This is a genomic window from Bradyrhizobium sp. IAR9 (genome assembly GCF_013408065.1).
GTDB lineage: Bacteria > Pseudomonadota > Alphaproteobacteria > Rhizobiales > Xanthobacteraceae > Bradyrhizobium.
Genome location: NZ_JACBZW010000016.1, coordinates 1 through 109,815, shown reverse-complemented (window position 1 = coordinate 109,815; position 109,815 = coordinate 1). Strand labels below are relative to the sequence as shown.

The 109,815-nt window shown below is 65.2% G+C and carries 116 protein-coding genes, 1 tRNA gene and 2 pseudogenes (1 of these 119 only partly in view); 63 read left to right on the top strand and 56 right to left on the bottom strand.

What is annotated here, in order from left to right; genetic code table 11:
- The 3 genes from GGD67_RS32755 to mgtE form a co-directional block, all read right to left on the bottom strand.
- Positions 1-4 carry the 5' portion of an aldo/keto reductase gene (locus tag GGD67_RS32755; protein WP_179738589.1) on the bottom strand. Its footprint begins 815 nt before the window's first position, so only the first 4 of its 819 coding nucleotides appear in the window; the start codon lies at positions 2-4; the stop codon falls past the left edge of the window.
- Between the two features lie 169 nt (positions 5-173).
- The gene (locus GGD67_RS32750; RefSeq protein ID WP_038949950.1) at positions 174-491 is read right to left on the bottom strand and encodes a helix-turn-helix domain-containing protein; all 318 of its coding nucleotides are present in this window, start codon (positions 489-491) and stop codon (positions 174-176) included.
- Between the two features lie 162 nt (positions 492-653).
- Positions 654-2,075 carry a magnesium transporter gene (gene mgtE / locus GGD67_RS32745; RefSeq protein WP_018320588.1) on the bottom strand — a complete coding sequence of 474 codons (1,422 nt, stop codon included), beginning with the start codon at positions 2,073-2,075 and terminating at the stop codon, positions 654-656.
- A 115-nt stretch (positions 2,076-2,190) separates the two neighbouring features.
- Here mgtE and GGD67_RS32740 point away from each other — a divergent pair, with 115 nt between their 5' ends.
- Together GGD67_RS32740 and GGD67_RS32735 are read left to right on the top strand one after the other, a co-directional pair.
- Positions 2,191-2,964, top strand: a complete 774-nt coding sequence (locus GGD67_RS32740; protein WP_026202383.1) for a polysaccharide deacetylase family protein — start codon at positions 2,191-2,193, stop codon at positions 2,962-2,964.
- 179 nt (positions 2,965-3,143) lie between these two features.
- On the top strand, positions 3,144-4,421 hold the full coding sequence (locus GGD67_RS32735) for a polysaccharide deacetylase family protein (RefSeq protein ID WP_179738587.1): 1,278 nt from the start codon (positions 3,144-3,146) through the stop codon (positions 4,419-4,421).
- A gap of 7 nt (positions 4,422-4,428) precedes the next feature.
- Here GGD67_RS32735 and GGD67_RS32730 read toward each other — a convergent pair whose 3' ends face one another.
- Positions 4,429-4,803: a hypothetical protein gene (locus GGD67_RS32730; protein WP_018320591.1), complete on the bottom strand. Its 375-nt coding sequence runs from the start codon at positions 4,801-4,803 to the stop codon at positions 4,429-4,431.
- A 269-nt stretch (positions 4,804-5,072) separates the two neighbouring features.
- On the opposite strand from GGD67_RS32730, the gene GGD67_RS32725 reads away from it, so the two are divergent.
- Positions 5,073-5,330, top strand: coding sequence for a hypothetical protein (locus tag GGD67_RS32725; protein WP_018320592.1), 258 nt, complete (start codon positions 5,073-5,075; stop codon positions 5,328-5,330).
- A 31-nt stretch (positions 5,331-5,361) separates the two neighbouring features.
- On the opposite strand, the gene GGD67_RS32720 is transcribed toward GGD67_RS32725, so the two are convergent.
- Both GGD67_RS32720 and GGD67_RS32715 read right to left on the bottom strand, forming a co-directional pair.
- A complete protein-coding gene (locus tag GGD67_RS32720; RefSeq protein WP_179738704.1) occupies positions 5,362-6,576 on the bottom strand; it encodes an ABC transporter substrate-binding protein in 1,215 nt (404 codons plus the stop codon).
- A 140-nt stretch (positions 6,577-6,716) separates the two neighbouring features.
- The gene (locus tag GGD67_RS32715; protein WP_179738585.1) at positions 6,717-7,403 is read right to left on the bottom strand and encodes a DJ-1/PfpI family protein; all 687 of its coding nucleotides are present in this window, start codon (positions 7,401-7,403) and stop codon (positions 6,717-6,719) included.
- Positions 7,404-7,494: 91 nt separating this feature from the next.
- Between GGD67_RS32715 and GGD67_RS32710 the strand changes: the two genes are divergently transcribed.
- A complete protein-coding gene (locus GGD67_RS32710) occupies positions 7,495-8,433 on the top strand; it encodes a GlxA family transcriptional regulator (protein ID WP_179738583.1) in 939 nt (312 codons plus the stop codon).
- A 17-nt stretch (positions 8,434-8,450) separates the two neighbouring features.
- On the opposite strand, the gene GGD67_RS32705 is transcribed toward GGD67_RS32710, so the two are convergent.
- The 7 genes and pseudogenes from GGD67_RS32705 to GGD67_RS32675 all read right to left on the bottom strand — a co-directional run bounded on the left by GGD67_RS32705 (position 8,451) and on the right by GGD67_RS32675 (position 12,502).
- Positions 8,451-8,633 carry a hypothetical protein gene (locus GGD67_RS32705; RefSeq protein WP_179738581.1) on the bottom strand — a complete coding sequence of 61 codons (183 nt, stop codon included), beginning with the start codon at positions 8,631-8,633 and terminating at the stop codon, positions 8,451-8,453.
- A 12-nt stretch (positions 8,634-8,645) separates the two neighbouring features.
- A complete protein-coding gene (locus GGD67_RS32700) occupies positions 8,646-8,975 on the bottom strand; it encodes a four-helix bundle copper-binding protein (RefSeq protein WP_179738579.1) in 330 nt (109 codons plus the stop codon).
- Positions 8,976-9,083: 108 nt separating this feature from the next.
- Positions 9,084-10,059 (bottom strand): annotated as a pseudogene (locus GGD67_RS32695) (cation diffusion facilitator family transporter).
- The gene (locus GGD67_RS32690) at positions 10,056-10,955 is read right to left on the bottom strand and encodes an NAD(P)/FAD-dependent oxidoreductase (RefSeq protein ID WP_179738577.1); all 900 of its coding nucleotides are present in this window, start codon (positions 10,953-10,955) and stop codon (positions 10,056-10,058) included. Before GGD67_RS32690 ends, GGD67_RS32695 begins: the two are co-directional and overlap by 4 nt.
- Complete coding sequence (locus GGD67_RS32685; protein ID WP_179738575.1) at positions 10,952-12,028, bottom strand: flavodoxin family protein; 1,077 nt, start codon at positions 12,026-12,028, stop codon at positions 10,952-10,954. The genes GGD67_RS32690 and GGD67_RS32685 overlap by 4 nt, the downstream gene beginning before the upstream one ends.
- 64 nt (positions 12,029-12,092) lie before the next feature.
- Positions 12,093-12,293, bottom strand: a complete 201-nt coding sequence (locus GGD67_RS32680) for a hypothetical protein (RefSeq protein ID WP_179738573.1) — start codon at positions 12,291-12,293, stop codon at positions 12,093-12,095.
- Positions 12,294-12,295: 2 nt separating this feature from the next.
- Entirely contained in the window at positions 12,296-12,502 is a 207-nt protein-coding gene (locus tag GGD67_RS32675) for a hypothetical protein (RefSeq protein ID WP_179738571.1), read from the bottom strand.
- A gap of 255 nt (positions 12,503-12,757) precedes the next feature.
- On the opposite strand from GGD67_RS32675, the gene GGD67_RS32670 reads away from it, so the two are divergent.
- Positions 12,758-13,042 carry a hypothetical protein gene (locus GGD67_RS32670; RefSeq protein WP_179738569.1) on the top strand — a complete coding sequence of 95 codons (285 nt, stop codon included), beginning with the start codon at positions 12,758-12,760 and terminating at the stop codon, positions 13,040-13,042.
- A 180-nt stretch (positions 13,043-13,222) separates the two neighbouring features.
- On the opposite strand, the gene GGD67_RS32665 is transcribed toward GGD67_RS32670, so the two are convergent.
- The 5 genes from GGD67_RS32665 to GGD67_RS32645 all read right to left on the bottom strand — a co-directional run bounded on the left by GGD67_RS32665 (position 13,223) and on the right by GGD67_RS32645 (position 19,402).
- On the bottom strand, positions 13,223-13,423 hold the full coding sequence (locus tag GGD67_RS32665; RefSeq protein WP_018320604.1) for a hypothetical protein: 201 nt from the start codon (positions 13,421-13,423) through the stop codon (positions 13,223-13,225).
- A 407-nt stretch (positions 13,424-13,830) separates the two neighbouring features.
- Entirely contained in the window at positions 13,831-14,577 is a 747-nt protein-coding gene (locus GGD67_RS32660) for a Crp/Fnr family transcriptional regulator (protein ID WP_179738567.1), read from the bottom strand.
- Positions 14,577-17,747 carry a CheR family methyltransferase gene (locus tag GGD67_RS32655; protein ID WP_179738565.1) on the bottom strand — a complete coding sequence of 1,057 codons (3,171 nt, stop codon included), beginning with the start codon at positions 17,745-17,747 and terminating at the stop codon, positions 14,577-14,579. Before GGD67_RS32655 ends, GGD67_RS32660 begins: the two co-directional genes overlap by 1 nt.
- Positions 17,748-18,118: 371 nt before the next feature.
- Entirely contained in the window at positions 18,119-18,385 is a 267-nt protein-coding gene (locus GGD67_RS32650) for a hypothetical protein (protein ID WP_179738563.1), read from the bottom strand.
- 9 nt (positions 18,386-18,394) lie between these two features.
- Complete coding sequence (locus tag GGD67_RS32645) at positions 18,395-19,402, bottom strand: chemotaxis protein CheB (protein WP_179738560.1); 1,008 nt, start codon at positions 19,400-19,402, stop codon at positions 18,395-18,397.
- 86 nt (positions 19,403-19,488) lie between these two features.
- Between GGD67_RS32645 and GGD67_RS32640 the strand changes: the two genes are divergently transcribed.
- Together GGD67_RS32640 and GGD67_RS32635 are read left to right on the top strand one after the other, a co-directional pair.
- Positions 19,489-19,893, top strand: a complete 405-nt coding sequence (locus GGD67_RS32640; RefSeq protein WP_179738558.1) for a response regulator — start codon at positions 19,489-19,491, stop codon at positions 19,891-19,893.
- A gap of 47 nt (positions 19,894-19,940) precedes the next feature.
- Positions 19,941-20,210, top strand: coding sequence for a hypothetical protein (locus GGD67_RS32635; RefSeq protein ID WP_179738557.1), 270 nt, complete (start codon positions 19,941-19,943; stop codon positions 20,208-20,210).
- Positions 20,211-20,472: 262 nt separating this feature from the next.
- Here GGD67_RS32635 and GGD67_RS32630 read toward each other — a convergent pair whose 3' ends face one another.
- The gene (locus GGD67_RS32630) at positions 20,473-21,255 is read right to left on the bottom strand and encodes an SDR family oxidoreductase (RefSeq protein ID WP_179738555.1); all 783 of its coding nucleotides are present in this window, start codon (positions 21,253-21,255) and stop codon (positions 20,473-20,475) included.
- A gap of 175 nt (positions 21,256-21,430) precedes the next feature.
- Between GGD67_RS32630 and GGD67_RS32625 the strand changes: the two genes are divergently transcribed.
- The 5 genes from GGD67_RS32625 (at position 21,431) to GGD67_RS32605 (ending at position 26,301) form a co-directional block, all read left to right on the top strand.
- A complete protein-coding gene (locus GGD67_RS32625) occupies positions 21,431-22,606 on the top strand; it encodes a zinc-dependent alcohol dehydrogenase (RefSeq protein ID WP_018320611.1) in 1,176 nt (391 codons plus the stop codon).
- 11 nt (positions 22,607-22,617) lie between these two features.
- Positions 22,618-23,184, top strand: coding sequence for a hypothetical protein (locus GGD67_RS32620; protein ID WP_018320612.1), 567 nt, complete (start codon positions 22,618-22,620; stop codon positions 23,182-23,184).
- On the top strand, positions 23,165-24,769 hold the full coding sequence (locus tag GGD67_RS32615; protein ID WP_179738553.1) for an alpha-amylase family glycosyl hydrolase: 1,605 nt from the start codon (positions 23,165-23,167) through the stop codon (positions 24,767-24,769). Before GGD67_RS32620 ends, GGD67_RS32615 begins: the two co-directional genes overlap by 20 nt.
- 180 nt (positions 24,770-24,949) lie before the next feature.
- Positions 24,950-25,129 carry a hypothetical protein gene (locus GGD67_RS32610; RefSeq protein WP_018320614.1) on the top strand — a complete coding sequence of 60 codons (180 nt, stop codon included), beginning with the start codon at positions 24,950-24,952 and terminating at the stop codon, positions 25,127-25,129.
- Complete coding sequence (locus GGD67_RS32605; protein ID WP_179738551.1) at positions 25,126-26,301, top strand: DUF305 domain-containing protein; 1,176 nt, start codon at positions 25,126-25,128, stop codon at positions 26,299-26,301. Before GGD67_RS32610 ends, GGD67_RS32605 begins: the two co-directional genes overlap by 4 nt.
- A gap of 12 nt (positions 26,302-26,313) precedes the next feature.
- Here the strand turns inward: GGD67_RS32605 and GGD67_RS32600 are convergent, their stop codons facing one another.
- The 4 genes from GGD67_RS32600 to GGD67_RS32585 all read right to left on the bottom strand — a co-directional run bounded on the left by GGD67_RS32600 (position 26,314) and on the right by GGD67_RS32585 (position 29,632).
- The gene (locus tag GGD67_RS32600) at positions 26,314-26,922 is read right to left on the bottom strand and encodes a cysteine hydrolase family protein (protein WP_179738549.1); all 609 of its coding nucleotides are present in this window, start codon (positions 26,920-26,922) and stop codon (positions 26,314-26,316) included.
- 107 nt (positions 26,923-27,029) lie between these two features.
- Positions 27,030-27,836: an N-acyl homoserine lactonase family protein gene (locus GGD67_RS32595; protein WP_179738547.1), complete on the bottom strand. Its 807-nt coding sequence runs from the start codon at positions 27,834-27,836 to the stop codon at positions 27,030-27,032.
- 9 nt (positions 27,837-27,845) lie between these two features.
- Positions 27,846-28,235 (bottom strand): carboxymuconolactone decarboxylase family protein, encoded by a 390-nt coding sequence (locus GGD67_RS32590; RefSeq protein ID WP_008557256.1) that lies wholly within the window; start codon positions 28,233-28,235, stop codon positions 27,846-27,848.
- 41 nt (positions 28,236-28,276) lie between these two features.
- Positions 28,277-29,632 (bottom strand): MmgE/PrpD family protein, encoded by a 1,356-nt coding sequence (locus GGD67_RS32585; RefSeq protein WP_179738545.1) that lies wholly within the window; start codon positions 29,630-29,632, stop codon positions 28,277-28,279.
- Positions 29,633-29,860: 228 nt separating this feature from the next.
- On the opposite strand from GGD67_RS32585, the gene GGD67_RS32580 reads away from it, so the two are divergent.
- The 16 genes from GGD67_RS32580 (at position 29,861) to GGD67_RS32505 (ending at position 45,289) form a co-directional block, all read left to right on the top strand.
- On the top strand, positions 29,861-30,754 hold the full coding sequence (locus tag GGD67_RS32580) for an NAD(P)-dependent oxidoreductase (protein ID WP_179738543.1): 894 nt from the start codon (positions 29,861-29,863) through the stop codon (positions 30,752-30,754).
- 29 nt (positions 30,755-30,783) lie between these two features.
- Positions 30,784-32,178, top strand: a complete 1,395-nt coding sequence (locus GGD67_RS32575; RefSeq protein WP_179738541.1) for an MmgE/PrpD family protein — start codon at positions 30,784-30,786, stop codon at positions 32,176-32,178.
- 79 nt (positions 32,179-32,257) lie between these two features.
- A complete protein-coding gene (locus GGD67_RS32570) occupies positions 32,258-33,193 on the top strand; it encodes a branched-chain amino acid ABC transporter permease (protein WP_179738539.1) in 936 nt (311 codons plus the stop codon).
- A 2-nt stretch (positions 33,194-33,195) separates the two neighbouring features.
- Entirely contained in the window at positions 33,196-34,968 is a 1,773-nt protein-coding gene (locus GGD67_RS32565; protein ID WP_179738537.1) for an ABC transporter permease subunit, read from the top strand.
- Complete coding sequence (locus GGD67_RS32560; protein WP_179738536.1) at positions 34,955-35,662, top strand: ABC transporter ATP-binding protein; 708 nt, start codon at positions 34,955-34,957, stop codon at positions 35,660-35,662. The genes GGD67_RS32565 and GGD67_RS32560 overlap by 14 nt, the downstream gene beginning before the upstream one ends.
- 35 nt (positions 35,663-35,697) lie before the next feature.
- Complete coding sequence (locus GGD67_RS32555; RefSeq protein ID WP_179738534.1) at positions 35,698-36,948, top strand: ABC transporter substrate-binding protein; 1,251 nt, start codon at positions 35,698-35,700, stop codon at positions 36,946-36,948.
- Positions 36,949-36,983: 35 nt separating this feature from the next.
- Positions 36,984-38,222, top strand: a complete 1,239-nt coding sequence (locus GGD67_RS32550; protein ID WP_179738532.1) for an ABC transporter substrate-binding protein — start codon at positions 36,984-36,986, stop codon at positions 38,220-38,222.
- A 41-nt stretch (positions 38,223-38,263) separates the two neighbouring features.
- The gene (locus tag GGD67_RS32545) at positions 38,264-38,644 is read left to right on the top strand and encodes a carboxymuconolactone decarboxylase family protein (RefSeq protein ID WP_179738530.1); all 381 of its coding nucleotides are present in this window, start codon (positions 38,264-38,266) and stop codon (positions 38,642-38,644) included.
- Positions 38,645-38,659: 15 nt separating this feature from the next.
- On the top strand, positions 38,660-39,430 hold the full coding sequence (locus GGD67_RS32540; protein WP_179738528.1) for an SDR family oxidoreductase: 771 nt from the start codon (positions 38,660-38,662) through the stop codon (positions 39,428-39,430).
- A gap of 22 nt (positions 39,431-39,452) precedes the next feature.
- On the top strand, positions 39,453-40,193 hold the full coding sequence (locus tag GGD67_RS32535; RefSeq protein WP_179738526.1) for an SDR family oxidoreductase: 741 nt from the start codon (positions 39,453-39,455) through the stop codon (positions 40,191-40,193).
- 23 nt (positions 40,194-40,216) lie between these two features.
- Positions 40,217-40,933 (top strand): GntR family transcriptional regulator, encoded by a 717-nt coding sequence (locus GGD67_RS32530; RefSeq protein ID WP_018320628.1) that lies wholly within the window; start codon positions 40,217-40,219, stop codon positions 40,931-40,933.
- A 24-nt stretch (positions 40,934-40,957) separates the two neighbouring features.
- On the top strand, positions 40,958-41,932 hold the full coding sequence (locus GGD67_RS32525; protein ID WP_018320629.1) for a tripartite tricarboxylate transporter substrate-binding protein: 975 nt from the start codon (positions 40,958-40,960) through the stop codon (positions 41,930-41,932).
- 235 nt (positions 41,933-42,167) lie between these two features.
- On the top strand, positions 42,168-42,797 hold the full coding sequence (locus GGD67_RS32520) for a DUF1326 domain-containing protein (RefSeq protein ID WP_179738524.1): 630 nt from the start codon (positions 42,168-42,170) through the stop codon (positions 42,795-42,797).
- 50 nt (positions 42,798-42,847) lie between these two features.
- Positions 42,848-43,672, top strand: a complete 825-nt coding sequence (locus GGD67_RS32515) for a DUF2182 domain-containing protein (RefSeq protein WP_179738522.1) — start codon at positions 42,848-42,850, stop codon at positions 43,670-43,672.
- A 226-nt stretch (positions 43,673-43,898) separates the two neighbouring features.
- Complete coding sequence (gene zigA, locus GGD67_RS32510) at positions 43,899-45,113, top strand: zinc metallochaperone GTPase ZigA (protein WP_179738520.1); 1,215 nt, start codon at positions 43,899-43,901, stop codon at positions 45,111-45,113.
- Positions 45,110-45,289, top strand: a complete 180-nt coding sequence (locus GGD67_RS32505; RefSeq protein WP_179738455.1) for a hypothetical protein — start codon at positions 45,110-45,112, stop codon at positions 45,287-45,289. The genes zigA and GGD67_RS32505 overlap by 4 nt, the downstream gene beginning before the upstream one ends.
- A 16-nt stretch (positions 45,290-45,305) precedes the next feature.
- Here the strand turns inward: GGD67_RS32505 and GGD67_RS32500 are convergent.
- Both GGD67_RS32500 and GGD67_RS32495 read right to left on the bottom strand, forming a co-directional pair.
- Positions 45,306-45,390 (bottom strand) — tRNA-Leu (locus GGD67_RS32500).
- 200 nt (positions 45,391-45,590) lie between these two features.
- Positions 45,591-45,833, bottom strand: a complete 243-nt coding sequence (locus GGD67_RS32495; protein ID WP_011088012.1) for a FliM/FliN family flagellar motor switch protein — start codon at positions 45,831-45,833, stop codon at positions 45,591-45,593.
- A 102-nt stretch (positions 45,834-45,935) separates the two neighbouring features.
- On the opposite strand from GGD67_RS32495, the gene lipB reads away from it, so the two are divergent.
- Complete coding sequence (lipB, locus tag GGD67_RS32490) at positions 45,936-46,673, top strand: lipoyl(octanoyl) transferase LipB (protein WP_179738518.1); 738 nt, start codon at positions 45,936-45,938, stop codon at positions 46,671-46,673.
- A gap of 90 nt (positions 46,674-46,763) precedes the next feature.
- On the opposite strand, the gene GGD67_RS32485 is transcribed toward lipB, so the two are convergent.
- Positions 46,764-47,186, bottom strand: a complete 423-nt coding sequence (locus GGD67_RS32485) for a 4-oxalocrotonate tautomerase family protein (protein ID WP_018320633.1) — start codon at positions 47,184-47,186, stop codon at positions 46,764-46,766.
- Positions 47,187-47,299: 113 nt separating this feature from the next.
- Here GGD67_RS32485 and GGD67_RS32480 point away from each other — a divergent pair, with 113 nt between their 5' ends.
- The gene (locus GGD67_RS32480; RefSeq protein ID WP_179738516.1) at positions 47,300-48,154 is read left to right on the top strand and encodes a LysR substrate-binding domain-containing protein; all 855 of its coding nucleotides are present in this window, start codon (positions 47,300-47,302) and stop codon (positions 48,152-48,154) included.
- 4 nt (positions 48,155-48,158) lie between these two features.
- Here GGD67_RS32480 and GGD67_RS32475 read toward each other — a convergent pair whose 3' ends face one another.
- Genes GGD67_RS32475 through GGD67_RS32465 form a run of 3 tightly spaced genes read right to left on the bottom strand, consistent with a single transcriptional unit; the run spans position 48,159 to position 50,829 of the window.
- Entirely contained in the window at positions 48,159-49,595 is a 1,437-nt protein-coding gene (locus GGD67_RS32475) for a TIGR01777 family oxidoreductase (RefSeq protein ID WP_179738514.1), read from the bottom strand.
- Positions 49,592-50,257, bottom strand: a complete 666-nt coding sequence (locus tag GGD67_RS32470) for a DUF4166 domain-containing protein (RefSeq protein WP_179738512.1) — start codon at positions 50,255-50,257, stop codon at positions 49,592-49,594. The genes GGD67_RS32475 and GGD67_RS32470 overlap by 4 nt, the downstream gene beginning before the upstream one ends.
- Positions 50,258-50,271: 14 nt before the next feature.
- On the bottom strand, positions 50,272-50,829 hold the full coding sequence (locus tag GGD67_RS32465) for a GbsR/MarR family transcriptional regulator (protein ID WP_179738510.1): 558 nt from the start codon (positions 50,827-50,829) through the stop codon (positions 50,272-50,274).
- A gap of 144 nt (positions 50,830-50,973) precedes the next feature.
- Here GGD67_RS32465 and GGD67_RS32460 point away from each other — a divergent pair, with 144 nt between their 5' ends.
- Positions 50,974-52,494 (top strand): PAS domain-containing sensor histidine kinase, encoded by a 1,521-nt coding sequence (locus tag GGD67_RS32460; RefSeq protein ID WP_018320638.1) that lies wholly within the window; start codon positions 50,974-50,976, stop codon positions 52,492-52,494.
- A 70-nt stretch (positions 52,495-52,564) separates the two neighbouring features.
- Here the strand turns inward: GGD67_RS32460 and GGD67_RS32455 are convergent, their stop codons facing one another.
- The 4 genes from GGD67_RS32455 to GGD67_RS32440 all read right to left on the bottom strand — a co-directional run bounded on the left by GGD67_RS32455 (position 52,565) and on the right by GGD67_RS32440 (position 57,145).
- Entirely contained in the window at positions 52,565-52,864 is a 300-nt protein-coding gene (locus GGD67_RS32455; RefSeq protein WP_018320639.1) for an acylphosphatase, read from the bottom strand.
- On the bottom strand, positions 52,861-53,727 hold the full coding sequence (locus tag GGD67_RS32450; RefSeq protein ID WP_179738508.1) for an oxaloacetate decarboxylase: 867 nt from the start codon (positions 53,725-53,727) through the stop codon (positions 52,861-52,863). Before GGD67_RS32450 ends, GGD67_RS32455 begins: the two co-directional genes overlap by 4 nt.
- A gap of 147 nt (positions 53,728-53,874) precedes the next feature.
- Positions 53,875-55,890, bottom strand: coding sequence for an acetyl/propionyl/methylcrotonyl-CoA carboxylase subunit alpha (locus GGD67_RS32445; protein WP_018320641.1), 2,016 nt, complete (start codon positions 55,888-55,890; stop codon positions 53,875-53,877).
- Between the two features lie 163 nt (positions 55,891-56,053).
- Entirely contained in the window at positions 56,054-57,145 is a 1,092-nt protein-coding gene (locus GGD67_RS32440) for a putative zinc-binding metallopeptidase (RefSeq protein ID WP_179738506.1), read from the bottom strand.
- Between the two features lie 204 nt (positions 57,146-57,349).
- Between GGD67_RS32440 and GGD67_RS32435 the strand changes: the two genes are divergently transcribed.
- The 3 genes from GGD67_RS32435 (at position 57,350) to GGD67_RS32425 (ending at position 61,523) form a co-directional block, all read left to right on the top strand.
- A complete protein-coding gene (locus GGD67_RS32435) occupies positions 57,350-59,827 on the top strand; it encodes a PAS domain-containing sensor histidine kinase (protein ID WP_179738504.1) in 2,478 nt (825 codons plus the stop codon).
- A gap of 81 nt (positions 59,828-59,908) precedes the next feature.
- A complete protein-coding gene (locus GGD67_RS32430; RefSeq protein WP_179738702.1) occupies positions 59,909-61,159 on the top strand; it encodes an arsenic transporter in 1,251 nt (416 codons plus the stop codon).
- Positions 61,160-61,286: 127 nt separating this feature from the next.
- Entirely contained in the window at positions 61,287-61,523 is a 237-nt protein-coding gene (locus tag GGD67_RS32425) for a hypothetical protein (protein ID WP_026202394.1), read from the top strand.
- Between the two features lie 68 nt (positions 61,524-61,591).
- Here GGD67_RS32425 and GGD67_RS32420 read toward each other — a convergent pair whose 3' ends face one another.
- Together GGD67_RS32420 and GGD67_RS32415 are read right to left on the bottom strand one after the other, a co-directional pair.
- On the bottom strand, positions 61,592-62,956 hold the full coding sequence (locus tag GGD67_RS32420; RefSeq protein ID WP_018320646.1) for an MFS transporter: 1,365 nt from the start codon (positions 62,954-62,956) through the stop codon (positions 61,592-61,594).
- 24 nt (positions 62,957-62,980) lie between these two features.
- Positions 62,981-63,748: a GntR family transcriptional regulator gene (locus tag GGD67_RS32415; protein ID WP_018320647.1), complete on the bottom strand. Its 768-nt coding sequence runs from the start codon at positions 63,746-63,748 to the stop codon at positions 62,981-62,983.
- Positions 63,749-63,930: 182 nt separating this feature from the next.
- On the opposite strand from GGD67_RS32415, the gene GGD67_RS32410 reads away from it, so the two are divergent.
- From GGD67_RS32410 to GGD67_RS32400, 3 genes are read left to right on the top strand one after another with little or no spacing between them, the layout of a single operon-like run.
- Positions 63,931-65,130, top strand: a complete 1,200-nt coding sequence (locus GGD67_RS32410; protein WP_018320648.1) for a mandelate racemase/muconate lactonizing enzyme family protein — start codon at positions 63,931-63,933, stop codon at positions 65,128-65,130.
- Between the two features lie 12 nt (positions 65,131-65,142).
- A complete protein-coding gene (locus GGD67_RS32405; protein ID WP_091957176.1) occupies positions 65,143-65,910 on the top strand; it encodes a glucose 1-dehydrogenase in 768 nt (255 codons plus the stop codon).
- A gap of 21 nt (positions 65,911-65,931) precedes the next feature.
- Entirely contained in the window at positions 65,932-66,963 is a 1,032-nt protein-coding gene (locus GGD67_RS32400; protein WP_179738502.1) for an L-idonate 5-dehydrogenase, read from the top strand.
- A gap of 74 nt (positions 66,964-67,037) precedes the next feature.
- On the opposite strand, the gene GGD67_RS32395 is transcribed toward GGD67_RS32400, so the two are convergent.
- Positions 67,038-67,955 carry a DUF3280 domain-containing protein gene (locus GGD67_RS32395; protein ID WP_179738500.1) on the bottom strand — a complete coding sequence of 306 codons (918 nt, stop codon included), beginning with the start codon at positions 67,953-67,955 and terminating at the stop codon, positions 67,038-67,040.
- Between GGD67_RS32395 and GGD67_RS32390 the strand changes: the two genes are divergently transcribed.
- Genes GGD67_RS32390 through GGD67_RS32380 form a run of 3 tightly spaced genes read left to right on the top strand, consistent with a single transcriptional unit; the run spans position 67,954 to position 70,188 of the window.
- Positions 67,954-68,136, top strand: a complete 183-nt coding sequence (locus GGD67_RS32390) for a hypothetical protein (RefSeq protein WP_179738498.1) — start codon at positions 67,954-67,956, stop codon at positions 68,134-68,136. The genes GGD67_RS32395 and GGD67_RS32390 overlap by 2 nt on opposite strands.
- 10 nt (positions 68,137-68,146) lie before the next feature.
- Positions 68,147-69,529, top strand: a complete 1,383-nt coding sequence (locus GGD67_RS32385) for a sensor histidine kinase (RefSeq protein WP_092260080.1) — start codon at positions 68,147-68,149, stop codon at positions 69,527-69,529.
- Positions 69,526-70,188, top strand: coding sequence for a response regulator transcription factor (locus GGD67_RS32380; protein ID WP_028140919.1), 663 nt, complete (start codon positions 69,526-69,528; stop codon positions 70,186-70,188). Before GGD67_RS32385 ends, GGD67_RS32380 begins: the two co-directional genes overlap by 4 nt.
- Before the next feature lie 29 nt (positions 70,189-70,217).
- Here GGD67_RS32380 and GGD67_RS32375 read toward each other — a convergent pair whose 3' ends face one another.
- Positions 70,218-71,201 (bottom strand): VOC family protein, encoded by a 984-nt coding sequence (locus GGD67_RS32375; protein WP_179738496.1) that lies wholly within the window; start codon positions 71,199-71,201, stop codon positions 70,218-70,220.
- 144 nt (positions 71,202-71,345) lie between these two features.
- On the opposite strand from GGD67_RS32375, the gene GGD67_RS32370 reads away from it, so the two are divergent.
- The 4 genes from GGD67_RS32370 to GGD67_RS32355 all read left to right on the top strand — a co-directional run bounded on the left by GGD67_RS32370 (position 71,346) and on the right by GGD67_RS32355 (position 75,847).
- Positions 71,346-72,137: a DNA-binding transcriptional regulator gene (locus tag GGD67_RS32370; RefSeq protein ID WP_179738495.1), complete on the top strand. Its 792-nt coding sequence runs from the start codon at positions 71,346-71,348 to the stop codon at positions 72,135-72,137.
- A gap of 76 nt (positions 72,138-72,213) precedes the next feature.
- Complete coding sequence (locus tag GGD67_RS32365; RefSeq protein ID WP_179738492.1) at positions 72,214-73,716, top strand: bifunctional 3-(3-hydroxy-phenyl)propionate/3-hydroxycinnamic acid hydroxylase; 1,503 nt, start codon at positions 72,214-72,216, stop codon at positions 73,714-73,716.
- Between the two features lie 24 nt (positions 73,717-73,740).
- The gene (locus GGD67_RS32360) at positions 73,741-74,592 is read left to right on the top strand and encodes a fumarylacetoacetate hydrolase family protein (RefSeq protein WP_179738491.1); all 852 of its coding nucleotides are present in this window, start codon (positions 73,741-73,743) and stop codon (positions 74,590-74,592) included.
- A 43-nt stretch (positions 74,593-74,635) separates the two neighbouring features.
- Entirely contained in the window at positions 74,636-75,847 is a 1,212-nt protein-coding gene (locus GGD67_RS32355; protein ID WP_092260089.1) for an ABC transporter substrate-binding protein, read from the top strand.
- A gap of 4 nt (positions 75,848-75,851) precedes the next feature.
- Here the strand turns inward: GGD67_RS32355 and GGD67_RS32350 are convergent, their stop codons facing one another.
- Positions 75,852-76,694: a hypothetical protein gene (locus tag GGD67_RS32350; RefSeq protein ID WP_018320659.1), complete on the bottom strand. Its 843-nt coding sequence runs from the start codon at positions 76,692-76,694 to the stop codon at positions 75,852-75,854.
- A gap of 214 nt (positions 76,695-76,908) precedes the next feature.
- Here GGD67_RS32350 and GGD67_RS32345 point away from each other — a divergent pair, with 214 nt between their 5' ends.
- From GGD67_RS32345 to GGD67_RS32330, 4 genes are read left to right on the top strand one after another with little or no spacing between them, the layout of a single operon-like run.
- Positions 76,909-77,793: an IclR family transcriptional regulator gene (locus tag GGD67_RS32345; protein ID WP_018320660.1), complete on the top strand. Its 885-nt coding sequence runs from the start codon at positions 76,909-76,911 to the stop codon at positions 77,791-77,793.
- Between the two features lies 1 nt (position 77,794).
- Entirely contained in the window at positions 77,795-78,991 is a 1,197-nt protein-coding gene (locus GGD67_RS32340; protein ID WP_179738489.1) for a CaiB/BaiF CoA-transferase family protein, read from the top strand.
- A gap of 42 nt (positions 78,992-79,033) precedes the next feature.
- On the top strand, positions 79,034-80,020 hold the full coding sequence (locus GGD67_RS32335) for a tripartite tricarboxylate transporter substrate binding protein (RefSeq protein WP_179738487.1): 987 nt from the start codon (positions 79,034-79,036) through the stop codon (positions 80,018-80,020).
- Positions 80,021-80,039: 19 nt separating this feature from the next.
- Positions 80,040-81,260, top strand: a complete 1,221-nt coding sequence (locus tag GGD67_RS32330) for an ABC transporter substrate-binding protein (RefSeq protein WP_179738485.1) — start codon at positions 80,040-80,042, stop codon at positions 81,258-81,260.
- Between the two features lie 26 nt (positions 81,261-81,286).
- On the opposite strand, the gene GGD67_RS32325 is transcribed toward GGD67_RS32330, so the two are convergent.
- Positions 81,287-81,553, bottom strand: a complete 267-nt coding sequence (locus GGD67_RS32325) for a hypothetical protein (protein WP_018320664.1) — start codon at positions 81,551-81,553, stop codon at positions 81,287-81,289.
- Positions 81,554-81,790: 237 nt separating this feature from the next.
- Between GGD67_RS32325 and GGD67_RS32320 the strand changes: the two genes are divergently transcribed.
- Positions 81,791-82,120 carry a hypothetical protein gene (locus tag GGD67_RS32320; protein ID WP_157644393.1) on the top strand — a complete coding sequence of 110 codons (330 nt, stop codon included), beginning with the start codon at positions 81,791-81,793 and terminating at the stop codon, positions 82,118-82,120.
- A 190-nt stretch (positions 82,121-82,310) separates the two neighbouring features.
- Here GGD67_RS32320 and GGD67_RS32315 read toward each other — a convergent pair whose 3' ends face one another.
- Positions 82,311-82,802, bottom strand: coding sequence for an SRPBCC family protein (locus tag GGD67_RS32315; RefSeq protein WP_179738700.1), 492 nt, complete (start codon positions 82,800-82,802; stop codon positions 82,311-82,313).
- Positions 82,802-83,191, bottom strand: a complete 390-nt coding sequence (locus GGD67_RS32310; RefSeq protein WP_026202395.1) for a helix-turn-helix transcriptional regulator — start codon at positions 83,189-83,191, stop codon at positions 82,802-82,804. Before GGD67_RS32310 ends, GGD67_RS32315 begins: the two co-directional genes overlap by 1 nt.
- Before the next feature lie 282 nt (positions 83,192-83,473).
- Between GGD67_RS32310 and GGD67_RS32305 the strand changes: the two genes are divergently transcribed.
- Positions 83,474-84,535, top strand: a complete 1,062-nt coding sequence (locus GGD67_RS32305) for a serine hydrolase (RefSeq protein WP_179738483.1) — start codon at positions 83,474-83,476, stop codon at positions 84,533-84,535.
- A gap of 63 nt (positions 84,536-84,598) precedes the next feature.
- On the opposite strand, the gene GGD67_RS32300 is transcribed toward GGD67_RS32305, so the two are convergent.
- A complete protein-coding gene (locus tag GGD67_RS32300) occupies positions 84,599-85,423 on the bottom strand; it encodes an outer membrane protein (RefSeq protein WP_179738481.1) in 825 nt (274 codons plus the stop codon).
- 275 nt (positions 85,424-85,698) lie between these two features.
- A complete protein-coding gene (locus GGD67_RS32295) occupies positions 85,699-86,403 on the bottom strand; it encodes an SDR family oxidoreductase (protein ID WP_179738479.1) in 705 nt (234 codons plus the stop codon).
- 101 nt (positions 86,404-86,504) lie between these two features.
- Here GGD67_RS32295 and GGD67_RS32290 point away from each other — a divergent pair, with 101 nt between their 5' ends.
- Positions 86,505-87,359 (top strand): GNAT family N-acetyltransferase, encoded by an 855-nt coding sequence (locus tag GGD67_RS32290; RefSeq protein WP_179738477.1) that lies wholly within the window; start codon positions 86,505-86,507, stop codon positions 87,357-87,359.
- A 3-nt stretch (positions 87,360-87,362) separates the two neighbouring features.
- Here GGD67_RS32290 and GGD67_RS32285 read toward each other — a convergent pair whose 3' ends face one another.
- Positions 87,363-87,821: a hypothetical protein gene (locus tag GGD67_RS32285; protein WP_179738475.1), complete on the bottom strand. Its 459-nt coding sequence runs from the start codon at positions 87,819-87,821 to the stop codon at positions 87,363-87,365.
- Between the two features lie 282 nt (positions 87,822-88,103).
- On the opposite strand from GGD67_RS32285, the pseudogene GGD67_RS32280 reads away from it, so the two are divergent.
- Positions 88,104-88,384 (top strand): annotated as a pseudogene (locus GGD67_RS32280) (hypothetical protein).
- A 56-nt stretch (positions 88,385-88,440) separates the two neighbouring features.
- Here GGD67_RS32280 and GGD67_RS32275 read toward each other — a convergent pair.
- The 6 genes from GGD67_RS32275 to GGD67_RS32250 all read right to left on the bottom strand — a co-directional run bounded on the left by GGD67_RS32275 (position 88,441) and on the right by GGD67_RS32250 (position 91,430).
- Entirely contained in the window at positions 88,441-88,734 is a 294-nt protein-coding gene (locus GGD67_RS32275; RefSeq protein ID WP_179738473.1) for a hypothetical protein, read from the bottom strand.
- Positions 88,735-88,746: 12 nt separating this feature from the next.
- On the bottom strand, positions 88,747-89,178 hold the full coding sequence (locus GGD67_RS32270; protein WP_244550738.1) for a curlin: 432 nt from the start codon (positions 89,176-89,178) through the stop codon (positions 88,747-88,749).
- Positions 89,179-89,250: 72 nt separating this feature from the next.
- The gene (locus GGD67_RS32265) at positions 89,251-89,661 is read right to left on the bottom strand and encodes a curlin (RefSeq protein WP_179738471.1); all 411 of its coding nucleotides are present in this window, start codon (positions 89,659-89,661) and stop codon (positions 89,251-89,253) included.
- A gap of 26 nt (positions 89,662-89,687) precedes the next feature.
- Positions 89,688-90,080, bottom strand: a complete 393-nt coding sequence (locus GGD67_RS32260) for a curlin (RefSeq protein ID WP_179738469.1) — start codon at positions 90,078-90,080, stop codon at positions 89,688-89,690.
- A 122-nt stretch (positions 90,081-90,202) separates the two neighbouring features.
- On the bottom strand, positions 90,203-90,604 hold the full coding sequence (locus GGD67_RS32255; protein WP_026202398.1) for a hypothetical protein: 402 nt from the start codon (positions 90,602-90,604) through the stop codon (positions 90,203-90,205).
- Between the two features lie 178 nt (positions 90,605-90,782).
- A complete protein-coding gene (locus GGD67_RS32250; RefSeq protein WP_179738467.1) occupies positions 90,783-91,430 on the bottom strand; it encodes a response regulator transcription factor in 648 nt (215 codons plus the stop codon).
- A gap of 593 nt (positions 91,431-92,023) precedes the next feature.
- On the opposite strand from GGD67_RS32250, the gene GGD67_RS32245 reads away from it, so the two are divergent.
- The 5 genes from GGD67_RS32245 to GGD67_RS32225 all read left to right on the top strand — a co-directional run bounded on the left by GGD67_RS32245 (position 92,024) and on the right by GGD67_RS32225 (position 98,804).
- Positions 92,024-93,448 (top strand): efflux RND transporter periplasmic adaptor subunit, encoded by a 1,425-nt coding sequence (locus GGD67_RS32245; protein WP_179738465.1) that lies wholly within the window; start codon positions 92,024-92,026, stop codon positions 93,446-93,448.
- Complete coding sequence (locus GGD67_RS32240; RefSeq protein WP_028140949.1) at positions 93,445-94,170, top strand: ABC transporter ATP-binding protein; 726 nt, start codon at positions 93,445-93,447, stop codon at positions 94,168-94,170. Before GGD67_RS32245 ends, GGD67_RS32240 begins: the two co-directional genes overlap by 4 nt.
- Entirely contained in the window at positions 94,167-95,390 is a 1,224-nt protein-coding gene (locus GGD67_RS32235; protein ID WP_018320679.1) for an ABC transporter permease, read from the top strand. Before GGD67_RS32240 ends, GGD67_RS32235 begins: the two co-directional genes overlap by 4 nt.
- A 51-nt stretch (positions 95,391-95,441) precedes the next feature.
- A complete protein-coding gene (locus GGD67_RS32230) occupies positions 95,442-95,753 on the top strand; it encodes a response regulator transcription factor (RefSeq protein ID WP_018320680.1) in 312 nt (103 codons plus the stop codon).
- Positions 95,754-96,950: 1,197 nt separating this feature from the next.
- A complete protein-coding gene (locus tag GGD67_RS32225) occupies positions 96,951-98,804 on the top strand; it encodes an alkaline phosphatase family protein (protein WP_018322335.1) in 1,854 nt (617 codons plus the stop codon).
- A 39-nt stretch (positions 98,805-98,843) separates the two neighbouring features.
- On the opposite strand, the gene GGD67_RS32220 is transcribed toward GGD67_RS32225, so the two are convergent.
- On the bottom strand, positions 98,844-99,416 hold the full coding sequence (locus GGD67_RS32220; RefSeq protein ID WP_018322334.1) for a hypothetical protein: 573 nt from the start codon (positions 99,414-99,416) through the stop codon (positions 98,844-98,846).
- 392 nt (positions 99,417-99,808) lie between these two features.
- Here GGD67_RS32220 and GGD67_RS32215 point away from each other — a divergent pair, with 392 nt between their 5' ends.
- Positions 99,809-100,468, top strand: a complete 660-nt coding sequence (locus tag GGD67_RS32215) for a peroxiredoxin (RefSeq protein ID WP_018322333.1) — start codon at positions 99,809-99,811, stop codon at positions 100,466-100,468.
- 123 nt (positions 100,469-100,591) lie between these two features.
- On the opposite strand, the gene GGD67_RS32210 is transcribed toward GGD67_RS32215, so the two are convergent.
- A complete protein-coding gene (locus GGD67_RS32210) occupies positions 100,592-102,316 on the bottom strand; it encodes a methyl-accepting chemotaxis protein (RefSeq protein ID WP_179738463.1) in 1,725 nt (574 codons plus the stop codon).
- A gap of 166 nt (positions 102,317-102,482) precedes the next feature.
- Between GGD67_RS32210 and GGD67_RS32205 the strand changes: the two genes are divergently transcribed.
- Together GGD67_RS32205 and GGD67_RS32200 are read left to right on the top strand one after the other, a co-directional pair.
- Positions 102,483-103,874 (top strand): cryptochrome/photolyase family protein, encoded by a 1,392-nt coding sequence (locus tag GGD67_RS32205; protein WP_246784559.1) that lies wholly within the window; start codon positions 102,483-102,485, stop codon positions 103,872-103,874.
- A 66-nt stretch (positions 103,875-103,940) separates the two neighbouring features.
- Positions 103,941-104,258 carry a histone gene (locus tag GGD67_RS32200; protein ID WP_092260138.1) on the top strand — a complete coding sequence of 106 codons (318 nt, stop codon included), beginning with the start codon at positions 103,941-103,943 and terminating at the stop codon, positions 104,256-104,258.
- A 60-nt stretch (positions 104,259-104,318) separates the two neighbouring features.
- Here GGD67_RS32200 and GGD67_RS32195 read toward each other — a convergent pair whose 3' ends face one another.
- The 3 genes from GGD67_RS32195 to GGD67_RS32185 form a co-directional block, all read right to left on the bottom strand.
- Positions 104,319-105,062, bottom strand: a complete 744-nt coding sequence (locus tag GGD67_RS32195) for a hypothetical protein (RefSeq protein WP_179738461.1) — start codon at positions 105,060-105,062, stop codon at positions 104,319-104,321.
- Between the two features lie 96 nt (positions 105,063-105,158).
- Positions 105,159-106,031, bottom strand: a complete 873-nt coding sequence (locus tag GGD67_RS32190) for a DMT family transporter (protein ID WP_092260142.1) — start codon at positions 106,029-106,031, stop codon at positions 105,159-105,161.
- Positions 106,032-106,128: 97 nt separating this feature from the next.
- Complete coding sequence (locus GGD67_RS32185) at positions 106,129-106,575, bottom strand: hypothetical protein (protein WP_018322327.1); 447 nt, start codon at positions 106,573-106,575, stop codon at positions 106,129-106,131.
- A 302-nt stretch (positions 106,576-106,877) separates the two neighbouring features.
- Between GGD67_RS32185 and GGD67_RS32180 the strand changes: the two genes are divergently transcribed.
- A complete protein-coding gene (locus GGD67_RS32180; protein WP_179738459.1) occupies positions 106,878-107,141 on the top strand; it encodes a hypothetical protein in 264 nt (87 codons plus the stop codon).
- Positions 107,142-107,171: 30 nt separating this feature from the next.
- Here GGD67_RS32180 and GGD67_RS32175 read toward each other — a convergent pair whose 3' ends face one another.
- Positions 107,172-107,633 carry a host attachment protein gene (locus tag GGD67_RS32175; protein ID WP_026202722.1) on the bottom strand — a complete coding sequence of 154 codons (462 nt, stop codon included), beginning with the start codon at positions 107,631-107,633 and terminating at the stop codon, positions 107,172-107,174.
- Between the two features lie 310 nt (positions 107,634-107,943).
- Between GGD67_RS32175 and GGD67_RS32170 the strand changes: the two genes are divergently transcribed.
- Together GGD67_RS32170 and GGD67_RS32165 are read left to right on the top strand one after the other, a co-directional pair.
- Positions 107,944-108,234, top strand: coding sequence for a hypothetical protein (locus GGD67_RS32170; protein WP_092260146.1), 291 nt, complete (start codon positions 107,944-107,946; stop codon positions 108,232-108,234).
- Positions 108,235-108,685: 451 nt separating this feature from the next.
- Positions 108,686-109,651 carry an AraC family transcriptional regulator gene (locus GGD67_RS32165; protein ID WP_179738457.1) on the top strand — a complete coding sequence of 322 codons (966 nt, stop codon included), beginning with the start codon at positions 108,686-108,688 and terminating at the stop codon, positions 109,649-109,651.
- Positions 109,652-109,815 lie beyond the last annotated feature (164 nt).

The following is a 109,815-nucleotide window of genomic DNA, read 5'->3' as shown; positions in this document are numbered from 1 at the left end:
GCATGAGGACTCCTCTTCCGTTGCGGCAGCCCCTGACGTCATCAGGCCTCATTATGGACCCGGCCCACGATGCTGCCAACGGAAGGCCGCGGCAGTCCAGCGGGTTATTTGGCGCAAATGCTAACGGGAGGTTCGCGTCAGGGCCGGCAGCCCTCGGTGTCAGGGCTTTGGCGTCAGGCTTTGGCGAGCGCCTGGAACACGGTATCCGGGGCGTGCGCGATCACCGCGAGCAGCGCACGGGCCGGTCCCCGCGGCGCGCGCTTGCCCTGCTCCCAGTTGCGGATGGTCTCGACGGGAACGCCGAGCTTGGCGGCGAACTCCATCTGGGTCAGGCAGGCGCGGCGGCGCAAATCACGCACTGCGAGTGGGTTGGCGTCGGCCGGCGCGGCATTGGCCGTGGGCTCGACCGGCGACGGCTGGACCGGAAATTCCTGTCCATCCCGCAACTCAACGACCCGTCCGTCCGCCTTCAGCCGCAACCGCATGCTCATTCCCCCAAGCGAGGCGATGATGCGGCAGGTCGCTTAAGTTCGGATTAAAGACAGGAGCCCGTAGCCCGGATGGAGCGCAGCGTAATCCGGGACCACTGTCGCTTGGGGCACCCCCGGATTGCGCTGCGCTCCATCCGGGCTACGAATTCCCGCTGCCCGCCCCTACCTCAGCCCGAACCAGAGCGTCGCAATCCCGAGGAAGGAGAAGAAGCCGACCACGTCCGTCACCGTGGTGACGAAGGTGCCCGACGCCACCGCCGGGTCGGCCCTGACACGCTCCAGCGCCATCGGGATCAGGATGCCGCCGAGCGCGCCGGCGATGAGGTTGCACACCATCGCCAGCCCGATGACGATGCCGAGGCCGGGGATCTTGAACCAGGCCACCGCCGCGATCCCCGTGATCACGGCGAAGGCGAGCCCGTTGACGAGACCGACCAGCGCCTCGCGCATCACCACGCGCCAGGCGTTGGAAGAACCGAGCTCGCGCGTCGCCAGCGCCCGCACCGCCACCGTCATGGTCTGGGTGGCGGCATTGCCGCCCTGGCTCGCCACGATTGGCGCCAGCACGGCGAGCGCGACCATCTTCTCCAGCTGGCCCTCGAACAGGCCGAGCACGGAGGACGCCAGGAAGGCTGTAGCGAGATTGACCAGCAGCCAGTTGAACCGCGCGCGCGCAATCGTCAGGAAGGTGTCCGATAGCTCTTCGTCGCTGGTGACGCCGCCGAGCGCCTTGAGGTCTTCGTCCGCCTCCTCCTCGATGACGTCGACGACGTCGTCGACGGTGATGACGCCGACCAGGCGGTCCTGGGTGTCGAGCACGGGAGCTGCGACGAGATTGTACTTGCCGAACATGCGCGCGACCTCTTCCTGGTCCTCCAGGACGGAGACGCGGCGGCGGTCCTCGTCGGTGAGCTCGGTGAGCGGCACCGGCCGGCGCGCGCGCAGCAGCACGTCGAGGGGGACTGCACCTTGCCAGTGCTGGTCCTTGTCGACGACGTAGATCTCGTAGAAGCGGTCGGGCAGATCAGGCGTCTCGCGCATGTAGTCGATCGCCTGCCCCACGGTGAAATCCTGGGGCACCGCGATGAACTCGGTCTGCATCCGGCGGCCCGCGGAATTCTCGGGGTACAGCAGGCTGCGTTCGAGCGCGACGCGCTCCCTGAGCGGCAGCTTCTCGAGGATCTCCTCCTGCTCGGCCTGGTCGAGGGTCTCCAGCAGCTCGACGGCGTCGTCGGATTCGAGCTCGCGAACGCCCTCGGCGACGGTCTCCGGCGGCAGTTCCTCGAGGATCTCCTCGCGCACGCCCTCGTCGAGCTCGTTCAGCGCGGAGAAGTCGAAGTCGCGTCCCGTCAGCTCGACCAGGCGGACGCGGTCGTCGGGCTCCAGAGCGCCGATGAGATCGCCGAGATCGGCCTCGTGCAGCTCGGCGACGCAGGCGCGCAGCGAGGCGCTGTCGCCGGCCTCGATCGCATGGGCGATTTCCTCGACGAATTCGTGCCTGATATCGCCGTCTTCATTGCGCATCGGCACGTGGTCGAGTACCGAATCCGCAGCGGATCGGGCAACGTCCATATGTTCATCCATGGCGCGCCTCGCCGTTTGACAGGTTGGAACGAATGGTCTGGGCTGACGGTCAGGCAATACCCACAAGGCAAAGCCGAGCGCAATGACAAAGATGCTTCGACAGCGGTGGACCGCGATGTCATCAGGCGCGGCCCTCGCTGCCCTGATCGGCATCGCCTCGACGGAAGCCGCCGAGTGCCCGCGCAAGGACGCGCTCGGCACCTCGCGCGTGCTGAGTGTCGATGCCAGGACCACCCCGCGCGTGGGCCTGAAGAGCTTTCCGCAGACGCTTGCGCTGGCCGATCACGAGGTCGTGCTGACTTTCGATGACGGGCCGAACCCGCCGACGACGTCGAAGGTGCTGGCAGCGCTGGCGCAGGAATGCGTGCGCGCAACCTTCTTCCTGATCGGCCTGCACGCCAGCCAGCATCCCGACATGGTCAAGCGCATCGCCCGCGAGGGCCACACCGTCGGCCACCACACCTTCTCGCATCCGTTCATGGCGCGGATCCCGTTCGACAAGGCCAAGGGCGAGATCGACCGCGGCGTCGCGGCCGTCGAGATGTCGCTGCACGGCAGCTCGACGGCGACGCCTTCGACGCCGTTCTTCCGCTTTCCCTATTTCCAGGGGACGCAAGCGCAGCTCGACCTGCTCCAGTCCCGCGGCATCGTCGTGTTCGGCGCTGACCTCTGGGCCAGCGACTGGAACGAGATGACGCCGGAGCAGGAATTGAAGCTGGTCACGGAGCGGCTTGCCGCTAGCGGCAAGGGCATCGTCCTCTTCCACGACCCCAAGGCGCGCACCGCCGCGATCATGCCGGCCTTCCTGCGGTATCTGAGGGAGAACGGTTTTCGCGTGGTCCACATCGTGCCGGCCGGCCCGCCGCAGAAGAGCGCCGATGCGCGCTGATGCCGGAATGTCACGCCGGCGCAAAATGGGGTGATTTGGGCCCTATTAACACTCTGTTCATGATACCCCCTGCTAATGGACGGGGACTTTGTGACGGGTAAGGCTGTTGGCGCCTGAACCGTTTCCCGATGTCTCCGACCTACTATGGCGGCCATCGCACATGAGGGCAGACGGGGTTCATGATCGGAAGTAGCGTTGTCTTGCGGACGCGATCGTGGATCGTCCTTTGCCTCGGCGGATTCCTTGGATGTTCGACCATCGGATCGCCGGCGGCGCTTGCGGCCGACTGCCCGGGCCATCCCGACGCGCTCGGGACGTCCCGCACCCTAGTGGTCGATCCGCGCGAACATCCGCTGATCGGCACCATGCAGTACCGCGAGACGCTGCCGCTCAGGGATCATGAGGTCGTCCTGACCTTCGACGACGGTCCGCTGCCGAAATATTCCAACCAGGTCCTCAAGATGCTCGACGACGAGTGCATCAAGGCGACCTTCTTCATCATCGGCAGCCAGGCCAAGGCGAATCCTGAAGGCGTGCGCAAGCTGGTGGCGGCGGGCCACACGGTCGGCACCCACAGCATGAACCATCCGCTGACCTTCGACCGGATGCCGATCGAGAAGGCCGAGGCCGAGATCAACGGCGGCATCGAGTGGACCTCGGCCGCGATGACCGACCCGTCCAAGCTGGCGCCGTTCTTCCGCATTCCCGGACTGATGCGCGCCGAAGGCGTCGAACATCATCTGATCTCGCGCGGCATCCAGGTGTGGAGCGCCGACTTCCCCGCCGACGACTGGCGCCACGTGTCGTCCGACCGCGTCTATCAGCTCGCGATCCAGCGGCTGGAGGCCAAGGGCAAGGGCATTTTGCTGCTGCACGACATCCAGGCCCGCACGGTCGCGGCGCTGCCAAAAATCATCCGCGACCTCAAGGCGCGCGGCTATCGCATCGTGCATGTTGTGCCCGCGACCGCCGACCGGCCGGCGACGCCGACCACGCCGGTGGAATGGCTGCTGCATCCGCCGACCGAGACCGTGCCGATCGCGCGCTGGCCTTCCGTTCCGAGCTTCGTGTTCACGCAGACCAGGACGCTTCCGGCGCCTTCGCTCGCCGACCTCAATGCGCAGACCGAGCATCAGCCGCTGCTGCCGCGCCGAACCAAGGGTCAGATGGACGTCGCGTCCACCCTGCCCGTGCCCGGCCGCGCTCTGTTTGCGATCCCGGAAGGCTCGGTCGAGGTGCTGCTGTCGACGACATTGTCGCGGCGTGCCGCGACCCGGCTGGCAATGGCCGCCGATACGCCGCATGCGGCCAGGGGCAAGGCCGCAAAGGGCAAGACGGCCAAGTCCCAGGCTCGGCACACCGCGCATGCGGCACCGGCCGCACCCAAGCCTGCCGCGCAGGCCAAGAGCGCCACGCCGCGCTCGACCCGCATCGCCAGCCTGAAGAAGCGCGCTTAATCCCTACCTACTGCCGCATGATGGCGGCGACGCAGAGCAGCACGATCAGCGCCAGGAAGAACAGGTCCATATAGGATTTGAGCTCGCCGTCGCGGCGCAGCCGGGCCACGTCGGCGACGACCTGCTTGCGCGCGTTCGTTCCCCCCGAGCCGTCATTGATCGGGCCCTGAAGCCGCCGCGTCTCGGCTTCCAGCTTCTCGATCTTCTGGAAGAAGTAGAACGCGCGCAGCGTCGAGACCGCGCGCATCGCGGCATAGATCAGCACCAGGATCGCCAGGATCGCCCGGTTCGGATACTTCTCCATGAAGTTCAGGCTGAAATAGACCACCGCCATGAACGCGAAGTTGGTGATGAAGCGGTAGACGAAGCTGAGAAAAACCATGCTGGCTCGAGCCTTGAGGGGTGCGCAGCCGGATCGTGCTGCGAATTCGGGATCGGGACCCAGACCGGGAGCTGGGTTGTGACGGCCCGTCTACGCCAACTTTGTTTCAACAAAGATACTGCAAGTCGCCGCCTTTTAGCCACACGCCGCCATAATGCAAGCCGGATGGCGGTGGCCCTGCCCAGACGCAGCGCGCCCGCTACGGCTCAATGGCGATTTGGCGGAAGTCGCGATAGACTGTGCGCTGCCGTCACATCTGGGATCTGCCGATGCCGAAGAAGGGAATCACCGGCCACGACGACTGGGTTCTGACCGAGGCTCTCGCGACCGCCCTGGTCGCGCTGGAGCAGCTCGAACCGAAGCACCAGCCGAACGCGCATATGGACGACCTCCGCAAGATGCTGGCGAACGGCAAGGAGCCGGCGGCGGTGAGCCTGCACCTCGCCCAGGCCAAATGCCGCCTGTTCCCCGACCTCGATCCGCTGGAGATCTACCGGGAATACGGCATCGGCGAGGAATATGGCTGAAGCGGCCGGCCGCCTGTCTTGACGAGAAGCGCTAGTTTCGTGAGGTCTTGAGCAACGGACATTCGCTGTCGCTCAGCGGCAGAAAGGCGTCCTCGGCAGGTATCTTCTCGACGACGTTGTAATAGTCCCAGGGCGTCTTCACGTCCGAGGGCTTCTTGACCTCGACGAGATAGAAATCATGCACCAGCTTGTTGTCGGCGCGCAGCCGCGCGCCACGCGCGTAGAAATCGTCGACCGGCATCGCGCGCATCTGCTCCAGAACAGCGTTGGTCTCGTCCGTTCCGGCCGCAGACGCGGCCTTCAGATACTGCGACACGGCGGAGTAGACGGCGGCCTGCGGCGCGGTCGGCATGGCGTTGTGAAGCTTGTAGAACCTTTGGGCGAACGCGCGCGTTTCCTCGTTGAGCGCCCAATACCAAGCAGTGACGGTCGTCAGGCCCTTGGCGGTTTCGGCCCCCATGGCGTGCACGTCGGTCAGGAACATCAGCTCGGCGACGGCCTTCTGCGGCCCCGCGTTCATTCCGAACTCGTTCCATTGCTTCATCGAGGTCACGAGCTGCTCGCCGGCATTGGCGAACGCAACCACCTTGGCCTTGGACGCCTGGGCCTGCAGCAGGAAGGAGCCGTAATCGGCATTTCCCAGCGGATGAAAGACCGCGCCGAGCGACTTGGCCCCTGCCGCCGCCAGCACGCGCTGGGACACCTCGACCATATTGCGTCCGAACGCGTAGTCGGACGCGATGAAGAACCAGCTGTCATAGCCTTGCGAAACCAGCTTTCGGACCGAGCCGGCGACCAGATTGTAATTGTCGTGCAGCCACATCAGGCCGGTGCGCGAGCATTGCTTGCCGCCGATCTCGGTGGTGCCGACCGCCGAATAGATCACGATCCTGTTCTTGTCGCGCGCGATCGACTGGATGGCGAGCGCCACCGCGGAGTTTCCGACGTCGGCCACCATGTCGACGCCATCAACGTCGAACCATTTGCGGACGATCTGGGCGCCGATATCCGGCTTGTTCTGATGGTCGGCGACGACGATCTCGGCCTTCAGCCCCGGCGTTGCGCGTTGAAAATCGTCCACGGCCATCCGCGAGGCGACGACGGAGCCGGGCCCGGCCAGATCCGACAACGGTCCGGCCTGGTCATTGATGATGCCGATCCTGATCACGCCACCGGAGAATTCGGCGGCCGCGCTCCGTTCGGCCAGCGCTGCCGGACTGAGCGCCAGGATGAGGCCGAAGGTCAAACGGCAAAGCCGGCTGCGCGACGATAGCAATTCTCCAACACGACAAGGCGCCATTGCCCCCTCCGCTTCAGCATCGCGACGGCATGTCGGCGATGATCGATATCCGGTCCCGACGGCGCTCGGCCGGTCGAATCTGCTCGCTATCCCTGCCGCTCGACGGCCTTCCTGACGAACTCCAGCCGCCGCGCCTGCGCCGGCGCAACCCGTTCCTTCATGGCAGCGACGATCGCCGCCGGCGCCGTGTCCGGCGAGCCGGCCGCAAAGGGCGGTGCGGGATTGTACTCCATGCGCAGCTGGATCATCTCCGCCGCCGCACGGCCCCGCAACATCGACACCAGAGTGAGCGCGAAGTCGATGCCGGCGGTGATGCCGCCGCCCGTCATGCGATTGCGGTCGACGCAGACCCTCTCCAGCGACAGCTCGGCTCCGAACAACGGCAGCGCATCCCTCGCGGTCCAGTGGGTGGCCGCGCGATATCCCTTCAACAGACCGGCGGCGCCGAGCACGAGCGAGCCGGTGCAGACCGACGTCACGTATTGCGCGCCCCTCTCCTGCTGTCGCAGAAAGGCGAGAACGTCCTCGTCCAGCATCAGCTCGTCGGTGCCGTAGCCGCCCGGAACGCAGATCACGTCGAGCTGCGGGCAATCGGCGAAGGTGACGGTCGGCGTCAGCGCGATCACGGAATCGCTCGGCACCGGCTCGATGCGTTTCCAGACCAGATGCACCGTCACGTCAGGCAGGCTGGAGAAGACCTGGGCGGGACCGGTGAGATCGAGCTGGGTGACGCGCGGAAAAACCAGAAGACCGATCTGCAACGGGCCCGACATGTCCAACCTCGACAACGTGCTTGACGCTTGCAGCCTGCCATGTTGGCCTTGTGGTCGAAATGGCTTAATTCCCTCAATTCTGGACACGCCCATGATCGGCTTCCTGATCTTTTCCGAATTCCAGTTGCTGGATGCGGCCGGTCCGATCTCGGTGTTCGAGATCGCCAGGCGTCACACGCCGAATGCGCCGCGCGTGATCACCGTCGCAACGAAGGCGGGCGCCGTGCGCAGCTCGTCGGGCATCGAGATGCTGGCGCGCAATCTGCGATCGGCAAGCTCGGTCACGACGCTGTTCGTCGCCGGTGGAGAGGGCGTGGAGGCCGCGGCGCGCTGCAAGACGACCATCGCCTTCATCCAGCGACTGGCGAGCCGCGGCGTGCGCATCGCCAGCGTTTGCAACGGCGCCTATCTTCTGGCGCAGGCGGGACTGCTGGACGGGCGCTGCGCGACCACGCACTGGTCCTGCACCCGCGACTTCATCGGGCGCTACCCGAAGGTGCGGCTCGAACCGGACCAGATCTTCATCCGCGACGATCGGGTGTGGACGTCGGCCGGCATCACGGCCGGGATCGATCTCGCGCTCGCCATGATCGCGCAGGACCATGGCGAGGCGGTCTCGCAGGCGACCGCGCGGCAGCTGGTGCTCTATCATCGCCGCAGCGGCGGACAATCGCAGTTCTCGAGCCTGCTCGAGCTCAAGACGCCGAACGGCCGCTTCGGCAGCCTGCTTTCATGGGTGCGCGAGAATCTGGATGCGCATCTCACGGTCGAGGCACTGGCCGAACGCGCCGGGTTGAGCGCCCGGCATTTCGTCCGCTCCTTCACCGCCGAGACCGGATCCACGCCGACCAAGGCGGTCGAGCGCCTGCGGGTCGAGGTGGCGCGCGAGCGGGTGCAGTCCTCCGGAGAGGCCATCGAGCGCGTTGCCCAATCCACCGGCTTTCGCGACCCCGAGCGGATGCGCAGGGCCTTCATCCGCGCATTCGGTCAGCCGCCGCAGTCGCTGCGACGCGCGGCACGAAGCGCATGAGAAGCGGCCGATCGACCTCAAGGCCCGCCGGCGACTGATCCTGCGATCACCATGACGAGGGCGCCAAGATCGATCTTGCCGTTGACGGTCAGCTCCTCCGAGCTTTTCACCTCGCCCTGGACCTTGAGCGATTGCGGCCGGTCGGCGGCCTGCCGCTGCAGCTCGCCGATGATGGCGTCCTTGAGTTTCTCTTCCAGCATGGGCTTCGTCCTTCAGGCTGCCATCGCGCCGCAGGATTGTGCGCAGGAGCGGCACGCCGAGACGCATTCGTCCATGCCGCCGACCCGCTCGCAATCGGCGGCGCATTCGGTGCAGATCTCGGCGCATTCGCCGCAGGTATGCCGGTGATGCGGCGTGTTGATCAGCATGAAATGCGCAGCCGTCCGGCACATCTCGGCGCAGGCCATCATCAGGCGGAAGTGTTTTGGCTCGACGTGCTTGCCGCCGGTCTCGAGGCAATGGTTCATCGCCGTGCCGAGGCAGGTCTGGTAGCAGCTCATGCAGAGCGAGATGCAGCGGGTCATGTCTTCTGATTGAGCCATCCGGTTCTCTCCGTTGCGCATCGGTATCCCCCGCTCCACCAAGGCAAGGCAACGCCCTTCGTTCCTGGTTCCGGCCGATTGTGACGTCCGCGGAACCGCGATGCGGCGCTAGCCGAAGCGCCTCTCGCGCAGCGCGCGGTAGCGGACATTGGTCTGCGGCTTGATGAACAGCGCCGCCACGCCCGGATGCCGCTTGCGGGTTTCCGCCTCGATCGCAATGACACATTGCTCGATGTCGTCCGCGCGCTTGTCATCCGCAAACTCGACGCTCAGGGCGGCGACGATCTCAGCCGGCGACAGCTGTACCGTCAGAAGGCCGTTGGCCCTGAGCACGCCGGGCGAGCGCCTTGCGATATCCAGGACGGACCGCGCCAGCTCCGGATCGGCAGGCTCGCCGATCAGCAGGCTCTTGCTCTCGCGCGCGAGGCCGACGGACGTGATCGCCAGCAATATGCCGATCAGGATCGAGCCGATGCCGTCCCAGACCGGTTGCTCCAGCCATACGGCAGCCGCTGTGGCCGCAGCAGCGATGGCGATGCCGACCAGCGCCGCACTGTCCTCGAGCAGCACCATGAATGCCGGCGGATCCTTGCTGCGAACGAACGCCTGGTAGTATCCGAAGCGCCGGCCATCGGCGCTGAAGTGCCGCAGGGCGACCAGCCAGGAGCCGCCTTCGAACAGAAACGACAGGCCGAGCACCACGAAGCTGACCATGGGATCTTCGATCGGCTCGGGTGCGGCGACGTGCAGAATGCCCTGATACAGCGAGACACCGGCGCCCAGCGCGAAGATGAGCAATGCAACGATGAAGCTCCAGAAATACAGCTCGCGCCCATAGCCGAGCGGATGGCATTCGTCGGGCGGACGGCTCGCGCGCCGGTAGCCGTAGAGCAGCAGGATCTCGTTGGTGGTGTCGACGAGCGAATGCACGGCCTCGCTCGTCATCCGCCGAGCTTCCCGTCCACGCAGCGGCGCCGATCTTGGTGACCGCGACGAGGACATTGCCGAGCAGCGCTGCGTAAACAGAGGTCTTCGTCGAAGATCCGGCCGCGACGTCTTCGATGTCTGGTGCCGCGCTCTTCATGCCAGGCGCCGCGGCAGGCTGTGGTGGATCGAGCATGCGGCAACCGCGGCGTGGCCGAATGCGACCGAGATCTGGTGCAGGTCGGTGACGACGTCGCCGATGCCGTAAAGGCCGTCAACCGAGGTACGCTGATGGTCGTCGACCTTCAGATAACCCTCCCCGGTATGATCGGCGCCCAGCGAGACCGCGAGCTGCGAACGCACCTCGGCCCCCATCGCCGGATAGACCGTGTCGAATTGCATCGTCCGGCCATCGGCGAAAACGGCCTCGAGGCCCCCCACCCTTCGCCGCAAGCGCAGGTCGGGCGCGAACACGATGTCGACGCCGGCCTCGACCAGCTCCGATGTCACGCTCTCCTCGTCGTCCTGTCCGGTCGCGAGCAGCGTCACCTCGCGCGAGTAGCCGCGCAGGAACAGTGCCTTGCCGGCGGCCCGGCCAAGCGGACCGACGACGCCGATGCGGCGGCCGGTCGCCTCGAAAGCGTCGCAGACGGGACAATAGCGCAGCAGCCCGTCCGCGACCGCGGCGCGCCATTGCTCGAATGGCGGATGGCTGTCGACGATGCCGCTGGCGAGGATGACGGTGTTGGCCTCAAGCGCGCCGCCGTTCGAGATCGCCTGAAAGCCTTCGTCGCGCCGCTGCAAGGCGGTAACCTCGGCTTCCACGCGCTCGACGGCGAGCTCGCCCAGCTGCGCCGACATGCGCGCGATCAGGTCCGCGCCTGATAGTCCGTGGACGAAGCCGGGAACGTTGTGGCTGCGCGGGATCAGCGCGGCCCGGCTGGCGCCAAGGTCGACGACGCAAACGCTGCGGCGGAAGCGTGCCAGATAGATCGCGGCCATCAGCCCGGCAGGGCCGCCGCCGACGACCAGGCAATCGAACCGCGCGCCGGTCATTTGGGATTCGGATCCGCAAGACCGGCGCCAGGCTCCTGCAGCTGCCCACTCCGCGCTAGGCGGACGGCATTGCCGAGCGCGCGCGCCGCGTTCCGGACCTCCTGCTGGAATTCCCCGTCGTCGTCGAGCTCGCGATGCGAGGTGGCATATGGCTCCATGTAGCCGACATAGCCGTCGAGCTCGGCAAAGCGCCCCGCCGAGATCAGCTGCATGTCGGTCAGCCAGTCCGACAAAGCGCGGCGCACGCCCTCGGCACCGACGGCGTCGCCATGAACGACCACGCCGAAATGACGGCCGGCGAGATGGCGCGGATAGGGCCAGCCCTTCAGCTCCATCGCCTTGGCCTCATCGGCCTTCTTGCCATGCGTCGAGGTCGGATCGGGATTACCGCCGTCGGCGCAGACCATGCGGTCCATCATCGCCTTCAGCCCGGACGGCACGTGGTACCAATTCACCGGCGTCACGATCAGGATGCCGTGGGCCGCGACCCATAGCGGATAGATCTCGTTCATCCAGTCGCCGGTCTGCCCCAGCGAATAGTTCGGATAGCAGCTGCACGGCCAGTGACAGAGCGGCATGGCCGTGCCGACGCAGGATTTGCAGGGATGAATATTCTTGCCGAACTCCGAGGCGAGGCGCGACAGATCGAGGATGTCCACCGCAAACCCCATCTCGACGAAAACAGGTTCGGCCAACTTGACCAGACGCCAGGTCTTGGACATCTCGCCGGGACAGGTGTGCTCGCTCCGGGCCGAGCCATTAATGATGAGAATGCGCGGCGTCTCCTGCGCATCGTCATGCCGGCGCTGCGCCGCCAGGATCTTCGCGCGCGCGTCGAGCCAGTCGATAGCAATGTCGTAGTCGGGGTCGGAGAAACCCGCGCCCGCCTTCCGCGTCAACGGCGCCTTGCGCGAATGGCTATAGGCGTCCCAGGCGGCACCGACGACGGCATCGAGCTCGCGCTGCAGCGGGGCAAAGGCGGGATCGATGAACTGACGCTTGTAGCGCCGTTCGAACTCCTCGCGCGACAGCTTGACGGGCGGCATCCCCTTGCGAATTTCGGCATCCGTCATGCTGGCTCCCGGCGAAGTCGGTATCATCCGACCAACCCGGGGGGCAGCAACCGGTTCCTTGCCGCTACTGGCGCGCCACGTCCTGCGGCGTATCGAATTTCGCGATGCGCTGGTCCAGCCGCCACAGCTCGATGCGATGGGCCAGCACGAGCGAGGCGGCCTCGCGCTTGGCCTGCTCGTCATTATCGCAGACGAGATTGATGCATCCGAACACATGCCCGTCCGGATCGATCTGGAACGCGCGGTAGTGCTTGAAGCTGCGCATCGTCACTCTCCTCGTCTCGTGCAGACCGGTGCGCTCAGCCAGTCCGTCAGGTTCGAGGTCACTTCGTTCTGCTTGGCGCGCCGCAGCAGCATCTCGCGCTCCCTGCCAGGCGGCAGGCTGCGCGCGCGTTCGCGGGCGTTTTCGGCAAATGCGGCCAATCGCTCCTGGAGCGATCGGGTCTGTTTCCTGCGGTTGCGTTTGGCGGTCATTGTTCTTCACGGTGATTTCGGTTGGACGGAAATCGGCCCCGGCGGGCGATCGGACGCCGGGGTCGAGGTTCTCTTGTCATTCAGCTTCCGTCGCAACGGCGGGTTCCGGCATTTCAAAAAGTTAAAGCTGCGCGATTTTGCGCGAGGACGGCGGAATCGTCCCTCGTGCTCGCGTGCCGTTCGTCACGATAATCGACTGCGCCGGAACCGAAATGCTGATTCGCATGTTCAAGAACGACTTGAAGGAGGATCATCATGGCAAAAGCAGCATGGAAACGGCCGGGCTCACCGATCGGCCGCAAGGGACCGCGCAAGGCCAATCCCGCGTACAAGCGCCGTGCGCGCCAACCGTGGACGCCTGCGGATGTGAGCAAGCTGAAGCAGCTCGCGAAGGGAAACACGCCCGCGGGCGTGATGAGCATCAAGCTGCAGCGCCCGGTCGCGGCCATTCGCAGCAAGGCGCAGCGCGAAGGGATTTCGCTGAGGCCGGCCAACCGCTCGCCCTACAACCGGCGAACCAAAACCGCGAAGCGGCGTTGACTGAAGGCACCGCCGGGTGACAACCGGACACAACGGGGACGATGGACGTGGCGCTCATTTTTCCGGTTTCTGCCCACGACATCAGCGCATCGGTACGCGCCGACATCTAACCCGTTCCCGGCGCGTGCCGCCTGAATTGCTGCACGCTTCGCTCCGTTCACACGCCAGGCCAAGCCGGCGTCAAACCGGCGGCTGCAAGCCCGGCGAGCGCAGCCACTCGCTCATCTGGGACCCGGTCTCCGCCTGGCGCGCCTTGCGCAACATCTCGTCGCGCGCCGCTCCGGGCGGAAGCGACTTGGCTTCTTCGCGCAGCCGCTCCGCTTCGGCGGTCAGACGCATCTCCAACAGATCCGTTTGCTTCACTCGACGCCGCGTCAACATGGGCGTTCTCCCTGATCACTGGGTCGGAGCGCTCCGTTGCGTTCTTACCGATTGAGGTCATCGCGCATAGCGATGGTTCTAGAACGTTCCAGAACCGCAGCGGTTGCAGGCCAGGCGCATCCATGGTCGCGGCATAACCTAGGTTAAATTAGTCGGTGACTAAATTTGCTAATCTTGGAACATCGAGTGACCGGCTTGGATTGGTGCAAATGGACGACTATCGCCGACTGCAGAAAACCTGCGAGAGCCAGGCCGCTCTTAGCTCCTCCCCCGCAACGCGGACTGCGCTGCTGGAAATGGCGGAGGAGTATCGCAAGCGAGCCGAATGCACGGCGCTTCGGGGGGGCGAGCCGGCCAATCCCGGACGCACCGAAGGTCTCGGTTAAGCCAGCCCTGTCCCGGCCTGATCAATCGCGCCGATAGAGCTGCAGGTAGTTCGGCGAGAACAACGCCGCGTCCTTGAGCGCGTCGAGATCGTTGATGGTCAGCGTGCGGTCGCGCAGCACGATCAGACCGGTCGCACGCAGCTCCTGCACCGTCCGGTTAAGATGCACCACCGACAACCCGGTGGCGTCGGCGAGGTCCATCTGCGTGACCGGCATGACGCAGGAATTGCCGTCGACCATCCCGACGGGACGAAGCCGCTCGAATATCTCGCAGAACAGATGCGCCACGCGCTCCAGGGCGGTGCGGCGACCAAGGTTAATGGCCCATTCGCGCTGGATGGCGTTGTTGACGAGGGTCTCGCACCAGAACGCCTCGGCGAGCGAGCGATCGCTCATCGTCAGACTTTCGAAACGCGCGCGCTTGATCTCGGCGTAGACCACCGGCGTCATTGTCGCGATGGAATGGTCCATCACGGGGAGCAAGAACGCGTGCGCGTCACAGCTCTCGCCCGGAAAGATGAAATTGACGATCTGGCGCCGGCCGTCCTCGAGCGTCTTGTAGCGGCAGAGCCAGCCTGATAGCACCACACGGACGCTGTCGACGGGATCGCCCTCCGAGATCAGGTCTTCACTCGCCCCGGCGCGCTCGAGACCTTCGAGCAACGCATATTCAAGCGACGCACGGGCCTCCGACGACAACGGCCGCATCACGTTCAGCCGGCGAATGACCAGCTCCACCAGGCTGCGATCGGAGGTCGACAAGGACATCAGTCAGCCATCGCCGGTGTGTGGAACGTGCGCCTGCTCAGCGGAATAGCGATCGTGCATTGCAGCCCCGGGGGGTCGAATGCCAGGGAGGTCTGCCCCTTGAACTCGAACGCCAGCGTGCGCTCCAGAAGCTCCGTGCCAAAGCCCTTTCGCGGCGGCGGCTTGACCTGTGGCCCGCTGCGCTCGCGCCATTCGAACACCAGCTCCGCGGGCTCCGTGCTTTCGTCGATGCGCCAGCCGATTTCAATACGCCCGCTCGGCTGGCTCAAGGCGCCGTATTTCAGCGCGTTGGTCGCAAGCTCGTGGATCGCGAGCGCAAATGTTTCCGCGGCTTTGGGCTGGAAACGCACCCTGGGGCCGGAGACCCGCATCTGCTCGCCTTCCCTGGCGTTGTAGGCCATGAGCTCCTCGACCACGAGATATTCGAGGTCGACACCGCCTTCCGGATCGCGTGTCACCAGCGCCTGGGTGCGGGCAAACGCGTTCAGCCGTCCGTCGAGATGGGCGGCGTATTCCTCGACGGTTTTGCTCGATTCCGCCGAGCGGCGGGCGATCGACCGCACCACGCTGAGCGTGTTGCGGACCCGATGCTGGAGCTCGGCCAGCAGCAGGCGCTGCCGCTCCTCGGCCCGGGTGATAGCGGTGACGTCGATGAAGGTGATGACGACCCCGGCGATGAAATTGTCGATGCTGCGGTAAGGCAGGATGCGCACGATATAGCGTGTGCCGCTGTCGGGCGCGCTCAACTCGCGCTCGACGCTCGCGAGTGTGCGCAGCACGCGGCGGACGTCCTCATAGAGCTCTTCGATGGGAACGCGGGCCTTGATGTGAGCAATGGGGCGGCCGGTGTCGGTTTCGACAAGATGCAGGATCTGGGTAATCGCCGGGGTGAAGTTCATCACGCGCAGATCGTTGTCGAGGAAGACGGTGGCGATCTGGGTGCTTTCAAGGAAGTTCTTGAGATCGCTGGTGGCTCGCGTCAATTCCTGGACGCGATGGGCCAGCTCGCCGTTGACCGTGGTCAGTTCCTCGTTGACCGACTGCAACTCCTCGCGCGAGGTCTCGAGCTCCTCGTTGGCCGACTGCAGCTCTTCGTTGAGGGACTGATATTCCTCGTTGGAGGATTTCAGCTCTTCGTTGGTACTCTCGAGCTCCTCGATGGTTGCCTGGAGGCGCTCGCGCGTGGCGCGCAACTCGCTTTCGAGACGCTCGACGTGCTCGGTGCGCACCAAGGCGCCGGGATTGCCCTGGTCGGCCTCGATAGTGCGGACCGGGCCGTCCTTGAACAGCACCACGAAGTTGCGATGGCCGCCGGCGCCGTCCTGGATCGGCTCGACGGTGATGTCGACGAGGACTCGGTGGCCGTTGACCCCGAGTTGCACCTGCTCGGCGTGAGCCGGCTCGCTGGCTTCCGCCGCACGGCTGAGCGCGGTGCGCAATTCAAGCCGGAGATCGCGGTGCACGAGCTGAAGCAGGTCGAGCGTGGCCGCGCCTGCCGTCGGCTCGATGTAGCGGCCGGTACGGCCGGAGAAGTGCAGGATCTGGAAATTGTCGTCGGTGATGACATAGGCCGGCGCATAGCGCTCCGCGATGCGCTGGGCGCGGCGTTCCAGGCCGACATCGGGGCCGAACGAGCGCACAGGCTGCAATTCGACCGGCACCCTCCCCGCCGACGTCGTGATCGGAAATTCCGGCGGCAGCCGCGTTCCGGTCTCCAGCTTCCTGAAGATGCGGGCGCGGCGATCGATTGGAACGAACAACTTGGGATGCCGCGTCACATTCTCGGAATTGCCGAGGAAGAGATAGCGCTCGGGCAGCAGCGCGAAGTGGAACAGCGGGATCACCCGGTTCTGCAGTTCGGCATTAAGGTAGATCAGCAGATTGCGGCAGGAGACCAGGTCGAGCTTGGAGAACGGCGCGTCCTTGATGACGTTGTGCTGCGAGAAGATGCACATTTCGCGCAGCTCCTTGACCACGCAGTAAGTATCGCCCTCGCGCACGAACCAGCGCGCCAGGCGCTCGCTGGTCATGTCGGCCTCGATATTGGTGCGATAGCGGCCGACGCGCGCGGCCGCCAGCGCACGTCCGTCGATGTCGGTTGCGAAGATCTGGACCTGCGGGCTGGAATCCATCCGCGCCATGTGCTCGCGCAGGAGAATGCCGATCGAATAGGCCTCCTCGCCGGTGGCGCAGCCGAGCACCCAGATCCGCACCTGCTGACCCGCGCTCTTGCCGTCGAATATCTTCGGGACGATCTGGTTTTCCAGCACCTCGAATTCGCGCTTGTCGCGGAAGAATTCGGTGACGCCGATCAGGAGGTCGTTGAAGAGGTTCTGCGCCTCGTCCTTGTCGTTGCGCAGGAAATCGACATAGGCGGCAATCTCGTCGATCTGGACCACCTGCATGCGCCGCTGCACGCGGCGCAGGAATGTATTCTGCTTGTAGCCGTGGAAATCGTTACCGGTCTTGGTGCGCAGGATGTCGGCGATGCGTGACAGCGAGGTCGCGGCCGCGGCCAGAACCTCGTCGAAGCCTTGCTTCTCCTCCAGGCGCCTGAGATGGCGGGCGTAGACCTGGATGTGCTCGGGGATCTCCTCCGGCGGCAGCACGTAGTCGGCGATGGACGCGGGCGTGTTGCCGTCGATCAGATGCTCGGCTTCTTTCTGGCTCGCGACCCTTTCGGCGATGGCCAGGCCACCATGATCCTTCAGCGTCGCGGTGCCGAGCGTGCCGTCGCCGCCGGTGCCGGCGAGCAGAACGCCTATGGATTGCTCGGCGCGTTCCTCCGCGAGCGACACCAGGAAGCTGTCGATCGTGGCGCGCTCGCCCGGGGCCTGCTCGGCCTTGCGGATTGCGAACCGGTCGCCCTGAATGGTGGTGATCATCGCCGGCGGGCAGAGATAAATGGTGCCGCCCTCGACCGCATGGCCGTCGACAATCTCGGCGATCTTGCCGCCGTTGGAATTTCGCACGGCCTCGTGCAGCCGCGGCCCGTCGAAGGCCTCGTGATGCTGAAGCGCCAGCACGATGGCCTGATCCGCCCCGACGGTCAGCTTGGCGAAGAAGCGCTCAATGCTGTCCAGTGCACCAGGGGAAGCGCCGACGCCGATAATCAGCGGGGCTTTGATCTGGCGCTCTCCATCGACCGGCTGGCCGCCGACTTCATTCATGGCTCTGGTAGCTCTCTTTCGCTTGCCGGGACCAAAGGGCGCCCGGCCCATGCAAATAGCAGAAATCGATATTACCCCAACAGATCAAAGGCCAAAATGTCCCGATGCTTTTTCGATTCCCGGCCCAGGCGTTGCCAGCCCGGGCCGGAAGGCCCATACTCCGTCGGTAGCGCAGGACCGCGCGATGCCGATCTCTCAGGAACTCTCGCCGGAACTCGCGGCCCTAATCAGGCGCGCCGAGGACGCTGTTGCGACGGCCCGCCGGCTCCTCGACGAGAACGGCCGCTATCGCCGCCGCGCTGAGCGGCAGCTCGATTGTTTGTTCGAGCTCGGCGCAGAGTTCAGAAGGCCGGCTTCCAGCCGCCTTCCGGCTACCCCGTCTCGACCTGCTGCCGGAGATAATTGACGCGTTGCACGATCAGCACGCGGTGGCGCTCCCATTCGATCAGGGTCTGCTTGAGCAGGTCGACGAGCCGCTCCGCCTGGCGTGTATCGTGACCATCGGCCATCAGCTCCCGCACGCGATTTTCCTGATCGCGGATGCGCTGCCAGCCCTCCTCGATGTCCTTATCGGCCTTCACCAGAAGGCGCTGCTCGGCATCGAGCTGCGCAGTGCGTTCGGTCAGGGAGATGGTCATGGTGAGACTTCATGTCTCCCGTTTGCCTACAGCAGGCTCGAGCGACTGTAGCACGACGCGGCGAATCATGTCGGCATATTCGCGGTACTCGGCCGCGCGCGCCTCGTACATCTCGGCGACCGCAAGCCGGCCGCTGCGGCGGCCATCGGAGGCCATACGGTGCACCAGTTCCGCGCGCTCCTCGATGATGCGTAGTGCGACACGCAGGGCCTCGTCCACCCGCCCCTCCTGCTCCCTCGCGAGCGCATCGGCCGTATAGGCGTGGCCGACCTGGCAGCGGAAACGCAGCGGACGCGCTTCCTTGATCTCGGACATGACGCCGCCGCAGGCCGGGCAAGTCAGGGCAACGGGGTCGGCCATCGCAGAGAGATTATCGCTGCCGATCCGGTCGCCGGCTGCGATCTCGACCTCGAGCCTGATCTCGGGCGGAATCGGCAAAACCGCTCCGGCCTTCTCCCTGACGAGATCGGACAGGACGTCGCCCATACCGGCGCCGGGCACGCAGAGATCGATGGTGGTTGCCTCCATCGCGCGCCTGGGCATTTCGTCGGAAATGGCGTCCGCGGGGTCCTGGACCACCGCCATTCCGCCGCAGCGTTTGATGGCGTTGAGGCCCGCCGCCCCGTCGGACAACAGGCCGCTGAGGAGCACGCCGATCACGCGAGGCCCGTGATGGAGAGCCGCCGAGCGGAACAGGGCGTCGATCGCGGGGCGGACCATGTTCTCGCGCGGTCCGCGCCCGAGGAAGATGCGATCCTCCGCCAACAGCAGATGATGGTCCGGCGCCCCCAGATAGACGTGGCCGGGCTCGATTTTCATGCCGTTCTCGGCCTGACGCACCGGAAGCGGCCCGGCACTGCTGGCGACCGTCGAGAGTATGCCGATCCCCTGCGCCGGAATGTGCAGAACGACGAAGACGGCAGCCGGCAAACCCGCGGGAAGATGACCCAGGATCTGCTTCAGTGGCGCGGTCGCTCCGGCCGAGCCCCCGATGACGATGATATCGCGGTTGCTCATGGAACCCGCCTTCGGTTGTATCGTTTGCACCAAGGCGCCCTCCGGCCTTATGTTCCAAATATCGAGGAGGGAACGTCGGAGGGATCATGTCCGTGTCGCCCACACCGTCACGTCAACGCGCGCCGCTGATGGGTCGCCGTATCCTCGTGGTTGAGGACGAATATTTTCTCGCCGACGACATCGGCAACGCGCTGCGCACGCTGGGCGCGGAAATCGCAGGTCCGGTCGGCCACATCGAGGATGCGGTCGAGATGCTGCACGATGGCGGCGTTCTCGATGCCGCGGTGCTCGACGTGAACATCCGCGCCGCGCCGATCTTTCCGATCGCCCGGGAGCTCAGGGCGCGCCATGTGCCCTTCGTGTTCACGACGGGCTATGACAGGATCAGCATCGGGGCGGAATTCCAGGACGTGCCGCTCTGGGAGAAGCCGATCGACATCACGGCCATGGCGGACAACCTTGCAAGCCTCGTCGGTGGTCAACCGGGATGATGCGATGCAGCATCACCACCGCCTCTCGCAAACGAGAGTGACGTTCGATGATCTACGCACCCGATACCAACATCGACAAGCAACTGCTCAGCCATTCGCACGAGCTGGTTCGCGAGGCCATGGCGCTGCTGCGCAGCAGTGACCATCTCGTGAGTGCACTGCGCCTACGCGACGAGCTCGAGCAGGAACGCCGCACCCGCCGCACCCCGCCGGCGGGCGCGACCGCTGATTTGCAGGTTCGCAGACGATCAGAACAGATGCGCGAAGGCGAGCCAAGCGGTCACCGCCAGGCACAAGACAACGGCGGCGTAAGGTAGCGCGACGCGCAAGACGGCAAGCCTTTCCGCGTCAGCTCATCATCATCCAGGCAAATGCCGCCAACATTACGAGAAAACCCGTGATTGCGGTCGCGACAAAAGCCTGTTCGATGCGATCCATCGCTATCTCAGCCCCGTTCCAGCCCACATAATCTGACTGCTTCGGGGCCGCCGCGCATTAGGCTATGTGAATCGGCTTTCCTCCTTTTGTCGGCCCGCTTGTTCAGCCGCGCAGCGCCGCGGAAATTGCGGCGACATCGCCCTACGACTTCGCCGTGCCCGGCTCGGCCATCTTGCGATGCTGCCGGGCCAGCATCTCGTTCGGCGTGACGTTGGCGACCGTGCTCTGGATCTTGTTCTTCAGCCCGGTGACGACATCGGACTCGCCGCGCAGCATCGCATCGAAGCCGGCCTTGGCGACGTCGTACGCGCCGTCCTTCTGCTCAGTGCCGACCTTGGTGTCCATCATGTCGGCACGGCGGAAAAACTCGGTCTCGGTGGCGCCCGGCATCAGGCAGGTGACGGTGACGCCGCTGTCGCGCAATTCCTCGCGCAGCGCGAACGAGAATGAGTCCAGGAACGCCTTGCTGGCGTTATAGGCCGCCTGGAAACTGCCGGGCGTAAAGCCGGCGATCGAGCCCGTGATCAGGATGCGCCCGGACTTGCGCCGCAGCATCTCGTTGCCGGCGCGATGGATCAGATAGAGCGTGCCGGTGATGTTGGTGTCGACGAGATGCTTGATCCTGGCAAAATCCTGATCGAGGAAAGCCTTGCCGAGGCCGATTCCGGCATTGGCCAAGAGCGCATCGATCGGCCGGTCGCCGACCGCGGCGCAGAGCTTGTCGACGCCCTCGGTGGTGGCGAGATCGGCTTCAACGGCCTCCACGCTGACGCCGAGCCTGCGCAGATCGACCGCCACCCGCTCGATCATCGGCTCGTCCGCGGCGATGACGAGGTTGAAACCCGCCTGGGCGCAGCACCTTGCGAGTTCCAGGCCGATACCGGTGGAAGCGCCGGTGACGATTGCGAGTTGATTGGCGGGCATGAGCGTGTCCTCGCTTGCGGTTGATCACGCCCAATCAATGCGCCGCGCGCTCGTTCCTATCCGCGTCGCGATTTGCGCCAGCCGGTGCAGTGCGAAGAATTTGCGCGCGGCGATAGCAACCATCGTTCACCCCTCGACTTAGATGGCCAACTGGTTCAGTCGGGAGGACGGAAGGATGAAGGCGCTGGTTTGGCACGGCAAGGAGGACATCCGCTGCGACACCGTCACCGATCCGGAGATCCAGGACCCGCGCGATGCCATCATCAAGGTCACGAGCTGCGCGATCTGCGGCTCCGACCTGCACCTCTTCCACAATTTCATCCCGGGCATGCTGCCCGGTGACATCATGGGCCACGAGACCATGGGCGAAGTGGTCGAGGTCGGCTCCGGCGTCGACGGCAAGCTGAAGAAGGGCGATCGCATCGTCGTGCCCTTCACGATCATCTGCGGCGAATGCGACCAGTGCAAGCGCGGCAATTTTTCCGTATGCGAGACCACCAACCGCAAACGCCATCTGGCCGACAAGGTGTTCGGACACACGACGGCCGGCCTGTTCGGCTACACCCATCTGACCGGCGGCTATCCAGGCGGCCAGGCCGAATATCTCCGCGTGCCCTATGCCGATGCCACCCACATCAAGGTGCCGCCAGGCATTCCCGACGAGCAGCTGCTGTTCCTCAGCGACATCTTCCCGACCGGCTGGCAGGCCGCCGTGCAATGCGACATCGAGCCGACCGACACCGTCGCGATCTGGGGCTGCGGTCCCGTGGGGCAGATGGCGATCCGCAGCGCCATCCTGCTCGGCGCCAACCAGGTGATCGCGATCGACTGCCTGCCCGAGCGGCTCAGCATGGCGGAAGCCGGCGGCGCCACCATCATCAACTTCGAGACCGAGAGCGTGGTGGAACGGCTGAACGAGCTCACCGACGGCAGGGGACCGGAAAAGTGCATCGACTGCGTCGGCATGGAATCGCATGTGATGGCCTCCCTGCCCGACACGCTGCTCGACCGCGCCAAGCAGATGGTGATGGCGGAAAGCGACCGGCCCCACGTGCTGCGCGAGATGATCTATGTCTGCCGGCCCGGCGGCATCATCTCGGTGCCCGGCGTGTACAGCGGCCTGTCCGACATGCTGCCGATGGGCGCGTTCATGAACAAGGGCCTGACGATGCGGACCGGCCAGACCCACGTCAACCGCTGGACCGACGACCTGCTCCGCCGCATCGAGGAGGGCGAGATCGATCCCTCCTTCGTCATCACCCACACCGTCCCGCTCGAACAAGGACCGGAGATGTACCAGGTGTTTCGTGACAAGCGCGATTCCTGCGTCAAGGTCGTGCTGAGGCCCTGAAGGAGCAAGCCATGTTTCATTTCTCCAACATCGTCCGCACCAAGGGCGATCCGAAAATCGTCGAGGGCGGGCCGAGCCTGAAGCGGCCTGAAGATCAGCTCGCCCGCGCGCTCGGCTGGTTCAGCATCGGCCTTGGCGTCGTCGAATTCTTCGCGCCGAGACGCGTCACGGAAACGCTGGGCATGGAAGGCCATGAGACCATGGTCCGCGCCTTCGGTGTGCGCGAGATCCTGGCCGGGATCATGTCGCTGTCGGTCGACAAGAACGCCGGCCTGTGGGCCCGCGTCGGTGGCGACGGTCTCGATGCCGCCGCGCTGCTGTCGGGGCTGACAGCCGACAATCCCAAGAAGGGCAACATCGCGCTGGCGCTCTTGATGGTCGGCGGCATCGCCATGCTCGACTACCGCGCCGCGCAGGACACCAGGCCGAGGCGGCCGCCGCGCGAGGCACGGCGCAAGCTGTATCCGAACCGCAGCGGCTTCCCCAAGGGCATCGAGAGCGTCAGAACGGCGGCCAGGCAGATCGCAGCGCCCGCCGATAATGAGGTGAAGCAAGGCGATGAGCGTCGAGTCCCGTGATAAGGCTGCGTGGTGGGAATCCGCCGTCATCTACGAGATCGCACCGATCTCCTTCCAGGACTCCAACGGCGACGGCAAGGGCGATCTCGCCGGCTTGCTGTCGCGCATCGACTACCTGAAATGGCTCGGCGTCGACGCAGTCTGGCTGACGCCGATCTACAAGAGCCCGTTCCGCGACCTCGGCTACGACATCTCCGACTATTGCGCGATCGATCCTGCCTTCGGCAGCCTCGAGGATTTCGACCGGCTGCTCGAAGCCCTGCACGCCGAAGGCATCCGACTCATCCTCGACCTCGTTCCCAATCACACCGCCGATGATCACGAATGGTTCGTCGAGAGCTCCAGCTCGCCCGCCAGCGCCAAGGCCGACTGGTACATCTGGGCCGATGCGGCCGAGAACGGCGGGCCGCCCAACAACTGGCGTAGCCGCTTCGGCGGCAGCGGCTGGGAATGGTGCGAGGCGCGGCGGCAATACTATTATCATTCCTTCCTGGTGGAGCAGCCCGACCTCAACTGGCGCAATCCGCAGGTGCGCGGCGCGATCGCGGGCGTGATGCGTTTCTGGCTCGACCGCGGCGTCGACGGCTTTCGCGTCGATGCCAGCGCGGTCCTGATCAAGGACGAATTGCTGCGCGACAACCCGCCCAATCCGGCGGCCGGGAGCAAGCCGCCGCCGCAGCGCCAGACGCCCGTCTTCACCGACGACCGGCCGGAGACGATGGATTGCATCGAATTCATCCGCGAGGTGATCGACGGCTATCGGGGGCGCATGCTCTGCGGCGAAGTCCAGGGCAAGACCGATCGCGTCGGCCACTTCTACGGCAACGACAAGCCGCGCCTGCATCTTCCGCTCAATTTCGCGCTGCTGGATACGCCGTGGAGCGCGCTGTCGCTGCAAGCGGCGATCGACGCCTATTTCAACGCCCTGCCCGCGCATGCCTGGCCGGTCTGGGTGATCGGCGGCCACGACAAGCAGCGGGTCGCCAGCAAGATCGGCGAGGCGCAGATGCGCGTGCTGGCGATGCTGCTGATGACGCTGCGGGGAACGCCGTTCCTCTTCATGGGCGACGAGATCGGCCGCAAGCGCGTGCCCATTCCACCCGACCGCGTCCATGATCCTTTCGAGAGGCTGGTGCCGGGATATGGCCTCTGCCGCGATCCCGAGCGCGCACCGATGCGATGGGACGACAGCCCCGACGGCGGCTTCACCACGGGCCGTCCGTGGCTGCCGCTGGAGCCTTCCGATGGCGCGGCCAATGTTGCCGGGCAGCGGCGCGACGAGCATTCGATGCTGGCGCTGTTTCGCGCGCTGATCACGCTGCGGCGCGAGCATGCGGGCCTGCATCACGGCGGACATGAGCCGCTGCGCGCGCAGAACGACGTTCTCGCCTACAAGCGGACCGACGGGCGCAACGAATTTCTGGTCGCGCTCAACATCGCCGCCGAGCCGCGCAAATGGCACTGGCTGGGCCGCGGCCGCCTGCTGATGTCGACGCATCTCGACCGGCCGCCGGAGCCGCTGCCGGATGCTTCCATCCTGCTCCGGGGCAATGAAGGCGTGATCATCGCGCTCGATCCGCGCTGAAGGCCGCGAGGAACCATCCGCGCGTCAGAGAGTCTGATCAACGCCTCCGACGTCCCCCCTGCCGGAGGCAGACAGCACGAAACCGCAACCCCGGCGCTCACCGCCCCTTCAGGCGCCGGGGTTAGCGGCGTGGGTCTGGGAGGCAGGTCACCTTGGGAGACAGCCATTTGGAGACAAGCCATGGGCAAGACAAAGGGACTTCAGCAACGCATCGTCGGCAAGACCAGGCAAGCCGTCGGCGAGATCATCGGCGACCAGGATCTGCACGATGACGGCAAGGCCGAGGCCGAGCGCGGCCGCGACGAACGGGACAAGCCGAGTGAGCTCAACCCGCTGAAGAAGCTCAAGCAGCTGACGTGAACGCAGAGCCGCGACCAGCACTTGCCAATGCAGCGCGGCGCACTGACAAAGGCTCGTCGCGGGTCACGGGGAGACGACGACGTTCGCGCTGGATTGCCGCCGCCGAGCTCGGCCTGATCAGCAGCACCTTCTCGACCATCGTCAGCCAGCTGTTCGCCGCGCGGATCGGCCGCGATGCCGCGGTCGACTGGATGACGGTCGCCGCCATTCCCGCGCGCGACTGGGCGATCAGCGCGGAGCCGTCATGGAGTGCGGTCCTGACCGGGATCGCCTTTCATCAATGGGCGGATTTTTCCTGGGCGCTGGTGTTCTTCGGTGTGCTCGGACGCTGGACCGCCGAGTTGCGGCCGGCGACTATCCTGCTGCTCGCGCTGCCCTGGGCCGCGTTCTCGTCGGCCACGGAATGGTTCGTGCTGGTGCCGCTGTTTCCGTTCTGGCAGCCGCTGTTCACGCTGCAGCAGCCCTATTGGATCGGCCTGCTCGTTCATGGCACCTCGGCCCTGATGTATCCCCTGTTCGCCCGGTTGCGCTGGAGACGCGGCGCTGCAGCCGGGCGCGATATCCGTTTCACCAATGCCTGGATCACCGGTGCGCTGGCTGTGATGGCCCTGCTCGGCGTGATCGCGCTATTCGGCAGCCACGGCTACGAGCCGCCCTGGATGGGCCGCGACAGGGATGCGGACCAGACCTATATCCGTCACATGACGGCGCATCATGCCCAGGGCATCGAGCTGGCCCGGATCGCCGTGGAGCGCGCCCAGGACCCGCATCTGCGCAAGCTCGCGATGCTGATGGTCGCGAGCCAGGCCGGCGAGAGCCGGATCTTCGAGAACTGGTGGCTGAGCTGGTTCGACACGGAGATGCCCGACTGCAGCACCGAAGAGCGTGCCGCCATGCCGGGCTTCCTGACTCAGGCCGAGATGCGACAGGTCAAGGCCGCGCCGGCGGACCGGTTCGACGCGGTGTTCGTCGAGACCATGAGCAGGCATCACATGGGCGCGGTCAGGATGGCCGACCGGATGTGGCGGAGTAGCGGAGACCCGCGCCTCCGCATCATGGCGCATGCCATTCGCCACGCCCAGCAGGGCGAGATCGCGCTGATGCACGATGCGAGCGGCGTTTCGGCGGTCGCCGCGGCCGTCCACAACATGCTCGCCGACAACGTCAATTGAGCGGATCGCCTCCTACTCCCGCCAGAACTCCGCCAGTTCTTCCGTCGTCACCAGGTCAACCTGGCCGTGAAAGCGGGTGCGATACATCGTCATGAGCGCGTCATGCCCGACGTCGGACGAACTGCACAAGGCGTCCTCGACGATGACGACCCTGAAGCCGAGATCGACCGCGCTCAGGACCGTCGAGAGCACGCAGACATCCGTCTCAGCGCCCGAGATCACGACCGTGCCGACGTTCTTGTCGATCAGCAGGCCCGCGAGGGCGGGATTGCTGAACGCCGAATAGGCCGGCTTGTCGATCATGGCAGCCGGCGGAACGAACTTGCTCAGCGCGGGCACCAGCTCGAGCGCGGATGGCGGCAGATGCTTGCGCGTTGCCTGGCTCCAGCGATGAAAATAGCGCTGCCACTGGCCGGGACGGTCTTCCGGATCCTGCGGCGTGATGAAGCGCGTGAAGATGGTTCTGGCCTGGTGGCGCGCGACGATCGAGACGATCGCCGGCAGGACCCGCTCCATCCATGGCGTCGCCCACAGACCGCCGGGGGCGAAAATGTTCTGCATGTCGATGCAGAGGTGAACGGCCTCCCTGACCTCGGCCACTTCCGACGTGCTGTCCCTCATCGTCCTCCACCGTCAAGCATTCGGCGATCCATTGCGAATGCGAAGGCGGTGGCTTTGGTTCCGAACCGCCGCGGTGCAGAGGCAGACCTGGAACCCGCGACGCGCGGTTACGCCGGCGTTGCGGTCGGCGCCACGTCGAGGCGAACCGCAATCCCATTCAGCTCCGGGCTTGGCGCCGGGTAGAGCGTCATGACGCGCGGATCATGGCCGGGGACGATGTGGTCCGCGCCAGGCGCCGCGACGCGCAGCTTGTCGAAGCCGACAAGCATGTCGCCGACATGAAACGCCGTCGTGAACGGACGCTCGCTGGTCATGTTCTCGTAGAAATGACTGACGTCGGAAGCGAGCACGACAGGGCCGCGGCGTGTGTTGACGCGGACGAATTGAAGACCGGCGGAATGCCCGCCCGCCGCATGCACCGTCAGCCCGGGCGCAATCTCGGCATCGCCGTCGTAGAACAGCACCCGGCGTGCGTAATTCAGCCGCACGATCCCGCAGACGTCCTCGACCTCGAACGAATGCGACAGCCGCGGATATTGCATATAGCGCCCGGTGGCATAGGCGAGCTCGCGTTCCTGCAGATGAAATCGCGCGTTCGGAAACCGGTCGAAATTACCGACATGGTCGTAGTGCAGATGCGTGAGGATCACATCCCCGACGTCGGCAGGGTCGATATCGAACGCGGCAAGCGTCTCGACCGGGCAGCGCAGGAAATTTCGCCTGCGCTGCCTGGCCACTTCCGCGTTGAAGCCGGTGTCGATGACGAAGCTGCGCCCGCCTCCCCGCGCCAGCCACATGAAATAGTCCATCGGCATCGGCCCGTCATGCGGGTCGCCGCCGATGAAGTGCTCGCTCCGCTGCGCATCCCGCGTTGCGTAGCGGATGGCGAAGAGCTCGTAGTCCGGGTCAGCCATGGGAGTAGCTCAGGAACCGGCCGCGTCGACCTCGTTGAAGGCCTCGCGCGCATTGCGGAAGGCGTCGATGCCGGCCGGAACGCCGCAATACACCGCGACCTGGAGCAGGATCTCCTTGATCTCCTCCTTGGTCAGCCCGTTCTTCAGGGCGCCCTTGACGTGCAGCTTCAGCTCGTGCGGACGGTTCAGCGCGCCGAGCATGGCCAGATTAACGATCGAGCGCGTGCGACGGTCGACGCCGGGCCGCGTCCACAGCGCACCCCAGCAGAATTCGGTCGACCATTCCGCCATAGTGCGCGTAAACTCGTCGGCGCCGGCAATCGACTTGTTGACGTAGTCCTCGCCGAGCACCTCCTTGCGAACCTTGAGGCCCTTTTCGAACAGTTCGGTCTTGCTCATGATCGTCCCTTTCAGGTCTTGAGAGTTTGGTTGGAAGTTGATTAGCGCGATGCCGGTCGCAGCGATTGCAGGAGATTGCCGACGTCGTCGACCGAATCAAGCCGCCAGACTGCGTCGATGACACGGTCCGCATCCCAGTCGCTTCGGCCGGTCCGCACGGCCTCGCGCAGCTTGGCCTCGAGGTCGCGATCTGAGAGCGGCGCAGCAAGACTGCCACGCGGCGAAATGACGGTCTCGGTGAGGACCTCACCGGACGACAGTCGCAACGTCACGCGCGCGGCGCCATCGGGCATCTCGCCGTCCAGCTCCGCCCTCACCTTCTGCCGCAGCTGCACGATATCGGGCCGGACCACAGCCTCATGCGCGAACTCGGCGACCCCGGCCGTGCCGAGCAATAATCCGCATGCCACGCAATGATGGATGCTGACGCGCGCATCGCGCTGGTTGTTGACCGGGCGATCGCCGCGGGCAAGCAGCAGCGCCGAGCCTTGCACCGTCACCAGCTCGATCTGGTCGACCCGCCCGCCGATGCGCTCGCGCAATGAGAGGCAGGCGTCGATCACCGCGTGAAAGACGATGCCGGCGGGATAAGGCTTGTAGGTGTTCTTCGCGATCTCCCAGGTCTTGCCGAGACCATCGAGCAGGCAAGCAATATCGGGCTCGTCTCCCATGGTGCGCGCCCAGCCGAGCGGGCCTTCGATGGCGCGGGGCGCCGCTTCATAGCCCTGCTGCGCAAGCAGTGCTGCAAACAATCCGTTCCGCGCCGCGTTGCCGACGCTGACATTCTTGGCTGCACTGGGCAGGTTCTCGACATTCCCCGCCGACTGGCTCGCCGCGAGCCCGATTGCATTCGCAATCCCCTCCGCGGGCAAGCCCAGTAGTTTCGCGCACGCCGCCGCCGCGCCAAAAATCCCGCAGGTCGAGGTGATGTGCCAGCCGCGCGCGTAGTGGCGCGGCGAGACTGAATTGCCGATGCGGCATTCCACATCCACGCCGAGAATGAATGCGGTCAACACCTCCCGGCCCGACAGTTTGCGCATCTCCGAAAGCGCCAATATCGGCGCAGCAACTGGCGCGGCGGGATGAATGATCGTCTCGGGATGGGTGTCGTCGAAGTCGAGCAAATTGGCCGAGATGGCATTGAGAAATGACGCACACAACGCATCCATCGGCTGCGAGTGACCTATGACCGTCGATGTCGCGGCCCCGCTGAACGGCGACAGCGTGCGCATCGCCGAGATGACCACGGGATCGCGCGCGGAGCCGAGCGCCGTCGCGAAGAAATTGAGAATCGATCGACGCGCCTCAAGGCTCTGCGCCTCCACCTCCGCCCAGGACGAAGCAGCGACGAAATCGGCGAGCGTCTTGCTCACACTCGGAATTGGGACTTGCGGCACGCGGAGCGTCTTCCTCGTTTTCCCGAACCTTATGCCGATCCGCGGCAAACTGTCGACCCTAAATGTTATGCTTGACAGCTTGTCTGACAATCATAACAATCTGGCCCGTTGGCGCGGGATCCCCGCTGCCACGACGACGGCGGCCGAGACGGCCGGCCGGCGAACGCGTTCGACCAACGAGATGAAGAAGGCGCGCCCGTCACGGGATCGCGCGACAGGGAGTAGACGATGGCGGGAGAGATTCTCGGCGTAATCGGCACGGGCCGCATGGGCGGCCCGATGGCGGGACGATTGATGGACGCGGGCTATTCGCTCGTCGTCTATGACACGCAGGTCGAGGCGACTCAGCCGCTGGTCAAGCGCGGCGCACTGCTCGCCAGTTCGCCGGCCGACGTCGCCTCACGATCCGACATCGTGCTCGCCAGCCTGCCGACGCCCGACATCGTCAAGGCCGTTGCGCTCGGCCAGGACGGCATCAGCAGCGGCAACCGTGCGAAGATCGTCATCGATCTCTCGACGTCTGGGCCCGGCGCAGCGAAGTTCGTTGCCGAAGGCCTGAAGGCCAAGGGGATGACGCTCGTCGATGCGCCCGTGAGCGGCGGCATCAAGGGCGCCGTCAACGGCACGCTCGCAGTGATGGTCTCATGCCCGCAGGCGACTTACGACACCGTGCAGCCGATCCTGAAGAACTTCGGCAAGCTGTTCTACACCGGCGACAAGCCGGGCGTGGCGCAGACCGCCAAGCTCGCCAACAATCTGATGGCAGCAGCCGCGCTCGTCATCACCTCGGAAGCCGTCGCGATGGGCGTCAAGGGCGGCGTCAACGCAAAAGTGCTGATCGACATCATCAACGCCAGCAGCGGCCGCAACAGCGCCTCCGAAGACAAATTCCCCCGCGCGGTGCTGCCCGGCACCTTCGATTTCGGCTTCGCCACCGGCCTTTCCTACAAGGACGTCCGTCTTTGCGTGGACGAGGCCGAGGCGATGGGCGTGCCGATGGTCTGCGGCGCGGTGGTGCGGCAGATGCTGGCGATCACCAATGCCAAATACGGCGCCTCATCCGACTTCACCTCGATCGCCAAGGTGCTCGAAGAGTGGGCCGGGGTCGAGATGCGCGGCTGATCGCACAAGCCAGGGGAGAACGACCGGCGATGACGACCGGCCCGTCAAGATCAGGCAAGATGCCGCTCGCGCGCCAGATGGCGCGGAGCGTGCTCGCGCGGGATCTCGGAGGTTTCGGGCCGGAAATCATCGCCAAGGCAAAACTCTGCCTGCTCGACTTCCTGTCCTGCGCCTTCGAGGCAGGCCATCATACCTGGAGCCGCCAGGCGATTGCGATCGCGCAAGCCGGCGACAGCGCAACGATCATCGGGACGTCGCAACTCTCCTCGCCAGCCGACGCAGCTTTCGCCAATGCGGTGATGGGGCACGGTCTCGTGCGCGAAGACATGCATGCGGCCAGCATCGCGCACCACGGCGTGGTGATCTGGCCGGCCCTTCTCGCGCTGTCCGAACAAACGCCGCTGCACGGCGCCAGACTGCTGACGGCCGCCATCATCGGCTATGAGACCGGCGCAAGGATCGGCCGCGCGCTGTTGACCTCGGACCTCGCACGCCTCTATCGCCCGACCGGCCTCGTGGCCCCCTTGGGCGCCGCGCTCGCGGGAAGTTTTGCACGCGGCCTTTCCGAGGACCAGGCCACCAGCGCGATCGCGATCGCGGCCAATACCTCCAGCGGGCTCAACGAGTGGCCGCATGCCGGTGGCTCCGACATGTATTTCCATCCGGGCTTTGCAGCCAGCAATGCGATCAAGGCAATTGGCCTGGCCGCAGCCGGCGCCTTCGGCTCGGAAACCATACTGGAGGGTGAAGCCGGCCTGTTCGCCGCTTATCGCCGCCAGGCCGCGCCGGACAGCATCGCGCTCTTCCCCAATGGCGAGTGCGAGATCATGGCCGTCTACAACAAGCCGGTGCCGGCCTGCAATTTCGCGCAGACCGCCGCGCAAGCGGCGCTACGCGTTTCGCACGAACTCGCCAGCGCGGAGGAGATCGACCGGGTCGTCATCCACGCGCCGGATGCGGCGGTTCGCTACCCCGGCTGCGACTCCATAGGTCCCTACCGCAATGCGCTCCAGGCCAAGATGAGCATTCCCTTCAGCGTCGCGGCGACGCTGGCGCGGGGCGAGATCGAGGAAGACAATTACGCCGAGCTCGACGATGCCGACGTCATCCGCCTGATCTCGGTGACCGAGCTCAAGGCTGACGCCGGCTTCACCGCCGCCTTCCCCGGCAAGCAGGGTGCGGAAGTGTCCGTGCAGCTGCGCGACGGCCGGACCATCCGGCACGCTCTGCCCGACGTCATTGCCGCAACACCTGCGGATATTCGCGCACGCTTTCGCAGCTCGGCAGCGGGAGTCCTCGGTGAGGACCGCGCGCATCGGCTCGAGCAACTCATCGACGATTGCGAGCAGCTCGGCAATGCAGGCGACATCGCCGCGCAGTGCCGCCTGAACGCAACGGAACGGGCTTTACGATCGGCATCATGAGAAGTGCCGGAGAGTACGGGGGAAACATGGTCGATCTCGAGACCAGCTTGGAATTGTCAGCGGCGCGGAGGCAGGGCTGATGGAAGGATTCCTGCAAGCGCTCGCCGCGGGGCTTTTGATCGGCGCCGTCTACGGCCTGATGTGCGTCGGGCTCGGCCTGATCTTCGGCGTCATGCGCGTCATCAACTTCGCGCATGGCGATTTCATGATGCTCGGCATGTACACCGCCTTCTATCTCTTCACCGCCGCCGGCATCCAGACATTGTTCAGCAATGCCGTCGGGCCGTTCGTCGCCATCCTGCTGGCCGGGCCGGTGCTCGCACTGTTCGGCTATTTCGTGCATCGGGCGCTGATCTCGCACGTGTCGGGGACGCGCACCGCCTCGCTCGAAGGCGAAGGCCATTACGCCCAGCTCATCCTCACGCTCGGCATCGCGCTGATCCTGCAGAATGGCGGCCTCATCGTGTTCGGCTCCGTGCTGGCCTCGATCCGCACGCCGCTGTCGAGCTCGGCCTGGGAGCTCGGGCCCTTCTTCGACATGAGCATCTTCCTCAACAAGGCCCGCAGCATCGATATGATCGTCTCGCTGGCGATCATGGTCCTGCTGTCGCTGCTGATCACGCGCACGCGGGTCGGCAAGTCGCTCCGCGCCGCCGCGGACAATCCGACGGCTGCGACCTATATGGGCATCGACGTCGACCGCGCGCATCGCACCGCCTTCGCATTGGGCTGCGGCATCACCGCGATCGCCGGCGGCCTGCTTGCCACCAACTACCCGTTCCACCCCTTCGTCGGCCTCGAATACGTCATCGTCATGTATGCCGGCGTCGTGCTCGGCGGCATGGGCAGCATCATCGGCGCGTTCTGGGGCGGCATGACGATCGGCCTCGTGCAGCAGATGTCGACGCTGATCCTGCCGACGCAATTGCAGAACGCCGCGATCTTCGCCGTCTTCCTCCTCATCATCTTCTTCCGTCCGCAGGGCTTCTTCGGCCGCATGGTCGAGAGGACGTGACCATGCTCCGGATGCGATCCTTTCTGCCTCCCCTGCTCTTCACGCTCGCCTATGCGGTCGTGTCGCTCGGCGTCACTAACTCCTACTATCAGCTCATCCTGACGCTGGTCCCGGTGTGGGCGGTGTTCGGGCTGTCGTGGAACCTGCTCAGCGGCTACACCGGCCTGATCTCGTTCGGCCATGCCGCCTTCTTCGGGATCGGCGCTTACGCGACCGCGCTCGGCCAGATCTATTTCGACATCTCGCCCTGGCTGCTGATCCCGGTCGCCGCCATGCTCGGCGGCATCGCCGGGCTCCTGATCGGCTTTCCGACCTTCCGCCTGCAGGGCCACTACTTCGCGCTGGCGATGCTCGCCTACCCGCTCGCCATTCTCTACGTGTTCGAATGGCTCGGCTTCCAGGAGGTGACGCTTCCGATCAAGCGCGAGGCGCCGATCGCCTACATGCAGTTCGCCGATCCGCACCTCTACACGCTGCTCGGGCTGGCGCTCATGCTCGCCACCATCGTTCTGACGCAGGTGATCGAGCGATCGCGCTTCGGCATGGCGCTGCTCGCGATCAAGCAGAACGAGGCCGCGGCCGAAGCGGCCGGCATCAACACGCTGGCCTGGAAGTTGCGCGCGATCACGCTCAGCGGGGCGATTGCCGCCGCCATCGGCGGGTTCTACGCGCAGGTGCTGCTGGTCGTGACCCCGGCATCGGTGTTCGGCATGCTGGTGTCCGCGCAGGCGCTGACGGTCGCGATGTTCGGCGGCGTCGGCACGGTCTGGGGCCCGGTGATCGGCTCGGTGATCCTGATCCCGCTCGCCGAGATCCTGCACGCCGAAGCCGGCGCGCGCATCCCCGGCATTCAGGGCGTCATCTTCGGCATCGCCATCGTCTGCGTCATCCTGCTCGCGCCCGAAGGCCTGTTCTGGAAGCTGCGCGACCTCCTGCGCAAGCGCACCGCATCCAAGGCGGCGGTCAGTGATACACCGGAAGCAGCAGCTGCCAACGTGACGGCCCTGAAGCCGGCTGCGCGACAGCGTGCCGCCACCGGCGAGGTCGTGCTCGAAGTGAAGAACCTCTCGCGGTCCTTCGGCGGCCTCAAGGCCGTGCAGGACGTCAGCTTCAAGCTGCACGAGAACGAGATCCTCGGCATCATCGGCCCCAACGGCGCCGGCAAGACCACGCTGTTCAACCTCCTCAACGGCTTCCTCAAGCCGAGCCAGGGCGAGGTGCTGATCGACGGCCGCAACATGTCGGGCCAGCGGCCGCACGTGATCTGCGAGGCCGGTATCGGCCGCACCTTCCAGGTGATGCGGCCGTTCCTGCGCATGTCGATCCTCGACAATGTCGTGGTTGGGGCCTATGTGCGCGCCCGCTCCGACGATGAAGCCCGCAAGCTTGCCGCCGACGCGGTCGCCCGCGTCGGGCTCTCTGCCGTCGCCGACCGTGTCGCCGGCGAGCTCTCGACCAAAGAGCTGCGGCTGATGGAGCTGGCCCGCGCGATCGCCGGCCAGCCGCGCATCCTGCTGCTCGACGAGACACTCGCGGGCCTCGGCCACGGCGAGGCCGACGAGGTCGTCGCCGTGATCCAGCAGCTCGCGCGCGACGGCATGACCATCGCGATCATCGAGCACACCATGCAGGCGATGGTGCGCCTCGTCGATCGTTTCCTCGTGCTCGACCACGGCGCCGTCATCACCGAAGGCCTGCCGGAAGTGGTGACGCGCGACAATCGCGTGATCGAGGCCTATCTCGGCAAAAAGTGGGTGGGCCATGCTGCGAATTGAGCGATTGAGCGCGGGCTATTCGGCCAAGCCCGTCCTGAACGACGTCTCGATCAATGTCGGCGCGGGCCAGTTCGTCGCGATCGTCGGACCCAACGGCGCCGGCAAGACCACGCTGTTCAAGACGATCTCCGGCATCGTCAAGCCGAGTGGCGGCGCGATCACGTTCGACGGCGTCGATCTGTTCGCGGTGCCGCCGCCGCAGCGCGCCCATCTCGGCATCGCCCATGTCCCGGAGGGACGCCAGGTCTTCCCGTCACTGACCGTGATGGAGAATCTGGAGATGGGCGCGATGACCGAAAGCGGCCGGCGGAACTGGCAGGCCAACATCGAGCGCATCTTCGAATGGCTGCCGGTGCTGAAGGAGCGCCGCGATCAATTCGCGGGCACGATGTCCGGCGGCCAGCAGCAGATGCTCGCGATCGGCCGCGGCCTCGCCTCCTCCCCGAAGCTTCTGATGCTGGACGAGCCCTCGATGGGGCTCGCGCCTTCGACCGCGGACTTCATCTTCGAGCGGCTGATCGAGATCCGGCGCCAGTCCGGGCTGACCATGCTGCTGGTCGAGCAGCGCGTCGCGGAAGCGCTGGAATCCGCCGACCACGGCTATGTCCTCGAAGCCGGACACGTCGTGCTCGAAGGCAACAACGCCACGCTGCGCGCCGACGACCGCGTGCGGAAGGCCTATCTCGGCATGTGACGACGATAAAAAACAGGGACCAGGGAGCAAACAAAATGGACAAGACATCGAAGAGTAAAATATCGACGGGCCTCACGCGCCGCACCGTGCTCTCCGGCGCCGCGGCCGTCGGCCTCGCCGGTGTAGCGCGCGCGCAGGCACCTGGCGAGATCAAGGTCGGATTGATCGTGCCGCTGTCGGGCATCTACACCCGCCCCGGCCAGGTGATGAAGATGGGCGCCGAGATGGGCATCGAGCACATCAACGCGCAGGGCGGCATCAAGGCGCTCGGCGGCGCCAAGCTGAAGCTGGTCGTGATCGACTGCGGCGACACCACCGAGAAGGCCAAGAACGCGGCGCAGCGCATGGTGGCGCAGGAGCCCGATCTGGTCGCCGCCACCGGCTCCTATCTTTCCTCCTTCACGTTGGCCGTCACCGAGGTGACCGAGCGCGCCGAACTGCCGGTGCTGACGCTGTCCTATTCGGACCTGCTGACTGACCGCGGCTTCAAATACATCTTCCAGACCGCCGCGACCGCGAGCCGCCAGTCCGAGCTCGGCCTGCCGACGCTGATGAAGCTCGCCGAGAATGCCTCGGGCAAGAAGCCGAAGACCGTGGCGATGTTGATGGACAACACCGCGACGTCGGTGGCCACCGCCAAGGCGCTGAAGGAAAAGCTGTTCGCGCAGGAGGGCCTCCAGCTGGTCGTCGAGGAAGTCTGGACCCCGCCGCTGTCGGATGCGACGCCGCTGATCCAGAAGGTTCGTTCGGCAAAGCCCGACCTGCTGCTGTTCATGCCCAATGCGGTGTCGGACGCCAAGCTGGGCCTCGAGAAGATCAGCGAGTTCGGCCTCGGCCAGGGCAAGATCCCGACCGTGTCCTTCAGCATCACCATCGCCGAGCCCGACATGCTGCAGAGCGTGAGCCCGGAGACGGTGCAAGGCATCATGACCATCGTCGCCAATTGGGGCTCGAAGGGCCACGAGGCGCTGATCGCCGAGCTCAAGACCAAATACAAGGAGCCCTGGATGACGCAGAACGTCATCTCGACCTATGGCGACATGTGGCTGATGAAGGAAGCCCTGGAGAAGGCCGGCAAGGCCGACCGCAACGCGGTCGCGCAGGCCTTCCGCACCATGGATGCCGGTCCGTCGAAATATTATCCGGGCGGTCAGCTCAAATTCGACGAGAAGGGCCGCAGGGTCGGCGCCGGCGTCGTCATCGTGCAATGGCAATCGGGCGTGCCTGTCACCGTTTATCCGCCCGAGCTCGCGCAGGCGCAGCCGTTCTGGCCGAAGAAATCCTGACAACGTCGCGCAATTTTTCAGGGAGGAGAATTGTCATGACTGCCAAGAGCAAGATCACGATATCGCGGCGAACGCTGCTGGCCGGCGCCTCCGGCACGCTGATCGCGTCCCGCGCCGGCTGGGCGCAGCAACCGTCTGAAGTGAAGGTCGGCCTGCTGGTGCCGATCTCGGGGCTCTATGCCCGTCCGGGAACGGTGATGCGCGAAGGCGCCGAGATGGCGATCGACCACATCAACGCGCAAGGGGGCGTCAAGGCGCTCGGCGGCGCCAAGCTGAAGCTCGTGGTGCTGGATTCCGGCGACACCACCGAGAAGGCCAAGAACGCGGCACAGCGCATGGTGGCGCAGGAGACCGATCTGGTCGCGGCCAGCGGCGCCTATCTGTCCTCGTTCACCCTCGCCGTGACTGAAGTGACCGAGCGCGCCAACCTGCCGATGCTCACCCTCTCCTACTCCGACCTGATCACCGAGCGCGGATTCAAATACGTGTTCCAGACCGCAGCCACGGCGGGATCGCAGGCACGACAGGCGCTGCCCCAGATCATCAAGCTGGCGGAGACGGCTTCCGGCAAGCGGCCGAAGACGGTCGCCATCCTCACCGATAACACGGGGGCCTCGATCGCCTCGGCCAAGGCGATGCGCGACGGCCTGCTGGCGGAGAACCAGCTGCAGCTGATTGTCGACGAGACGTTCACGCCGCCGCTGGCGGATGCGACATCGCTGGTGCAGAAGATCCGTTCGGCCAAGCCCGATTTACTGTTCTTCCTGCCGACCGTGATCTCGGACGCAAAGCTGCTGCTCGAGAAGATGAACGAGTTCGGCCTCGGCCAGGGCAAGGTGCCGACGATCTCGTTCGGCATCGCGATCGCCGAGCCCGACATGCTGCAGACCGTCAGCCCCGAGCTGCTCCAGGGCGTGTTGACCTGCGTTGCCAGCTGGGGCGCCAAGGGCCATGAGGCGCTGATCGCCGAGTTGAAGACCCGCTACAAGGAGCCGTGGATGACACAGAACGCGATCTCCACCTATGGCGACATGTGGGTGATCAAGGACGCGCTGGAGAAGGCCGGCAAGGCCGATCGCGTCGCCGTCGGCGAAGCGCTGCGCACCATGGATGGCGGCCCCTCGAAATATTACCCGCTGGGCGAGATCAAGTTCGACGAGAAAGGCCGCCGCGTTGGCGCGGGCATGACCATCGTGCAGTGGCAAGCCGGCATTCCAGTCACGGTGTTCCCGCCCGAACTCGCCCTGGCAAAACCGTTCTGGCCCAAGAGCTGACCTAAGAGCTGACAACGCCAAACCAAGAAACGGAGACCACAATGGACAAGGCGACCTACGACCGCGGCCTCGAAATCCGCAAGAGCGTGCTCGGCAACGAATTCGTCGACAAGGCGATCGCATCCGCGGACGACTTCAACCGGCCGATGCAGGATCTGACCACGGAATATTGTTGGGGTTACGTCTGGGGCCGCGAGGGCCTCACCCGCAAGACACGCAGTTTCCTCAACCTCGCAATGCTCTGCGCGCTCAATCGCCCGCACGAGCTGAAGACCCATGTCCGTGGCGCGCTCGCCAATGGCGCGACCAAGGAGGAGATCCGTGAGGTCTTCATGCAGGTCGCGATCTATTGCGGCGTGCCGGCGGGCGTCGATGCGTTCCGGAATGCGAAGGAAGTCTTCGCCGAGCTCGACAAGACATAGCGGAGCGTGGCTGCGATGAAGGACAAATGGGCACTCGTGACCGGTGCGACCGCGGGCCTCGGCTTCGCCGTCGCGGAGGGCCTTGCCGGCGCGGGCGCCAATATCGTCCTGCACGATCTCGCTCAGCCGAAACAGGTCGCAGATGATCTGCGCGCCCGCTTCGGCGTCGAGGTCATCGCAGCCGGCGCCGATCTGTCCCGGCGCGAGGCGATCGAGCCCATGATGGCGGACCTGCTCGATCGCTGCGGCGCCATCGACATCCTCGTCAACAACGCCGTCGTGCGGCATTTCTCTGCCATCGACCAGTTTCCGCCCGAGCGCTGGGATCAGGCCCTCGCCGTCAATTTGTCGGCGCCGTTCCACCTCATCCGCCTGGCGCTGCCGGCGATGAAGCAGCGCGGCTGGGGCCGGATCATCAATATGGGCTCGATCTATTCAAGCCGCGCGGTCGAGGACCGCATCGACTACGTCACCACCAAGACAGCGATCGCAGGCATGACCCGCGCGGTGGCCATCGAGACGGCGCGCAGCGGCATCACCTGCAACACGCTCTGCCCCGGCACGCTGCCGACACCCGCCATCCTGAACAAGATCGCGACGATGGCATCGAACAGCGATCGTCCGGTCGAGGACGTGACGCGCGACTATCTCGGCGAGCGCCAGCCGACGCAGCGCTTCGTCGAAATGGATGCGGTCGCCGCCATGGTCGTCTTTCTCTGTGGCCCGGCCGCAAACGACATCACCGGCGCCAGCCTGCCGATCGACGGCGGCTGGTCGGTTGCATGAGAACTGGAATGGGAGTGCTGCGATGACTGAACAATCGGGACAAACCGTCGTGCTGACCGGTGCCGCCGGCGGTATGGGACGGGCCATCACCAAGGCGCTGCTCGACAGCGGCCGCCGCGTCGTGCTGGTCGATCGCGACGCCAAGGCGCTGCAGGAATTCGCGGCAACGTGCGGCGACGCGGTATTTCCGATCCAACTCGACATCAGCGATGCCAAGGCTGTGGATGCCCTGCCGAACGCCATTCCCGCCCACTTCAAGCCGGTCGAAATTCTCATCAACAATGCCGGCCACGACATCGGCGGCCGGACGCGCTTCGACATCGGTTCTGCGGACGACTGGTCCAACATCATCCAGACCAATCTGATCGGCCTGATGCGCGTCACGCGCGCGATCCTTCCCGGCATGGTCCAGCGCAACGCCGGTCATGTCGTCAACATCAGCTCCATCAACGCGGTGCGGATCGTGCCCGACATGGCGGCGTACAGCACCAGCAAGGCGGGCGTGCACATGTTCACCGAGACCCTCCGGGGCGAGCTGGCGGAAACCGCGATCCGGGTCACCGAGCTGCAGCCCGGCCTGACCCGGACCAATATCATCCTGACCCGCTACCGCGGCGATACGCAGAAGGAAAAGGACTATTTCGACCAGTTCAGGATGGCGCTCGATCCGGCCGATATCGCCCGCTCCATTGTCTTCGCGCTCGACCAGCCCGCCCACGTTCAAATTGCCGAAATGATGATTCTGCCTGTAAACCGGTACTGAGTTTTCCCGAACAGGACCCGGACATGGAAAGACGCCGCGAATTGCAGTCGACACTCCGCATCGAGGACGTCCCGACCGTCCGGGCGATGGTGGCGCAGAAGCTGCGTGAGGCGATCATGTCGGGAACGTTGAAGCCGGGCCAGCGCCTGGTCGAGCGCGAGCTTTGCGAGATGATGGGCGTCAGCCGCCCCTCGATCCGCGAAGCGCTGCGTGCGCTCGAAGCCGACGGGCTGGTCAATACGGTTCCGCACCGCGGCCCCGTGGTGTCCACGATCAGCCTCGAAGAGGCCCGGCAGCTCTACGCGGCACGCGCGGTGCTCGAGGGCTTCGCCGGCCGCGAATGCGCCAGGCTTCACGACCCCGAGGTCGCGCGCCGGATCGGCGACGCCCTGACACGGCTGAAGGCCGCCGCCGCCAAGCAGGACCTCGTCGGCAGCCTCGAAGCCAAGACCGATTTCTACGCGGCGCTGATCGGCGGCTGCCGCAATGCCTTCATCGAACGCATGCTCAAGCCGCTGCACGATCGCATCCAGCTGCTGCGGATCACCTCGATGTCGCAGCCGAAGCGGATCAACAAGAGCCTTCGCGAGGTCACCGCGATCTGGCGCGCGATCCAGAACGGCGATCCGGATCTCGCCGAGCGTTGCTGCGTCGACCACATCAATGCGGCTGCGGTGGCCGCGCTCGACATGATCGAAAAATCGTCGGCGGCCAAGGAGGCGGCGCCTTCCGACGACTAGAACAACGCCGCCAGGGAGTGTTCGATGAAGTTTCTCGTACGATCGCTGATCCTGCTCCTCCTGCTCTGCCCTCGCGATGCGGCGATCGCGGACGACTACCCCGCCCGCCCGGTCACGGTCATCGTGCCGTTCTCCGCCGGCGGTCCCGGCGACGTCATCGCGCGTATCCTCGGCAGCGCCATGAGCGCGACACTGAAACAGTCCATCGTCATCGAGAATGTCGTCGGCGCCGGCGGCACGCTCGGCACCAACCGCGTCGCCAAGGCGGCCGCGGATGGCTACACGCTGCTGCTGATGCATGTCGGCCAGGCCACCGCCCCTGCCCTCTATGCCAAGCTGCCGTTCGACCCGGTCGGCGACTTCGCCCCGATCGGGCTGGTCACCGACGTCCCGATGATCCTGGTGGCGCGGCCGAACTTTCCGGCCAAGGATCTCAGCGAGCTGGTCACGCACATCCGCAATGCCGGTGACAAGGTCACTTTCGGCAATGTCGGCCTCGGCTCGGCCTCGCAGCTCTGCGGCCTGATGTTCATGAGCGCCACGGACACCAAGCTCACCCCGATCTACTACAAGGGCGGCGGACCGGCGCTGAACGACGTCATCGCCGGCCATATCGACGTCTATTGCGATCCCGCGACCGGGCCGACGCCGTACATCCAGTCGAAGACGATCAAAGGCTATGCCATCACCAGCAAGACGCGTGTCGCGACGCTGCCTGATGTGCCGACCTCGACTGAAGCCGGCGTTCCCGAGTTCAATGTCACGACCTGGTACGGCCTCTACGCACCGCGCGGCACGCCCAAGCCCGTCGTCGATCATCTCGTGGGCGCACTGCAGACGGCGCTGAAGGATCCCGCGCTGATCAGCCGCTTTGCCGAGCTCAGCATGGCGCCGGTCGAGCCTGAGCGCGCGACGCCGGAAGCCCTCGAAACGTTCCTGAAAGCCGAGATCGGCAAATGGGGACGGATCATCAAAGCGGCCGGAATCGAACCGCAGTAGGTTCGCGCCATGTTCTGATCAAGTGCAGAAATATCCGAGATTTCAAAGGGAAAATTGACTTTTGGGCACTCGAGTGGCGGCCGCGTTGAGAGTTCAGGTGCAGTTCCAGCTGATCGGTGCACTTTTCCGTAGGTCGGCCGAGCCCCATTGCGGGACTTCGTCGCGAGGCGTAATTTTCAACTCTACGTAGCTCGTTCGAAAGCAACTATCGGGTTCGGCCTAGCGGGAGCGAGCAATGGCGGATGTCCCATGGCACCTTTCCGGTGACTATTTCGAGAATTGCAGTTGCAGCATCGTGTGTCCCTGCCTGGTGTCGGCGGCGCCTCCATTGACCGCGCGACCGACCGAGGGCTTCTGCAACGTACCGCTGATCTTCCACATCGAAAGCGGCCGCTATGGCGATATCGCGCTCGATGGGCTGAATGTGCTCGTCATCCTCCACGCACCTGGGGTCATGGCGGACGGAGATTGGTCGATCGCCGCCTATATCGATGAGCGCGCCAATGATGAGCAGACCGAGGCCATGGCTGCGATCTTCACCGGCGGTGCCGGCGGTCCGATGGCCGCCTTCGCGCCGCTGATCAGCAAGAACCTGGGGGTGCGCAAGGTCCCGATCACGTTCCGGATCGACGGCAAGACGCGGTCGGCGGAAATCCCCGGCATCCTGCACATGTCCGTCGATCCCCTGCCGACCATGCATCCGAGCGGGGAGATGTGGGCGAACATCGGCCATCCGGTCAGCCCCGATGCCATGGTGATGGCCGTCGGCGCCGCGGGCAATACTTTCAGCGATCATGGCATGCGCTGGGATAATTCCGGCAGGAACGGCCTCTATGCGCCGATCCGCTGGTCGAACCAGGCGTGATGTAAACTTCCGATACCGGCCTGCGTCAGGGCCGCCAATTTCGATCGCAAATGAAGGACAGCCCACTTGAAACCGTGCTGCGTCGCGATCGCTGGATCGTCGGCGGCGCGATCGGCCTCATTGTCGCGCTGGCATGGAGCTATGTGCTCTGGCTCGCCCACGACATGGACATGGGCGGCATGGACATGACCGGATTCCGCATGATCCCGGCCGGGATCGGAATCATGCTGCCGACGAGCGAGCCGTGGCGAGCGTTCGAGTTCGTCGACGTGCTCCTGATGTGGGCGGTGATGATGATCGGAATGATGGCCCCCTCCGCTGCGCCCATGATCCTGATGTACGCCCGCGTAGGCCGACAGGGCAAAGCACAGGGCAAGCCGTTCGCCGCGACCGGCTGGTTTGCCGCCGGTTATCTCCTCGCCTGGTGCGGCTTTTCGCTGGCAGCCACCTTTCTCCAATGGGCGGTCGAGCGGGCCACCTTGCTGGATTCCCGGATGGCGCTCGCAAGCAACCTGCTCGGCGCCATCGTGCTGGTCGCGGCGGGTGTCTATCAATGGACGCCGTTGAAGAACGTCTGTCTCGCTCAATGCCAGTCGCCGTTTCTGTTCCTGATGCGCCATGGCGGCTTTCGCAGCGACCTGCGCGGCTGCCTGCTGCTGGGACTTCGGCACGGAGGCTATTGTGTCGGTTGCTGCTGGGTCTTGATGGCGCTGTTGTTCGTAGGCGGCGTGATGAACGTGCTCTGGATCGCGGTTTTGGCGCTGCTTGTCCTCCTGGAGAAAGTTACGCCGGTCGGACGATGGATCGCGCGCGCTGCGGGGATTGCATGTGTGGCCGCGGGCGCCTGGCTGCTGGTGTTCTTGCCGCAGTCGTGAGCAACCTCTGAACGGGCCGCCGCTCATCCTTCGAGACGTCCGGCATTTTGCCTGCCCCAACCGCTCCGTGCGGGCAAAGAACAATCAGTTGAACGTTCGTAACTCCAGCTGAACCGCAAAACGGCTTGACGTGGACGTCGACAACGAATGTAATGTTATAATATTACATATCCGGTCCCGATGCCCAACCGTCACCCTATCCCCTTGAAAAGACTGTTCGATCTCCATGCGAAAACTCCCCGTCACCGTCTTGTCCGGCTTCCTCGGGGCTGGAAAGACCACTTTGCTGAACCACGTCCTGAACAACCGGCACGGCCTGAAAGTGGCGGTGATCGTCAACGACATGAGCGAGGTGAACATCGATGCGGATTTGGTCCGTGGTGGCGGTGCGAACCTGTCCAGGACTGACGAGAAGCTCGTCGAGATGACCAATGGGTGCATCTGCTGCACGCTGCGCGACGACCTCCTGAAGGAGGTGCGCGCCCTCGCCGAAAACGACCGGTTCGATTATCTGCTGATCGAATCCACCGGCATCTCCGAGCCGCTGCCGGTTGCAGCGACCTTCGACTTCTGTGCCGAGGACGGCGAAAGCCTCTCCGACGTGGCACGCCTCGACACCATGGTCACCGTGGTCGACGCGGTGAATCTGCTGAGGGATTATTCATCGACGGATTTCCTGGAGCTTCGCGGCGAAGCGCTGGCGAACGAGAAGCGCACGCTGGTCGATCTCCTCGTCGAGCAGATCGAATTTGCCGACGTGATCGTGCTCAACAAGGTCGATGACGCCTCGCCGGCACAACGCGAAGCAGCGCGAAAGATCATCCGCGCGCTCAATCCGGAAGCGGAGCTGATTGAAGCCAACCACAGCCGGGTCGCCTTCGATCGCATTCTCGACACCGGCCGGTTCGACTTCGAAAAGGCGCAAGCGCATCCGCTCTGGTTCAAGGAACTCTACGGTTTTGCCGATCACGTGCCGGAGACGGAGGAATACGGCGTGAGCAGCTTCGTCTATCGCGCGCGCCGGCCGTTCGATCCCGAAAGATTCGACAAGTTCGTGCGAGAGCCCTGGCCCGGCGTCATTCGCGCCAAGGGACATTTCTGGCTGGCAACGCGGCCGCAATGGCTGGGCGAGATCAGCCAGGCCGGCGCGATCACGCGCACCGAGGCCCTTGGATTCTGGTGGGCGAGCGTGCCTGCGGAACGCTGGCCGGACGACCCGTTCTGGCGCAAGCGATTGCGCGCGAATTGGAACGACGTCTATGGCGATCGTCGCCAGGAAATCGTGTTCATCGGCGCAGGCATGGACGAGCGCGCGCTCCGCGCACGCCTGGACGCCTGCCTTGTGCCGGGCAAGCCGGCCATGAACGTCACGGAATGGGCGAAGCTCGCAGACCCGTTTCCGGTCTGGCGGCGCGCGAACGAAGTCGTGGAACGCGAATGACCAAAATCGTCCGCTTCGTCTCTAAATCCGAACTCGAGCGGCAGCGCCTCATCCGCGAGGCCCGTGCGATCTACGACAGCATCTTCCCGCCGGACGTCCCCGCCGGCGGTTGCGCGCATGATCCGTCAGATCTATGGGCGGCGCACGAAGCCGCCGCCGAAATCCAGCCCAAATAATAATAAGGGATGAAGGTGGTGCGCTCGGAGGGACTCGAACCCCCACGATTTTACTCACTGCCACCTCAAGGCAGCGCGTCTACCAGTTCCGCCACGAGCGCTTTGGGGATGCCGGCTTGAGGCTTGAAGGCCGGCCGGATCAACGGCGCCGATCTAACAAATCCATCAGAGGGGTACAAGCCTGCAAAGGCCCTGAATTCCACAGCTTTGCAGGAAAGTTCCCGGCCTTCCCCCGAATCCGGCCTTACCGCAGGTCCAGTGCCCTACCGCATGCCCGGGCCGCGACCGCGTGCACCGGGCCCTATCGGGTCCCCGGCGTGCGCGGCAGCATCTGCTTGACCTCGACCGCGATCCGGTTGCGGTCGACCAGCACGACACCGGAGGCGACCGGCAGATTATTGGCCAAAACCTTGACCTCATCGGCCTCAGTTGCGTCCAGCTCGATGATGGCGCCGCGGGAAAGACGTAATACTTGATGGATCGGCATCGTGGTCGTCCCGAGGACGACCATGAGATCCACGGTGACTTTATCGAGAGTGGGCACTGTCAGGACCGCCGCAACCAGGGACTAAGGACCAAGGACCAAGGACTTAGAACAAGGCCTTGGCATTTGCGCCTGCAATGATCACCACGTTATGGTTAGCCAATGGTTAATTTGCCCCAAAACCCGCGCCAAGAGCTGGATTTGACGTCGTTTTCGGCGTCCCGGGGCCAGCCCGTGGAGTGGCGAATCTCGGACGCGCCGGTGCCCTATCCGGAGGCGGTAGCCGCCATGGAAGCCCGGGTCGCCGCCATTGCCGCGGGCGAGGCCCCGGAGCTGGTCTGGCTGCTCGAACACCCCCCGCTCTACACCTCCGGCACCTCGGGCAACGATAGCGACCTGCGCGATCCCCGATTCCCGATCTTCGCCACCGGGCGCGGCGGGCAGCTCACCTATCACGGGCCGGGCCAGCGGGTTGCCTATGTCATGCTCGACCTCAAGCGCCGTCGGCCGGACGTCCGGGCCTATGTCGCGAGCCTGGAGGAGCTGATTCTGCGCACGCTCGCCGCCTTCAATGTCCGCGGCGAGCGGCGCGAGGACCGGGTCGGCGTCTGGGTCAGGCGGCCCGACAAGGGCGAAGGTTACGAGGACAAGATCGCGGCGATCGGCGTGCGGCTGAAGCGCTGGGTCTCGTTCCACGGCATCGCCATCAATATCGAGCCGGACCTGTCGCATTTCGCCGGCATCGTACCGTGCGGCGTGGTCGATCCCCGCTACGGCGTCACCTCTCTGGTCGATCTCGGCCAGCTCGTGACCATGGCTGAGGTCGACATCGCGCTTCGGCAGGCGTTCGAGGAGCTGTTCGGGCCGACCAAAGCGTTGGTGCCGGAAGCGGCCGCCTAGCATTGCTTCCTGAACAATTCCGAAGTTCAGTTCCGGGCAGCAAGCTGACGATCAGGCCGCGGGTGAGATGGCTCACCCGCGGCTTCAGCCTCACGCCGCCTGCAGCGACACGTCGAGCTTGCCGGCGATGTAGCGGCGCTCCTGGGTGAGGCCGCCGAAACCGTAGGCATCGCCCTTGACCTCGTCGACATGCAGATAGGTCTCGGGATGCAGCGGCCCCAGAATCTCGGCCATGCGCTTGAACATGGCGGCAAGATAAGCGGCCTTCTCGTCCTTGGTGTTGGTGCCTTCGGTGACGTGGATGTCGATCCAGTAGCTGGCAAGCTTCTGCTCGGCGAGCGACTTGCCGCCGGCGAACCAGTCGCCGGCCTCCACCGACTTCACGATGATCGCAGTCACCTTGGGATCCTTGTGCAGGATCTTTGCGGTGAGCTCGGACACTGCGTTGGCGATCTCGGCCTTCAGCGAGGGCGACTGGCGGGACGAGGTGTAGGACACGGTGATCAGCGGCATGGTGGCTCTCCTCAAGATGCAGCGCGGGATTTGCGCGGCGTTGGTGAGAAGCTAGACCTTCCCTAGTCATTTTGATATCTTATCTCTATTGATACCAGTGATAACGATCCATAATGACAGCCACCCTCGACATCGCCACGATCAAGGCCTTCCTGCTGGTCGCCGACCTCCAGAGCTTCACCCGCGCCGCGGAGGCGCTAGGCACGACCCAGGCGGCGGTCAGTCTCAAACTGCAGCGGCTGGAAACATTGCTGGCAAAACGCCTCGTCGAGCGCTCGCCGCGCGCGGTCCGGCTCACGGCCGAAGGCGCCAGCTTCCTCGATCGCGCCCGCGCGCTGATGGCGGCGCATGACCGCGCGCTGTCCGGCGAGGCCCCGACCGCACAGTCGCTCTCGCTCGGCATCTCCGATCACGCCGCCGGCCCCGAACTGGTGCCGCTGCTGGAACGCCTGCACGCGATGTCGTCAAATCTCACCCTCGCCGTCACCATCGGCTTCTCGCGCGAGATGCAGGACGCCTATGACGCGGGCGAGCTGGACGCTGTAATCGTGCGCCAGGAAGGCAGCCGCCGCGGCGGCGAGAAGCTGACCGAGGACGAGTTCGGCTGGTTCGCGTCCCGACGCTTCACCCTGCCGAAGGGCGAAGCGCTGCCGCTTGCGACCCTCGCCCCGCCCTGCGGCGTCCGCGCCGTCGCCGTGCGCGCGCTCGACAAGGCCGGTCTCGCCTGGCGCGAGCGCTTCGTCGGCGGCGGCGTCACCGCGGTGGTCGCGGCGGCGCTTGCCGGGCTTGCGATCGCGCCGCTGGCGCGGCGGATCGCACCTCCCGGGCTGGTCGACATCGGGCCCGCGCACAAGCTGCCAAAACTCGGCAGCTCGAAGGTGATGCTGCATTCGAAGGTCAGCGATCCCGCCAAGCTCGCGGCGCTGCGCGCGGTGGCGGCGACGTTCCGGAGTGCGGCCGCGACCTGATGCCTCACAGGATCGCCTCGAACGCGCTACGCAGCGTCTCGTGGCGGAATACAAAGCCCCGGCTCAGCGCCTTGTTCGGCAGCACGCGCTGACCGCCAAGCAGCAGCTCGTCGGCGAAGCCGCCGCCGATCCGGCGCAACAAGCCGCCGGGAATGCGGAAGATCGCGGGCCGATGCAGGCGGCGGCCGAGCTCCTCGGTGAACTTTGCGTTGGTGACGGGGATCGGCGCGGTGGCGTTGACCGGGCCCGACAGATCGGGCGTTGCCATCACATAGGCGATCAGCCGGATCAGATCGTCGCGCTCGATCCAGGACATCCACTGCCGCCCGGTGCCGATGGGACCACCGAGGCCGAACTCGAACGGCGTCAGCATGCGCGTGACGAAGCCGCCTTCGGTGCCGAGCACGAGGCCGATGCGCAAGCAGACGACGCGGACACCAAGCTCCTCCGCCGGCCGCGCCGCCTTCTCCCACGCCGCGCAGAGCTCGTGGCTGAAACAGGCGTGCGACTTGGCGGACTCCGTCAGCACCTGGTCGGCCCACAATCCGTACCAGCCGATCGCGGAGCCGCTGACCAGCACCTCGGGCTTGCGATCGAGCCGTGCGATCAGTTTGACGACCTCACCGGTCATGTCGATGCGTGAGCCAAGAATCTTCGCCCGCTTCGCCTCGGTCCACAAGCCGTTGCCGATCGGCTCGCCGGCGAGATTGACGATGGCGTCGATCGGTGTGTCCGAAGCGAGCTGATCGAGGCTGGTGATCAGCGTGACCGGCGGCGGCAACATCTCCGCCTTGGCGGGGTTCCGGATCAGCGCGATGACGTGATGCCCTGCGGCGCTGAGGCTCGCCGCGAGGCGACTGCCGATGAAGCCGGTGGCGCCCGTGATCAGCACGGTTTTGCGGCCCGGCAGCTTCTCGACGAGTCCCTCGGCGGGAACGCTGCGCATGCGGCCGAGCCGGCGCATTGCGGCAAAATCCCTGAGGCCGCAGAGCGCGGCACCAACCGCGCAGGCGGTCGCGGCGATGCTGAGCAGACCCTGATAGACGACGATCACGCCAAAGGGCTGCATTGCCCAGTCGATCAGCACGGGCAGCAGCAGCACCAGAATGGCGCCGTAATTGATCGCGAGCAGCGTGTGGTTGATGCGCTCGCTCGGCGGCAGTTTCCGGCTCAGATCCTCCTCGACGAAATCCATCAGCGTGATGACGATCTCGGCGACCAGGATCGCGACGACCAGCATTGCGAGCACGCCATAGACCTCGAGCCAGCCGAGCAGCAGGAATAAGAGCGCATAGAGCATGTTGCGGATGCCATGCAGCTTGAGTTCGAAGCGCTGCGACACCCGCCAGGCCAGGCGCTCGGTAAATTCGTGGTGATAGAAGGTGTCGAACACGCCCATCACGATCTGGATGGCGATGAGCGTCCACAACAGCGGCGTCATGATACGGCCTCCCTGAAGGTGGCGGACTGGTGGATCAGCGCGCCGTAACGTGGATGAATGACATCGAGGGTGAAGCGGAATGCGCCCTCGCCGAGATCGCGGTGCGTCACCGTGAGATCGCCCGGCGTGAGCCAGCGCGGCAAGGGGATCCACAGGCGTCCGAGCTGGAGCCCATAACCGGCGCTGCGGAAGGTCAGCGTCTGGTCCTCGACCGCGGTGCGGAGCGCCATCGAGACGCCGAAGCCGACATATTCCTCGAGCCCGGTCGGACCGGCAAAACGCTTGGCGGAATGGATCACGTGCGGAAAACCGCGCTTGCGCGCGCAGATGCGGGTCCAGGTCTGACCGCCGGTCGTACCGTCCTCGGTCACGGTGACGATCATCGGCACGCCGGTATCACGGCCGGTCGGCAGCGGCCCGCCGATCAGGCGCGCAGCTTGGGCGAACCACCAGCCGATCTCGCTGAAGGAGACCTTGTCGACCACGCCGACATAGACGACGCTCTCGCCGTCCGCGACGCGTTTGGAGAAACGCCGCCAGGTCGCGAGCGGCAGGCGGCCCCAATCCTCGTCCGACAGCAGCGCGCGGAAGCGGCGGTCGTCGAGCAGTTTGGTGTGAGCGGAGGTCGATGCGTTGGAGCCTGATAATCGAGCCGACGTCATCGCACCCTCCTCAGCTATTTGGCCTTGCCCAGCGGCAGCAGGCTGACGATCTTCTCGCCAAGCCGCATCAAGGCGACCAGCCGCGGCCGCGGCACCTTCAGCATCTGCATGAACCAGTGATCGGCGAGCTCGGTGAAGGCGAGCATCTCCTTCAGCCGCTTGGCTGCGACCGGATTGATGGTGGGATCGCCGGCGGCATCGGACACGCAGGCCCTGAGCGCTGCGATCGCCGGATCGAGCTCCCGCTCCTTGCGCCGCGCCGCAATTCTGGCGGCGACCTCCCAGATGTCGGTCTCGGCTTCGTAATGGTCGCGGCGGTCACCGAGGATCGGCACGCGCCGGATCAGGTTCCAGGCGAGCAGCTCCTTGAGCGAGTTGGAGACGTTCGAGCGTGCCATGCCGAGCGTGTCGGCGATGTCCTCCGCCGTCATCGGCGCCTCGGCGAGATAGAGCAGCCCGTGAATCTGGCTGACCGAGCGATTGACGCCCCACTCGTCCCCCATGTCGCCCCAATGCAGGATGAAGCGCTCGACGGCGGTTGGGAGTTTCTTCTTTCCGGTTATTTCTGTCATTACAGAAATATCTGACGATAACGTCCCCTTGTCAAGCGGGCTTCGTCCCGTATACGGGTGCGGGATATCTGCCTAAAAATGTCCCAACTTCAGGGAACCATCCGCTTTCTGTGGCGTTTGCTCCCGTCGAGGCAGGGTCCCGGAATGATCGGAAAGTTCAGTCAACAGCGAGACTTGTTCGAGAGCGAGCGCAGTTTCCGGCTGTTGGTTGAGGGAGTTGCGGACTACGCGCTCTACATGCTCGATCCCAGGGGGATCATCACCAGTTGGAATATCGGCGGCGAGCGCATCAAGGGCTATTCGCCCGGGGAGATCCTCGGCCAGCATTTCTCCCGCTTCTACACCGAGACCGACCGTGCCAACGGCAAGCCGGCCCGCGCGCTCGGCATCGCGCGGGAAAAGGGCCGCTATGAGGAGGAAGGCTGGCGCGTCCGCAAGGACGGCACCTTCTTCTGGGCAAGCGTCGTGATCGACCCGATCTACGAGGACGGCGAGCTGGTCGGCTTCGCCAAGATCACACGCGACATCACAGAACGCCGCAATACGCAGCTCAAGCTCGAGGCGATGCAGAAGCAGCTCGCCGAGTCCCAGAAGTTCGATGCGCTGGGACAGCTCACCGGCGGGGTCGCGCACGACTTCAACAACCTCCTGATGATCATCAGCGGCAGCCTGCACATGCTGAAGCGGGGTCCCGACGACGCGGCCAAGGTTCAGCGCGCGATCTCGGCGATCGAGACCGCCACCAAGCGCGGCGCGGCGCTGACCAACCAGCTCCTCACCTTCGCGCGGCGGCAGAGCGTCAATCCGCAGGCGATCGATTTCGCCGAACGCATCGCGGAGATCCGCGAGGTGCTCGATGCCGGCGTCGGCAGTTCCGTACGCCTGGCCTTCGACATCGGCCACGATGTCTGGCCGGTCAAGACCGACGCCTCCGAGCTCGAGACCGCGATGCTCAACCTTGTCATCAATGCCCGCGACGCGATGCCCGACGGCGGCACGGTGACGATCGGCGCGCACAATGTCGTGCTGGACGAGGTGCCCCTCGCCGGCGACTTCGTCGCAATCGACGTCACCGATACCGGGCTCGGCATTCCCTCCGACGTTCTCGACAAGATCTTCGAGCCGTTCTTCACCACCAAGCCGATCGGAAAGGGCACCGGCCTCGGCCTGTCCCAGGTGCACGGCTTCGCCCATCAGGCCGGCGGCACGGTGAAGGTCGCAAGCGAACTCGGCAAGGGCACGACGTTCACCATCCTGTTGCCGCGCGGAGAAGACACGCCGTCGCGAGAGACGGCTGGGGGACCATCCTTCCAAGGCAGCGGCACGGTGCTGCTGGTCGAGGACAATCCCGACGTTGCGCTGGTCAGCATCGGTCTTCTGGAGCAGCTGGGCTACCATGTCCGCCGGGTCGCCGACGCCGAAGCCGCCTTGCGCGAGATCGAGAAAAACGGCGTCGACTTCGTGTTCTCGGACATCGTCATGCCCGGCAAGATGGACGGGCTCAGCCTCGCCCATCGCCTCCGTCAGATCCGCCCTGGCCTGCCGATCCTGCTCGCCACCGGCTACAGCGACGTCGCCGCCGGCGTGCGCGGCGATTTCCCGATCCTGCGCAAGCCCTACGAAATCCACGAGCTGAGCGAAGCAATCGCCAAGCTGCCAAGGTGAGGCTTCGTCTTCACCTCTCCCCGTAAGAACGGGGCGAGGGAGCGCATCATCTGCGCGGCGAGACCGCCCCCTACACTGTCGGCAACACCGAGAACGCTTCCCCTGCCCTGCGCAGGTTCAGCTCATCCGCGCTGGCCGTCTCACTCGTCACGCTGTCGACGCGCGAGGACGGGGGGCCATGGCGGCATAGCGCGACCATGTCGGCGACGTGCTTTGGCGCGCCCGCGAACAGCGCTTCGACGCAGCCGTCGCGGCGGTTGCGGACCCAGCCTTCAAGGCCGCTCGCAGTCGCCTGGTACTCGACCCAGGCGCGATAGCCGACGCCCTGGACGCGGCCGCGGATCATCACCTGAAGGATCGCCCGGCTCATTTTTTCAGCCCGAGAAAGTCGGCGCTGCGCGCCTTGACGTCGGCCTCGCGCATGACGCGGCTGGTCAGGTCGGATGATGCCAGACCTCTCAGCGCCTTCGGCGCCGTGCCCTCGCGCAGCGCTTTCTGCGTTTCATACACGGCTTGCGTCGCAGCGGCGATCGGCGCGTGGCCCTGAAGCGCGATACGCACGCGCTGGCCGGCGAGATAGTCGAGCGCGCTCAGCTCCTCCGGCGCACCACCGAGCACGATCGGCAGGCGCGTGGCGGCCGCGACGGCCTCGAGCTCCGCGCGCGACTTGATGCCGGTAAAGAACAGCGCATCGACCCCGATCGCCTCATACGCCTGCGCGCGGCGGATCGCGTCCTCGATCGAGGTGATCGAGGCTGCTCCCGTGCGGCCCATGATGACCAGCGAGGCATCACTGCGGCCGTCGAGCGCGGCCTTCATCTTGCCGACGCCTTCCTCGAGCGAGATCAGCTGCGTCCTCGCCTCACCGAAGGCGGCCGGCAGCAGCGTGTCCTCGATGGTAAGGCCGGCGGCGCCGGCCGCCTCCAGCTCCTGCACCGTGCGACGAACATTGAGCGAATTGCCGTAGCCATGATCGGCATCGACCAGCACAGGCAGCGCGGCGGCGCGGGACATCCGCCGCATCTGCTCGGCAAGCTCCGTGAGCGTGATCAGCGTGACGTCAGGATCGCCGAGCACCGCGAGCGAGGCGACCGAGCCGCCGAACATGCCGAGCGGAAAGCCGAGGTCCTCGGCGATGCGGATCGAGATCGCGTCATAGACCGAGCCCGGATGGATGCAGGCCGAGCCCGACAGGATGAGGCGCAGTTTCTCGCGGCGGGAACGAAAGGCCATGGTGCCTCACTCCAAAATCCTCATCCTGAGGAGCGCGCTCTTGCGCGCGTCTCGAAGGATGCAGGCCCGGCTGTGGCCTCGCCCTTCGAGACGCCGCGCAAGCGCGGCTCCTCAGGGTGAGGGTCGACTGTCGTGCTCCGGAGCGCCTTACGCAAACTCCAGAATCAGCGCGTCCACCGCGAGCGTCGCGCCCGCGCTGGCGTGAACCTTCTTCACGGTGCCGTCCTGCTCGGCGCGCAGCACATTCTGCATCTTCATGGCTTCGACCACCGCGAGCGTCTCGCCGGCCTTGACCTCCTGCCCTTCGGTCACCGCGATCGAGACCACGAGCCCGGGCATCGGGCACAGCAGCTTCTTGCCGGTGTCGGAGGCCGTCGTCACCGGCATCAGCCGCGCCGAGGTCGCTTCCGCTTCAGTCCAGACATAGACGGGGACCTCGACGCCCTGATGCGCGAGGCGAATGCCGTTCGGAATCGGCCGCGCCTGCACCGCGACGAAGTGGCCGTCGATGGTACCCTGCCAGACCGGATCGCCCGGCTTCCACGGCGACTGCAACAGATGCGCATTGCCGGCCTTGCCCTCGGCATCGACGAAGCGGATCGCGATCGCATCACCTTCGCGCGCGACCTCGAGCTGGATCTCCTGGCGGTCGAGCCAGACCGCGCGACGGCGCTCGCGCTGCACGACGCGGCCGCCCAACTGACCGGAGATCTGCCGCTTGCGTTCGCCGAGCACGTGATCAATGGCGGTGCCGACCGCGGCGATGCGCCGGGCGACCTCGCCTTCCGGCACGCGCACGGCAAAGCCCTTGGGAAATTCCTCGGCGATGAAGCCGGTCGAGAGCCGTCCCTCGCGCCAGCGCGGATGATGCATCAGCGCCGACAGGAACGGGATGTTGTGCCTGATGCCGTCGACATAGAACGAATCCAGCGCGGTCGCCTGCGCCTCGATCGCGGCCGCGCGCGAGGGCGCATGCGTGACGAGTTTTGCGATCATCGGATCGTAATGGATCGAGATCTCGCCGCCCTCCTGCACGCCGGTGTCGTTGCGGATGGTGATGCCGTCGTGGCTCACTTCCGCCGGCGGACGATACTTCACGAGCCGCCCGATCGAGGGCAGGAAGTTGCGGAACGGGTCTTCGGCGTAGAGGCGCGATTCCACCGCCCAGCCCGTCAGCGTGACGTCCTTCTGCGCGATGGCGAGCTTCTCGCCGGCGGCAACGCGGATCATCTGCTCGACGAGGTCGATGCCGGTGACGAGCTCGGTGACGGGATGCTCGACCTGGAGGCGCGTGTTCATCTCCAGGAAGTAGAAGCTCTTGTCCTGCCCCGCGACGAACTCGACGGTGCCGGCGGAGTCGTAATTCACGGCCTTGGCCAGCGCGACGGCCTGCTCGCCCATCTTGCGGCGCGTGGCCTCGTCGAGCAGCGGCGACGGCGCCTCCTCGATGACCTTCTGGTTGCGGCGCTGGATCGAGCACTCGCGCTCGCCGAGATAGATGACGTTGCCGTGCTTGTCGCCCAGCACCTGAATCTCGATGTGGCGGGGATCGACGATGAACTTTTCGACGAAGACGCGGTCGTCGCCGAACGACGCCTTGGCCTCGGCCTTGGCGAGATTGAAGCCCTCGGCGACCTCGGCCTTGGAATGGGCGATGCGCATGCCCTTGCCGCCGCCGCCGGCGGAGGCCTTGATCATCACGGGGTAGCCGATCTCGTCGGCGATACGGACCGCGTGCTTGTCGTCCTCGATGACGCCGAGATGGCCCGGCACGGTCGAGACCTTGGCCTTGGCGGCCGCCTTCTTCGACTCGATCTTGTCGCCCATCGCCGCGATCGCGCCCGGGTTCGGGCCGATGAAGACGATGCCGGCGGCTTCCAGCGCGCGCGGAAACGCCTCACGCTCGGACAGGAAGCCGTAACCGGGATGCACGGCTTGCGCGCCCGTCTTGCGGCAGGCCTCCACGATCTTCTCGATCACCAGATAGCTCTCGGCTGCCGCCGGCGGGCCGATCAGCACGGCCTCGTCCGCCATCTCGACATGAAGGGCGTCGCGGTCGGCTTCGGAATAGACGGCGACCGTCTCGATTCCCATCTTGCGGGCAGTCTTGATGACCCGGCAGGCGATTTCGCCGCGATTGGCGATCAGAATGCGTTTGAACATGCTTTTCTTGAGTCTCGACCTTGGGCGGGACCCTTCCCTGGCCGTTGGGGCCTATGGGACGGGCCGTGTGGCTCCCGTGGTACATCAAAATGGGCCGGAGGCAACGGTCTAAATCCGGGCCATCTGGCGTACCAGCGCAAGACCGAAACGGGCTCGGTGAGCCCTAGGGACGCCCTGCGGCGTCCTGTGCCTTCCCAGACTTGGCGACGTCCCGGACCAGGCCATGAACGAAGCCCAGCTTGCCGACCACGGCGGGTGACAGGATGAAGGGATAGAGGTCGCGCAGGCCCATGGCGCGGTTGACGCTGTTCATGGCGAAGGTGAAGGGCAGCCATGCGTTGACCAGCGCCTCGACGTCCCTGGCCTCATAGGGGTTGAAACGGATGCGCGCCGTCAACTCCCCGTCGCGGTCGACCTTGGGACGCACCTCCATGCCGAACTCGGCGGCCATCTCCAGGGTGTCGACGATGTGAAGATAATGCGCCCAGGTCTCGGCGAAATCTTCCCAGGGGTGCATCGTGGCATAGGCCGAGACGTAGTTCTGCTGCCAATCCGGCGGCGCGCCTTCGGCATAATGACGCTGCAGGGCCTGGCCGTAATCGGTGGCATCGTCACCGAATACCGCGCGGCATTCCTCGAGCTTGCCGCCGCCCTGCACCAGCACATCCCAGAAATAGTGCCCGACCTCATGCCGGAAATGCCCGAGCAGCGTCCGGTAGGGTTCTCCCATCTCGAGCCTGCGGCGCTCGCGCTCGATGTCGTCGGTCTCGGTGAGCGCGATCGTGATCAGGCCGTTGTCGTGGCCGGTCATGACCTTCTCTGCGCTGTTCGGATCGTCGGCAAGGAAATTGAAGATCAGACCATGCTCGGGATCGTCTTGCCGGGTCTGGAGCGGCATCTTCCAGCGGATCAGGGAATAGAACAGACGGTGTTTTGCCACCTCCAGCTCGCGCCAGCCGGCAAGCTGGGCGGGGTCGGACAAATCCGGCACGATGCCGTTGTGGCGGCATGCGCGGCAATAGCCGTTGCTCTCGCCCGTATCCGTCAGCCAGTTGCAGGCATCGTACTCGGCATTCCGGCACAGCATCCGGCTTTCGCCCTTGTCGGCCAGGATTCGCCAGGCCTCTCCGTCGGGCTCGATCGCCGACATTGTCTCCTTCTCCGGCAGGAAGGCGACCCGATGGCCGCAGCGTTCGCAGGCACGGTTCTCGAAATAGAGAATGTTGCCGCAGGCCTGGCAGACAAAGAGCTTCAAGATTTATCCTCTTCGGAAAGAGAGCCTTATCAAAGACGTTCGTGACGCCTCGCGAAGACGCCTCCGCCGGCCGATCGTTCCAGTCTCCGGAACAAATTGCCAGACCCAGCGTTTCACCGCCGTCCGTTTCATGGCGCCTTTCCAAGCCCAATCCCTCTAAACAATGGCCATCACGCTCCGTCTGTGTGAATATCGGTCCGGCACGTGCGCTCCCGCATGACAACGGCCGATGCCTTGAACGATCCCTTGCCCGAGACCATCGCTGCCGAAAGGCTGCGCCAACACCTCGAAGACGTCGCGCGCGAGCGCGACAACGCCTATCGCGCGCTCCAGGAGCGCGAGGCCGAGCTGGCGCGCATCCAGCGCATCGGCAAGGTCGGCGGCGTCGAGGTCGATTTTCGCGAAGGCTTCAAGAACCGCCGCTCGCCCGAATACCTCATGATCCACGGCCTGCCGCCGGAGGCTGCGGAGGAATCGCACGAGGATTGGGTCAATCGCATCCATCCCGACGACCGCGACGCCACCGTCAAGCACTTCATCGAGGCTCTCGCCGGTACGAGCGAAGACTACAGCGCCGAGTACCGCATCGTCCGCCCCAATGACGGCGAAACCCGCTGGATCCGGGTCGTCGCCAAGATCGAGCGCGACAAGGACGGCCGCGCCATCCGCCTCGTCGGCGCCCATATCGACATGACCGACCAGGCGCTCGCGCGCGAGACGCTGCGCGAGAGCGAGGAGCGCTTTCGGCTGATCGCCGACAGCGCGCCGGTGCCGATCTGGGTGACCAAGCTCGATCGCAAGCGCTCCTTCGCCAACCAGGCCTATGTCGATTTCGTCGGCCTGCCCTACGATCAGGCCATCGACTTCGACTGGCGCAAGGTGCTGCACCCCGACGACCTGCCGCACGTGCTGCAGCAATCGGTCCAGGGTGAAGCGTCACTCAAGCCCTTCGTGCTGGAAGCGCGCTACAAGAATGCCGGCGGCGAATGGCGCTGGTTGCGCTCGGAATCGCAGCCGCGCTGGGACCCGACCGGCAAGCATATCGGCTTCATCGGCGTCGCCCACGATATCACCGTCGCCAAGCAGGCCGAGATCGAGCTCAGGCGGCTCAACGAGACGCTGGAAGAGCGCATCGCCGAGCGCACCGCCCAGCTCGAATCCAACGAGGCGCGGCTGCGCGCGATCCTGGAGACCAGCAATCAGTATCAGGGCCTGGTCAATCTCAGGGGCGAGCTGCTTTACGCCAACAACACCGCCCTCGACGGCATCGGGGCGAGCTCGTCGGATGTGATCGGAAAGCCGTTGTGGGAGACGCCCTGGTTCAGCGCGACGGAGGGCATGAGCGCGCTGGTGCGCGAAGCCTTCCACACCGTGCTCAAGGGCGAAGCCGTGCGGCTGGAGATGCGGCTGCGCCTTCCCATCGGCGAGCGCGATTTCGACTTCGGCATGCGCCCCGTGCTGGACCGTCACGGCAACATCACCGGCGCCGTCCCTGAAGCCGTCGACATCACCGAACGCCGGCGCGGCGAGGAAGCGCTGCGGCAGTCGCAGAAGATGGAGGCGATCGGCCAGCTCACCGGCGGTGTCGCCCACGACTTCAACAATCTCCTCACCATCATCCGCTCGGCTACCGATTTCCTGCGCCGCCGCGAGCTGCCGGAGGAGCGCCGCCGCCGCTATGTCGATGCCATCTCCGAGACCGTCGAGCGCGCCTCCAAATTGACCGCCCAGCTTCTGGCGTTCGCGCGCCGGCAGCCGCTGAAGCCGCAGATCTTCAACGTCGGCAGCCAGGTCGAGGGCGTGGCGCAGCTGGTCCGGCCGCTGGTCGGCGGCCGTATCGACATCGCGGTGGAGATTCACGATGCCGACTGCTTCACCGTCGCCGACATCGCCCAGTTCGAGGCCGCGCTGATCAACCTCGCCATCAACGCCCGAGATGCCATGAACGGCGAAGGCCGCCTGATCATCGCCGTGCGCAAGGTCTCCGGGATTCCCAGCCTGCGGGCGCAATCGGCGCGCGGCGGCGACTACGTCGCGATCTCCGTCACCGACACCGGCAGCGGCATCGCGCCGGAACATCTCGACTCGATCTTCGAGCCGTTTTTCACCACCAAGGAGGTCGGCAAGGGCACCGGCCTCGGCCTCAGCCAGGCTTTTGGTTTCGCCAAGCAGTCCGAGGGCGACGTCGCGGTGACGAGCACCCAGGGCAAAGGCGCGACCTTCACCATCTATCTGCCGCAGGCACAAAGCCCCGCGACCGACAAGGAGGCCGCGGCGCTGACCCATGAGGCCGCGGCCACCGGGCGCGGCTATCGCGTGCTCGTGGTCGAGGACGACGACGAGGTCGGCCGCTTCTCCACCGAGCTGCTGGAAGATCTCGGCTACGTCGTTCGCCGCGTCGCCAACGCCAACGCCGCGCTGGCGATCCTCGGCGAGAACGAATTTGCCGTCGACCTCGTGTTCTCCGACGTCATCATGCCCGGCATGAACGGCGTCGAGCTCGCCGGCATCATCCGCGAGCGCTATCCGGGCCTGCCCGTGGTGCTCACCTCCGGCTACAGCAACGTGCTCGCCGAAAACGCCCATCGCGGTTTCGAATTGATCCAGAAGCCGTATTCGGTGGAATCGCTGTCACGCATCCTGCGCAAGGCGATCACGGAGAAGCTATCGGTGGCGCGGTGACGCGAGCCGAGATTTGAGGCTGGCGGATCGATCCGGGGCACGGTAGTCAGGAGCGGTTTTCCGGAGATCAACTTGCCGACCGTGCCGTCTGACGCCATCTGGGCCTGGAGCATCATCGTCGTCGCGACAGCAGGCGTCATCATCCGCCCCTTTCGCCTGCCCGAGGCGGTCTGGGCGGTGATCGGCGCGAGCGCCCTGGTGCTATCAGGCTTGCTGCCGTGGCAAGACGCGCTTGCCGGCATCGAAAAAGGCCTCGACGTCTATCTCTTCCTGATCGGCATGATGCTGATCGCCGAGCTCGCGCGCCTCGAGGGCCTGTTCGACTATCTCGCCGCGCTCGCGGTCGAATACGCGGCCGGCTCGCCGCAACGGCTGTTCCTGCTGATCTATCTCGTCGGCACGCTCGTCACGGTGCTGCTCTCCAACGATGCCACCGCGATCGTGCTGACGCCCGCCGTCTATGCCGCGACGCGCGCAGCCGGCGCCAAGCCACTGCCCTATCTCTTCGTCTGCGCCTTCATCGCGAATGCCGCGAGCTTCGTGCTGCCGATCTCCAACCCCGCCAATCTCGTCGTGTTCGGTGCGCGTATGCCGCACCTGACGGAATGGCTGCGTATGTTCGCCCTGCCATCAGTGGCCTCCATCCTGCTGACCTACGTCGTGCTGCGCCTGACCCAGCACCGCGCGCTGAAGGAAGAGACGATTGCGCGCAGGGTGCCGCATCCCAAGCTCGGCCGCGGCGGCAAGCTGACGGCGATCGGCATCGTCGCGATCGGCGCCGTGCTGATCACGGCGTCTGCGCTGGACAAGCAACTGGGCCTGCCGACCTTCATCTGCGGCGGCGTGACAGCCGCGATCGTGCTGCTGCTCAGCCGACAATCGCCCTTGCCCGTGCTGCGCGGCGTGTCCTGGAGCGTGCTGCCGCTGGTCGGCGGGCTCTTCGTCATGGTGGAGGCGCTGGTGAAGACCGGCGTGATCGCGCAGCTCAGCGCGCTGCTGCATGAAGCAGTCGCGCAATCCGTCCCGCAAGCCGCCTGGAGCGTCGGCATCGCGACCGCAATCGCGACCAACATCGCCAACAATTTGCCCGTGGGCCTCGTCGCTGGCTCGGTTGCCGCCAGCGACCATCTGCCCGCCCCGGTCGTCAGCGCCATCCTGATCGGCGTCGACCTCGGCCCCAATCTGTCGGTGACGGGCTCGCTCGCCACCATCCTCTGGCTGGTCGCGCTCAGGCGGGAGAAGATCGAGGTCGGCGCCTGGCCGTTCCTCAAGCTTGGCCTGGTGGTGACGCCGCCCGCTCTGATCGCGGCGCTGGCAGCGGCAATCAGGTAACGCAGGCCTCGGCCCTCGAAATTCAGTGGAAGCTATTTGCGGTGCGTCAATGCCGGCGGCGACGCTGCGGCTAGAATTCCATTGTCGTGCCAATCAGACGGATATGACGCGGCAAGGAAGGTTCATCATGCAGATCCAATCGAAAGCGTTGCCGCAGAGCTCCTTTCTGCGTCGCGCGATCCGGAGCCTCACCGCAGCGAGCGAGAGCGGTGTCGAGACGGCCCATCCCCTGCTGGTCTTCTCCGCAGTGGCGTTGTTCACACTGTTCGTCATCGTGGAGGTCGACCTCCACTCCGCCCAGCTTCAGGCGCTCGGCCTGCTCGGCCATGGAATGGGCATCGATCCGGTCTTCCTGAGCCCGTAGTCGCCGGTCCTAGCGTTCCGAAATCAGTCCCGATCGCGGCGACGACGCCGCGACCGGGAAGCGCATCGTCAGTCGTTCTCGTAGCCGTAGACTTCCGGCAGGATGAAGATCGCGGCGAGCAATCCGATCAGCGGGAAGATCGCGACCATCAGCGTGGCATTCGCCTGCCCGATCGCGGCGAACACCGTCGGGAACAGGAAAATCGCCAGGAACGACGGCAGCTTCACGAACATGTAGGCGAAGCCGCTGGCGGTGCCGCGATATTTCGGCTTGGCGACCATGGTCGGGATCGTCATGCAGTTCGACGCGTCCCAGTAATGGCCCCACAGCATCGCGGCGGCTGCGAACGGCAGCAGGATCTTGTTATCGGTGTAGAGCGCGAAGGCCGCGACCAATAGCGAGGCGAACACGATCGAGAAGCCGGCGATCGCGATGCCGCGGTGGCCGATCTTCGGCGTCAGCAGCGGCCCGACCCAGCCCGACAAAGCGGCGAAGGAGAACAGCGCCATCGTCACCAGGTTGATGCCGAGCACGCTCGACACGCCGACCATCACGAACAGCACCGGCAAATAGAACGCGAAGGTGGAGAACTCGCTCGCCTGGGTGAAACAGGCGATCCAGCCATACAGCGTGGCGCGCCAGCGAATTGGGTCCTTCTTGAGGTCGGCGAGGAACGCACGGGTGCTGGTTTTGGGAACCACCACGTCATGATTCGGCAGCATGTCGAGATTGTCGTTGAACATCTCGCGCGCGACCTGCTTGGCCTCGCGGTAACGGCCCTTCTGCACCAGCCACACCGCCGTCTCCGGCACATCGTGGCGCATCAGAAGGATGATCAGCGCCGGCACCGCGCCGAGGCCGAGCGTGACCCGCCACAGCATCTCGTGCTGCATGTCGATCAAGAGGAAGATCACGATGACGCCGATGGTCAGGACCTCGCCGACCGCGAACATGAATTGCCAGCGATTGCCCATGACCTCGCGCTCGCCCTTGGCCATGGATTCCATGATGTAGGTGTAGCCGGTCGAGATGTCCGAGCCGAGCGGGATGCCGAGCAGGAAGCGGATCACGATGAGCCAGGTGACGTCAGGCACGAAGGCCTGCGCCAGCGCCAGCACGATGAACATCACCATCGTCACCAGGAACATGACGCGGCGGCCGATCTTGTCGGACAGCCAGCCGCCCAGCAGCGCACCGATCAGGGCGCCGCCCTGCGTGCCCGCCGCGGCAAGGCCCAGCATCAGCGCCGTGGGATTGTACTGCTCCTTGATGAAGATCAGCACGAAAGCGATCGAATAGAGGTCCCAGGCTTCGACCAGGATCGAGGCCATCATCAGCCAGCCGACCTTGTTGCCCTTGGGACTGTAGTTCGTGATGAGGTAGCGGACCGCGGCTTCGCTCGCGGTCGGTTGTGGCATCGCCATCGTTGTCATGCTTGGTCCTCTTTTCAAAACTCGCTACGTGCCGAGCAGCGGCTCGATGCTGCAATCGAGCAGGCGCGGATCGATCCCCGCTTCCATGCCGGTGAATATCTCGCCCATGTAGTCGATCAGCGCATCGCTCGCCTTCACCGCATCATCGACGCGGCGGCTGGCCACCGCGGCGAGAATGGCGAGATGACAATCGATCGTGCCCGACAGATCGGCCTGCCCCGGCATGAAGCGGTGGTGGATGTAGCCGATGCGCCGGTACAGCGTGTGCAGCGGCCGCAGCGTGTGCACCAGGAACGGCTCGCCGGCGGCTTCCAGCACCAGCGCGTCGATGCGGCGGTCGATGCTGTTGAATTCGTCGAGGGTCAGGCTGGCGCGGCGCTCGCGCAGGAGACGTTCGATATGCAGCGCCTGATTGCGATGCGAGAGGCTGGCGCGATCGGCCGCAAGGCGGATCACGAACCGCTCCATGTCGCGGCGCAAGGCCAGCAGCATGCGTTCGCGTGCAAGGTCGATCGGGGCAATGTGCAGGCCGTGGCGCGGACGGATGATGATGAGCGTATCGGCGGAGAGACGATTGACGGCGTGGTGCACCGGCGTGCGCCCGAAGCCGGTGATCTGCTGCAATTCCAGCATGGTCATGAACTGACCGGGCTTGAGCTCGCAATGAACGAGGAGCTCCTCGATCCTCTGATAGGCCAGCTCGAAGAAGTTGAGACGATTGCGCCGGGAGGGCCTGCCCTCGCCGTCATCGTCGCTTCTCACCACTTCGAGCGCGCGCTTGCGCCGTGCCATGTTGTCCTCCCTGCCACCCTGCTCGCGCTGCCGAGCGGCGGCATATTTGTGATATCCTTAAAACATGTTGTGATATATTACAAGCGGGCGTATGACTGCCTGCCGGGATCGCCGGTTTTGACCGGCATAGACACGAACAACAAGACGGGCGCGAGGCGCCTTATCATGGGAGGACTGTTGCAGTGAAGATCACTTCGATCGAGACCCTGCGCACCGAGGAATTCTCCAACGTCATCTGGGTGCGAATCCACACCGACACCGGCGTGATCGGGCTCGGCGAGACCTTCTACGGCGCGGGCGCGGTCGAGGCGCAGATCCACGACACTTTTGCCGGCCGCCTGCTCGGCCGCAATCCCCTGCACATCGAAGCCATCCACCGCGACATGCTGAACCTGCCGATGGCGCAGTCCTCCACCGGCGTGGAGTATCGCGCTGCGTCCGCGATCGACATCGCGCTGTGGGACCTGTTCGGCAAGGTTTGCAATCAGCCGGTGCACCAGATGCTCGGCGGCCTCTGCCGCGACAAGCAGCGCATCTACAACACCTGCGCTGGCACGCAATATGTCCGCTCGACCAATATCAGCCCGGTCGCGAACTGGAATCTCGGGGCGTCCAAGGGCCCCTATGAAGACCTTGATGGCTTCATGAATCACGCCGATGCACTGGCCGAGAGCCTGCTGGAAAGCGGCATCTCCGCGATGAAGATCTGGCCGTTCGATCCGGCGGCGCAGGAGAACAAGGGCCTTTACATCACCGCCGCGCAGATGAAGCAGGCGATCGAGCCGTTCGAGAAGATCCGCAAAGCGGTCGGCGACAAGATGGAGATCATGGTCGAGCTCCACTCGCTGTGGAATCTGCCGACCGCCAAGCAGATCGCCCGTGCGCTCGAGCCTTACAAGCCGACCTGGTACGAAGACCCGATCCGGATGAACTCGCCTCAGGCGCTGGCCGAATATGCCCGCTCGACCGACGTCTGGGTCTGCGCCAGCGAGACGCTGGGCTCGCGCTTTCCCTACAAGGACATGCTCGACCGCGACGCCATGCACGTGGTGATGGCGGATCTGTGCTGGACCGGCGGCCTCACCGAGGGCCGCAAGATCGCGGCGATGGCCGAGACCTATCACCGGCCCTTCGCGCCGCACGATTGCATCGGCCCGATCGGCTTCATCGCCGCCATCCACATGTCGTTCAGCCAGCCCAACACCCTGATCCAGGAATCGGTGCGCGCCTTCTACAAGGGCTGGTACAATGAGCTCGTCACCACCATGCCCGTGATCAAGGACGGTTTTGTCTATCCGATGGAGGGACCAGGCCTCGGCGTCGACCTTCTGCCCGCCGTATTCGACCGCTCAGATCTCACCGTGCGCCGCTCCAACGTCTAAGGACTTTCTGACATGAGCACCTCTCTTTTCGATCTCTCCGGGCGCACGGCGCTCGTGACCGGCTCCTCCCGCGGCCTCGGCCGCGCCATCGCGGAAGGCATGGCCAAGGCCGGCGCGAAGATCATCGTCAACGGCGTCGATCCCAAGCGAGTCGAGCAGGCTGTCGCCGAGTTTCGGGCCGCCGGGCATCAGGCTGAAGGCGCAGCCTTCAACGTCACCGACGAGCCCGCAATCGTCGCGGCGTTCAACGACTTCGACAAGAAGAACATCGCGGTCGACATCGTCGTCAACAATGCCGGCATCCAGCACCGCAAGCCGCTGGTGGAGTTCACCACCGACGAATGGCGCAAGGTGATCGAGACCAACCTCACCAGCGCCTTCGTGATCGGCCGCGAGGCCGCCAAGCGCATGATCCCGCGCAAGCACGGCAAGATCATCAATATCGGCTCGCTCGGCAGCGAGCTCGCCCGGCCCACCATCGCGCCCTACACCGCGGCCAAGGGCGGCATCAAGAATCTCACCCGCTCGATGGCGGTGGAATGGGCCCAGCACGGCATCCAGGCCAACGCGATCGGCCCCGGCTACATGCTGACCGACATGAACGAGGCGCTGGTCAACAACACCGATTTTAACAACTGGCTGATGGGCCGCATCCCCTCCAAGCGCTGGGGCAAGCCGGACGAGCTGGTCGGTGCCGCGATCTTCCTGGCGTCGGATGCCTCGACCTATGTCAACGGCCAGATCATCTATGTCGATGGCGGCATGATCGCCGCGATGTGACCAGCGAACGAGGAGCAAGCCATGCGCGCCGTCGTCATCCACGCCCCGAAGGATCTCCGGATCGACAATTATCCCGATCCGGCCCCCGGCCCGGGCGAAGTCCGCGTCAAGATCGCCAATGGCGGCATCTGCGGCTCCGATTTGCATTACTACCATCACGGCGGCTTCGGCGTGGTGCGCATCCAGCAGCCGATGGCGCTAGGCCATGAGATCGCCGGCGTGGTCGCGGCCGTCGGTGACGGCGTCACCGACGTGAAACCGGGCACGCGCGTTGCGGTCAATCCGAGCAGGCCGTGCGGCCAGTGCCTGCATTGCCAGGAAGGCATGCGCAACCAGTGCCTCGACATGCGCTTCCTCGGCAGTGCGATGCGCTTCCCTCATGTGCAAGGCGGCTTCCGCGAGTTCATCACGGTCGATGCCACGCAGGCGGTGCCGATCGCGGACAAGCTCTCGCTGGCGGAAGCCGCGGTCGCAGAGCCGCTCGCGGTGTGCCTGCATGCCGGCAAGCAGGCCGGCCCCCTGCTCGGCAAGCGCGTGCTGATCACGGGTTGCGGCCCGATCGGCGCGTTGATGATCCTGGTGTCGCGCTTCGGCGGCGCGGCCGAGATCGTGGTGACTGACGTGGCCGAGGCGCCGCTCGCGGTCGCCAGGAAACTCGGCGCGACGCACGCCATCAATGTCGCAGCCAATGCCAGCGCGCTCGATCCCTGGCGCGCCGGCAAAGGCGTGTTCGACACGCTGTTCGAAGCCTCCGGCAATCAGGCGGCGCTGCGCACCGCGCTCGACGTGCTCCGTCCCGGTGCGACGCTGGTGCAGCTCGGCCTCGGCGGCGAGATGACGCTGCCGATCAATTCCATCGTCGCCAAGGAATTGCAACTCCGCGGCACCTTCCGCTTCGATCCCGAATTCGAGCTCGCTGTGCGCCTGATGGGCGAAGGCCTGATCGACGTGAAGCCGTTGATCACGGCCACCATGCCGTTCGAGAACGCGGTCGCCGCGTTCGAGCTCGCCAGCGACCGCTCGCAGTCGATGAAGGTGCAGCTTACTTTCTGAGCATGATCCGGAAAAGTGTGCAGCGGTCTTCCGAAAAGATCATGCTCAAACAAAGATCTAAAGAGCGATGAGTCTCATCGCTCTTTAGCTGCGCCGGCGGCCTGCTGGCTCTCGATCAGCCGGTCGCCGACCAGCCGCACCGCGCCCCGTTTCCACGAATAATCCGCGCCGAGGCGCAGGCCGCTGTCGCCACGCGCCAGCACCGCGCCGGTGCGGGCGTCGCGCACCTGGAAGCCGAAGGTGTATTCGGTGCGGCTGACCCGCCGCACCACGCCGATCAGCGATTGATCCGCACCGAGCTCTTTTGCAATCGCGGCCTCGCAGCCGCCGCAGTCGCGTAACGCGCGCGCCTTCGCCGCCTCGCCGCTCGCGCTGCCGACGTCGACGATGCGGTAGCGGCCGGACTGGCCGAGCACGTCACGCACGCCGCCGGTGGTCTCGGCGAGGTACGATGCGTCCGAAGCGGCCGAGGTGCCCCCCGATGCGGCCGTCATGTCCTCCAGCTCGAAATCGAACACCGCAAGCGCGACCGGCGCGGGCGTGCCGAGCGCCGCAATGACCTCGCGGGCGAGGAACGCCTCGGCACGGTCCCAGGCCTCGTCGTTGTCGCCGCGGAATGTGTAGAGCTTCTCGAACAGGACCTTCTTGGCCGCGGTATCGATCACGGCGACCCGCGCCCATTGCACCAGCGTGCTCGTCTTCTGGACGCCGCCGACGACCTTGAATTTTGCATCGGCTTGCCCGGCGGGCGTAAGCTGGTAGCGCTTGTCGGCCCCGACATCCCGCCGCAGCGCGGCCATGAACGCGCCCAGCTGCTTCTCGTGGGCGGCGGTCTGGTCGACCGGCTCGCCGGACGTATCCAGGTACTGGAAATCCTCGATCGACACGCCGGCCGGTGCTGCGGCGGCCGCCTCGGTGCCTGCGCCGGCAGGACGGACACCCACGAGGACAGCAAGGAGAAAAGCAGGAAGGATCAACCGGGAGAGGTGCATGAGCGTGGCCTCGCAGATGGAGCGGTTGGCAAATCTCGGCGGCAGCCTGACACCCTGCAACAGGGGCCGTCCCGGTGAGCGCCGGGAAAATTTCACGTCGTTGCACTGCGGTAACGCGTGGCGCTTTGCGCGGCTGGCGTTCTGCCGTTTAATGCAGCGGCGACAAGCCTGTTCGCTCTAGGTGCTGCCCGATGTGGAACCGTCCGAGATTCGATCTCAAGGTCCGTCTGACGTTGCGCGTGGCCGCCATAACGGCCGCCTGCTTCGCCGCAATCTCCGCCTATTTCCTGATCGCGGCCGATCGCGCGGTGCACGCGCGCATCGACGGCATCGCCGCGATCGTGGCGAAGTCGCTGGAGCTGCAACAGGGCAAGATCCAGTGGGTGGCCGGCCCGCGCGACTTTCCCAACCTTGATCCCGTCGCGGCCTATGTGATGACGCCCGGCCTGTGTCTGGCTTTCCGTGGCCCGAGCGGCGAGATGCTGCAGCGATTCTGTAGCGGTGCGCCTGCCCCGGCGAGCCCGTCGCCGCAGGTCTTCGCGGCCTTCTATCGCAGCCTGTTCGACCCCGGCCGCGAAGCGGCACGGCCCGTGATCGTGCGCGGCGCCAAGCTCGGCGAGACCGTGGTCTCAGTCGATCCGGCCGTGCAGACGGCGGAGGCCTGGCACGAGGCCGGCCGCCTGATGATTGCGTTTGCGATCGCGCTGCCGCTGTTGTGCCTGCTGGTCTACGCCGCGCTGGCGCGCGCGCTGCGCCCGACCCGCCTGATCCGCACCGGCCTCGAGCGGATCGCCGCCAACGACCTCTCGGCGCGGCTGCCGCCGTTCGATCTGGCCGAACTCTCCGCAATCCGCGACGGCTTCAACCATCTCGCCGAAAGCCTCGACAATGCGCTCGCCGAGCGCAGCGAGCTGACGCGCAAGCTGATCGCGCTGCAGGACGACGAGCGCCGCCATCTCGCGCGGGAGCTGCACGACGAGTTCGGCCAGTCGCTGGCCGCCATCCGCGCCCTCGCCTCCTCCGCCCGCCAGACCGCCGCGCAGGACTGCCCCGCTTTGCTCGGCGAATGCGACGGTATTTCGCGGACCGCGACCAGCATGATGGAGACGCTGCGCGGCGCGCTGTTCCGGCTGCGTCCGCCCGACGTCGAGGAGCTCGGGCTGGTTGCGAGCCTGGAAGGCCTCGTCGCGGGCTGGAACGGACGCAGCCGCGGCGAGACGCGCTTTTCGATCCATTTCGACGGCGCGGTCGAGACTCTGCCCGCCGCGATCAGCGCCAACCTCTACCGCATCGTGCAGGAGGCGCTCACCAACGCCGCCAAGCACGCCGGCGCCACCAAGGTGGACCTGCATTTGACGATGGCGGCAGACGAGATCGCGCTTGCCATCGACGACGACGGCCGGCCGAACGACGCGTCGGTCAAATCCGGCATGGGCCTGCTTGGCATGCGCGAGCGCGTTGCGGCCTTGCGCGGCCGGATGAGCTTCGAAGTCGGTGCCAACGGCGGCTCGGCGCTGCGCGTCGTCATTCCGCTCACCGCCGCCGATCGGCAGGTGCTGGAGCATGCGGCATGAGCGCGGCCGATGCCTCGATCCTGCTGGTCGACGACCATTCCGTGGTCCGCGAGGGCTATCGCTCCGTGCTCCAGAAGCAGCCGGGCCTGCGCGTCATCGCCGAGGCCGCTGACGGCGCGGAGGCCTACCGGCTGTACAAATCCGAGGCGCCTGACCTCGTCATCATGGATCTGAGCATGCCCGGCATCGGCGGCATCGAGGCCGTGAGGAGGATCAGGCAATGGGACAAAGGCGCAAGGATCCTCATCTTCACCATGCATCAGAATGCGGGCTTCGCCGTGCAGGCGATCCGCGCCGGCGCCAGGGGTTACGTCACCAAGACCAGCCCGCCGGAAACGCTGGTGCGGGCCGTGATGGACGTGCTCGCCGGCAAGATCGCCATCAGCCCCGACATCGACCACGAGTTGGCGCTGAGCCGGCTCGGCGGCGAAAGCTCGGCCGCCGACGTCCTCACCGCCCGCGAGTTCGAGGTGATGCGGTTGCTGCTCGCGGAGCGGACGACGGAGGAGATCGCCGAAACGCTGCATGTCAGCCCGAAGACGGTGGCAAACCTGCATTCCCTGATCAAGGACAAGCTCGGCGTCGGCTCCGACATCGAGCTGGTCCGCCTCGCGCTGCGCCAGGGACTGCTGACCGAGCCCGATCTCGGCGAAGCCTGAGCGTTCAGGCTACGCCGCGCGGCCACGGATCATTCGCGCGCGACCACGTGGTCCAGCCACGCGCAGTTAAGCGGCGGCACGCGGGGATCGGCGACGCGCACGCCGCGCGCCGCCGCATCGAGCCGCATGTCGCGCAGGCGCTTGCGCTGTTCTTCCGGCATATGGAGGCGCTCGTGGCCCCACAGCGACGGGCCGTCGAACGTCTCATGCGGCTGCCAGGTCTCGGGATCGATGACGCGCGCGCCCCAGCCATATTCGATGAAGAAGCCGGAAGGGGTGTTCACGTAGAACGAGGTCATGTGGTCGTTGGTGTGCCGGCCCAGCGTGTAGGCGACGCGGCCTTCGTCCAGCTGCGCGAGATCGTAGCCTTGTCCGACATCGTCGAGGCTGCCGAGCTCGACCATGAAATGATGCATCGCCTTGCGCCCCGAGCCGACCATCGCGAAGCTGTGGTGGCGACCGTTGACGTGGAAGAAGTACAGCCCGTACGGCTTCAGTCCGAAATCCGAGACGTGGAAGCCGAGCACGTCGCGGTAGAACGGCAGCAGGGGCTCGACATCCTCCACATTGAGCACGACGTGCCCCATGCCGAGCGCGCCGGTACGGAAGCCCGAGATCGGCCGGCCTGGCCTGAAGGGCTCGGACGCAAGCTCCGGCTTGCAAAAAGCTTCCAGCCGGTTGCCGGCGGGATCGGCGAACGAAATCAGCTCGGCGACATGCCGCTCGTCAGCGAGCGCGCGCGAGCCGCGCGTCACCTTGACGCCGTGGCTTTCGAGCCGTCCCGCCAATTGATCCAGCTCTGCCGTGGACGGAACTTCCCATCCCATCACCGCAAGGCCGGCATCGCTGCTGCCGTCCACGATCAGCCGCTGCTTGCGATCGTCCATGCGGAACGCGCACATCTTGCCGCCGCGATCGACCTGCTGCATGCCGAGCAGCCCTGTCGCCATCCGGCCCCACTGGTCGAGCTGCGAGGAATTGATTGCGATATAGCCGAGCGCGGTGATTTCCATCGAATTCCTCCCGAAGGCATCGCGTGTGCCGCAATGCGGCGAACTTGATGCCGGCCGCCCACGATCTTAACGTGGCGCTCCGCAATCGCTTCGCGTTCGCAACGATAATCGCGAGACCGCGCGCCACAAGGGAGGAAATGCGAAGTGTCCAAGGAGCGGACGGGGACGGCAGCCCCCCGGCAGTCGGAAGGCGTCCGCGCCTTCAAGCGCGGGCTCGACGTGCTGCGAGAGGTCAATCGCTCCGGCGGCATCCGTGCCGGCGACGTTGCCCGCGCGCTCGAACTGCCCCGCCCCACCGTCTACCGCCTACTCGAAACCCTGGAGGAACTCGGCTATATCGCCCGCAGTGCCAGCGACGATCGTTTTCGCGTCACCCGCCGCGCGCTGAGCCTCGGCGACGGCTATGATCCCGGCGTGGTGATCTGCCAGGCGGCGGCGCCTTATCTCGCCGAGCTCAGCAAGGATCTGGTCTGGCCGGTCGATCTCTCCACTTACGAGAACGCGGCGATGGTGGTGCAGGAGACCACCCATTCCCGCAGCCCGCTCTCGATCGACCGCGGCATGATCGGCAGGCGCCTGCCGATGCTGCGGACGTCCGCGGGCCGCGCCTATCTCGCCGCCTGCCCGGCCCGCGAGCGCGACCTCATCGTCAATCATCTGCGCCGCATCGACGAGGCCGACGACCGCCCCTTTCTCGACGAAGCCCGCCTCGATCGCATGATTGCCGAGACGTCCGCGCGGGGTTACGCGATTCGCAGCGAGGGCGAGTATAACCCCAAGACGGCTTCGGTCGCCGTTCCCATCGTGCGGGGCGGCGTCGTGTTCGGCTGCATCTCCATCATCTGGATTCGCTCGGCGCTGGGCATCGAGGAGGCGATTGCGCAGTTTGCAGCGCGGCTTCAGGAGACGGCCGCGGCCATCCCGGTCGAGGACTAGGCGGATCCGTCCGCTGGGCGGACACTTGGCGCGGCGGCGTTGAATGGGCGGCATGGCTTGGGGAAGAGATAGCCCCATGCAAAATAAATCCGTCCCCGAAGAGTTCGATGTCGTGATCGTGGGCCGTGGTCCGGTCGGCGCCACGCTCGCCAATTTGCTCGGCCTGTGCGGCGTTCGCACGCTGGTGCTGGAGCGCGAGGCGCGGACCTATCATTTGCCGCGCGCCGTGCATTTCGACGACGAATGCATGCGCGTGTTCCAGACCATCGGTTTAGCCGACGCGATCCTGCCGCAGACAATCCTCAGCCCCGGCATGCTGTTTCTGGACGCCAACGGAAAGATGCTGCTGGACTGGTCGCGCCCGCAGACATTGACCCCGATGGGGTGGCATCTCAGCTATCGCTTCCACCAACCCGATCTGGAGGACGTGCTGATCGGCGGTCTTGCCCGCTTTCCCAACGTCACCTTGCGCAACCGCTGCGATGTGTTCGCGCTCGATCAGGACGAGTATGGCGTGCGCGTCCGCTACGAAGACCTCTCGAACGGAACACTTACCGAAGTCCGCGCAGGCTATGTGATCGGCTGCGACGGCGCCCGCTCGCTGGTCCGCCGCTTCATCGGCTCCGGCATGGACGATCTCGGCTTCCACGAGCGCTGGCTGGTGATCGACGTGCTGCTCAAGCGCGCGCGCGACGATCTCGGCGATTACAGCCTCCAGCATTGCGATCCCAAGCGGCCGGCGACCTATGTGCGCGGCACCGGCACGCGGCGGCGCTGGGAGATCACGGTTCTCCCGGACGAGGATTCCCAGGAGATCGCGCAACCGGCAAAGACCTGGGAGCTGCTGTCGCGCTGGATCACGCCTGATGATGCCGAACTCGAACGCGCCGCGGTCTACACGTTTCATTCGGTCATCGCACAGCAATGGCGCAGCGGCCGATTGCTGCTCGCGGGCGATTCCGCACACCAGACCCCGCCCTTCCTCGGCCAAGGCATGTGCGCCGGAATCCGCGATGCCGCAAACCTCGCTTGGAAGCTCGCCGCGATCATCCGTGACGGCGCCGCACCCGATCTGCTCGACACCTATCAGAGCGAACGCCAGCCGCATGTGCGCGAATTCATCGAGCTCGCCATCCGTCTCGGCGGCGTGATCAACACCAAGGCGATCGAAGCGGGCCTTGCCGCCGGCCAGGCCCGAGCGAATGCGCCGGTGAAGCTCGAGGTGAAAAAGCCCCTGCTCGGCCCCGGGCTCGCGCTCGGCGAGCTGCCCTTCGCCGGACATCTCGCGCCGCAGTTCGAGCTACGGGACGGCCGCCGCGGCGACGACCGGATCGGTTACGGCCACGTGCTCCTCGTCGAGAGTGCGACCACGCACTCATCGCGTCTTTCGCAAGCCGAAATCCAAATCCTGACCAGCGACGATGCCGCGGGCATCGGCGACTGGCTTCGCGAGCACGGCATCATCGCCGCGCTGATCCGCCCGGACCGTTACGTGCGCGGCACTGCCCGTAACGACGCAGAACTCGACCGGCTCGTCGCCGCCCTCACGCCTCCAACCCATGTGCCGTCCGCGGCCTGACCCAACATTTCTCAAGGATATCTCATGAAGCTGCTTTCTTTCATCGCCGACGGCCGCGCCTCTTTCGGCGCCGTCAAGGACAACGGAATCGTCGATCTCGGCGCGCGTATGGCGCCCTGCACCACGCTGCGGCAGTTGCTCGAAGCGGATCGCCTCGCCGAGGCGGCAAAGCTGGTCGCGTCCACGGCGCCCGATCATCCGCTCGACAAGATCAGCTTCGCCCCCGTGATCCCCGATCCCGGCAAGATCATCTGCGTCGGCCTGAACTACCGCGATCACGTCGCCGAAACCGGTCGCACCGTCACCGAGAAGCCGGCGCTGTTCGTCCGCTTTCCCTGCAGCCAGGTCGGCCATCTCCAGCCGATCGTGAAGCCGAAAGTGAGCGACGATTTCGACTATGAAGGCGAGCTCGCGCTGGTCATCGGCAAGGAAGGCCGGCACATCCCGGCGAGCCGCGCGCTCCATCATGTCGCCGGCTATTCCTGCTACAATGAAGGCAGCATCCGCGACTGGCAGCGCCACACCAGCCAGTTCCTCTCCGGCAAGACCTTTGCCGAGAGCGGCAGTTTCGGCCCGTGGCTGGTGACGGCGGACGAAATTCAGGATCCGTCGAAGCTCGCCTTGCAGACGCGCCTCAACGGCACCGTCGTGCAGGACACCACCACCGACCTCCTGATCACAGGCATCCCCGAGCTGATCGCCTACACATCCACGATCTGTCCGCTCGTCCCCGGCGACGTCATCGTCACGGGCACGCCGGGCGGGGTCGGCGCCAAGCGGACGCCGCCGCTGTGGATGCGCCCCGGCGACACCGTCGAGGTCGAGATCTCAGGCATCGGAACCTTGCGCAACACGGTCATCGCCGAACCGGCCTGACCACGTCTTCAAACAATCAAGAACGACAAAGTCAGGAAACGCCATGGCCAACCTCCGCACGACATCCGCCGCCATCCTGCTAGTCACGCTGGCGCTCGCGGGCCCGCCTGCGCGCGCCGAGATCAAGGGCGATGCGATCCGCATCGGCGTGCTTACCGACATGAACGGCGTATTCGCCACTGCGATGGGTCCGGGCTCGGTCGAGGCGGCGCGAATGGCCGCGGAGGAGTTCGGCGGCAAGATCAACGGCAAGCCGATCGAGATCCTGCAGGCCGACCACCAGAACAAGCCGGATCTTGCGGCATCACTCGCCCGCAAATGGTTCAGCGACGGTGTCCAGGCGATCGCGGATGGTGGCAGCTCCGGCGCGGCACTCGCGGTGCAGGAGCTCGTGCGCGGCAACGGCAGGATCTTCCTCGTGTCCGGCGCCGGCGCCAATCAACTGACCGACGAGGCGTGCGCGCCGACCAGCGTGCAATGGACCCAGGATGCCTATTCCACCGCGACCGCCGTGGTCTCCGGCATCATGCAGACCAGCAAGGAGCCATGGTTCTTCATCACCGGCGACTATGCCTTCGGCCATTCGATCGAAGCGACCGCACGCGCCCGTATCGGTGAGCTCGGCGGCAAGGTCGCCGGCAGCGTCAAGGCGCAGCTCGGCACGCCCGACTACTCGTCGTTCCTGCTGCAGGCGCAGTCCTCGGGCGCCAAGATCCTCGCCATCAACGTCGCCGGCGACAACGCCACCGCAATCAAGCAGGCCGAGGAATTCGGCCTCGCCGACCAAGGCATCAAGATCGTGCCGATGTCGTTCCAGAACGTCGATATCGCGGCTGTCGGGCTGAAAGCGACCCGTGGCGACCTCATCGTCACCTCGTTCTTCGAGGACGTCTCGCCCGCCGCCCGGAAATTCTCCGACGCCTTCTATGCGCGCCGCAAGGCCATGCCCTCGCAGATCCAGGCCGGCGTCTATTCCGCCGTGCGTCACTATCTGCAGGCGATCAAGGACACGGATACCGACGACAGCGCAGCCGTGATGGCGAAAATGAAGGCAACCCCGGTGTCGGATGCGTATACGCCCAACGGCCGCATCCGCGAGGACCAGCGCATGGTGCATGATCTTTATCTGGTGCAGGTCAAGACGCCCGAGGAATCCAAAGGACCCTGGGATTTCGTCAAGCTGGTCGCGACGATCCCGCCCGATCAGGCCTTCCGTCCGCTCGACCGCAGCAAGTGCAGCCTGGTCGGTAAATAACCGCTCAGGCCAAATACCGCGCCAGATAGCCTTCCATCGCATAGAGCGCGCAGAGGGCGAGGCTCGACCACACAGCGGCGCTGAAATACAGGAACATCCAGGTCAGCTCGCCCTTCCAATGGGCGATGTCGTGGGTCACCACCCAGCGCGTCGAGACGTCATGCAGGCCTTCGAGGAAGCCCAGGAACCTGCCGCCCTCGGCGTGCCCGGCCCGCCAGCGGCTGAGATACATCGGCACGTCGACGGTGACGAGGAAGGCGAGGAAGCAGGCGATGCCGACGATGCCTGACATCAGCGCCCAGCGCACCGGGCCCTGGAATTCCGGCATCAGGCGGCACAGCGCGATGCCGGCGAGGAAGAAGGTCACCGCCCACAGCGAGTTCTCGATCGCGTTGTAGAGGAAGTTGGTCGTCACCACCGCGTACCAGGAGAAACACTCCGCGATGATGATGATCGGCACGATCACGAGCGCGATGTTCACCGCGGTCTCGGCGCCCGTCATCTTTCCGAACTGATGCAGGATGATGGCCCATTGCGCGACGAAGCAGAGCTCGGCCACGGTCGCAACCGTGCGGCCGACGACGACGCTCGAGAGCCAGGTGTCGAACAGGCAGATGCGCTGCACGTCGGCGCGCGGCAGGAATGAGCGGAACGCGCAGCCGAACACATAGCCGGCGCACAGCAGCAGCATCAGCCCGATATCCGAGCCGCCACTGAGGCTGCCTGCAGGCGTCGGGTAGAATTCGCGGTACAGCATGAACCACACCAGGATATTGGCGCCGCTCACGAGCGTGAGGGATCCCCACCACCACGCGAGGGGATTTGACCGCGCCTGCCACTGCAACATGAACCGCTCCGCAAAATTATCGATCTGACATGTCATCGTAATAATCCTGTCACAACACGACATGCAATCACGACAAAAATCTGTGTGTGCGGCGCGGTCCGGCGCGTCCTTCAACGAAAACCCCGACGCAATATCGGTGTCCACATATCGGACAATTTTGCCGCTTTTACCGAATCTATTGGACAGAAGCGATTTCGCCGTCTGATATTCGGGGATGACCCCGAGAGATTCATCCAAACCGCGACATCCGCTCTCCTCCGCCGCCGCAGTGCTGGCGGAGAGTGTCGACGACGCCGCCTTCGCCACGACGCTGGCAAAGGGGCTCGTCGTGCTCGAGGCGTTCAAGGCCGGGAGCACGCTGCTGGGCAACATGGAGCTGTCGGCGCTGACCGGCATTCCGCGGCCGACAGTGGCGCGGCTGACGCACACGCTCGCCGAGCTCGGCTACCTCCGCTACGACGCCGAGCGGGCCAAGTACCGCGTCGCTGCGCGGGCACTGCGGATCGCGCATCCTCTGCTTGCCGGAATGCAATTCCGCCAGATGGCGCGGCCCATGATGCAGGAGCTGGCGCTCAGCGTCCGCGGCACGGTCTCGATCGGCCTGCTCGACGCCACGTCGATGATCTATGTCGAGACCGCGCGCTCCGGCGACGTCGGGCCGCACGCGCCCGACATCGGCATGCCGATTCCCGTGGTGATGACGGCCATGGGCCGCGCCGCGGCGGCGACCCTGCCACCAGCCGATGCAGACCGGCTCGAACGGAACATCGGTGCTGAAGACCCCGAGCTGTGGTCGGCCTTCCGCGACAAATACCGGGCCGGGATCGCGCAATGCAAAAGCCGCGGCTTCTGCACCTGCTGGGGCGAGTACATGGCCTCCATCCATGCCGTCGCCGCGCCGCTGTTTCACACGAGCGAATCGAGGCAGTCGTTCTCGATCAATTGCGGCATCCCCGCCTTCCGGCTCCAGCCGGGCCAGCTGGAAGGCGAGATCGGCCCGCGCATCGCGGCACTCGCCGACAGCATCCGCGCCATCGTCGGACAGGCCGAGCTCGCGCCGCCGCGCAAGACCAAGAAAATCACAAGCGCCGGAAAATGACATGGCTGGACCGCTCGAGGGACTTAAGGTTCTCGACATCGCGACGATCATTGCAGCGCCGTTCGCCGCCACGCTGCTGGCCGACTACGGCGCCGAGGTGCTCAAGGTCGAGATGCCCGGAAACGGCGACGGCGTAAGGTCGTTTCCGCCGTTCAAGGATGGCAAGCCGCTATGGTGGAAGGCCGCCAACCGCAACAAGAAGTTTGCCACGCTCGATCTGCGCACTGGAGAAGGACTTGCGCTGTTCAAGCAGCTGCTTCCGCGCTTCGACGTGCTGATCGAGAATTTCCGTCCGGGAACGCTCGATCGATGGGGCTTGCCTAAGGAGGTGCTGTGGTCGATCCAGCCGCGCCTCGTGATCCTGCGCGCCACCGCCTTCGGGCAGGATGGACCTTATCGCGAGCGACCTGGCTTCGCCCGTATCTTCGAGGCCATGGGCGGGCTCACCTACATCACGGGCGAGAGCGATGGCGAGCCGACCCATCCGGGATACCCGATCGGGGATTCGATCGGCGGCCTGTTCGGCGCCGTTGGCGTGCTGGCGGCGCTGTGGAAACGGGCGCGCGATCCCGATGCGCCCGGCGAGGAGATCGATCTTTCGCTGACTGAGGCGACCTTCCGCCTGCTCGACGTCCTCGCCATCGAGCACGATCAGCTCGGCACCGTTCGCAGCCGGATCGGCAATTCCAACGGCTATTCGGCGCCGGCCGCCGTGTTTCGCACCAGCGACGATCATTGGGTGACGCTCGCAGGCTCGACCAACGCGCTGTTTGCGGCGAACTGCCGGGCGATCGAGCGGCCCGACCTGATCACCGATCCGCGCTTTGCCAGCAACGACCGGCGCGTCAGGCACGCCGCCGAGCTCAACGACATCTTCGCCGGCTGGTGTGCCACCCATCCCCTTCAGGAGGTCCTCGCCCGATTCAATGCCGCGCAGGGAACGCTCGCCCCGATCTATTCGATCGACCAGATCGCCGACGACCCGCAAGTGAAGGCGCGTGAGGTGATCACCCGTGTCGCCGACAAGGATTTCGGCACGGTTGCCATGACCAATGCCGTGCCGCGCTTCACCAATGATCCCGCGCGATTGCGTCACACCGCCGGCGACGTCGGCGAGGACAATGATGAGGTGTTTCGCAATTGGCTCGGCCTTTCGGACCAGGAGATCGAAAGGCTCACCGCGCGAAAGGTGATCTGAAATTAACAAGAAGACCAACAACAAAAAGGGAGGAAGAAAACAGTGACATCATTCACGGTCACACGCCGAACCCTGCTGGGCACGCTTGCAGGCGGGCTCGCCGCCGGCTCAGGCCTGATGGCACAGGCCGAGGATGCATGGCCCTCGCGCATGGTGCGGCTGATCTCGCCCTACGGGCCCGGCGGCTCCAACGACATCTCGTTGCGATTGCTCGCCGAAGAGTTCGGCCGCAGTCTCCGTCAGCAGTTCATCGTCGAGAACAAGCCGGGTGCCGGCACCCGCATCGCCAACGACATGGTCGCCCATGCCCCGGGCGACGGCTACACCCTTCTCTACGTCGCGGCCCCCTACGCGACCGCCGAGGCGCTGTTCGGCAAGCTGACCTACGACCGCAAGGACCTGCAGCCGGTCGCGATGGTCGTGGTCGCGCCGCTGTTTCTCATCATCAGCGCCGATGCGCAGTTCAAGACGCTCCCCGAGCTGATCGCCTACGGCAAATCGAAACCGGATGGGCTGACCTTCGCGTCTCCGGGCGCCGGCTCGCAGCCGCACCTCGCCGGAGAGCTGCTGTTTCGCGACGCCGGCGTCAAGGGCCTGAATATTCCGTTCCGGGGCGATGCCGCCTCCTACACCGAGCTGCTCGCCGGCCGCGTCGATGCCACGCTGACGGCGCTGCCGACCGCCCTGCCCTACATCCAGAGCGGCAAGTTCACCGTGCTCGGCGTCGCATCGGCCGAGCGCAGCGCGCTCTACCCGCAGGCGCTCACCCTGCGCGAGCAGGGTTTTCCCAACGTGGCTGCCGCCGGCTGGTACGGCTTCATGGCGCCCGCCACGACGCCGCGCGCGATCGTCGACAAGTTTCAGGCCGAAGTTCTGCGCGCGCTCGCCGAGCCGGCGATCAAGGACAAGCTAACCGCCCAGGGCCTCGAAGTGCGCGCCGGCACCGCGGCCGAGTTCGGCCAGTTCATCGACGCCGAGGCCCAGAAATGGACCAAGCTGATCCGCGACGCCGGTCTCAAGGGCGAATGACCATCGGGAAGGACCGGACATGACAAGCACTCTTCTCAAACACATCGCGGCGTCCGCACTGCTTCTCGCGCTGTCGAGCGCGGCGGCGCAGGCGCAGAAGAAATACGATGCCGGTGCGTCCGACACGGCGATCAAGGTCGGTCAGACCGTGCCGCTCAGCGGCCCGGCTTCGGCCTATGCCGTGATCGGCAAGACCCAGGCCGCCTATATGAAGATGATCAACGACCAGGGCGGCGTGAACGGCCGCAAGGTCGAGCTGATCCAGTATGACGATGCCTATTCGCCGCCGAAGACCGTGGAGCAGACCCGCAGGCTGGTCGAAAGCGACGAGGTGCTGCTGACATTCCAGATCATCGGCACCGCGCCGAACGTCGCCGTGCAAAAATATCTCAACGCCAAGAAAATCCCTCAGCTGTTTGCCGCGACCGGCGCCGCGCGCTTCACCGATCCCAAGAACTTTCCCTGGACCATGGGATTCAATCCCTCCTACCTGGTCGAAGGCCGCATCTACGCGCAATATTTGCTGAAGAACCACCCGAACGCGAAGATCGGCGTGCTCTACCAGAACGACGACCTCGGCAAGGATTATCTCGCCGGCCTCAAGGCCGGCCTCGGCGACAAGGCGAAGATGATCGTGGCCGAGACATCCTACGAGATCACCGAGCCGACGATCGACTCGCAGATCCTGCGGCTGAAGGATGCCGGCGCCGACGTGCTGTTCAGCGCCACCACGCCGAAACAGGCGGCGCAGGCCATCAAGAAAGTCGCCGAGATCGGCTGGAAGCCGCTGCACATCATCGACATCAACGCCTCCTCGCTCAGCGCCGTGCTGAAGCCGGCGGGGCTGGACAATTCCAAGGGCGTCGTCAGCGTCGGTTACGTCAAGGATGCCGCCGATCCCGAATGGAAGGACGATCCCGGCATGAAGCGCTACCTCGCCTTCATGGCAAAATACTATCCCGACGGCGACAAGGATTCGAACCTGAACGTCTATGGGCACATCACCGCGCAGCTGCTGGTTCAGGTGCTGAAGCAATGCGGCGACGACCTCACTCGCGACAACGTGATGCGGCAGGCCGCCAGCCTCAAGAACGTCGAGCTCGACCTGACGCTGCCGGGGATCTCGGTCACGACCTCGCCGACCGACTATCGCGTCAACAAGCAGTTCCAGATGGTGCAGTTCGACGGCCAGCGCTGGCAGAAGCTCGGCGACATCGTGACGGACGAAGCGAAAGAGTGAGGCTGTGAGAGACGCGGTGCCGGCGCTCATTGTCCTCCCGCGAGGCGGCCGCCGCTGCGGATGACATCGTCGCGTTGATCGACATGGCGCTGATATTCGGAGATCGCGCGATTGGCCATCCGGATCCGGTTCGTGTGCCCCTCCTCGACCATCATGGTGATGCGCTGCGCCAGAAACACGCAGGCCGCGAACTCATCGCCGATGGCGCCCGTCCGCGTGAGAAAGTTCCAGGCGATCTCATAGGCCTGCTCGGCGGCGGGGTTGCGGTAGTCGCTGAAGATAATGTGCGTCATCACCGGCAAAGCCGCAGGGCAGCGATCGTTCCTGTGGTCCCTTCCGACGTCCCCCAATCATGGGCTGCATTGAGTCCCCGATGGTGTTCCGGTCCCCGGAACGAAATGCACTTCCGCTGGCAGACACGTTCCGACGCTGGGTCGCAGGCCTCCAGTTCGATGCACCCGCAACGCCTCGCGTAGGAACGGTTGGCCGCGCGCGTGATTGGTCCGGCATGAACCTCAGGGAGACACAACATGCGTAAGACAATGCTGACGATCTTCACAGCTGCAATGCTCGCCGGCGCTTCCGTCGGCGCAGCATTCGCTCAAGGTGCTGGTGGCGGCGCAGGCGGCGGAGCTGGTGCCGGTGCGGGAGCCGGTGGCGCGGGGGCCGGTGGTGCGGGCGCAGGTGCTGGTGCAGGCGGTAGCGGCGCTGCCGGAGGAAGCGGAAGCGCTGGAGACGGTTCCGGCGGCGGCAGTGGTGACACCACCCATACGCAACGCGGCGGACAGGGCGCGTCCAGCGCTCCAGGCATGCGCAACGAGACCACCCCACCGACGAGCGGCACCGCACCGCGGCGCTAGCGCATGATCCGGAAAAGTGTGCGGCGGCTTTTTCGAAGAGACCATGCTCAAACGATAAATAGAGCGCGATGACGATTCATCCTGATCTCATCGCGCTTCTGTCGCCTCGTTGATCGCCCTCTTCGGAAACCGATCCTTCGAGATGTACGAAAGCGGTCCCCGCGAATCCTTCGCCGGGACCGCTTTGTCTTCACCGCTTCATGCCCGCCACATAGGCCGCGAGCTTGTCGAGAGTCTGGTAGCCGTATTCGACGGCGCCGAAGCCGATCATGCCATCGCGCTGCGCGGTGCTCGAGGCCAGCTGGCGCATCATCAGCACGGTCTTGCCATTGCTCTGCTCGGCAAAGGTGACGGTGAAGCGGAACATGCCGGGATCCTCGTCCTGGTCGAGGCCGTGATCCATCTCCATCAGCTGCGGCCGCTCGATGCGGCGGAAGCGCATGCGGTTCGGATAGACCGTGCCGTCGGGGCCGATCATGTTGAAGCGCCAGACGCCGCCGACGCGTACGTCGATCTCGAAGGTCTCAACCTTGAATCCCTTCGGCCCGAACCATTGCGGCAGATGCTTCGGGTCGGACCACGCCTCGAACACCAGATCGCGCGGCGCGTCGATCACGCGCGACATCACGATCTCACGGTCGAGCGACCATTGCGACAGAGCGGGATTGGCAGAATTCGTCATCACTCAGAACCTTTCCGTTTGGTTGTTCGGGACGGCCGCTTGGCAGCCGCCCGCTCCTTCTCTTTCTTGAGCTTCATCACGTAGGCTTCGAACCGGTCGAGCCGAGCCTCCCAGATTGCGCGCTGCTGCTGGAACCAGTCCTCCGCACCGAGCAGCGCATCCGGGCTGAGACGGCAAGTGCGCACGCGGCCGGATTTCTCCGACAGCACGAGCCCGCTCGTCTCCAGCACATGGATGTGTTTCATGAAGCTCGGCAGCGCCATGGCGAAAGGATCGGCGAGCTCCCCGACGGAGGCCTCGCCGGCGCACAGCCGCATCACGATCGCCCGTCTGGTGGGATCGGCGAGCGCTGCGAAAACCTGATCGAGGCGGGGCGATTGGTTAGCCATGAAGCTAACTATAGGCGACCCGTGCATCGGCGTCAACAATTGTTAGCCAACAAGCTAAGTAATTTGATCGCAGGCCGCGAAACGGAACCTGAACGCGCAATTGTGAATTGGGCCGCCCGGCGCTTCCCGCTAAATGAGACCGGGGGACCATTGCATCGTTCGTCAGGGCACGTGCCGCCTTTTGTCACATCATCATCGTTCACCAGGCGGGCGCTCGCCCGGGCCGCGCTTGTTCCCCTCGCGATCGCGCTTCGCCCGCGCCGCGCCTCCGCGGATTCCGACATGATCGCGCAGATGCGCGACATCGTCGCAAACGAGCTGGCGCCGACCGTAACTCCGGGCCATGCCGGCGGCCTCGCCGCCGCCCTCTATGCCGGACGGCATGTCGAATTCTTCAACTACGGTCTTGCCGATGACGCCACCAAGCGGAAGGTGACGCCGGACACGCTGTTCAACCTCGCGTCTTTAAGAAAGCCGTTCGAGGCGACGCTGGTCGCACTCGGCACGCTCCGCGGCGAGCTGCGGCTCGATGACCGCGTCCCTAAATATCTTCCCGAGCTCGACGGCGATTACATCCGCCGCGTCAGCGTCGGCGAGCTGGTCACGCACACCTCGGGGCTGTTGCTGCCGACCGACCATCCGCCCTGGCCGAACGATCAATTCAACCGCGAGCAGTTCATCGCCATGCTGAACGCCTTCGCGCCGGCGCCCGGCATCGCACCCGGCCGGCAGCGCATCTACACCCATGCCGGCTACGTGCTGCTTCAGCTCGTGCTCGAGCGCTGCTACGGCACGCCGATCGGCGCGTTGATCCAGCACCGCATTCTCCGCCCCCTCGCCATGGACGCCAGCTTCATCCCCGAGCGCGGCGCGGACAATCGCGCCGTCATGGACGGGGCCTGGATGCGGCGCGTGGTCCAGGGCTATTCCGACCAAGGCACGGCGATAGGCCCAATCGGCGACCAGCAGAGCTATTTTGATTTTCCCGGCACCGGCCAGATGTTCTCTTCCGCCCGGGATCTTGCCACCTTCGCGGCAGCCTGCGTCGACGGCCGGACGATCGATCCACAATTGCGCGAGGCGCTGCGGATGACGCAGCGTGAGGTCTTTCGCATCAACGACAAGTTCGGACAGGGCATGGCCTGGGAGAGCGTGCGTCTGCCTGATGTCACCGTCATCGACAAGCCCGGCGGCCTCAACAATGCGTCCGGCTATATCGGCCTCGTTCCGTCACGGCGGATCGCCATCGTCCTGCTCGCCAACCGCGGCGAATATCCGCACGAGATCGCGCGCTACAAGATCCTGCCCGCGCTGGCGCATCTGCTGCCATCGCACGCAGGCTGAGCTTCAAGAGCAGAAAGCCCCGGCCAGGCCGGGGCTTTCCACGCCAGGATCGGAACGGGATGCTCAGTATCTGGCGACGACCGGTCCGCCGAACTTGTAGTTCACGCCGACGCGCACGATGTTCGACTTGAGATCGACCGAATGGGTGAAGGTCTGGGCCGGCAACGGCACACCGACGTTGAAATTGTTGCTGGTCATGCTGCTGCGGCCAAGATCGACGTAAAGATATTCGGCCTTCAGCGACCAGCCGTTGCCCACGGCGTACTCACCGCCGACGCCTGCTGTCCAGCCGACGCGGGTGTCGCGGATCGCTCCGGACTCGGTCGCGCCAGCAAAGGTGTCGGTGAAGCTGAAATTGCCCTTTACCTCGGCGATGGCGGCGCCGCCGGTGGCGTAAATCAGCCAGCTCGGCGTCGCGAGGAAGCCGATGCGGCCGCGAATGGTGGCGAGCCAATCGGCCGAGACCGACGAATTGACGGTGAAGGTGGTCGGCGCGCAGCAGGGATACACGGCCGTGCTGCTCGCGCTGCCCTTGAAGCCGAAATAGTTGATGTCACCCTCGAGGCCGAGCACGGCGTTATTGACCTGCCAGTTGTAGCCGGCGGTGAAGCCGCCGGTCACACCGGAGCTGTTGATGTGCTGGGCGCCGACCGTCCCGATGGCGGTCACGCTCGAATCCGCGAAATAGGCGGCCACCGGAAACAGCGTGGTGGTGGCGAGGTTCGCGCTGCCCCACTGCCCGCCGACATTGCCGCCGACGTAGAAGCCGGTCCAGTTATAGACTGGCGCCATCACCGGCGCCTTGGTGTAATGCGCCGCGAGGTCGGCTGCCTGAACGGATGCGGTACCCAAGACAACAGAAGCGATCGCCAGCAAAAACTTGTTCATTCCAGTCTCCTTGCCCCACGCGATTGACCTCGCGTTTCGAATGCGCGCAGGTAGAAGGCAACCGGCGCAGTTAGGGCATAGGGCGGGCGCCGCTGCTCGTCTTGGGCTGCGGCGCAGTTCGCAAGGACTGTGACGTAGTGTGCGCTTCAGATCGTGCGAACGGATGGCGGGTGTGACCGAGGAGCCACGCCTCGTCCATCATCAGCGGCGCGCGACGCACCGCCCGTGTCGCGTCACGACAAGGCAGCCAAAGGCGCGATTCGAGATCGTGCGCTTCAGACCGAGCGCGTCAGCCCGCCATCGACGCGGATGTTCTGACCGGTGATGTAGGCCGCGCCGTCGGAGGCCAGGAACGAGACCGTCGCGGCGATCTCCTCGACCTTGCCGTAGCGCTTCATCGGCACACTGTCGCGGCGCGCGTCGAGCTGCGGCAGGCTGTCGATCCAACCGGGCAGGACGTTGTTCATGCGGATGTTGTCGGCCGCATGGGTATCGGTGAAGATCTTGGTGAAGGCGGCAAGGCCCGCGCGGAACACCGCCGAGGTCGGGAACATGGCGCTGGGCTCGAACGCCCAGGCGGTCGAGATGTTGATGATGGCGCCACCCTTCTGCGCCTGCATGATCGGCGTCACCAGCCGCGTCGGGCGGATCACGTTCAAGAGATACGTGTCGAGGCCGGTGTGCCACTGCTCGTCGGTGATCTCCGTGATCGGCGCACGCGGCCCGTGCCCGGCGCTGTTGACGAGCACGTCGATGCGTCCCCACTTCGCCATGGCGCCCTCGACGAGGCGCTTCAGATCGTCATTCTCCTTGTTGGAGCCGGTGACGCCGAGCCCGCCGAGCTCGGCCGCCAGCGCCTCGCCCTTGCCGGAGGACGACAGGATCGCGACGCGAAACCCGTCCGCCGCCAGCCGCCGCGCAGCCCCTGCCCCCATGCCGCTGCCGCCGGCGGTAACGAGCGCAACCTTCTCTGCTGCCATGACCGATCATCCCTTCAGTTGAGGCGAGCCGCAGGCTCGGCCTATCATGAGGCCTTCTACAGCCAGACCTGTCGGCAGGTCCATGGTCGAAGGCATCCGTCATGAGCAACCTGAGAAGTGATTTGCTGATCCGCAATCTGCGCCCCGAGGAGATCTCCCTCGCCATCGACTGGGCCGCGGCCGAGGGCTGGAATCCGGGCCATCGGGATGCCGCCTGCTTTGCGGTTCCCGACGCGCAAGGTTTCTTCGTCGGCGAGATCGATGGCGAGCCGGTGGCGACCGTCTCCTGCGTCAATTACGATGACCGCTTCGCCTTCCTCGGCTTCTACATCGTGCGCGATAGCTTTCGTGGCGCGGGCCATGGCCTGCGCATCTGGAATGCGGCGATCGCGCATGCGGGCGCGCGCGTGATCGGGCTCGACGGCGTCGTGGCGCAGCAGGACAATTACAGGAAGTCCGGTTTCCAGCTGGCCTACGCCAACATCCGCTATGGCGGCATCGTCGCCGCGCGCTCGAGGGCGCCCACTGAGGTCGTTGCGCTCGACACGATTCCGTTTGCGCTCGTGGAAGCCGACGATGCCACCGTCTTCCCGGCCCGGCGCAGCGCATTCCTTCGCGCCTGGATCGATACATCAGGCCATGCCGGCCGCGCCCTCGTGCGCGACGGCAAGCTCGCCGCATGGGGCGTGATCCGGCCCTGCCGGACCGGCTGCAAGATCGGTCCGCTCGTCGCCGACGACCGCGCGGCGGCGGAGGCGATCGTGCAGGCTTTGCTTGCGAGCGCCGATGTCGGCGAAATCTTCCTCGACGTCCCCGCCGTCAATCGCGAGGCGATCGCGCTTGCGGAAGCACTCGGGCTCAAGCCGGTGTTCGAGACGGCGCGGATGTACACGGGAGCGATCCCGCCGCTGCGCATCGACCGCGTCTTCGGCGTGACCAGCTTCGAGCTGGGCTAAAACTCAGTAGCAGCGCGTGATGTTGACGGTGTGCTCGCTGCCGCCGCGGCCGGGCACCGTCACCTGCTCGGTCGGGCAGCTCGGCACATAGGGCCGGTCGGACGGCACGACGTTCGGCGGGAAGCGATGCGACCAGTCCCAGGGGACATCATAGGTGTAGGTGTAGCGCACGTCGGTGGAGACCGGCTGCCCGGCATCGCCGAAGGGCTGGCTGTAGCCGGCGCCGTCGTAGAAGAACCCGCCGCCGCCCGGCCAGTAGACGAACGGGTTATTGCGCCGGTGGAACCGGGCTCCCGGCCCCATCGGGGCACGCGCCATCGCGCCGGAAGGCGCAGCGGTCACCCCATGCGGCGCGGCGCCGCCGGGTCTGGCGAAACTGTCGTTGGGGCTAAGGAGCAGCGCGGCTGCGCTGAGCGAGGCGAATAGCGCCCCAACTGATCTGCCATGGGATCTGGACATCATGATACGCACCAACTCGTTTGGCTTAAGCGATAGCTCCCCGCAGCTACGCTAGGCCCGCCCGTCGCCCGCCCGCAAACGTATAATTAATTATTGGTTAAGACACGGGATTAACCGGGGAACAGGTGCGGCAAGACGCCCGGGATTCCCGGTTCATTTCAGGCACTTCGTTCCGCGGCCCGCGCTTCATAACCAGTTGATCGGAGTTGATCGCTCCGCCGAACGCGTCCCGGAACGCTCCCGCAGTGCAACCGTTGGCCCCCGACACAGCAAGGAGCATCTCCAATGCAGAACAAGTCAAAACTCCTCTGCCTGATCACGGCATCACTCGTCGCCGGCACTGCGGCTGCCTCGGCGCAGGGCTACGATTGGAACGGATCGCGCATGGGCTGGGACCGCACCGCCCCGCCTACGAACCGGTCCAGCCGCGCGCGTATTATCCTGATGTCGGGGGGCCCTATGGTGCGCTCAACGGCACCAACCATCCGACCCCGAGCTCGACGCAGGGCGACGTCGGCCCTGACGGCAACAACAACGGCACGCTGACCGGCGGCTATCGCTGGTAAGGTCCACACTCACGGCGAGGCCCGCCGTCCTTTCGCGGACGGTGGGCCTTCGTGCGTCAGCGGCCCTGCTGCTTGCGCAGCCAATCGAGCATGTCCCGTATGTTTTCCTGCGCGTTGCCGGTGCCCTGTGTCACGATCGCGGTGTTGCCACCGCTGCGCCGGTACACCGTCGTGCGCCCCGGCTCCTTCTCGATCTTGACCTCGGCCTGCGCGGGATCGCCGCTCTGCGTGATCACCGAGGTGCCGTTCTCGTCCTGGACCACTGTGGTGTGACCGTCGGCAGCGCCGGCCGGCGCCATCGCGATCACGCTCATGAGTCCTATTCCGGATGCGAGCAGGAGCAATCTCATGTCACACCTCCATCATCGGCTGAACTGAAAGATAGCCAGCCAGTTGAAACGCCCGAACTGCCTCACCGCTCCCGTATTCATGTCTCCGATCTGGAGCAGGAGCGCGTTGGTGGAATTGCCGATCTGGGTGATCTCGGCGGTGTTGCTCGCACCGGATTGACCGATGATCGCATTGGTGGTGCCGCCCACCTGGATCACATTGGCATAGTTGCGCGTGCCGTTCTGGATGATGGTCGCATCCACCGTCCCGGTGCCGCCGATCTGGATCACCCGCGCGATATTGATGCGGCTGTTCTCTTCGATCGTCACGGGCTGAACATCGTTGCCGAACTGCACGACCGTTTCGATGCTCACGTTCCGGTTGGTCACGCTGCGCTGGACCGACCCGGCGCTCGCCTGCGTCGCCGTGCCGATGGCGGCGAGCATCGCCGCCAGCGCCAACACGTGCCTCAAGATCTGTCCGCATCGCATCGCGCTTCCCCGTTCGTTCCTGGTACCGGCGCGTTCGCTCGCGCCTTACGGGCCGGTCTGCACGATCGTCGAGGCGTTGACCGTGCCGAATTGCGCCACCGTGCCCGCATTCATCGTGCCGAGCTGCGATATCAGGCTGGTCGCCGACTGCCCGGTCTGACCGACGAAGGCGAGATTGTTCGTTCCGGCCTGCCCGATCGATGCGGAATTCGTCCCGCCGAATTGCAGGACGCCCGTGGCATTGTTGGTGCCGGTCTGCGTCACTGTCGCGCTGGTGCTGCCGCCGATCATGAACACGCCGGCCATGTTGAGCTGACTGTTCTGGTTCAGCACCACCGGCGGCCCGCCGACAGAGACGATGGTCTTGATGTCGGCGGTCTGGGCACCGGCTGATCCGGTGCCCGCCGAGCACAGGGCGAGCAAGACGGCGCCCGCGCATCCCAAATGATGTTTCATGACATGCCTCGTCAGTTCGGGTCGGCTCACGGAGCCTGCTGGATAATGGTCGAGCCGTTCAGGATTCCGAGCTGACCAACTCCGGCCGTGTTGTTCGCACCGATCTGGCCGATCAGGCTCGAATTGGAGCCGCCGACCTGGCCGGCCAGCGCGGTGTTGGATGCCGTCGCGGTCGTGCCGCCCTGCCCGATCACCGAATTGTTGACGGTCAGGAGCGAGCCCGTCTGCAGGGTGGTCGCCGTATTGGTGGCGCCGAACTGCATCGTGGTCGCGTTGTTGCTGGTGCCGCCGCTCTGCGAAATGAACGAAGTGTTGGTCGTGCCGAATTGCAGCACGCTGGCGGTGTTGCCGGCGTTTGCGTCGGCGGCCGTCAGCGCACCGAGCGCCACGAAAGTTGCAATGAAATAGGTGATCCGCATGTCATTTCCTCCGCGACAATGGGCGGGCCATCGCAATTGATCGGCCGGCCGGATTGCGGTGCATTCGAGAATGGCGCGGACGCAACCGCAACTGGCTGCGTCCGGCCAAACGGGGCTGTGTGTCAGTGCGCCGTCTGCGAGACGGTGCTGCCGTTGACGCCGAACACGCTGAGCTGGCCGACGCCGGCGGAGTTGTTCTGCAGCGCGGGGGGCCCGAACGAGTTCTGGGTGATCGCGCTGGTGTTGTTGCCGAACGCCACCTGGCCGGTGGTCGCCGAGTTCTGCACGCCGACCTGGTTCACCGTGCTGCCGTTGTTGAGCGAGGCAGCGCCGGTGCCCTGCATCGTGGACGCAGTGTTCACGATGCCGAGCTGGCTGGTCGTCGAGCTGTCGTTGGTGAGGCCGTTCTGCGTGACGGACGAGCCGTTCACGACGCCGACTTGCACCGTGGTCGAGGTGTTGGCGGCCTGCGCCGCGGAGGACAGGGCGAACAATGCAACGGAAGCAAAAAACAATTTACGCATGGAGTATCCCTTTCTGGCCAAGTTGTCTGAGTGAATTTGGATGCCGTCTTGGAGGAGGCCGACATCGTAGGGATACTGTGAACCGATCGTGGCCAGCGCGACAGACTGCAGTTCATGCTAATCGGTACGGACTAGACATTGCGCGAGATGTCGGCACGTCGAAGCGCCGAAATAGCTGCTATCCCGTGCCGGCGCGAATCGTCTCGGCTTCGCGCCCCATGCTGTCGATCAGCCGCACCACTTCGATCGGCGTGCGCAGCTCCAGCTTTCGCATCATCCTGGCGCGATGGACCTTCGCCGTCACTTCGCTCACGCCGAGCCTGGCCGCGATCTGCTTGGCAATCAGCCCTTCGGCCATCAGCAGCATGATCTCGCGCTCTCTCGCCGTCAGCGTCCCGACGCGCTGGCGGGCTTCACGCACCACATCCTCGCGTTCCAGCCGCCTGCGGTCGCGCTCGATGCCGTGCCTGATCGCATCGAGGATCTCCTGCTCGCGAAACGGTTTTGGCAGAAACTCGACCGCGCCGCGCTTCATGGCCTCGACCGAGACGCGGACGTCGGAATGGCCGCTGATGAAGACGATCGGAATGGGCACGCCCGTCTCGGCGAGTCGGCGCTGAAGCTCGAGGCCGGTCGGTGACGTCCCGGGAAAGCGGACGTCGAGCACGAGGCACGACGGCCCGGGCGAAATACTCTCCGCGAGAAACTCTTCCGTCGAGGCGAACAATTTTACCTGGTGTCCGGTCTCCTCGCAGAGATTTCCGATCGCGGTTCGAATCTGAATCTCGTCGTCAACGACATAAACGGTGGCTTGACCTGAATTCATTGCAGCAAACTCCCCGGCTTGTGACTCGATGGGCGAGCAACGAGCCGTCCATTCTTCTTGCAAGCTAACAAGGTGCTTGGATGAATCTGCGGGGATCGAACAACCAGCGTCCGTCCACCGGTTCGACGTCTTAGGGCCAATGCACGCCGGAAGCGAGTGAAGGCGTTCACACTTCGGGCTTCTTGATTGCAGGGATCTCGCCGCGCCCCAGGCGGCATCACGGCGAGGCGCGCTATCGCGAATATGACGATCCGGTATCGTGGCCGCAGCGTCGCCAACTGCGTCATGGCATTGCTACCCATGTGCCGGCTTGAACGCCCGCCACCGGCGCTTTGGCCGGATCATACGGGACGTTCAGTCAGCTTATCGAGTTCGATACCGCGCGCATCTTATCGATACGACGGGTATGCATTTCCGGCAAATCACGAAACGTCGCACCCGCGGACTTTACTTCTGGATCATGTTGCGCACCCAACCGTCGCCCCGACGAGAACGACATACTGACGATCGATACTACCTTAGATAATTTACAACCATAGCGAGCTTACCATTTTTTCCCGCAACGAAGCCATTTCAACCAGGCGGGTTTTGATATGCGATTTGTGCCAGCAATTGCCTTGCTCGGAACTGCATGCGGCCTCGCTGCGATCTACGCCGCAGGGCCAGCCGCCATCGCCGGCGCCGGGAGCGCGGCAGACACGGCGGCGCACGCTTTGGACTCGACCAGGCGCCTGCTCGTCCCCACAGGACGCGAAGCGCCGACATTCGGGTCCGAGTCGCCCGTGTTCCGCTACGCCTCGATTCAGCGCGGCAGCATCGAGCAGACCGTCACGGTCACTGGTGCCCTGCAGCCGGTGAAGACGATTGAGGTCGGTTCCCAGCTGTCCGGGCAGCTCGCCCGGGTCTATGTCGATTTCAACGACACCGTCAGCAAGGATCAGCCGCTCGCCTTGATCGATCCGCGCAGCTTTGCGGCCAAGGTCGACGAAGCCAGGGCCGCCCTTGCCGTCTCCAATTCGCTGGTCGACATCGCCCGAGCCAAGCTCGATCGCGCTCGGATCGATCTGCAAAACGCGAGGGGCAGCCGGGATGTGCTCGTCGCCAAGCTCGAAAGCGCGCAGGCGGTGAAGTCCTCGGCGCAGAAGACCTTGCAACGGAAACTGGCGCTGCAATCGCAAAACGTGGTGGCGACGACGGCGGTCGACGATGCGCAGACCGAGTTCACCGCACGCCTCGCCCAGGAGCGCGAGGCCGAGGTCCTGATGTCCCTCAACTCCTATTCGGTTGAGGGGGCACAGGCCGACGTCCGCCGGATCGAGGCGGAGCTGCAACAGGCCCGCATGGCAGTGCCGGAGAAAGCGGCCGTTCTCGCCGCGGCCCAGGCCGATCTCGACCGCACCGTGATCCGCTCGCCGATCGACGGCGTCGTCGTCGGCAGGTTCGTCAACGAGGGCCAGACGCTCGCGGTCGGACTGGAATCGCGCACCACCTTCGTGGTCGCCCACCGCCTCGAGGACATGGAGATTCACGCGCAGGTCGACGAAGCCGATATCGGCCGCATTGCGCCCGGCCAGCGCGCGCATTTCACCGTGGATGCCTACCCCGACCGCCGCTTCGAGGCGGTGGTGCGGCAGGTGCGCAAGGCGCCGCAGACCCAGCAGCACGTCGTCACCTACACCGTGGTCCTGGCAACCTCCAATCTCGACGGCGCGCTGCTCCCGGGAATGACGGCCCTGGTGAAGATCGTGATCGAGCGGCAGGACGACGTTCTGAAAGTGCCGCTCGCCGCACTGCGCTTCCAGCCCTCCGGCACGCGGCAGGATCCTGCTGCACGCAGCGGGGTGTGGGTGCGCACCGCGAGCGGCTCGCTCCAGCGCATCGCGGTGACGGTCGGCGCGGCCGGCACCGAACAAGTCGCCCTCAAGAGCGGAGATCTCGACGAGGGCAGCCAGGTTGCCGTCGGCCAGGCCATCCGACCCGCGGGCATGGAATTTCTCGGAATCAGGTTCGGATCATGACCGCCTCCCCGCCGCTCATCAGCCTCCAGTCGGTCGGCAGGACCTATCGCACCGACGGCGTGGCGGTCACCGCCGTCCGCAACGTCAGCTTCGACATCGCGCAAGGCGAGATCGTCGCCGTGATGGGTCCGTCCGGCTCCGGCAAGTCGACGCTGATGAACATGATCGGGCTGCTCGACCTGCCGAGCGAGGGCGCGGTCTATCTCGAAGGGGCCGATGTCGCCGATCTCTCGGAAGATCGCCGGTCGTCCTTGCGCGCCCGCAGCATCGGCTTCGTGTTCCAGTCCTACAATCTGCTCGCGCGTCACGATGCGATCGAGAACGTCGCGCTGCCGCTGGTCTATTGCGGCGTCGGCCGCAGGGAACGCCTGGCGCGCGCGGAAGCGAGCCTTCAGGCCGTCGGCATGCTGCACCGGGCCCATCATTTTCCGCGGCAGCTCTCCGGCGGCGAGCAGCAGCGCGTCGCGATCGCGCGCGCCCTGATCGCCTCCCCGCTGATCGTGCTTGCGGACGAGCCGACCGGCGCGCTCGACAGCCGCACCGGCGCCGAGATCCTGGCGCTGTTCGCCGCGCTCAACCGGACCGGCCAGACCATCGTGATGATCACGCACGATCCCGGCATCGCGGCGCAGTGCCGCCGCACGATCCACTTGCATGACGGCGAGCTCGTCGCTGACGAGACGCCGGCGCCGGCCCTGCCGAAACGGAGCGCTGCGCCATGACGATGCTCCAGGGATTCCAGATCGCCCTGCACGCCCTCAGGCTCAATCCGCTGCGCAGCTTCCTGACCATGCTCGGCATCGTGATCGGCGTCGCCTCCATCGTGACGGTGTTTGCGATCGGTTCCGGCGCGCAGCTGCGCCTGCAGGAACAGATCCGCTCGATCGGCGCCAACGTGCTGATGATCACCCCCGGCGCGGTCTACCAGGGCGGCGTGCGCCTCAAGGACGGCAGCAAGCTGACGATGACGGAGAGTGACGTGCAGGCCATCCTCGAGCAGATTCCGGAAGTCCAGGCCGCGGCCGGCTCGATTGCCGGAACGGCGCAAGTCATCCACGAGGGCAAGAACTGGAATACGACGATCAACGGCACGACGACGGGGCACTTCATGGTGCGCGACTGGCAACTCGCGACCGGCCGCTATTTTTCCGGCACCGAGGAGGCCGGAGCAGGCAAGGTCGTAATCCTCGGCAGCACGGTCGCGCGCGAGCTGTTCGCGCCGGGCGATGATCCTATCGGCGCACAGATCCGGATCATGAAGGTTCCGTTAGAGGTGGTCGGCGTTCTCGATCGCAAGGGACCCGCACAGGACGACGTCGCCTTCGTGCCGCTCGCCACCGCCAAGCTGCGCTTTCTCGGCAGTGCCAGCAACATCAACCGGGATTCGGTCGCCTACATCATCGCCAAGGTGGCCGGTGACGGACAGATGGCGGGGGCGCGATCGGAGATCGAGAACCTGCTGCGGCAGCGCCACCGTGTCCCCGCCGGCCAGGAAGACGATTTCAAGGTCCAGGATCCGGCCGCCGCCATGGAAGCGCAGCAGGGTGCGATCCGCACCGTCGCGCTCCTGCTCGTCGCCATCGCCTCGGTCTCGCTGCTCGTCGGCGGTATCAGCATCATGAATGTCATGATCGTGTCCGTCACCGAGCGCACGCGGGAGATCGGCATCCGCCGCGCGCTGGGCGGGCGGATGCGCGACATCCGTCTGCAGTTCCTCTGCGAGGCGCTCGTGCTCTGCCTGCTCGGCGGAGCCATCGGCGTCGCCGGCGGCGTCACGCTCTCGATGACGGTCGCCCGCATGGCAGGATGGGTCACCTCGATCGACGGGCAGGCGATCGGCCTTGCCCTCGCCTTCTCGATCGCGACCGGCCTCATCTTCGGTTTTTATCCCGCGCACAAGGCGTCCAAGCTCAGCCCGATCGAGGCGCTCAAGACGGAGTGACAACATGCTGGGAGTGGCCACATCAACCCGCAGTCCAGGGAGCAACCAGCCATGAGCCGAGATCCGCAGGACTCGATTACACCGACGCCGCGCGAGCGCGAGCTGATGATGTTGATCGCACGGGGGATGCAGAACAAGAATATCGCCTACGAGCTCAAGATCTCAGAGAATACGGTGCGGGCGCATATCGGTAACATCATGCGCAAATACCGGCTTTCGAACCGAACGCAGATCGCGATCGTGTTTACCCTGCACGCAGCGCCATCCTCGCTACGCCGCGATCTTGGCAGGGTCGACCGCCCTCCGACGGCGACAAAGCCCGCGCAAGCCCCTGCACCAAGGGTGCAGACCGCGACGGATTGAACGTCCCGGCCACAATCCCTTGCGTTGCCCGACGGGCAAAACACCCGAGCTCTGGGTCAACGCGCGCTGCCAAAAATATTCCACTTTACCGAAATTCGGAAATCGCGTATGTGTCGCGGCATCCCGGCCCAACGAAGAGGGGCGTATCGCGATCGTCACGAACGCGGGCCGGGTTGCGGTGGACGTGGGTCACATCGGCGCTGAGGGTTTTGCAGGGCGGGCAACCGTGAGCAAGACCGTCGCGCACACGACCGGTGTGATCCGCGTACGGCAAAATCGTGTGGTCCTGACGCCCGGGGTCTGTGCGTCAAGTCTTGCGGTGATGTGGCGGTCCAACCGGGCACGCGCATCAGTCATCTACAAGGCGACGGGGGCAATAGTGCAACGCTCCCCGGGGAGAGCACGACATAAGCCGTAAAGCCACTGCGCAGGGAAGGCCGGGATGCTCCGGTTGCCCTGTTATCCGCTATGCATGAAGCACACGCAATCTGCTCTTCGCATGGCGGTCGATGGGAGCCAACCGGCTCCCGGCCTTCCCTGCGCCCTCTTTCATGAGAGGGTGAGGCGACGAGCAAAGCTCGGGCGAGATGCGCCGCGAGGATGCGAAGCTGCGCCGCGCTGTCTGCATGTCGAAAGCGAATAAGGAATGCTGCCACAAGCTCTATCCATCACCGTCACCCTGAGGTGCGCGCACTGCGGCGCGGCAGCGACGCAGTGCAAGCCTCGAAGGGCGACGGCCCGGCTGCACCAGCTCGGCCGTTTATCCTTCGAGGCTCCGCATGCGATGCGCTCGCATCGCACGCCTCGCACCTCAGGATGACGGGATGGATACTGTCAGTGGGGAGAGATTGTGGATGGCTTGACTTCGCGCTCCGGCGGACAAGCCGCTCGCAATGACGATGTTGATGCAGCTCTGCGCCAAACTCCGCTCTCGTGCCCCGGACGCTGCGCAGCGCCACTTCGGCGGTGCGCTGCAGAGCCGGGGCCCATGTGGCTGCGAACCGCGCGGCCCTCTGGGTCCCGGCTCTGCGCAGCAGCGTAAGAACGCTGCAGCGCGTCCGGGACACGAGACTGACAAGTCCCTCCCCCAACCCCTCTTGCATCGGCGACGGGCCTTGTAACAAAACCGTCACGCAGCGAAACTAAACGAACCGGGGGCCGCGGGTTGCGGCCGAGCCGCCTCGCAGGGAGATTTCGATGCGCCGTTCACTGGTGTTGCTGTCCGCCGGACTGACAGTGCTATCCACCGGATTTGCGTCTGCCCAGAACAACACGCCCCGCAATCTGATCCTGTTCATTCCGGACGGTCTGCGCGCGCTGAAGGTCAATCCCGACACGGCGCCCGCCATGGCCGAAATCCGCGACAAGGGCGTCAACTTCAAGAATCCGCACTCGCTATTCCCGACCTTCACCATGGCCAACGGCTCGGCGATGTCGACCGGTCACTATCTCGGCGATACCGGGGTGTTTTCCAATACGATCTGGACCAACTACACGTCCGTCCCGGCCGGCGACACCGTGGTCCCCTTCATCGAGAACGACGCCGTGCTCGGTGACATCGACGAGCATTTTAAGGGCGACTACCTCAACGAGGAGACCATCCTGAAGCTCGCCCGCGACAAGGGCCTCAGCACCGCCGCGATCGGCAAGGTCGGCCCGACCTATCAGTTCGACCACACCGACAAGCCCGAGAAGGCCGGCCTGCATTCGGTCGTGTTCGACGACGCCACCGGCGGCAAGAACGGGGTCGCGCTGTCGGACGAGGTGAAGGACGCCCTGACCAAGGCCGGCCTGCCCACCACCACGCCGCCGCGCGGTGACAATTCCAAGGCGGGCGATGCCAAGACGCCCGGCACGACCGTCGCCAACGTCGCGCAGCAGGCCTATTTCGCCGACGTCGCCACCAAGGTGGTGCTGCCGATGTTCAAGGCGCGCAACAAGCCGTTCGTGCTGGTGTTCTGGTCGCGCGACCCCGATGGCAGCCAGCACAATACCGGTGACAGCCTCAACCAGATCATGCCCGGCATCAACGGTCCGACCTCGATGGCCGGCATCAAGAACGCCGACACCAACCTCGCCCAGCTCCGCAAGGCGCTGGACGAGCTCGGACTTGCGGCCTCGACCAACATCATCGTCTCCGCCGACCACGGCTTCTCGACCATCTCCAAGGAAAGCAAGACCAGCCCCTCGGCCAAGGTCAGCTATGACGACACGCCGAAGGATTTCCTGCCGATGGGCTTCCTGGCGCTCGACCTCGCCAAGGCGCTCGACCTGCCGCTGTTCGATCCCAACGACAAGAACGCGAAGATCGAGGGCAACAAGCATCCCAAGGCCGGCAACGGCGTGCTCGGCAAGGATCCGGAAAAGCCCGACCTCGTCGTCGCCACCAATGGCGGCTCGGACCTCGTCTATCTCCCGAACAAGGACAAGAAGCTGGCGGCCAAAACCATCAAGGCGCTGCTCGCGCAGGACTACGTGTCCGGCCTGTTCGTCGAGGACTCGCTCGGCCGCTTCCCCGGCACCCTGCCGCTGTCGAGCATCAATCTGCGCGGCAAGGCAGCGACGCCGACGCCGTCGATCGTCGTCAACTTCCGCTCCTATGCCAGCGAATGCGGCGAGGCGCCGACCAACTGCTCGGTGCAGGTCGCCGACACCGTGCTGCGCCAGGGCCAGGGCATGCATGGCAGCTTCAGCCGCGGCGACACCATGAACTTCATGGCGGCGATCGGCCCGGACTTCAAAGCCGGCTTCGTCGACGAGCTTCCGGTCAGCAATGCCGACGTCGGCATGACGGCCGCCCGGCTGATGGGCCTAAGCGCGACACAGAAAGGAGAGCTGGCCGGCCGCGTGATGTCGGAAGCCATGCCCAACGGCACCGTACCGAAGGCTTATGCCGGCACGATGAAGTCCAAGCCCGCGGAGGGCGGCCTGACCACCGTGCTGAACTTCCAGCGCGTCGGCAGCCAGCGCTATTTCGACGCCGCCGGCTTCCCGGGCCGCACGCTCGGCCTCGAGCCGGACGGCGGCAAACAAAAAACGGCGGGGAAATAATCCCGCCGTTCAAATGCTCCTCGTCAGAGGCGCGAAATCTTACATGCCGATGTCGAAAACGTTCGGCAATTGGCCCGCCAGGGGCAGCGCGGTGGCGCCGAGGAAGGTCGCCACCAACGCCATCAGGCGGCGGTTGTTGTGGCGCTTGCCGCGCATCTGGCCGGCGATCCACTCCAGCATCTCGCTGTTGACCTTGGAGGCATAGGACGGGGCCCAGCTCTCGATCTCGGCATCGGCCGACAGCGCGACGCTGCGCGGCGGCACTTTCAGGCCCGAGGCGCTTGCAGCATAGTGGGCAACCGCCTTGGCGAGCAGATCATCGAAGCGGCCGCCATCGGTGCGTTCAGTCGCGGCCTCGTTGATCTCGAACAGGACCTCGGCCTCAGCGCGGCTGACCGGCTGGTCGTTGACGGCGGTGGCGGTGAGGATGCGCGTGCACCAGGCGGTGTCATCGGCATCGAGCGAGCGGGAGAAATGGACCCGGCCCTTGGTGGTCGGGCCTTCGCCCGTGATCACGCCGTCGCGCACGATGGAGAGTGCATGGGCCGCGGTATCGCGGCAGGACGGTTCAAGGGACGGCGACTCAGCAGAGTTAGGCGCAGCGGCAGACATAGTTCACTTCCAGATTTCTTCTGATCGGCCAGCATTTTCATGCCGGCGTAAAGGGGTGGTTAACGATTCGATACGGGGATCGCGACTTTTCTAGATGGTTGCCAATTGGTCGCTGTCAGGACCGTTTTGGTTCTAGACGCGCCGGGCGGGCGTGATGGAAGTCATAAAAGGCATTATCGGGGCGAGCGAGACCGTGTGACCCCGGGTGGAGCTGTTTCGCCGCAGGTGCGGGTGTAACAATAAGTTGCTAGAAAATCGGCCCTTCAAGGAAGGAATTCACATTTTACTTTAACCGGTTCAGTTGGCGTTCACTTGGCGTTGCAAGACCCCTATAATGAGGGGAACGGCCACAGACAAATTCTCCAGTATATTCAATGTGATGAGGTAGAACCATGACACTCCCGATCGGCACCACCGCACCCGACTTCGAAGCCGAGACCACCGAAGGGAAGATCAAGTTCCACGACTGGATCGGCAACAACTGGGCGCTCTTGTTCTCGCACCCCAAGGACTTCACGCCGGTTTGCACGACCGAGCTCGGCGCGCTCGCCAAGCTGAAGCCGGAATTCGACAAGCGCGGCGTCAAGCTGATGGGCCTCTCGGTCGATCCGGTCGACCGCCATGCCAAATGGTCGGAAGACATCAAGGAGACGCAAGGCGCGGCCCCGAACTATCCGATGATCGGCGACACCGATTACAACGTCTCGAAGCTCTACGGCATGCTGCCGGCCGCGATCTCAGGCGATCCCCTCACCCGCACCGCCGCCGACAACCAGACCGTCCGCAACGTCTTCATCATCGGGCCGGACAAGAAGATCAAGCTGGTGCTGGTCTATCCGATGACGACGGGCCGGAACTTCCAGGAGATCCTGCGCGTGATCGACTCGCTGCAGCTCACCGCCAAGCATCGCGTCGCGACGCCGGCCGACTGGAACCAGGGCGAGGACGTCATCATCGCAGGCTCGGTCTCCAACGACGAGGCCAAGACGATCTACCCGCAGGGCTGGAAGGAGCCGAAGCCCTACATCCGCATCGTGCCGCAGCCGAAGTAACAACGAACTGTCATTCCGGGGCGGTGCGAAGCCCCGAACTATGGTGCGCACTTGCGCACCTGAGAATCTCGAGATCCCGGGTCTGGTCCTTCGGACCATCCCGGGATGACGGTGCAGCCAGCGTCAGGCCGCCCGCACGCGGTCCAGAAAACCGTCGACCTCGGCCTTCAGATGCAGGCTCTCGCCCGACAGCGCCTGGGCCGAGGCGAACATCCGGCTCGAGGTCTCGCCGGTCTCGCTGGCGCCCTTGGCGGCGTGGCGGACATTGACGGCGACGTCGGCCGTGCCCGAGACCGCGGCGCGAACGCTTGCCACGATATTGTGGGTCGCGCTTTTTTGCTGCTCGACCGCCGCCGAGATCGAGCCGGCGATGCCGCTGATGCGCTCGATGGTCTGGCCGATTGCCTTGATGGCGGCGACCGATTCCTCGGTCGCAAGCTGCATGCTGGCGATCTGGTTCGAGATTTCGTCGGTCGCCTTGGCGGTCTGGCCGGCCAGCGTCTTGACCTCCTGGGCCACCACCGCGAAGCCGCGACCGGCATCGCCCGCGCGCGCGGCCTCGATGGTGGCGTTCAGCGCCAACAAATTGGTCTGTTCGGCGATCGAGGTGATCAGCTTGACGACGTCGCCGATGCGGGCGCCCGCCTCGGAGAGTTGCGCGATGCGCTGATCGGTCGCCTCGGCCTGCTGCACCGCCTCGGCGGAAATCTGGTTGGATTCCTGCACGCGGCGGGTGATCTCGGAGATCGATTGAGACAGCTCGTCCGAGGCCGACGCCGCCGAACGCACGTGCTCGGAGGCGTTTTCGGACGCGCCTGCCGACTGCGCCGACAGGTCGGCCGTGGAGCGCGCGACGTCGGTCAGCTGCCGCGCGGCGCGCTCGAACTCGCCTGACGAGGCCAGCACCTTGTCGAGGATGCCGCCGACGCTGCCGCGGAACTCCTCGACGAAGCTGCGCAGGTCTGATTTGCGCTGCTCGGCCGCCGCAGCCGTGGCGGCCGCCTGCTCGCTGCGCATCCGCGCCCGCTCCAGCGAATTGCTCTTGAATACCGCGACGGTGCGGGCGATCTCGCCGATCTCGTCGGCGCGATCCTCGCATTCGATCGCAACGTCGCTCTGGCCGTTGGCAAGCGCGGTGAGCGAGTGCGTGACCGAGGTGAGCGGCCGGGTGATGCGGCGGACGACCAGCAGGGTCAGGACCAGCACCAGAAGCGCGGCGAGGCCCGCGGCCGCTGCCATGCTCTCGATCGCCTGGGCCAGCATGCTTTCGTACTGGATCATGGGGATGCCGACATAGAGAATGCCGACGACCTTGCCGGCCGCGTCCGCGATCGGGAAATAGGCAGTCATGAACGATTTGCCGAACAGCGTGGCCGGGCCCCTATAGGCCTCGCCACGGCGCAGCGGCGCCTGCCCCGGATGATCGGCGGCAAGCTGGGTGCCGACGGCCCGGTCGCCGTTTTCCTTTTTCACGTTGGTGGAACGTCGCACGAACTGCCCGCTCGCATCGTCGAACACGAACAGGGTCGCATTGCCGCCGACATAGGACACCGCGCGATCGACGATGGCGTGGTCCTTGAACTCGGGCATCTTGGGGATCTCGGCGCGCGCCACCGTGCCATCCTTCATCGTGATCTTGGTGGCCGGAACGGTCTCGGTGAAGGCCAGTGCCAGCGTGCGCAGGTTGACCTCGATGTCGCGCAAGGCGCGATCGTTGAAGGCGGATGTCAGCGACCAATAGCCGACGCCGACCACGAGCGCGGTGTTCACGCCGATCAGCAGCACGGCACATAGAACGGCCTTCGTGCCGAGCTTGAACTGCGGCAAGAACTTCAGAATCTTGGACATGAATGGAACAACCCCCGTAATTCCTGCATAATGGTGCAGTCGGCTTACGGCCGCATTAACGACAGTTCACACCGCCGCGCGCGGCATGGTTTCCAAATCGTAAACGAGGACACCCCTGACCACGTCGAGCGCGCCTGTCATCGTCTGGTTTCGCGATGACCTTCGTCTGTCCGATCATCCCGCCCTCCATGCTGCCGTGAAAACCGGTGCGCCGGTGGTCTGCCTCTATGTGCTCGACGACGCTGTCGGGCGCCCGCCGGGCAGCGCAGCGCGGTGGTGGCTGGCGCAGTCGTTGCGGGCGCTTGGCGCCGAGATTGCCACGCGCGGCGGATCGCTGATCCTGCGCAGGGGACCGGCGGCCAAGGTCGTCGCAGAATTGGCCCGCGAAAGCGGTGCCCGCGCCGTCTACTGGAATGGAATTGCGCAGGCGCCGCATCAGGCGGTTGAGCGGCAGCTCGAAGCCGCACTGGCAAAGCTCGGCATCGACACGCAAAGCTTCCCCGGCGATCTCCTCGTCCCACCCTCGGCGATCCGCAACAAGGAGGGCCGGGGCTTGCGCGTGTTCACGCCGTTCTGGCGGCGCGTGCTGTCGCTCGGCGATCCACCCAAGCCCTTGCCTGCGCCGAAGCAGCTGCGCCCTGGTCCAAAGATCGCCAGCGATCGGCTTGAAAGCTGGCAGCTCGAGCCGACCAGCCCGGATTGGGCGGGCGGCCTGCGCGAGACATGGACCCCGGGCGAAGCCTCCGCGCGGGCCCGCCTGCGCGACTTCCTCAAGCACACCGCGCGCCGCTATGTCGGCGATCGCGATCGGCCGGATCGGGACGGCACCTCAAGCCTGTCACCGCATCTGCGCTTCGGCGAACTCAGCCCGCGCCAGGTCTGGCACGCGGCGCGCTTCGCCGCGGATGAAGATCCGGCGCTCGGGCCCGGCATCGACAAATTCCTGAGCGAGCTTGGCTGGCGCGAATTCTGCCGTCACCTGCTCCACGACCATCCCGACCTCGCCACCGAAAACCTGCAGACGAACTTCGACGGCTTCCCCTGGAAACGCGATCCCAAGGCGCTCGCCGCCTGGCGGCGCGGCCGCACCGGCTATCCGATCGTCGATGCCGGTCTGCGCGAGCTCTGGCACACCGGGGTGATGCACAACCGGGTCCGGATGGTGGTGGCGTCCTTCCTGGTCAAGCACCTCTTGATCGACTGGCGCGAGGGCGAAGCCTGGTTCTGGGACACGCTGGTCGACGCGGATGCCGGCAGCAATCCCGCCAACTGGCAATGGGTCGCCGGCTGCGGCGCCGACGCGGCGCCCTATTTCCGCGTGTTCAATCCGCAGCTCCAGGGCGAGAAGTTCGATCCGGATGGAACCTACGTTCGGCGCTGGGTGCCGGAGTTGAAGGACATGCCGACCAAGCTGATCCACCGGCCCTGGCAGGCGACGCCAATCGAGCTCGCGAGCGCGGGCATCACGCTCGGCAAGACCTATCCGCAGCCGCTCGTCGATCATGCCAAGGGACGCGAGCGTGCGCTCGCCGCCTACGCAAAGATCCGCAAAGGTTGAGCGCTGCTTTGACACAATTTCGAAACCCGCTATCGTCATCGCTCCAATCAAACCGCGGGGGACGATATGGACGACGATAAGCCGATCACCGAACAGGCGATGGAGACGATCACCACAGCCGTGGAAGCGACCAAGGACGCGGCGGTCACCGCCGTCAAGAAGGTCAGGAAAGCCGCCAAGAAGGTCGCGAAGAAAGTAGCGCCGAAGAAGGCCTCCAAGAAGAAGGCCAAGAAAGCCTCGAAGAAGAGTTCGAAGAAGGCTGCAAAGAAGTCGTCGAAGAAGGCGGCCAAGAAAACTGCAAAGAAGGCCGCGAAGAAGACCGCCAAGACAACGGCCAAGAAAGCCACCAAGTCGAAAAAGAAGGCTCGGAAGGCCAAGCGCTGATCGGGGCGCTCGAGCAGGGTCTCCGGGTGCGTGCGCGCCCGGAGACAAGCCCGGGATACCCTACCCCCGCGGCCTGGATGCGCGCCGGCCCGGGTGATGCTCTCCCTTCGGATCACGGAATTCGCTGCGATGACCGCGGCGGTCCTCGGCCTTGAAGCGCCGCCGCTTTTCCGGTGAGCCGAATTGCTTGATCAGCCGCCTGCCATTGACCTTCTTGATGACGTAGCCCCCCTCTGTCATCGAGAATGGCGCCTTGAGCGATCCCATATGGTCGAATTTTGTGCCGCGGGGATGCTCGAAGGGCTCGAACCAGGACGGATAGACGAAGTTCGACATCGGGAAGCCGTTGACGAGAAAAGAGTCCTCCTCCACGGCGTCGCAGACCTCATAGGCATATTGGGTGTGACGGGTCTTGTCGGCCCACAGATTGGCCATGGGATCCAGCACCATCTCGAACAGCTCGTGCGATGCCGCCAGGCTGACGGGCTCGTCGCCCAGCGCCTTGACGAAGATCTTCGAGATCGGCTGCCCCCGATGCGTCAGCTCGTGCCGTCCGAGGAAGTTCTTGTGGGTGGCGTCGTCAAAATAGACGAGCTGCCAGTCCGTCGGCTTCGGCTTGTGGGTGACGTCGAGATCGACGGGGTAGCCCCAGACGGGGAGGAAATGCTCGTCGTAGCATTTCTGGAGCGCGGCTGTGAGCTTGGCCATCATCCGGTCGCTCATCATCTCCTCCGCGTAGTTGATGCAGGCAATCCGGACCGGTCTCAACGACCTGCCGAGCAGCGCACGCCTCGCTTTCTTCATGGAAATCACCGTGTGAATGTGAAGCTGAAATGCGTTCAGCCTAACATGAACCTGCCACGCACGTCAGAGATGTATTCCGACGCCCGCTCCATCCGCCTAGAAGCGCCGGTTGACGACGAACACCGCGGCCGCGCACATCCCCATGCCGGCAATCGCCAGCGCGTCGAGCTTCTCTCCGAACAGCAGATAGGCCATCAGCGCGGTCACGGCGGGCACCAGATAGAACAGGCTCGCGACCGAGGTCGCCGCGGCGTGGCGGATCAGCCAGTACAACAGCCCGATCGATCCGATCGAGAGCGCCACCGCGAGCCAGCCGAGCGCGAGCACGAACTCCCGCGTCCAGTGCACCACGCGGTCTTCGAACAGGAAGGCCCCGATCGCGAAGAAGATGGTGACGGACACATATTGCACGAGATTGCCGGCGCGCCAGTCGATCTGGTTGCAGTAGCGGCGCTGATAGAGCGTGCCGAGGGTGATGCTGATCAGGGAGACGACTGAGGCAAGCCAGCCAAGCCCGGCTTCACCGGTCATGGGACGGTTGTGCAGGATCAGCACCACGCCGCCGAGACCGAGCACGAGCCCGGCCCATTGCACCGGCGTCACCTTCTCGCCGAGCCAGCGGTTGGCGATGGTCGAGGTCAGGATCGGCTGCAGGCCCGGAATCAGCGCGGAGAGCCCGGCCGGGATCGAATGCGCGATCGCGATCGCGGTGCCGCCGAGATAGAAGCCGTGGACAAGAATGCCGGCGACTGCGCTATGCGCGATGCCGGTGCGATCAGGCCATTTCGGTCGCGCGATCGCCACGATCATCGCCATCAGACCGACCACGATCGCCATGCGGATGGCGAGATAGGTCAAGGGATCGGCATTGTTGACGACGTATTTGGTGCCGATGAATCCGGTGCTCCAGAGCAGGACGAACAGGATCGGCGCGGCGCGGGCGGTCAGGGCTTCTTGATTATGATTCATTGCCGCCCTCATTGCCCCACCGGCGGCTATGCGGCAATGCGAATTTCGTGCGGACGATGCTGCGATGCGACGGACGTTTGCGGCTCAGCTCAGCCGCTCACCATTCTTCCGGACAGGGGTCGATGATCTTCCAGAGCTCGACGCCGTTCTTGATCTTCTTCATGTCGGTGGTGAGCCCGCCATTGCGGCGGATCCAGTCCTTCACCTTGTCGGGATAGTAGGACATCAGGTCGGACGTGCCCTCGGAGCTGGTGACCTTGATGCCGAAGGTGAAGGCCTTGTCGTAATAGGCCTGGTGGAAGCCGAGGCTTGCCCGCGGCGTCACGCAGATCTTGTTCATCGGCACGATGCCGAGCACCAGCGTGCAGGCCGAGTTGCAGATGCCGTCGATGATGACCCGCTCGCCCTTCTCGCGGACGCGCTTGTACTTGGTCTTGTATTCCTCGACATAGCCGCCGTGGTCGCGGGTGATATGCAGCTCTGCCCGCGCCGGCGTGGCGGCGGCGATGGAGAGCAACAGCAGGCTCAGAAGCGTGATGCGCATGGCGGCGTGACGGCGAAAGCCTTCAGGAATGGACCGGCCTCGCAGGACCCGCGAAATGAGCCCCTGGGCCGGCAACAGGATTCTTAACCGAATAGTCTTTGGTCATACTTGTGTGGGGAATTCGTTAAGCATCCCGAAAAGGCCAAAAATGGGCAGCCTTCGGCCGCATGTCGGGCAATTCTGTCACACCCACCCGGGAATCTGCGGGATGAGCCCCGATTTCCGGGCGCCGGACGGGTGCCCTGGAGGTGCGAAGTGGCTATAGATGGCTGACCACTTCGCGCGGGTTCCGGAGAATCGAGATGAGCAAGTTGACGCTTGTAGCCGCGGTTGCTGCCCTGTCGGCCGCAATCCTAGACCCTGGCCTCGCGGAGGCGCGGGGTCATCACCGGCACTACCGCCATTACGCCAATCCGCTGCCCTACCCGATCAGCTATCTGCACAATTACGGCCCCGGCATCACCCCCGGCACTTTCGCCTTTTACGACGGCCCGTCGACCAACCATTGCTACCAGAGCGCGGCCGCCTATGTCGGCCAGGACCGCCGCCGGCACCCCTGCTACTGAGGGGCGCTGGCGCGGCCTCTGCGGGCGCCTCTATTTGGCGGCGCCCGACAGCAGCAATTGCTTTTCGATCTCGTAGACCGGCAGCTTGACGAGGTCCTTGCCGACCTCGGCCCGCAGCGCCTTGCGCATGACATCCGAATAATCGGCGCGGATCATCCCGAGCGCGCGCGGTGAGGCTACCATGGTCAGGGCCGTGGTCTCGCCAGAGCTGACAGCCGCATCGAGCCGGCCGGCAAGGCTGCGCAGGAAGGCGCGCTCGGCCTCATCGTGCCAATCGGTCTGCTCGGCCGAGCTGCGCACGCCGCCGGCAGCGGCATGCAGGCGGCCCGGCGCGTCGCTCCCTTGCGCGCTGGTCAGGGGATTGGGCTGCTCGTGCACCTCCCTGGTGTGAAGGTTCGGAAACATCTCGTCGCCGAGGTTTTCCAGAATGAGCGCCTTGCGCCCATCGCACACGACCAGCCAGCCGCCCTTGTCTAATCTCATCTTGTCCATTGCACAGCTCCAAGCAACCTGTGAGCCCGCCCTTCGAATTCGTCGAAGGCTGGCCACGCGACAAGACTACGAACGAAGCCCCGACGGCGAATTGCGCAGGATCAAGAACCGCATCGATGTCCTGCGGGGCCATCGCAGCGCGGGCCGCAGCATTGGTCACTCGCGCGAACCTGGGATAGTCTGGCGGGGTCGAGGTCAGGCCTGCGGCGGACCGGCTGAAGATTTGTTCATCAGCATTACATTTCGGTTCCGCCACAATTTGATCAGAACAACTTCGATATCCTGGATCGCGTCAGCGGAGGAAGACATCATGAATCTCAAGATCGGCCTCGTCGCCGCAGCCCTGTTCGGCGCCATGTTCGGTGCTTTGGCGGCATCGCCGGCGGCGTCTGCCATGCCCATCGCGCCCGCGCCTGCAACGCCGCAGGCCTCCGGCATCGAGCAGGTCCGCATGGTCTGCGACGCCTGGGGGCGCTGCTTTTGGCGTCCGAACTACTATGGGTATTACGGGCCCCGGCCGTATTACGGCCCCCGGTATTATGGGCCGCGCTATTACGGTTACGGTCCACGCTATTATGGCCCACGCTATCGCCGCTGGTGACAACTGAAGGGGCCCTCGGGGCCCCTTCGCTTTTGCGAGATCATTCCTTGCGCCGTCATCGCCGGCCTGGAGCGATTCCAAAACTGATCCAGATCAAAGATGAAATCGGCCCGCACCGTCATTCTACGGCGATGGCGGACTTGATCGTTTTCCGATGCCCCCAGACGGGCATGAACGTACAGACGGATCTTGAGAAGCAGCTGAGGCAGGAGAGACGGAGCTTTGCATCCTTCGCCTGTCCCGCCTGCACACGGCTGCATTTCATCGACCTCGCCTCCGGCCAGCCGATGAGCCGGGAACGTTGATGGTGGCATTGATCTGACGGACGTCATGGCATGACGTCCGCAATACTACGGCCTGAAATTCGGTTTACTGAAACGCGATGTTTCGCCATTGATGGCGGTGTATCGACGTTCATTTGATTGTCACATTTCAGCAGCCGGCCAGACCCATGTTGTTCGACGCCCTCGCTCCGTCCTCCGCCCTTCAACTGATCGGCTTTGCCGACGTCGATGCGTTTCGGCCGATCGAGACGATGGAGGACGCCAGAAGCATTCCGCTCGACATTCCGAACTTCGCCGCGGCCCGCGCCGTCGTCTCCCTGCCGGCGTGCCGCATCATCATGATGAGATCGTTCGCGCGCATCCCCGACACCGCCTATCGGATGCCGGGCGGAATGGTGATCCTGTCCATGACAGACGACCTCCAGGTCAATTTCAAGGGCTCGGATCTCGACGCGCGCTTCTTCGTGACGCTCCGCGGCAACGATGAATGCCATTTCGTCGAGCCTCAGACCAATCATCATGCAATGATCATCTTCTCCCCCGAGCTCAGAGACCGGGGCTGGTTCGATCAGGCCGACGATTTGCGGGCTCATGTCGCGAACCGGCCTGCCCTGCTCCACACAAGGCAGCTCCTGCTCGACATCCTGCGAACCGCCTCAATGCAGCCGCTCCTGTTCGAGACCACCGAGGCGGCGGCCCATCTGCAGGAGGGCCTGCTGCTCGCACTCGACGATCTGTTTCAGATCGATTCGATGTCGGATCGGAGCGCCTCGGTCCAGGGCGAGCGTTCGATCAAGCTCGTGGAGCGGATCGACGATTACCTCGCAGCCCATCCGACCGTACCGATCTATACCGCCGATCTCGCCGGTGAGTTCGGCGTCTCGATCCGTACCCTCGGCGGCGCGGTCAGCAAGGTGCGTGGCATGAGCCTGCACCAGTACATTCGCCTCAAGCGGCTGTGGGCGACTCGCGCCCGCCTGCTCAAGGGCGGCGGCGCCACTGTCGCCATATGTGCGCGCGCGCAGGGCTTCCATCACATGGGCGAGTTTGCCGCGGCTTATCGCGCGACGTTCCACGAGGCGCCCTCCGACACGCTGGCCCGCGGACGGCAAGGCGGCGTCTCGTCATTCTGACCGACGCGGCAAGCCCTCGCGAGGCTGCGCGGCATCAGCGCCGTTCTGGAACATATCTGGAACGCCAATTGAGCGGCCCGAGACATAGGTGACAGAACGTACCGGACACATGGGTTACACTTTCCGCTTTTGTTCTGCGGGAGGTGGCGATGCCGTGGAGAGCG

Bases quoted from the DNA above. Each gene is read 5' to 3' on its own strand.
- GGD67_RS32750 (WP_038949950.1), bottom strand. From the start codon at position 491: ATGAGCATGCGGTTGCGGCTGAAGGCGGACGGACGGGTCGTTGAGTTG.
- mgtE (WP_018320588.1), bottom strand. From the start codon at position 2,075: ATGGATGAACATATGGACGTTGCCCGATCCGCTGCGGATTCGGTACTC.
- GGD67_RS32740 (WP_026202383.1), top strand. From the start codon at position 2,191: ATGTCATCAGGCGCGGCCCTCGCTGCCCTGATCGGCATCGCCTCGACG.
- GGD67_RS32735 (WP_179738587.1), top strand. From the start codon at position 3,144: ATGATCGGAAGTAGCGTTGTCTTGCGGACGCGATCGTGGATCGTCCTT.
- GGD67_RS32730 (WP_018320591.1), bottom strand. From the start codon at position 4,803: ATGGTTTTTCTCAGCTTCGTCTACCGCTTCATCACCAACTTCGCGTTC.
- GGD67_RS32725 (WP_018320592.1), top strand. From the start codon at position 5,073: ATGCCGAAGAAGGGAATCACCGGCCACGACGACTGGGTTCTGACCGAG.
- GGD67_RS32715 (WP_179738585.1), bottom strand. From the start codon at position 7,403: ATGTCGGGCCCGTTGCAGATCGGTCTTCTGGTTTTTCCGCGCGTCACC.
- GGD67_RS32710 (WP_179738583.1), top strand. From the start codon at position 7,495: ATGATCGGCTTCCTGATCTTTTCCGAATTCCAGTTGCTGGATGCGGCC.
- GGD67_RS32705 (WP_179738581.1), bottom strand. From the start codon at position 8,633: ATGCTGGAAGAGAAACTCAAGGACGCCATCATCGGCGAGCTGCAGCGG.
- GGD67_RS32700 (WP_179738579.1), bottom strand. From the start codon at position 8,975: ATGGCTCAATCAGAAGACATGACCCGCTGCATCTCGCTCTGCATGAGC.
- GGD67_RS32690 (WP_179738577.1), bottom strand. From the start codon at position 10,955: ATGACCGGCGCGCGGTTCGATTGCCTGGTCGTCGGCGGCGGCCCTGCC.
- GGD67_RS32685 (WP_179738575.1), bottom strand. From the start codon at position 12,028: ATGACGGATGCCGAAATTCGCAAGGGGATGCCGCCCGTCAAGCTGTCG.
- GGD67_RS32680 (WP_179738573.1), bottom strand. From the start codon at position 12,293: ATGCGCAGCTTCAAGCACTACCGCGCGTTCCAGATCGATCCGGACGGG.
- GGD67_RS32675 (WP_179738571.1), bottom strand. From the start codon at position 12,502: ATGACCGCCAAACGCAACCGCAGGAAACAGACCCGATCGCTCCAGGAG.
- GGD67_RS32670 (WP_179738569.1), top strand. From the start codon at position 12,758: ATGGCAAAAGCAGCATGGAAACGGCCGGGCTCACCGATCGGCCGCAAG.
- GGD67_RS32665 (WP_018320604.1), bottom strand. From the start codon at position 13,423: ATGTTGACGCGGCGTCGAGTGAAGCAAACGGATCTGTTGGAGATGCGT.
- GGD67_RS32660 (WP_179738567.1), bottom strand. From the start codon at position 14,577: ATGTCCTTGTCGACCTCCGATCGCAGCCTGGTGGAGCTGGTCATTCGC.
- GGD67_RS32655 (WP_179738565.1), bottom strand. From the start codon at position 17,747: ATGAATGAAGTCGGCGGCCAGCCGGTCGATGGAGAGCGCCAGATCAAA.
- GGD67_RS32650 (WP_179738563.1), bottom strand. From the start codon at position 18,385: ATGACCATCTCCCTGACCGAACGCACTGCGCAGCTCGATGCCGAGCAG.
- GGD67_RS32645 (WP_179738560.1), bottom strand. From the start codon at position 19,402: ATGAGCAACCGCGATATCATCGTCATCGGGGGCTCGGCCGGAGCGACC.
- GGD67_RS32640 (WP_179738558.1), top strand. From the start codon at position 19,489: ATGTCCGTGTCGCCCACACCGTCACGTCAACGCGCGCCGCTGATGGGT.
- GGD67_RS32635 (WP_179738557.1), top strand. From the start codon at position 19,941: ATGATCTACGCACCCGATACCAACATCGACAAGCAACTGCTCAGCCAT.
- GGD67_RS32630 (WP_179738555.1), bottom strand. From the start codon at position 21,255: ATGCCCGCCAATCAACTCGCAATCGTCACCGGCGCTTCCACCGGTATC.
- GGD67_RS32625 (WP_018320611.1), top strand. From the start codon at position 21,431: ATGAAGGCGCTGGTTTGGCACGGCAAGGAGGACATCCGCTGCGACACC.
- GGD67_RS32620 (WP_018320612.1), top strand. From the start codon at position 22,618: ATGTTTCATTTCTCCAACATCGTCCGCACCAAGGGCGATCCGAAAATC.
- GGD67_RS32615 (WP_179738553.1), top strand. From the start codon at position 23,165: ATGAGCGTCGAGTCCCGTGATAAGGCTGCGTGGTGGGAATCCGCCGTC.
- GGD67_RS32610 (WP_018320614.1), top strand. From the start codon at position 24,950: ATGGGCAAGACAAAGGGACTTCAGCAACGCATCGTCGGCAAGACCAGG.
- GGD67_RS32600 (WP_179738549.1), bottom strand. From the start codon at position 26,922: ATGAGGGACAGCACGTCGGAAGTGGCCGAGGTCAGGGAGGCCGTTCAC.
- GGD67_RS32595 (WP_179738547.1), bottom strand. From the start codon at position 27,836: ATGGCTGACCCGGACTACGAGCTCTTCGCCATCCGCTACGCAACGCGG.
- GGD67_RS32590 (WP_008557256.1), bottom strand. From the start codon at position 28,235: ATGAGCAAGACCGAACTGTTCGAAAAGGGCCTCAAGGTTCGCAAGGAG.
- GGD67_RS32580 (WP_179738543.1), top strand. From the start codon at position 29,861: ATGGCGGGAGAGATTCTCGGCGTAATCGGCACGGGCCGCATGGGCGGC.
- GGD67_RS32575 (WP_179738541.1), top strand. From the start codon at position 30,784: ATGACGACCGGCCCGTCAAGATCAGGCAAGATGCCGCTCGCGCGCCAG.
- GGD67_RS32570 (WP_179738539.1), top strand. From the start codon at position 32,258: ATGGAAGGATTCCTGCAAGCGCTCGCCGCGGGGCTTTTGATCGGCGCC.
- GGD67_RS32565 (WP_179738537.1), top strand. From the start codon at position 33,196: ATGCTCCGGATGCGATCCTTTCTGCCTCCCCTGCTCTTCACGCTCGCC.
- GGD67_RS32560 (WP_179738536.1), top strand. From the start codon at position 34,955: ATGCTGCGAATTGAGCGATTGAGCGCGGGCTATTCGGCCAAGCCCGTC.
- GGD67_RS32555 (WP_179738534.1), top strand. From the start codon at position 35,698: ATGGACAAGACATCGAAGAGTAAAATATCGACGGGCCTCACGCGCCGC.
- GGD67_RS32550 (WP_179738532.1), top strand. From the start codon at position 36,984: ATGACTGCCAAGAGCAAGATCACGATATCGCGGCGAACGCTGCTGGCC.
- GGD67_RS32545 (WP_179738530.1), top strand. From the start codon at position 38,264: ATGGACAAGGCGACCTACGACCGCGGCCTCGAAATCCGCAAGAGCGTG.
- GGD67_RS32540 (WP_179738528.1), top strand. From the start codon at position 38,660: ATGAAGGACAAATGGGCACTCGTGACCGGTGCGACCGCGGGCCTCGGC.
- GGD67_RS32535 (WP_179738526.1), top strand. From the start codon at position 39,453: ATGACTGAACAATCGGGACAAACCGTCGTGCTGACCGGTGCCGCCGGC.
- GGD67_RS32530 (WP_018320628.1), top strand. From the start codon at position 40,217: ATGGAAAGACGCCGCGAATTGCAGTCGACACTCCGCATCGAGGACGTC.
- GGD67_RS32525 (WP_018320629.1), top strand. From the start codon at position 40,958: ATGAAGTTTCTCGTACGATCGCTGATCCTGCTCCTCCTGCTCTGCCCT.
- GGD67_RS32520 (WP_179738524.1), top strand. From the start codon at position 42,168: ATGGCGGATGTCCCATGGCACCTTTCCGGTGACTATTTCGAGAATTGC.
- GGD67_RS32515 (WP_179738522.1), top strand. From the start codon at position 42,848: ATGAAGGACAGCCCACTTGAAACCGTGCTGCGTCGCGATCGCTGGATC.
- zigA (WP_179738520.1), top strand. From the start codon at position 43,899: ATGCGAAAACTCCCCGTCACCGTCTTGTCCGGCTTCCTCGGGGCTGGA.
- GGD67_RS32505 (WP_179738455.1), top strand. From the start codon at position 45,110: ATGACCAAAATCGTCCGCTTCGTCTCTAAATCCGAACTCGAGCGGCAG.
- lipB (WP_179738518.1), top strand. From the start codon at position 45,936: ATGGTTAATTTGCCCCAAAACCCGCGCCAAGAGCTGGATTTGACGTCG.
- GGD67_RS32485 (WP_018320633.1), bottom strand. From the start codon at position 47,186: ATGCCGCTGATCACCGTGTCCTACACCTCGTCCCGCCAGTCGCCCTCG.
- GGD67_RS32480 (WP_179738516.1), top strand. From the start codon at position 47,300: ATGACAGCCACCCTCGACATCGCCACGATCAAGGCCTTCCTGCTGGTC.
- GGD67_RS32475 (WP_179738514.1), bottom strand. From the start codon at position 49,595: ATGACGCCGCTGTTGTGGACGCTCATCGCCATCCAGATCGTGATGGGC.
- GGD67_RS32470 (WP_179738512.1), bottom strand. From the start codon at position 50,257: ATGACGTCGGCTCGATTATCAGGCTCCAACGCATCGACCTCCGCTCAC.
- GGD67_RS32465 (WP_179738510.1), bottom strand. From the start codon at position 50,829: ATGACAGAAATAACCGGAAAGAAGAAACTCCCAACCGCCGTCGAGCGC.
- GGD67_RS32460 (WP_018320638.1), top strand. From the start codon at position 50,974: ATGATCGGAAAGTTCAGTCAACAGCGAGACTTGTTCGAGAGCGAGCGC.
- GGD67_RS32455 (WP_018320639.1), bottom strand. From the start codon at position 52,864: ATGAGCCGGGCGATCCTTCAGGTGATGATCCGCGGCCGCGTCCAGGGC.
- GGD67_RS32450 (WP_179738508.1), bottom strand. From the start codon at position 53,727: ATGGCCTTTCGTTCCCGCCGCGAGAAACTGCGCCTCATCCTGTCGGGC.
- GGD67_RS32445 (WP_018320641.1), bottom strand. From the start codon at position 55,890: ATGTTCAAACGCATTCTGATCGCCAATCGCGGCGAAATCGCCTGCCGG.
- GGD67_RS32425 (WP_026202394.1), top strand. From the start codon at position 61,287: ATGCAGATCCAATCGAAAGCGTTGCCGCAGAGCTCCTTTCTGCGTCGC.
- GGD67_RS32420 (WP_018320646.1), bottom strand. From the start codon at position 62,956: ATGACAACGATGGCGATGCCACAACCGACCGCGAGCGAAGCCGCGGTC.
- GGD67_RS32415 (WP_018320647.1), bottom strand. From the start codon at position 63,748: ATGGCACGGCGCAAGCGCGCGCTCGAAGTGGTGAGAAGCGACGATGAC.
- GGD67_RS32405 (WP_091957176.1), top strand. From the start codon at position 65,143: ATGAGCACCTCTCTTTTCGATCTCTCCGGGCGCACGGCGCTCGTGACC.
- GGD67_RS32400 (WP_179738502.1), top strand. From the start codon at position 65,932: ATGCGCGCCGTCGTCATCCACGCCCCGAAGGATCTCCGGATCGACAAT.
- GGD67_RS32390 (WP_179738498.1), top strand. From the start codon at position 67,954: ATGAGCGTGGCCTCGCAGATGGAGCGGTTGGCAAATCTCGGCGGCAGC.
- GGD67_RS32395 (WP_179738500.1), bottom strand. From the start codon at position 67,955: ATGCACCTCTCCCGGTTGATCCTTCCTGCTTTTCTCCTTGCTGTCCTC.
- GGD67_RS32385 (WP_092260080.1), top strand. From the start codon at position 68,147: ATGTGGAACCGTCCGAGATTCGATCTCAAGGTCCGTCTGACGTTGCGC.
- GGD67_RS32380 (WP_028140919.1), top strand. From the start codon at position 69,526: ATGAGCGCGGCCGATGCCTCGATCCTGCTGGTCGACGACCATTCCGTG.
- GGD67_RS32375 (WP_179738496.1), bottom strand. From the start codon at position 71,201: ATGGAAATCACCGCGCTCGGCTATATCGCAATCAATTCCTCGCAGCTC.
- GGD67_RS32365 (WP_179738492.1), top strand. From the start codon at position 72,214: ATGCAAAATAAATCCGTCCCCGAAGAGTTCGATGTCGTGATCGTGGGC.
- GGD67_RS32360 (WP_179738491.1), top strand. From the start codon at position 73,741: ATGAAGCTGCTTTCTTTCATCGCCGACGGCCGCGCCTCTTTCGGCGCC.
- GGD67_RS32355 (WP_092260089.1), top strand. From the start codon at position 74,636: ATGGCCAACCTCCGCACGACATCCGCCGCCATCCTGCTAGTCACGCTG.
- GGD67_RS32350 (WP_018320659.1), bottom strand. From the start codon at position 76,694: ATGTTGCAGTGGCAGGCGCGGTCAAATCCCCTCGCGTGGTGGTGGGGA.
- GGD67_RS32345 (WP_018320660.1), top strand. From the start codon at position 76,909: ATGACCCCGAGAGATTCATCCAAACCGCGACATCCGCTCTCCTCCGCC.
- GGD67_RS32340 (WP_179738489.1), top strand. From the start codon at position 77,795: ATGGCTGGACCGCTCGAGGGACTTAAGGTTCTCGACATCGCGACGATC.
- GGD67_RS32330 (WP_179738485.1), top strand. From the start codon at position 80,040: ATGACAAGCACTCTTCTCAAACACATCGCGGCGTCCGCACTGCTTCTC.
- GGD67_RS32325 (WP_018320664.1), bottom strand. From the start codon at position 81,553: ATGACGCACATTATCTTCAGCGACTACCGCAACCCCGCCGCCGAGCAG.
- GGD67_RS32320 (WP_157644393.1), top strand. From the start codon at position 81,791: ATGCGTAAGACAATGCTGACGATCTTCACAGCTGCAATGCTCGCCGGC.
- GGD67_RS32315 (WP_179738700.1), bottom strand. From the start codon at position 82,802: ATGACGAATTCTGCCAATCCCGCTCTGTCGCAATGGTCGCTCGACCGT.
- GGD67_RS32310 (WP_026202395.1), bottom strand. From the start codon at position 83,191: ATGGCTAACCAATCGCCCCGCCTCGATCAGGTTTTCGCAGCGCTCGCC.
- GGD67_RS32305 (WP_179738483.1), top strand. From the start codon at position 83,474: ATGATCGCGCAGATGCGCGACATCGTCGCAAACGAGCTGGCGCCGACC.
- GGD67_RS32300 (WP_179738481.1), bottom strand. From the start codon at position 85,423: ATGAACAAGTTTTTGCTGGCGATCGCTTCTGTTGTCTTGGGTACCGCA.
- GGD67_RS32295 (WP_179738479.1), bottom strand. From the start codon at position 86,403: ATGGCAGCAGAGAAGGTTGCGCTCGTTACCGCCGGCGGCAGCGGCATG.
- GGD67_RS32290 (WP_179738477.1), top strand. From the start codon at position 86,505: ATGAGCAACCTGAGAAGTGATTTGCTGATCCGCAATCTGCGCCCCGAG.
- GGD67_RS32285 (WP_179738475.1), bottom strand. From the start codon at position 87,821: ATGATGTCCAGATCCCATGGCAGATCAGTTGGGGCGCTATTCGCCTCG.
- GGD67_RS32275 (WP_179738473.1), bottom strand. From the start codon at position 88,734: ATGAGATTGCTCCTGCTCGCATCCGGAATAGGACTCATGAGCGTGATC.
- GGD67_RS32265 (WP_179738471.1), bottom strand. From the start codon at position 89,661: ATGAAACATCATTTGGGATGCGCGGGCGCCGTCTTGCTCGCCCTGTGC.
- GGD67_RS32260 (WP_179738469.1), bottom strand. From the start codon at position 90,080: ATGCGGATCACCTATTTCATTGCAACTTTCGTGGCGCTCGGTGCGCTG.
- GGD67_RS32255 (WP_026202398.1), bottom strand. From the start codon at position 90,604: ATGCGTAAATTGTTTTTTGCTTCCGTTGCATTGTTCGCCCTGTCCTCC.
- GGD67_RS32250 (WP_179738467.1), bottom strand. From the start codon at position 91,430: ATGAATTCAGGTCAAGCCACCGTTTATGTCGTTGACGACGAGATTCAG.
- GGD67_RS32245 (WP_179738465.1), top strand. From the start codon at position 92,024: ATGCGATTTGTGCCAGCAATTGCCTTGCTCGGAACTGCATGCGGCCTC.
- GGD67_RS32240 (WP_028140949.1), top strand. From the start codon at position 93,445: ATGACCGCCTCCCCGCCGCTCATCAGCCTCCAGTCGGTCGGCAGGACC.
- GGD67_RS32235 (WP_018320679.1), top strand. From the start codon at position 94,167: ATGACGATGCTCCAGGGATTCCAGATCGCCCTGCACGCCCTCAGGCTC.
- GGD67_RS32230 (WP_018320680.1), top strand. From the start codon at position 95,442: ATGAGCCGAGATCCGCAGGACTCGATTACACCGACGCCGCGCGAGCGC.
- GGD67_RS32225 (WP_018322335.1), top strand. From the start codon at position 96,951: ATGCGCCGTTCACTGGTGTTGCTGTCCGCCGGACTGACAGTGCTATCC.
- GGD67_RS32220 (WP_018322334.1), bottom strand. From the start codon at position 99,416: ATGTCTGCCGCTGCGCCTAACTCTGCTGAGTCGCCGTCCCTTGAACCG.
- GGD67_RS32215 (WP_018322333.1), top strand. From the start codon at position 99,809: ATGACACTCCCGATCGGCACCACCGCACCCGACTTCGAAGCCGAGACC.
- GGD67_RS32210 (WP_179738463.1), bottom strand. From the start codon at position 102,316: ATGTCCAAGATTCTGAAGTTCTTGCCGCAGTTCAAGCTCGGCACGAAG.
- GGD67_RS32200 (WP_092260138.1), top strand. From the start codon at position 103,941: ATGGACGACGATAAGCCGATCACCGAACAGGCGATGGAGACGATCACC.
- GGD67_RS32195 (WP_179738461.1), bottom strand. From the start codon at position 105,062: ATGAAGAAAGCGAGGCGTGCGCTGCTCGGCAGGTCGTTGAGACCGGTC.
- GGD67_RS32190 (WP_092260142.1), bottom strand. From the start codon at position 106,031: ATGAATCATAATCAAGAAGCCCTGACCGCCCGCGCCGCGCCGATCCTG.
- GGD67_RS32185 (WP_018322327.1), bottom strand. From the start codon at position 106,575: ATGCGCATCACGCTTCTGAGCCTGCTGTTGCTCTCCATCGCCGCCGCC.
- GGD67_RS32180 (WP_179738459.1), top strand. From the start codon at position 106,878: ATGAGCAAGTTGACGCTTGTAGCCGCGGTTGCTGCCCTGTCGGCCGCA.
- GGD67_RS32175 (WP_026202722.1), bottom strand. From the start codon at position 107,633: ATGGACAAGATGAGATTAGACAAGGGCGGCTGGCTGGTCGTGTGCGAT.
- GGD67_RS32170 (WP_092260146.1), top strand. From the start codon at position 107,944: ATGAATCTCAAGATCGGCCTCGTCGCCGCAGCCCTGTTCGGCGCCATG.
- GGD67_RS32165 (WP_179738457.1), top strand. From the start codon at position 108,686: ATGTTGTTCGACGCCCTCGCTCCGTCCTCCGCCCTTCAACTGATCGGC.